This is a genomic window from Pedobacter sp. MC2016-05 (assembly GCF_026239735.1).
Classification (GTDB): Bacteria; Bacteroidota; Bacteroidia; order Sphingobacteriales; family Sphingobacteriaceae; genus Pedobacter.
The window spans coordinates 1-96722 of sequence record NZ_JAPIVT010000021.1; the positions used below are offsets into that span (position 1 = coordinate 1).

Annotated in this window: 93 protein-coding genes, 1 other RNA gene and 1 pseudogene; 34 read left to right on the forward strand and 61 right to left on the reverse strand. The window is 37.2% G+C overall.

Annotated elements, in window-relative coordinates; genetic code table 11:
* A partial coding sequence (locus OQZ33_RS20255; RefSeq protein WP_265801188.1) for a hypothetical protein occupies positions 1 to 550 on the forward strand: 550 nt, incomplete at its 5' end.
* Positions 551 to 596: 46 nt separating this feature from the next.
* Here the strand turns inward: OQZ33_RS20255 and OQZ33_RS20260 are convergent.
* Positions 597 to 2897: an ATP-dependent helicase gene (locus OQZ33_RS20260; protein ID WP_265801315.1), complete on the reverse strand. Its 2301-nt coding sequence runs from the start codon at positions 2895 to 2897 to the stop codon at positions 597 to 599.
* Positions 2898 to 3174: 277 nt separating this feature from the next.
* Here OQZ33_RS20260 and OQZ33_RS20265 point away from each other — a divergent pair, with 277 nt between their 5' ends.
* Positions 3175 to 3498, forward strand: coding sequence for a DUF493 family protein (locus tag OQZ33_RS20265; protein WP_265801189.1), 324 nt, complete (start codon positions 3175 to 3177; stop codon positions 3496 to 3498).
* A gap of 183 nt (positions 3499 to 3681) precedes the next feature.
* Here the strand turns inward: OQZ33_RS20265 and OQZ33_RS20270 are convergent, their stop codons facing one another.
* From OQZ33_RS20270 to OQZ33_RS20280, 3 genes are read right to left on the reverse strand one after another with little or no spacing between them, the layout of a single operon-like run.
* Positions 3682 to 5190 carry a PH domain-containing protein gene (locus OQZ33_RS20270; RefSeq protein ID WP_265801191.1) on the reverse strand — a complete coding sequence of 503 codons (1509 nt, stop codon included), beginning with the start codon at positions 5188 to 5190 and terminating at the stop codon, positions 3682 to 3684.
* Entirely contained in the window at positions 5183 to 5740 is a 558-nt protein-coding gene (locus OQZ33_RS20275) for a PH domain-containing protein (RefSeq protein WP_265801193.1), read from the reverse strand. Before OQZ33_RS20275 ends, OQZ33_RS20270 begins: the two co-directional genes overlap by 8 nt.
* A gap of 55 nt (positions 5741 to 5795) precedes the next feature.
* Entirely contained in the window at positions 5796 to 6770 is a 975-nt protein-coding gene (locus OQZ33_RS20280) for an SGNH/GDSL hydrolase family protein (protein ID WP_265801195.1), read from the reverse strand.
* A gap of 252 nt (positions 6771 to 7022) precedes the next feature.
* Here OQZ33_RS20280 and OQZ33_RS20285 point away from each other — a divergent pair, with 252 nt between their 5' ends.
* Positions 7023 to 8393: a dipeptidase gene (locus OQZ33_RS20285; RefSeq protein ID WP_265801196.1), complete on the forward strand. Its 1371-nt coding sequence runs from the start codon at positions 7023 to 7025 to the stop codon at positions 8391 to 8393.
* 226 nt (positions 8394 to 8619) lie between these two features.
* Here OQZ33_RS20285 and OQZ33_RS20290 read toward each other — a convergent pair whose 3' ends face one another.
* Positions 8620 to 8760, reverse strand: a complete 141-nt coding sequence (locus OQZ33_RS20290) for a hypothetical protein (protein WP_265801198.1) — start codon at positions 8758 to 8760, stop codon at positions 8620 to 8622.
* A gap of 21 nt (positions 8761 to 8781) precedes the next feature.
* Between OQZ33_RS20290 and OQZ33_RS20295 the strand changes: the two genes are divergently transcribed.
* Positions 8782 to 9762 (forward strand): glycoside hydrolase family 43 protein, encoded by a 981-nt coding sequence (locus OQZ33_RS20295; RefSeq protein ID WP_265801199.1) that lies wholly within the window; start codon positions 8782 to 8784, stop codon positions 9760 to 9762.
* A gap of 254 nt (positions 9763 to 10016) precedes the next feature.
* On the opposite strand, the gene OQZ33_RS20300 is transcribed toward OQZ33_RS20295, so the two are convergent.
* Positions 10017 to 11249 (reverse strand): MFS transporter, encoded by a 1233-nt coding sequence (locus tag OQZ33_RS20300; protein ID WP_265801201.1) that lies wholly within the window; start codon positions 11247 to 11249, stop codon positions 10017 to 10019.
* Between the two features lie 148 nt (positions 11250 to 11397).
* Here OQZ33_RS20300 and OQZ33_RS20305 point away from each other — a divergent pair, with 148 nt between their 5' ends.
* Positions 11398 to 12264 carry a glycoside hydrolase family 25 protein gene (locus OQZ33_RS20305; RefSeq protein ID WP_265801202.1) on the forward strand — a complete coding sequence of 289 codons (867 nt, stop codon included), beginning with the start codon at positions 11398 to 11400 and terminating at the stop codon, positions 12262 to 12264.
* Positions 12265 to 12488: 224 nt separating this feature from the next.
* On the opposite strand, the gene OQZ33_RS20310 is transcribed toward OQZ33_RS20305, so the two are convergent.
* Entirely contained in the window at positions 12489 to 13586 is a 1098-nt protein-coding gene (locus tag OQZ33_RS20310; RefSeq protein ID WP_265801204.1) for a mandelate racemase/muconate lactonizing enzyme family protein, read from the reverse strand.
* Positions 13587 to 13693: 107 nt separating this feature from the next.
* Here OQZ33_RS20310 and OQZ33_RS20315 point away from each other — a divergent pair, with 107 nt between their 5' ends.
* Together OQZ33_RS20315 and OQZ33_RS20320 are read left to right on the forward strand one after the other, a co-directional pair.
* Positions 13694 to 15715, forward strand: a complete 2022-nt coding sequence (locus OQZ33_RS20315) for a thioredoxin domain-containing protein (protein WP_265801205.1) — start codon at positions 13694 to 13696, stop codon at positions 15713 to 15715.
* Positions 15716 to 15725: 10 nt separating this feature from the next.
* On the forward strand, positions 15726 to 16232 hold the full coding sequence (locus OQZ33_RS20320; protein ID WP_265801206.1) for an FKBP-type peptidyl-prolyl cis-trans isomerase: 507 nt from the start codon (positions 15726 to 15728) through the stop codon (positions 16230 to 16232).
* A gap of 51 nt (positions 16233 to 16283) precedes the next feature.
* On the opposite strand, the gene OQZ33_RS20325 is transcribed toward OQZ33_RS20320, so the two are convergent.
* From OQZ33_RS20325 to OQZ33_RS20350, 6 genes are all read right to left on the reverse strand, one after another.
* Positions 16284 to 16733 (reverse strand): hypothetical protein, encoded by a 450-nt coding sequence (locus OQZ33_RS20325; protein WP_265801207.1) that lies wholly within the window; start codon positions 16731 to 16733, stop codon positions 16284 to 16286.
* A gap of 63 nt (positions 16734 to 16796) precedes the next feature.
* Complete coding sequence (locus OQZ33_RS20330) at positions 16797 to 18062, reverse strand: hypothetical protein (RefSeq protein ID WP_265801208.1); 1266 nt, start codon at positions 18060 to 18062, stop codon at positions 16797 to 16799.
* Positions 18055 to 18639, reverse strand: a complete 585-nt coding sequence (locus OQZ33_RS20335) for an RNA polymerase sigma factor (RefSeq protein WP_082455101.1) — start codon at positions 18637 to 18639, stop codon at positions 18055 to 18057. Before OQZ33_RS20335 ends, OQZ33_RS20330 begins: the two co-directional genes overlap by 8 nt.
* A gap of 115 nt (positions 18640 to 18754) precedes the next feature.
* Entirely contained in the window at positions 18755 to 19456 is a 702-nt protein-coding gene (locus tag OQZ33_RS20340) for a DUF4397 domain-containing protein (RefSeq protein ID WP_265801210.1), read from the reverse strand.
* Positions 19457 to 19558: 102 nt separating this feature from the next.
* Positions 19559 to 20212, reverse strand: a complete 654-nt coding sequence (locus OQZ33_RS20345; RefSeq protein WP_265801211.1) for a hypothetical protein — start codon at positions 20210 to 20212, stop codon at positions 19559 to 19561.
* An 80-nt stretch (positions 20213 to 20292) separates the two neighbouring features.
* On the reverse strand, positions 20293 to 21915 hold the full coding sequence (locus OQZ33_RS20350) for an ABC-F family ATP-binding cassette domain-containing protein (RefSeq protein ID WP_265801213.1): 1623 nt from the start codon (positions 21913 to 21915) through the stop codon (positions 20293 to 20295).
* Positions 21916 to 22746: 831 nt separating this feature from the next.
* Between OQZ33_RS20350 and OQZ33_RS20355 the strand changes: the two genes are divergently transcribed.
* From OQZ33_RS20355 to OQZ33_RS20365, 3 genes are all read left to right on the forward strand, one after another.
* Positions 22747 to 23286, forward strand: coding sequence for a hypothetical protein (locus tag OQZ33_RS20355; protein WP_265801216.1), 540 nt, complete (start codon positions 22747 to 22749; stop codon positions 23284 to 23286).
* A gap of 139 nt (positions 23287 to 23425) precedes the next feature.
* Positions 23426 to 23998 carry a nitroreductase gene (locus OQZ33_RS20360; protein ID WP_265801218.1) on the forward strand — a complete coding sequence of 191 codons (573 nt, stop codon included), beginning with the start codon at positions 23426 to 23428 and terminating at the stop codon, positions 23996 to 23998.
* An 89-nt stretch (positions 23999 to 24087) separates the two neighbouring features.
* The gene (locus OQZ33_RS20365; protein ID WP_265801219.1) at positions 24088 to 24540 is read left to right on the forward strand and encodes a 3-oxoacyl-ACP synthase; all 453 of its coding nucleotides are present in this window, start codon (positions 24088 to 24090) and stop codon (positions 24538 to 24540) included.
* A 118-nt stretch (positions 24541 to 24658) separates the two neighbouring features.
* Here the strand turns inward: OQZ33_RS20365 and OQZ33_RS20370 are convergent, their stop codons facing one another.
* The 3 genes from OQZ33_RS20370 to OQZ33_RS20380 form a co-directional block, all read right to left on the reverse strand.
* Positions 24659 to 25828, reverse strand: a complete 1170-nt coding sequence (locus OQZ33_RS20370; protein ID WP_265801220.1) for a DUF3298 and DUF4163 domain-containing protein — start codon at positions 25826 to 25828, stop codon at positions 24659 to 24661.
* 67 nt (positions 25829 to 25895) lie between these two features.
* Entirely contained in the window at positions 25896 to 26807 is a 912-nt protein-coding gene (locus OQZ33_RS20375; RefSeq protein WP_265801222.1) for a polysaccharide deacetylase family protein, read from the reverse strand.
* Positions 26808 to 26960: 153 nt separating this feature from the next.
* On the reverse strand, positions 26961 to 27839 hold the full coding sequence (locus OQZ33_RS20380; protein ID WP_265801224.1) for a polysaccharide deacetylase family protein: 879 nt from the start codon (positions 27837 to 27839) through the stop codon (positions 26961 to 26963).
* Positions 27840 to 28014: 175 nt separating this feature from the next.
* On the opposite strand from OQZ33_RS20380, the gene OQZ33_RS20385 reads away from it, so the two are divergent.
* Positions 28015 to 30522, forward strand: coding sequence for a S9 family peptidase (locus tag OQZ33_RS20385; RefSeq protein WP_265801226.1), 2508 nt, complete (start codon positions 28015 to 28017; stop codon positions 30520 to 30522).
* A 108-nt stretch (positions 30523 to 30630) separates the two neighbouring features.
* Here the strand turns inward: OQZ33_RS20385 and OQZ33_RS20390 are convergent, their stop codons facing one another.
* The 3 genes from OQZ33_RS20390 to OQZ33_RS20400 all read right to left on the reverse strand — a co-directional run bounded on the left by OQZ33_RS20390 (position 30631) and on the right by OQZ33_RS20400 (position 32975).
* On the reverse strand, positions 30631 to 31089 hold the full coding sequence (locus OQZ33_RS20390; RefSeq protein ID WP_265801228.1) for a hypothetical protein: 459 nt from the start codon (positions 31087 to 31089) through the stop codon (positions 30631 to 30633).
* Positions 31090 to 31292: 203 nt separating this feature from the next.
* Entirely contained in the window at positions 31293 to 32264 is a 972-nt protein-coding gene (locus OQZ33_RS20395) for a DUF6843 domain-containing protein (protein WP_265801230.1), read from the reverse strand.
* 144 nt (positions 32265 to 32408) lie between these two features.
* On the reverse strand, positions 32409 to 32975 hold the full coding sequence (locus OQZ33_RS20400) for a hypothetical protein (RefSeq protein WP_265801232.1): 567 nt from the start codon (positions 32973 to 32975) through the stop codon (positions 32409 to 32411).
* 159 nt (positions 32976 to 33134) lie between these two features.
* On the opposite strand from OQZ33_RS20400, the gene tnpA reads away from it, so the two are divergent.
* From tnpA to tnpC, 3 genes and pseudogenes are all read left to right on the forward strand, one after another.
* A complete protein-coding gene (gene tnpA, locus OQZ33_RS20405) occupies positions 33135 to 33413 on the forward strand; it encodes an IS66 family insertion sequence element accessory protein TnpA (RefSeq protein ID WP_265801234.1) in 279 nt (92 codons plus the stop codon).
* 11 nt (positions 33414 to 33424) lie between these two features.
* Entirely contained in the window at positions 33425 to 33754 is a 330-nt protein-coding gene (gene tnpB, locus OQZ33_RS24595; protein WP_416338769.1) for an IS66 family insertion sequence element accessory protein TnpB, read from the forward strand.
* A 50-nt stretch (positions 33755 to 33804) separates the two neighbouring features.
* Positions 33805 to 35402 (forward strand): annotated as a pseudogene (tnpC, locus tag OQZ33_RS20410) (IS66 family transposase).
* Between the two features lie 363 nt (positions 35403 to 35765).
* Here the strand turns inward: tnpC and OQZ33_RS20415 are convergent.
* The 6 genes from OQZ33_RS20415 to OQZ33_RS20440 all read right to left on the reverse strand — a co-directional run bounded on the left by OQZ33_RS20415 (position 35766) and on the right by OQZ33_RS20440 (position 40663).
* On the reverse strand, positions 35766 to 36026 hold the full coding sequence (locus OQZ33_RS20415; protein ID WP_265801236.1) for a hypothetical protein: 261 nt from the start codon (positions 36024 to 36026) through the stop codon (positions 35766 to 35768).
* 100 nt (positions 36027 to 36126) lie between these two features.
* On the reverse strand, positions 36127 to 36480 hold the full coding sequence (locus OQZ33_RS20420) for a hypothetical protein (protein WP_265801238.1): 354 nt from the start codon (positions 36478 to 36480) through the stop codon (positions 36127 to 36129).
* A 156-nt stretch (positions 36481 to 36636) separates the two neighbouring features.
* Complete coding sequence (locus tag OQZ33_RS20425) at positions 36637 to 37284, reverse strand: DUF3885 domain-containing protein (RefSeq protein WP_265801240.1); 648 nt, start codon at positions 37282 to 37284, stop codon at positions 36637 to 36639.
* 673 nt (positions 37285 to 37957) lie between these two features.
* The gene (locus OQZ33_RS20430) at positions 37958 to 38671 is read right to left on the reverse strand and encodes a hypothetical protein (RefSeq protein ID WP_265801242.1); all 714 of its coding nucleotides are present in this window, start codon (positions 38669 to 38671) and stop codon (positions 37958 to 37960) included.
* A 222-nt stretch (positions 38672 to 38893) separates the two neighbouring features.
* Positions 38894 to 39598, reverse strand: coding sequence for a hypothetical protein (locus OQZ33_RS20435; RefSeq protein ID WP_265801244.1), 705 nt, complete (start codon positions 39596 to 39598; stop codon positions 38894 to 38896).
* Positions 39599 to 40057: 459 nt separating this feature from the next.
* Entirely contained in the window at positions 40058 to 40663 is a 606-nt protein-coding gene (locus OQZ33_RS20440) for a hypothetical protein (protein ID WP_265801246.1), read from the reverse strand.
* A gap of 441 nt (positions 40664 to 41104) precedes the next feature.
* Here OQZ33_RS20440 and OQZ33_RS20445 point away from each other — a divergent pair, with 441 nt between their 5' ends.
* A complete protein-coding gene (locus OQZ33_RS20445) occupies positions 41105 to 42757 on the forward strand; it encodes a M28 family metallopeptidase (RefSeq protein WP_265801248.1) in 1653 nt (550 codons plus the stop codon).
* Between the two features lie 166 nt (positions 42758 to 42923).
* Here the strand turns inward: OQZ33_RS20445 and OQZ33_RS20450 are convergent, their stop codons facing one another.
* Positions 42924 to 43526, reverse strand: coding sequence for an outer membrane beta-barrel protein (locus OQZ33_RS20450; RefSeq protein ID WP_265801250.1), 603 nt, complete (start codon positions 43524 to 43526; stop codon positions 42924 to 42926).
* Positions 43527 to 44133: 607 nt separating this feature from the next.
* Positions 44134 to 44691 carry an NADPH-dependent FMN reductase gene (locus tag OQZ33_RS20455; protein WP_265801252.1) on the reverse strand — a complete coding sequence of 186 codons (558 nt, stop codon included), beginning with the start codon at positions 44689 to 44691 and terminating at the stop codon, positions 44134 to 44136.
* A 106-nt stretch (positions 44692 to 44797) separates the two neighbouring features.
* Here OQZ33_RS20455 and OQZ33_RS20460 point away from each other — a divergent pair, with 106 nt between their 5' ends.
* Entirely contained in the window at positions 44798 to 46000 is a 1203-nt protein-coding gene (locus OQZ33_RS20460; RefSeq protein WP_265801254.1) for an MFS transporter, read from the forward strand.
* 33 nt (positions 46001 to 46033) lie between these two features.
* On the opposite strand, the gene OQZ33_RS20465 is transcribed toward OQZ33_RS20460, so the two are convergent.
* The 7 genes from OQZ33_RS20465 to pyrE form a co-directional block, all read right to left on the reverse strand.
* Positions 46034 to 46714, reverse strand: a complete 681-nt coding sequence (locus OQZ33_RS20465; RefSeq protein ID WP_265801255.1) for an autotransporter outer membrane beta-barrel domain-containing protein — start codon at positions 46712 to 46714, stop codon at positions 46034 to 46036.
* A 169-nt stretch (positions 46715 to 46883) separates the two neighbouring features.
* The gene (locus tag OQZ33_RS20470) at positions 46884 to 47363 is read right to left on the reverse strand and encodes a DUF6646 family protein (RefSeq protein ID WP_322975106.1); all 480 of its coding nucleotides are present in this window, start codon (positions 47361 to 47363) and stop codon (positions 46884 to 46886) included.
* Between the two features lie 494 nt (positions 47364 to 47857).
* Complete coding sequence (locus tag OQZ33_RS20475; protein WP_265801259.1) at positions 47858 to 48355, reverse strand: hypothetical protein; 498 nt, start codon at positions 48353 to 48355, stop codon at positions 47858 to 47860.
* Positions 48356 to 48365: 10 nt separating this feature from the next.
* On the reverse strand, positions 48366 to 49019 hold the full coding sequence (locus tag OQZ33_RS20480; protein ID WP_265801261.1) for a hypothetical protein: 654 nt from the start codon (positions 49017 to 49019) through the stop codon (positions 48366 to 48368).
* Between the two features lie 377 nt (positions 49020 to 49396).
* On the reverse strand, positions 49397 to 51997 hold the full coding sequence (gene clpB / locus OQZ33_RS20485) for an ATP-dependent chaperone ClpB (RefSeq protein WP_265801262.1): 2601 nt from the start codon (positions 51995 to 51997) through the stop codon (positions 49397 to 49399).
* A 385-nt stretch (positions 51998 to 52382) separates the two neighbouring features.
* Positions 52383 to 52781 (reverse strand): SRPBCC family protein, encoded by a 399-nt coding sequence (locus tag OQZ33_RS20490; RefSeq protein ID WP_265801264.1) that lies wholly within the window; start codon positions 52779 to 52781, stop codon positions 52383 to 52385.
* A gap of 44 nt (positions 52782 to 52825) precedes the next feature.
* Complete coding sequence (gene pyrE, locus OQZ33_RS20495) at positions 52826 to 53485, reverse strand: orotate phosphoribosyltransferase (protein ID WP_265801266.1); 660 nt, start codon at positions 53483 to 53485, stop codon at positions 52826 to 52828.
* On the opposite strand from pyrE, the gene OQZ33_RS20500 reads away from it, so the two are divergent.
* Entirely contained in the window at positions 53484 to 54095 is a 612-nt protein-coding gene (locus OQZ33_RS20500; RefSeq protein WP_056851230.1) for an NUDIX hydrolase, read from the forward strand. The two genes, pyrE and OQZ33_RS20500, sit on opposite strands and share 2 nt — an antisense overlap.
* Before the next feature lie 110 nt (positions 54096 to 54205).
* On the opposite strand, the gene OQZ33_RS20505 is transcribed toward OQZ33_RS20500, so the two are convergent.
* The 5 genes from OQZ33_RS20505 to OQZ33_RS20525 form a co-directional block, all read right to left on the reverse strand.
* Positions 54206 to 54811, reverse strand: coding sequence for a hypothetical protein (locus OQZ33_RS20505; RefSeq protein WP_265801269.1), 606 nt, complete (start codon positions 54809 to 54811; stop codon positions 54206 to 54208).
* Positions 54801 to 55304 (reverse strand): RNA polymerase sigma factor, encoded by a 504-nt coding sequence (locus OQZ33_RS20510; protein ID WP_265801270.1) that lies wholly within the window; start codon positions 55302 to 55304, stop codon positions 54801 to 54803. Before OQZ33_RS20510 ends, OQZ33_RS20505 begins: the two co-directional genes overlap by 11 nt.
* A 171-nt stretch (positions 55305 to 55475) precedes the next feature.
* Positions 55476 to 55937, reverse strand: a complete 462-nt coding sequence (coaD, locus tag OQZ33_RS20515; protein ID WP_056850396.1) for a pantetheine-phosphate adenylyltransferase — start codon at positions 55935 to 55937, stop codon at positions 55476 to 55478.
* 188 nt (positions 55938 to 56125) lie between these two features.
* Complete coding sequence (gene rsmD, locus OQZ33_RS20520; protein ID WP_265801271.1) at positions 56126 to 56662, reverse strand: 16S rRNA (guanine(966)-N(2))-methyltransferase RsmD; 537 nt, start codon at positions 56660 to 56662, stop codon at positions 56126 to 56128.
* Positions 56653 to 57459 carry a DUF3822 family protein gene (locus OQZ33_RS20525; protein WP_265801272.1) on the reverse strand — a complete coding sequence of 269 codons (807 nt, stop codon included), beginning with the start codon at positions 57457 to 57459 and terminating at the stop codon, positions 56653 to 56655. The genes rsmD and OQZ33_RS20525 overlap by 10 nt, the downstream gene beginning before the upstream one ends.
* A 379-nt stretch (positions 57460 to 57838) precedes the next feature.
* Between OQZ33_RS20525 and OQZ33_RS20530 the strand changes: the two genes are divergently transcribed.
* On the forward strand, positions 57839 to 58978 hold the full coding sequence (locus OQZ33_RS20530) for a putative sensor domain DACNV-containing protein (RefSeq protein WP_265801273.1): 1140 nt from the start codon (positions 57839 to 57841) through the stop codon (positions 58976 to 58978).
* Between the two features lie 69 nt (positions 58979 to 59047).
* Here OQZ33_RS20530 and OQZ33_RS20535 read toward each other — a convergent pair whose 3' ends face one another.
* On the reverse strand, positions 59048 to 59245 hold the full coding sequence (locus OQZ33_RS20535) for a hypothetical protein (RefSeq protein ID WP_265801275.1): 198 nt from the start codon (positions 59243 to 59245) through the stop codon (positions 59048 to 59050).
* A 149-nt stretch (positions 59246 to 59394) separates the two neighbouring features.
* Between OQZ33_RS20535 and OQZ33_RS20540 the strand changes: the two genes are divergently transcribed.
* Positions 59395 to 60828 carry an ATP-dependent DNA helicase gene (locus OQZ33_RS20540; RefSeq protein ID WP_265801277.1) on the forward strand — a complete coding sequence of 478 codons (1434 nt, stop codon included), beginning with the start codon at positions 59395 to 59397 and terminating at the stop codon, positions 60826 to 60828.
* Between the two features lie 213 nt (positions 60829 to 61041).
* The gene (locus OQZ33_RS20545) at positions 61042 to 61710 is read left to right on the forward strand and encodes an MCP four helix bundle domain-containing protein (protein ID WP_265801278.1); all 669 of its coding nucleotides are present in this window, start codon (positions 61042 to 61044) and stop codon (positions 61708 to 61710) included.
* A gap of 75 nt (positions 61711 to 61785) precedes the next feature.
* Here the strand turns inward: OQZ33_RS20545 and OQZ33_RS20550 are convergent, their stop codons facing one another.
* Complete coding sequence (locus OQZ33_RS20550; protein ID WP_265801279.1) at positions 61786 to 62631, reverse strand: S1 RNA-binding domain-containing protein; 846 nt, start codon at positions 62629 to 62631, stop codon at positions 61786 to 61788.
* A 389-nt stretch (positions 62632 to 63020) separates the two neighbouring features.
* Between OQZ33_RS20550 and OQZ33_RS20555 the strand changes: the two genes are divergently transcribed.
* The 5 genes from OQZ33_RS20555 (at position 63021) to OQZ33_RS20575 (ending at position 69112) form a co-directional block, all read left to right on the forward strand.
* Entirely contained in the window at positions 63021 to 64757 is a 1737-nt protein-coding gene (locus tag OQZ33_RS20555; protein ID WP_265801280.1) for an ABC transporter ATP-binding protein, read from the forward strand.
* Positions 64702 to 66501 carry an ABC transporter ATP-binding protein gene (locus OQZ33_RS20560; RefSeq protein WP_265801283.1) on the forward strand — a complete coding sequence of 600 codons (1800 nt, stop codon included), beginning with the start codon at positions 64702 to 64704 and terminating at the stop codon, positions 66499 to 66501. Before OQZ33_RS20555 ends, OQZ33_RS20560 begins: the two co-directional genes overlap by 56 nt.
* Before the next feature lie 292 nt (positions 66502 to 66793).
* Positions 66794 to 67681, forward strand: a complete 888-nt coding sequence (locus OQZ33_RS20565) for an SMP-30/gluconolactonase/LRE family protein (RefSeq protein WP_265801284.1) — start codon at positions 66794 to 66796, stop codon at positions 67679 to 67681.
* A 109-nt stretch (positions 67682 to 67790) separates the two neighbouring features.
* On the forward strand, positions 67791 to 68693 hold the full coding sequence (locus OQZ33_RS20570) for a hypothetical protein (RefSeq protein ID WP_265801285.1): 903 nt from the start codon (positions 67791 to 67793) through the stop codon (positions 68691 to 68693).
* Positions 68690 to 69112, forward strand: coding sequence for a luciferase family protein (locus tag OQZ33_RS20575; RefSeq protein ID WP_265801286.1), 423 nt, complete (start codon positions 68690 to 68692; stop codon positions 69110 to 69112). The genes OQZ33_RS20570 and OQZ33_RS20575 overlap by 4 nt, the downstream gene beginning before the upstream one ends.
* Positions 69113 to 69266: 154 nt before the next feature.
* On the opposite strand, the gene OQZ33_RS20580 is transcribed toward OQZ33_RS20575, so the two are convergent.
* Together OQZ33_RS20580 and OQZ33_RS20585 are read right to left on the reverse strand one after the other, a co-directional pair.
* Entirely contained in the window at positions 69267 to 69563 is a 297-nt protein-coding gene (locus tag OQZ33_RS20580; protein WP_265801287.1) for a hypothetical protein, read from the reverse strand.
* A 207-nt stretch (positions 69564 to 69770) separates the two neighbouring features.
* On the reverse strand, positions 69771 to 69980 hold the full coding sequence (locus OQZ33_RS20585; RefSeq protein WP_265801289.1) for a hypothetical protein: 210 nt from the start codon (positions 69978 to 69980) through the stop codon (positions 69771 to 69773).
* 234 nt (positions 69981 to 70214) lie between these two features.
* On the opposite strand from OQZ33_RS20585, the gene ssrA reads away from it, so the two are divergent.
* Positions 70215 to 70581, forward strand: a transfer-messenger RNA (tmRNA) gene (gene ssrA, locus OQZ33_RS20590).
* A gap of 353 nt (positions 70582 to 70934) precedes the next feature.
* Here the strand turns inward: ssrA and OQZ33_RS20595 are convergent.
* On the reverse strand, positions 70935 to 72134 hold the full coding sequence (locus OQZ33_RS20595) for a pyridoxal phosphate-dependent aminotransferase (RefSeq protein WP_265801291.1): 1200 nt from the start codon (positions 72132 to 72134) through the stop codon (positions 70935 to 70937).
* 57 nt (positions 72135 to 72191) lie between these two features.
* Positions 72192 to 72584 (reverse strand): DUF1573 domain-containing protein, encoded by a 393-nt coding sequence (locus tag OQZ33_RS20600; RefSeq protein ID WP_056850381.1) that lies wholly within the window; start codon positions 72582 to 72584, stop codon positions 72192 to 72194.
* Positions 72585 to 72750: 166 nt separating this feature from the next.
* Here OQZ33_RS20600 and OQZ33_RS20605 point away from each other — a divergent pair, with 166 nt between their 5' ends.
* Together OQZ33_RS20605 and OQZ33_RS20610 are read left to right on the forward strand one after the other, a co-directional pair.
* Positions 72751 to 75174 (forward strand): alpha-ketoacid dehydrogenase subunit alpha/beta, encoded by a 2424-nt coding sequence (locus tag OQZ33_RS20605; protein ID WP_265801292.1) that lies wholly within the window; start codon positions 72751 to 72753, stop codon positions 75172 to 75174.
* A 297-nt stretch (positions 75175 to 75471) separates the two neighbouring features.
* On the forward strand, positions 75472 to 77727 hold the full coding sequence (locus tag OQZ33_RS20610; RefSeq protein WP_265801294.1) for a tetratricopeptide repeat protein: 2256 nt from the start codon (positions 75472 to 75474) through the stop codon (positions 77725 to 77727).
* A 58-nt stretch (positions 77728 to 77785) separates the two neighbouring features.
* On the opposite strand, the gene OQZ33_RS24600 is transcribed toward OQZ33_RS20610, so the two are convergent.
* Together OQZ33_RS24600 and OQZ33_RS20615 are read right to left on the reverse strand one after the other, a co-directional pair.
* Positions 77786 to 78016 carry a LytTR family transcriptional regulator DNA-binding domain-containing protein gene (locus tag OQZ33_RS24600; protein WP_416338770.1) on the reverse strand — a complete coding sequence of 77 codons (231 nt, stop codon included), beginning with the start codon at positions 78014 to 78016 and terminating at the stop codon, positions 77786 to 77788.
* 139 nt (positions 78017 to 78155) lie between these two features.
* Complete coding sequence (locus OQZ33_RS20615) at positions 78156 to 78743, reverse strand: hypothetical protein (protein ID WP_265801295.1); 588 nt, start codon at positions 78741 to 78743, stop codon at positions 78156 to 78158.
* A 126-nt stretch (positions 78744 to 78869) separates the two neighbouring features.
* Between OQZ33_RS20615 and OQZ33_RS24605 the strand changes: the two genes are divergently transcribed.
* Positions 78870 to 79103, forward strand: a complete 234-nt coding sequence (locus OQZ33_RS24605) for a sensor histidine kinase (RefSeq protein ID WP_416338771.1) — start codon at positions 78870 to 78872, stop codon at positions 79101 to 79103.
* A 58-nt stretch (positions 79104 to 79161) separates the two neighbouring features.
* Here the strand turns inward: OQZ33_RS24605 and OQZ33_RS20620 are convergent, their stop codons facing one another.
* From OQZ33_RS20620 to OQZ33_RS20665, 10 genes are all read right to left on the reverse strand, one after another.
* Positions 79162 to 79914: a LytR/AlgR family response regulator transcription factor gene (locus tag OQZ33_RS20620; RefSeq protein WP_265801296.1), complete on the reverse strand. Its 753-nt coding sequence runs from the start codon at positions 79912 to 79914 to the stop codon at positions 79162 to 79164.
* 122 nt (positions 79915 to 80036) lie between these two features.
* Entirely contained in the window at positions 80037 to 80648 is a 612-nt protein-coding gene (locus tag OQZ33_RS20625; protein WP_265801297.1) for a DUF1684 domain-containing protein, read from the reverse strand.
* Between the two features lie 146 nt (positions 80649 to 80794).
* The gene (aroC, locus tag OQZ33_RS20630) at positions 80795 to 81892 is read right to left on the reverse strand and encodes a chorismate synthase (protein WP_265801298.1); all 1098 of its coding nucleotides are present in this window, start codon (positions 81890 to 81892) and stop codon (positions 80795 to 80797) included.
* Between the two features lie 115 nt (positions 81893 to 82007).
* Positions 82008 to 83276, reverse strand: coding sequence for a 3-phosphoshikimate 1-carboxyvinyltransferase (gene aroA, locus OQZ33_RS20635; protein WP_265801299.1), 1269 nt, complete (start codon positions 83274 to 83276; stop codon positions 82008 to 82010).
* Between the two features lie 267 nt (positions 83277 to 83543).
* Positions 83544 to 84683, reverse strand: a complete 1140-nt coding sequence (locus tag OQZ33_RS20640; protein ID WP_265801300.1) for a chorismate mutase — start codon at positions 84681 to 84683, stop codon at positions 83544 to 83546.
* A gap of 104 nt (positions 84684 to 84787) precedes the next feature.
* A complete protein-coding gene (locus OQZ33_RS20645; protein ID WP_265801301.1) occupies positions 84788 to 85621 on the reverse strand; it encodes a prephenate dehydratase in 834 nt (277 codons plus the stop codon).
* A gap of 280 nt (positions 85622 to 85901) precedes the next feature.
* Positions 85902 to 86117, reverse strand: a complete 216-nt coding sequence (locus tag OQZ33_RS20650) for a type II toxin-antitoxin system RelE/ParE family toxin (protein ID WP_265801302.1) — start codon at positions 86115 to 86117, stop codon at positions 85902 to 85904.
* Positions 86118 to 86655: 538 nt separating this feature from the next.
* Entirely contained in the window at positions 86656 to 87606 is a 951-nt protein-coding gene (locus tag OQZ33_RS20655; RefSeq protein ID WP_265801303.1) for a sterol desaturase family protein, read from the reverse strand.
* A 1-nt stretch (position 87607) separates the two neighbouring features.
* Positions 87608 to 88666, reverse strand: coding sequence for a 3-dehydroquinate synthase (gene aroB, locus OQZ33_RS20660; RefSeq protein ID WP_265801304.1), 1059 nt, complete (start codon positions 88664 to 88666; stop codon positions 87608 to 87610).
* Positions 88666 to 88872: an RNA-binding S4 domain-containing protein gene (locus tag OQZ33_RS20665; RefSeq protein WP_056850370.1), complete on the reverse strand. Its 207-nt coding sequence runs from the start codon at positions 88870 to 88872 to the stop codon at positions 88666 to 88668. The genes aroB and OQZ33_RS20665 overlap by 1 nt, the downstream gene beginning before the upstream one ends.
* 92 nt (positions 88873 to 88964) lie before the next feature.
* On the opposite strand from OQZ33_RS20665, the gene OQZ33_RS20670 reads away from it, so the two are divergent.
* Positions 88965 to 90152 carry a proline dehydrogenase family protein gene (locus tag OQZ33_RS20670; protein ID WP_265801305.1) on the forward strand — a complete coding sequence of 396 codons (1188 nt, stop codon included), beginning with the start codon at positions 88965 to 88967 and terminating at the stop codon, positions 90150 to 90152.
* Between the two features lie 271 nt (positions 90153 to 90423).
* On the opposite strand, the gene OQZ33_RS20675 is transcribed toward OQZ33_RS20670, so the two are convergent.
* From OQZ33_RS20675 to OQZ33_RS20685, 3 genes are all read right to left on the reverse strand, one after another.
* Complete coding sequence (locus OQZ33_RS20675; RefSeq protein ID WP_265801307.1) at positions 90424 to 90744, reverse strand: DUF962 domain-containing protein; 321 nt, start codon at positions 90742 to 90744, stop codon at positions 90424 to 90426.
* A gap of 7 nt (positions 90745 to 90751) precedes the next feature.
* Positions 90752 to 91387 (reverse strand): HAD family hydrolase, encoded by a 636-nt coding sequence (locus OQZ33_RS20680; protein WP_265801308.1) that lies wholly within the window; start codon positions 91385 to 91387, stop codon positions 90752 to 90754.
* A gap of 81 nt (positions 91388 to 91468) precedes the next feature.
* Entirely contained in the window at positions 91469 to 91651 is a 183-nt protein-coding gene (locus OQZ33_RS20685; RefSeq protein WP_056850367.1) for a hypothetical protein, read from the reverse strand.
* Positions 91652 to 92482: 831 nt separating this feature from the next.
* Here OQZ33_RS20685 and OQZ33_RS20690 point away from each other — a divergent pair.
* The 3 genes from OQZ33_RS20690 to OQZ33_RS20700 all read left to right on the forward strand — a co-directional run bounded on the left by OQZ33_RS20690 (position 92483) and on the right by OQZ33_RS20700 (position 93945).
* The gene (locus OQZ33_RS20690; RefSeq protein WP_265801310.1) at positions 92483 to 92668 is read left to right on the forward strand and encodes a cold-shock protein; all 186 of its coding nucleotides are present in this window, start codon (positions 92483 to 92485) and stop codon (positions 92666 to 92668) included.
* Between the two features lie 3 nt (positions 92669 to 92671).
* Positions 92672 to 92869, forward strand: coding sequence for a cold-shock protein (locus OQZ33_RS20695; protein WP_056850364.1), 198 nt, complete (start codon positions 92672 to 92674; stop codon positions 92867 to 92869).
* Positions 92870 to 93168: 299 nt separating this feature from the next.
* Positions 93169 to 93945 (forward strand): helix-turn-helix domain-containing protein, encoded by a 777-nt coding sequence (locus tag OQZ33_RS20700; protein ID WP_265801311.1) that lies wholly within the window; start codon positions 93169 to 93171, stop codon positions 93943 to 93945.
* 228 nt (positions 93946 to 94173) lie between these two features.
* Here the strand turns inward: OQZ33_RS20700 and OQZ33_RS20705 are convergent, their stop codons facing one another.
* Entirely contained in the window at positions 94174 to 95442 is a 1269-nt protein-coding gene (locus OQZ33_RS20705) for an Hsp70 family protein (protein WP_265801312.1), read from the reverse strand.
* Between the two features lie 318 nt (positions 95443 to 95760).
* On the opposite strand from OQZ33_RS20705, the gene OQZ33_RS20710 reads away from it, so the two are divergent.
* A partial coding sequence (locus OQZ33_RS20710; protein ID WP_265801313.1) for a fatty acid desaturase family protein occupies positions 95761 to 96722 on the forward strand: 962 nt, incomplete at its 3' end.

Genomic DNA, 96722 nt, shown 5'->3' on the forward strand with positions numbered 1-96722 from the left:
AGAAACAGGCGAAACATCTGGTGCAGATGAGCCATATGTATTGATGGGAGTAGTCTCACCATTTTCTGGTGCCGCCTTTAGATCGCAAACCTACAGCAGTGTAGATTCTGATACATCAAGACCTGACTTGATTGAAATTTACAGAGGCAAACCCAATGGTTTGATTCTTGAAATCACGTTAATGGAGAATGATCATGGTGATCCTGAAAAATTTAGAAAGGAAATTCAGGCCGCTATGACAGCAGCACATGGTTTAGGAACTGCCGCTTTGGGACTTATTCCTGTTGTTGGCGGTGCAATTGCAGCGGTGGTTGGCCCCTTGATTCAAAAATTTATTCCCGAGGTGGCCAAAGCGGTAAATAATTTATTTGGTTTTGGCGATGATAAGATTGGAAGCGAAAGGATTGTACTCACCGGTAAAGACCTTATCCTCTTGGCCAGACGAACCAACAATTCAAATTATAAAAATGTAGGTTACAAGTTTTCTACCAATAACCTTCGCGGCCACAATGCAAATTACAAAGTATATTTTGGCATAGTGCCGGCTTAAATGGGTTGTATTGATATTGTGTAAGGCAACTAGGCCTTATACAATATCAATTTTTCACAATCATCAATTTAGCAAATTTCAATAACAACTGCTTGTTGCCTAAACCCTGGAAAAATACCGTCGCTTTTACATCGGGTAAATTTCCTTCCAGACTAATAATCTTTCCAAAGCCAAATTTTTCGTGTTCTACTTCCATGCCACCTTGAAATTCGTGTGGTTGTGAAGGGGCAAAACCAGGGGTTGGAACGTGTGCTTTTGCCAATAGCGAAGTTGTTTTCGGACGAGGCGATGGGGCAGAAGTAGTGCTCGCAGGTTTTGGTTTGCTAAAGAAATCACGAGGTTGAGAAGTCCAGGTTTTGCGTTCATCATCAAAGTTGCCTTCAAAAACGTTGCTTTTAGCAGGTTTCACATCCAACTCTAAAAATCTGGGATTAATTTCGTTGATAAAACGGCTTGGTTCACAGTTAGTTAATGTTCCCCAACGGTAACGAGAAGTAGCGTAAGTTATGGTTAGCTTAATTTCAGCACGTGTAATGGCCACATAAAATAAACGGCGTTCTTCTTCCAAATCGGAACGGGAATTAACCGACATTTGCGATGGAAAAAGGTTCTCCTCTAGGCCGACAATAAATACGTTTTTAAACTCCAAACCTTTGGCAGAGTGAATCGTCATCAACGAAACCGTATCCTTGTTTTTGTCGCCGTCCTTATCATCATTGGTTAAAAGCGCTACATCCTGCATAAAAATATCCAGGCCTTTTTCTTCGATATCTTCACGCTCCGCAAACTCTTTTATACCATTTAATAACTCCTGAATGTTTTCGTATCTTGCTCTACCTTCAACGCTATCATCGGTATAAAGTTCCTTCAATATGCCTGCGTGTTGTGCAATAAACAAAGCTGAATCGTAAGCATCAAGCTTTTTAGCCTCTGCCTGAAAGCTCTGAACCATCATCGAAAAGTCGTTCAGCTGGTTAGCCAATCGACCGTCAACGTATTGATGCGCATTTGAAATTACATCCCACATGGTGATATTATTTTGATCTGCAGCTACGATGATTTTATCGATGGACGTATCTCCAATTCCACGTTTAGGATAATTAATTACCCTTTTAATGGCTTCTTCATCCTTCGGATTAAAAGTTAAACGGAAGTAAGCAATTAAATCCTTAATCTCTTTACGTTGATAAAAAGAAGTACCACCATATATTTTATAAGGAACATTCAGCTTGCGCAAGCCTTCCTCCATTGCTCTGCTTTGTGCATTGGTACGGTACAGAATGGCAAAATCGTGGTATTGATAACCTTTCAAACCGTGTTCCTGAATAATTGATTCAGCTACCAATTTACCCTCTTCATTATCGGTAAAAGCACGGGAAACCTTAATTCTATCGCCCTCTACATTTTCTGAGAAGACGTTTTTTTCCAGCTGATTTTTGTTGTTGGCGATAATGCTACTGGCGGCATCAACAATATTTTGGGTAGAGCGGTAGTTCTGTTCCAGTTTGTAAACCTTTAAATCGGGATAATCGCGTTCGAAGTTTAAGATGTTTTGAATGTTGGCTCCACGAAAGGCGTAGATACTTTGTGCATCATCACCAACCACGCAAATGTTCTGGTAAGCAGCGGCCAGTTTTTTCACAATGGTATATTGCGAAAAATTGGTATCCTGATACTCATCCACCATTAAATACCTGAATTTTTGTTGATATTTATTCAACACCTCAGGGTGTTCTTTTAACAGAATATTGGTTTTAAATAGTAAGTCATCAAAATCCATAGCACCAGCCCTGAAACAGCGTTTTGCATACTGCTCATAGATCTGGCCAATTAAAGGACGCTTATTTTGAATGTCTTCCGCCTGAATCTGATCGTTTGACTGATATTCACCCCAGGAAATAAGATTATTTTTTGCCGAAGAGATACGTCCAAAAACAAAGTTTGCGGCGTATAACTTATCGTCTAACTGCATTTCCTTTAAAATGGCACGGATAACACTCTTACTATCATCGGTATCGTAAATAGTAAAGTTGTTTGGATAACCAATTTTCTCTGCCTCTACCCGTAAAATCTTCGCGAAAACAGAGTGAAAAGTACCCATCCAAATGTTTTTAGCCTCAGCACCAACCACTTTTGAAATACGCTCACGCATATCTTTACTCGCTTTGTTGGTAAAGGTTAAAACCAGAATATTAAAAGGGTCGGTTCCTGTTTGAATGAGGTGTGCAACGCGATAAGTAATTACACGGGTTTTGCCCGAACCAGCACCTGCAACAATCATTACCGGTCCTTTTGTATTCTCTACTGCTGCTCTTTGTTGTGGGTTTAATCCTTCTAAATAGTCCAAATCGGCTCCTGTTTTTTTGAGGTTCAAAAATAACAATTCAAAAGTTTTTTATTGAATTTGTGGAGAAATAGAGGCCCGTTTTTTTTGAAAAGCAAAAGTCGGGTATAATATAAACTTCCCAATGATGATCACTAATCAAATCACGAATAGGAGAACTGCAATCTATGTTTAAGGAAATCTAACTGGCTAAATTAGTTCGTAAATTAGCAATCACTGATTTTTTTCTGCCAAAATTTCACCTTATCCATTTGGGAATAAAATTTGATATGTTTAAGTTATGGAAGAGAAAAAAATAAACAAGGACATAGAATTCACTAATATCCCAGAGGGAAACAGTACAGATATTTACGCTAACTTAAAAGAGAAGCTGGAAAGTGTAGAAAAGTTTCCAGGCATCTACAACTTCAAATTTATCTTGACGGGCGGTGTAGAGAAAATTCAAGATCTTCGTGCTGTTTTGCCAAATGATCAATTTTTAGAACAACCTTCTAAAACAGGCAAATATGTTTCGATAACAGTAAAGAAACAGATGCAAAATGCTGATGAAGTAATTGCGATTTATAAACAGACAGCAAATATTAAAGGTATAATGACGCTATAATTTATCTCGCAGATGTCTAAATAGTTTTGGTAGGAAAATCTGCGAAAATCTGTGTTATCTGCGGGAAAAATTTGCCACCTATTTCAGTATTTTGAATCTTTTTAGGCTTGCAGACTAAAGATGATTTCCGCAAAAAAAGAATGGGGTTAACCTAACTGATCTGTTGCAACAACCTTCAAACCATTACATCCAATTTTCATTACCACTCTCCACCTGGTAAAGCCAATAGTTCACTAGCCTTTTGATCTCGCTGTAATTCCCATATTTGAAATGAATTTGTCCAGCTGCAGTATGTAGGCACAAATGCCCCACATCTACGCTTTTGTGCCATGGATATTGTGAAGCCGTAATTGCCTGGATTTTGTGTGGAACGATTACTTCATTTGAAATATCCCAAATTCCACTTTTCTTGATAATAAACTGCTGATTTACGGAGATCCGGTGCCTTCGGTAACTGATGTAAATCATCAGAATTCCGACAATGAAATAGGCTGCTGCGAAGCCCAGAAAGGGTTTCACTTCTGGAACATTAAAAGCAACAAGCATAAAGATCGTCACTGGTAAGATCAGTTTAAAGAAAATAGGCAAATTCAAAAAGCGCCAATCGGGAACGAAAGTTTTCCCTATAGTTGGAACCTGTCCAAGTATCATCTTCAATAGTTCATCCCTTTCAAAAGTATCACATCCCACAATTTCGAGCGTATTGCCCTGCATTTCTTTACCCTTTTTACTCTCGCCAAAATGCGCCTGTTTTAAACTGATGTTGAGGAGATTAAGTTTCTTTTGAAAGTAATTTTGGCTATGTTTCGTAATCTGAACTTTAGTAGGGTTAATTAAGGTATTTTTTTTCGCAATCAGGCCAGACGATAATAGCAGGGAATTTTTATGCTGACTCACCTCCAGTTGGAAATACCGATAAAAAGTTCTGATAAGGTTGATTGACAATAGCACAATCAAAAAAATAACCACAATTACTGCAACAGAAAATAAGGTGGCCAAACCTAAAACAGTGCTTTGCACAGCTCCTTTATCAAGCCCGAAAATGTCCATAATATGCCGTGCTTCCTGAACGGTATACATAAAGAAGACGAGGATTACAGTTAAACTTTGCCCATAATTGGAGGTTAGCCCAACCTTAAACAGTGTCCAGGTACTTACCCTCAAAAACGGAATCTCATCGATTATTGGTAGCTCATTTGTTAATATATTGGCGTGTTCGGTAGCTTCAGTTTTGCCTTTTAATAAATGCTCCTTTAAATTATAAGCAGAAACTTCGTCAATGGCTTTGATACTTACTTCTTCTCCACTTGCCCCGGCGGTATCTATTTTGAGGCCATAAACGCCAATCATTTTCTGCAAGATATTTTGATTGATATTAACCTGCTGAATCTTGTCTAACTGAACAATTACCTGATCGCGATTTAAAATTCCCTTGTTAACTACGAATTCCTGCTTTTCCTTATCTAGAAAAAAAGTAAAGTTTAGATACCATAAATAAGAAAAGACTACACAAAGCAAAATAATTACACCAACACCAAGAAGTACATATGCGGTGTAGGCTGCACTCATTTTTACAAAGGCATAAATAACCAGGAAAAATGTTGCCTTACCAATTTTAAAAGCAGTATGGGCTGCCATTACGATTATTCCGAAAGCAGACTCTCGTTGGGGTTTACTGAAATCGCTATTCATTAACTTTCAGTTTAGTTTCAATTTCAGGTGTCTCAAGCAACTCGAGTTTATTCAATAGCAAATCTCTTATGCTCTTTGCTTCATCAATTGGTATGCCCGCAATGTGGAGGTGACCTGTTTGGCCGCTTGCAGTAAATATTTGCAGCGAACCCAAATTAAACATTCTTGAAAAAAAACCTTCATTCAGTTCGATATGCTGAATCCTGTCTAGCGGCACAATCGTAGTTGATTCGGCAATGATGCCACTCTTATAAATTACATCCTTGGTTCTGATGGCATATCCACGTTTCTTAAAACTAACATAGAAAAGCAAAACGGTAACAATGGTAACTACTACATAAATGCCAACAATGATTAAGGCATGTGGCTGTATTTTCTCATTAAAAAAAAATAGTAAAACAGCAGTAATGCCAATAACTAGAAAAGTGAGGATTAAATTAATGCAAATGATTTTCCAATAATTGGAGTGGGGTTTTTTCAGAGAAATTTCTTCGTATTTCGGTAACGAATTAATATCAATTGCTTCGTTTGTAAAAGTGTCAGTAGGCATTTTTAAAGATATAAAACTAATTAATCTGTTTTAAGACTAAAGCAGTAATCTTTTGTTACCTCGCTACGATAAACTTTTTTGCGGCATTGTACTGCCCTGAATCGGAAGTGAGTTTGAAAAAATAGATCCCCGGTACAAAAGTAGAGGTATTTATTTCCAGAGTATGCTTACCAGTATTAATATATTCATTCAAAACAGTTTTTACCAACCTGCCCATCATATCATAAACCTGTATGGTAAGTTTATCTGTTTCTGGCAAAACCACATCAAGGTAAGTTTGTGTTCCGGCTGGATTTGGATAGTTTTGTGAAACCACAAACATTAAAAACTTATCAAAAATCGCTTTGTTAATGGCATCGAAAATGACATAGCTGATTAATCTATAACCTCTGGCGTTTGGATGAAAAGCATCCTGATACAAGGTGAAATCTCTCCGCATCGCTGCATTTACATCTGCTAAATATATTTTATATTCAATGGCCAAACGCCTATAAACAACATTTAGAGCCCTGACGTTTACGTTTGCCTGAGCCAGCGGAGCGCTGTTTCTATCGTCTACATTTTGTAGTGTACAAAGAATTGGAACCAGGTTTTGCTTTAAACTGATGCTAATCAAAGAACGCATGTTGGCCTCCGTTTCGGCCACGCTTCCTTTACCGTTAACCATTGCCAACGCATCATTAATGCCCATCGAAATTACAATAAAACCTGTTCGGTCTTTTATCGCATTATCTATTCGTAACAAGCCTTGAAAAGTAGTCTGACCGCCGATACCGTGGTTGGTAATATCAACAACTTTGTTTTGATAGCAATTCAAAAAGTTATTTCTCAGCATAGTTTGAAAACCAGCTCCATTAACCCCTTCAACTGTACTTGCACCAAAAGTTACAATGTTAATACTGTCTCTAGCGTAAAACTGAGCTGCTTCAGGGCAACTTACCCGAGGTGGGCTTGTTGTTTGCGTAAAACCAGAAATGCTGATGGAAAATAGCAATACTAAAAAAGTACTGAACTTTATGCTAATTTTCATTGTGAAGAATCATTTCTTGGCTTTTTGGATAATTTTAAAAGTGCAATTTACGAAAAAATGGTTTAAAAAATATTTCGTAAAGTTGAATTTTATTTAAAAACAACAATTACTTAACAAACTAAGTGTCTTGTCAAATTTAAGTGATATCAACTAATTTCTTCCTCAAAAAACACACCTTCTAAAAGTAAAATACAAACGATAAATCAAGGGCTTTTATGGTAAAATCATATATTTGCTCAAATTCATTTTGTTATGCAAGAGATTAAAAATTACGTAGAAACGCACAAACAACGCTTTTTAGACGAGTTGTTCGAACTATTGCGTTTTCCATCAGTGAGTGCCGACCCAAAAAATAAAGCTGATGTTTTAAAAACAGCTGACTATGTGGCGCAAAAACTAAAAGATGCCGGTGCGGATCACGTTGAAATATGTCCAACCGCTGGTTATCCAATTGTTTACGGTGAGAAAATAATAGACAGTGCTTTACCAACCGTTTTAATTTATGGTCACTACGATGTGCAACCTGCAGATCCCCTGGAATTATGGCATACACCACCATTTGAGCCGACCGTACGCGATGGAAAAATCTACGCCCGTGGTGCCTGTGATGATAAGGGCCAGTTTTACATGCATGTGAAGGCGTTCGAATTGATGATGCAAACCAATACTTTGGCCTGTAACGTTAAGTTTATGATAGAAGGCGAGGAGGAAGTTGGTTCGGCAAATCTTGGTATTTTTGTTAAAGACAATGCAGAACGTTTAAAAGCCGATGTGGTTTTAATTTCTGATACTTCGATGATCAGCATGGAGCATCCTTCAATAGAAACGGGTTTACGTGGTTTAGCATATATGGAAGTGGAAGTTGTTGGTCCGAACCGCGATTTACATTCGGGTGTTTATGGCGGCGCAGTGGCTAACCCGGCTACAATATTGTGCAAAATGATTGCTTCGCTACACGATGAAAATAACCACATTACCATTCCTGCATTTTACGATAAAGTGGTAGAATTGAGTGATGAAGAGAAGAAAGCTTTAAATGCTGCTCCTTATGATGAAACTGAATATAAGGAAGATTTAGCTATTGATGAGGTTTGGGGTGAAAAAGGTTACTCTACTTTAGAGCGTACAGGAACCCGCCCGACTTTGGAGGTTAACGGAATTTGGAGTGGTTATATTGGTGAAGGCGCTAAAACCGTGTTGCCAAGCAAAGCGAATGCGAAAATTTCGATGCGTTTGGTGCCAAATCAAAGTTCTGAGGAAATCTCAGAAATTTTTACCAAACATTTTGAAAGCATTGCCCCTAAAAATGTAAAGGTAAAAGTAACGCCTCATCACGGTGGCGAACCGGTGGTTACCCCAACCGATAGTATTGCCTATCAGGCTGCAGAAAAAGCGATTGAAGATAGTTTCGGTAAAAAAGCCATTCCAACACGTGGAGGAGGAAGCATTCCAATCGTAGCCTTATTCGAAGATGTTTTGGGTATCAAATCTGTCCTTTTTGGCTTTGGATTAGATAGCGATGCCTTGCATTCACCAAACGAGAAATACGACATCTACAATTACTATAAAGGAATTGAAACTTTGCCTTTGTTCCATAAATATTTTGCAGAACTAAGTAAATAAGTCGAATCTCATTTTAAATTATCCCTGTTTGTTTATTCAGACAGGGATTTTTTTTGAAAATGAAAGGCAGATTTTCATTGGTACTGTAGTCCTGCCATTGCTCATAGTCCTTATTTCGCTGCGCTGCATTCCGGGCTATTTAGCGCTGTCAGGTTTATGGTTAACGGTTGTAATTTCACAGCACCATACTGGCAGTTTAAACCCGATCAAAGTGTATGCTCCCGATTTAAGCATCTGCATTTATTTTTTTTTGCATGCTTGCTTGTTGCACAGGTTTCATCGGAGCAGAAACGGGAGCGGGGCTGAAGAAACCGATGGTAACGAGATCTTTGCTTTTCCCAAAATCATATTCAATTTTATAATTCATATTTTTTCATAAATTGTGCACATGAAATACATATTCTCATCTCTTTTACTTTTAGCAGGACTTAGTTCTTTTGCTCAAAGTACTAAAACGATTAAGCAGTCAGGAAATCCCATATTTCAGGGTTGGTATGCAGATCCGGAAGCGGCGATTTTCAATAACAAATATTGGGTTTATCCCACCTACTCTGCAAGGTATAAAGAGCAGGTTTTTCTGGATGCTTTCTCTTCTGATGACTTGGTTACTTGGAAAAAACATCCCCGTGTTTTGGATACTGCTGCGGTGAAGTGGGCAAATAAAGCCATGTGGGCCCCGGCAATTGTTCAAAAAGATAAAAAGTATTACTTGTTCTTCGGAGCAAACGACATTCAAAGCGACAACGAAGTAGGTGGAATTGGAGTTGCCGTTGCTGATAAGCCTGAAGGACCATACAAAGATCATTTAGGAAAGCCTTTGGTTGATAAATTTCATAATGGTGCACAGCCCATTGATCAGTTCGTTTTTAAAGATAAGGATGGTCAGTATTATTTAATTTACGGAGGTTGGAAGCACTGTAACATTGCCAAGCTGAACAAGGATTTTACCGGTTTTGTGCCTTTCGAAGATGGAACTACTTTCAAAGAAATTACGCCGGAAAACTATGTTGAAGGTCCTTACATGTTTATTAAAGATGGGAAATATTACTTTATGTGGAGCGAAGGTGGCTGGACTGGTCCGGATTATTCTGTAGCCTATGCCATTGCAGATTCGCCGTTTGGTCCGTTTAAAAGGGTTGATAAAATTTTAAAGCAAGACCCGGAAGTGGCAAGAGGAGCGGGGCACCACTCTTTATTGATTAACGAGAAAAAAGGTACTTATCACATTGTTTATCACCGCAGGCCATTAAGTGAAACGGATGGTAATCATCGGGTTACCTGCATTGATGAAATGAAATTCGATGCCGATGGGAAGATTCTCCCTGTAAAAATTACAAACGAAGGCGTAAAAGCACAAAAGGTGAAGTAGTTTATACAGATAACAAATGGCGATTTGATAGTCGACCTTTAACAAGGTATTAATTTGTATAAAAAAGTTCAAAGCGGAGCAAATTTAAAATCTGCTTTGAACTTTTTTTAGTTATGGGTTCTGTGTTACAGGTTATAAATTGGAAGTACAAGATGGTAGTGTGGTGCTGTTAAGTTTACTAGCCAATGCCGTTTCAGACAGGAAGATCGTGCTCAACTTGGAACTTGGACCACTGAACTTTCAACCTTGAACTTTCAACCCTCAACTCCCAACTCCAAACTTTCAGTTTTCACCATCCCAAGCCTGTTAAATCCCCATGCGCAGCACAATAACATACAGGCAAGGCCGAACCAAAGCCAATTATAGCCCAGGTTTTTAGCAATGAAAAAACCAGCCAACGGGCCGATTACCTGAGCGCAAGACCAGCTCAAGGTATAACCAGCAGCATATAGACCTCTATTATGCTCGTTACTCCTGCTAATAACGATTGTGTTGATAAAAGGCAGCGAGAACATTTCCCCGCCTGTAAATATTACGATTACCAAAACTGCACCAACCAAATGGAAGCCAATTGGTGCGCTCAACATCAGGTAAGAAAGTGCGAAGAAAATCGCCCCGATGATGATAAAGAACATGGGTGGTCGTTTAGCTTCGATTTTATTGATCATAATCATCTCAAACAAAGCGATTACTGCGCCATTGATTCCTATAATAATCCCGATGGCAAACTCATCAATGTGCCATTGTTCTTTAAAGAAAACAGGAACTACCCTAAACATCAGGAAAGCACAGGTAATAAATATGGTGGTTAATAAGATGAATTTCACATAAAATATATCTTTCCAGGGTTTCATAATTACCATATTCAAAGCATTTTCTTTAGCTTTTTTAATGAATCCTTTTACCTGTGGAAGAAAAGATAAAATGAGCAAACCTACGATGATACTTACGCCACCTTCAACAATAAAAAGTAGTTTATAATTGAATGAGGCAATAATTCCAGCTAGACTGATGCCAACCGACCAGCCAATATTTACTGCCAACCTGTTTAATGAGTAAGACCTTGTGATGGTTCCTGCGGTAGCATAGTGTGCAACCGCCGTAAAATTCGCCGGTCGAAAGGCCTCTGAAAAAAAGCTGATCACCACTGCCAGTATACACAAGCTAGTAAAATGTGTAATGGTGGAAAATAAAATGAATAAAATGCCACCGATAATAGACGAAAGGATTTGCACTGGTCGGAAACCAATCATATCTGTTAATTTTCCGCCCGTTGCCGAACCCAGGATGGAACCCACGCCGAACAACGTGATAATTAGGCCGGCATCCATTTCGGAGCGGTGCAAACTTTGCGTAACATATAAACCCATAAATGGAACGGCCATGCTTCCGCATCTGTTAAACATCATTACAATGCTTAGAAGCCAGGTTTCTCGGCTTAATCCACTGAAAGACGTTTTATAGGTGTTGAGTATGAGCTTGAACATGATTTATCTGGTGCGCAAAAGTAATGAACTTTTTATTTAACTATTGGATTTAATTCCAGTTCGACAAAGTCAACATCCTCTCGAAGTATGCAGCAAAACCTTTTTATTTGTTCTTCATTTTCCTCAACTTAGTACCCTCAAATAAACTATGCCCCCAGAGAAGAGAAAAACCGTTACGAGAAAACCTGTTACCAGAAAACCTGCGGTACGTAAAAAGAAATCTAAGCCTTTTCCTACGCAGTGGAAGGTGGTTATTGCTGGTTTATTGCTGATTCTGTTTTCCCCATTTTATTACGGCTACATTCTGAATGGCTTTGTGGCCACCTGGCGATGGATAAAAGATTGGGGGCAAGACCCCAACTATCGCACTTATGAAAGTTTCAACATTAAAATCCCGAAAAAATATACCATCCATGGAATTGATGTTTCTTATTACCAGGGAAAAATAAACTGGCAAAAAGTGAAAGATATGGAGGATGATGGGGTGAAAGTGAAATTCGCATTTATTAAAGCGACGGAAGGCCTTTTACAAGTTGATCCTTATTTTCAAAGAAATTGGCGTGAAGCCCCGAAAGTGGGGATTATATGTGGTGCTTATCATTTCTTCAGACCAAAGCGAGATGGAAAAACCCAGGCGAAGTTTTTTCTACAGGTGGTGAATATTGAAAAGGGCGATTTGCCGCCAGTGGTCGATATTGAAAGTTTAGACGGTGTTTCTCCAGTTAAAATGAGAGTTGAGCTGGCCGATTTTCTAAACTATGTGGAAGTTAAAACCAAAGTAAGGCCTATTATTTATTCAGGCTTGAAGTTTTATGAGGATTATCTCGAAGAACATTTCGATGAATATCCCTTATGGATTGCGCATTACTATCAACCAAAATTAAGGATGGATAAAAGTCGTTGGAAATTTTGGCAGCATTCTGATAAAGCCAAAATTAATGGCATTGGTCACGTTGTGGATTTTAATGTGTTTAATGGCGATAGTTTGGCGTTAGATAGACTATTAGTTCACTAGTCATTGGATCACTGGTCATTATTTAATCAGGAGTAATGCCTAACCGTTTTCGTGATTGCGAGAAGGCTTTTTTCAGCCGACAAAGCAATCTGTTATTAGGTTCAATTGGTCGTTTATCAATAATGAATTGGTATTGATCATTGATTAATCTTAAAATTCGCTAACGAATAAATTAATTTCTAAAGGCGCAGGTAGGAAAACTAATGAACGAATGGACAGCTGAACTAAATTGTCCAGCTTTCACATTTCTCCAGGAAAAATTCATCAGCTTCTGCGCCTATTCCAACTTCTTCAGGAACATCAAGAAAATAACCATTATAGGTTAAACCCCCAACGCATGGATCGGCTAAATGACCTAACAACGCTGTATCTAAATCAAAAAAGTCGACATTAGGACTGGCCAGTGCAAAATGAAGGTTAGCAGTCAAGGCTATTCTGCTTTCCAGCATACTCCCTATCATACATTTTACCCCAGTTTGCAGCGCTTCTTCGTGAATTTTTTGCGCTTCTAAAATTCCACCTGATTTTGAAAATTTGATATTCAAATAGGTTGTCGATTGGCTGTTGATCAGTTTCCGGGCATCGTGATGGTTGTAGCAACTTTCATCAGCCATTAACTTAATCGGGGAATTGACATTTAACTCCGGCAATTTATCATCGTACCAGGTTCTCATAGGTTGTTCACAAAACTCAATGTTGTATTTCTCCAATGCACCAAGGGCAAATAAAGCATCGTCAAAGCTCCAGCCTTGATTCGCATCCAGACGTAAAGTAATACCGTTGCCAATAGCCTCCCGAATATGTTTTACCCTTTCAATATCATCGCTCACTTTTTTGCCCAGCTTGATTTTAATGATTCCACAACCCTTTTGTACATAGCCTAGCGCTGTGGCTGCCATTCCTTCGGCGGTGTCAATACCAACGGTCATATCTGTTTCGATGGTTCTTCTTTTCCCGCCTAAAAACTGGTAGAGTGGTAAGCCCGCATGTTTTGCTGCAATATCAAATAATGCCATGTCAAAAGCGCTCTTTATGGTATTGTTATGGTCTGCATAACCCAGCAATTCGTTCATCCGCTCAGGAATTTCCAGAGGATCTTTTCCTTTCAATATAGCAGCAAAGTCTTTCGCCATTGCTATACAAGTTTCCTGAGTTTCACCCACAATCATCGGAAACGCCGAGCATTCGCCTATTCCATGAATTCCGGCATCAGTGTAAATTCTGATCAGCACATTTTGTGCAAAATGCATGGTGCCCGTGGCAATTACAAATGGCTCCATCGGGATGCTGAAGCGGTAGATTTCGGTATGGGTGATTTTCATTTTATGATCAAGTAGATTTCCAACTAAAGTATAAAAACAAAAACTAAATCGAAACAGGCTTGTAGATAATTTATAGATTTACATTTTTTAAATTGATCCAAATCGCCATGTCAAATACACATTCTGAGCCCAATAGTTTAATTAATGCATCCTCACCATATCTGTTGCAACATGCTTACAATCCTGTTCATTGGTACGAATGGGGAACAGAGGCATTAGAGAAAGCAAAAGTTGAAAATAAACTCATTCTGGTAAGTATTGGTTATTCTGCCTGCCATTGGTGCCATGTGATGGAGCGGGAGAGTTTTGAAAATCATGAAGTTGCCGAGGTGATGAACCAGCATTTTGTTTGTATCAAAGTCGACCGGGAAGAGCGGCCGGATATTGATCAGATATATATGTATGCCATCCAACTGATGACCGGGAGCGGTGGCTGGCCATTAAACTGTATTTGTTTACCCGATCAACGCCCAATTTACGGGGGGACTTATTTCAGGAAAAATGACTGGATCAATATTCTGGAAAATGTTGCCGCATTGTGGACAAACGAACCTGATAAAGCCATTCAGTATGCTGATAGATTAACATCTGGCATCAAGGATAGCGAAAAAATCATCCCGTCCCCGAAGGAGGAGGAGTATACAGAGGCGCATTTAACGGAAATTATCGAACCCTGGAAAAGGCATTTTGATATCGGTTTCGGAGGATATAATCGTGCTCCTAAGTTTCCGCTTCCCAATAACTGGGCTTTTCTTTTACGCTACGGATTTTTAAAAGACGATGAATCAGTGTTTACGGCCGTTTGCCATACACTAGAAGAGATGAGCCGCGGAGGAATTTATGATCAGACTGGAGGTGGTTTTGCCCGTTATTCCGTTGATGATAAATGGCATGTTCCCCATTTTGAAAAAATGCTTTATGATAATGCCCAGCTGATCAGCTTATATATTGAGGCCTACCAATGCACTAAATTTGATTCATTTAAGCAAACGGCTGTCGAATCAATCGATTGGGTATTTAAAGAAATGACCTCGCCAGATGGTTTGTTTTATTCAGCTTTAGATGCGGATAGTGAAGGTGTTGAGGGGAAATTTTATGTGTGGGATAGACAAGAGTTTGATTCCATATTGGGTGATGACGCAAAGTTGTTGGCAGACTATTACAATGTTACAACAGACGGGAACTGGGAAGAGGAGCAGACCAATATTCTAAGAAAAACAATTGCTGATGATGATCTCATTGAAAAATATGGAATTAATGCTGCAACGCTGTATGATAAAGTTCAATCTGCAAAAGCAAAACTCATCGAAGTAAGAGATAAGCGAATAAGACCTGGTTTAGATGATAAATGCCTTACCGCTTGGAACGGGATGATGATTAAGGCATTAGCAGATGCAGCAACAGTGTTAAACCATGAATTGTACTATTCCAAAGCTGCGGCTGCGGCGAAATTCATTCTGACTAATGTAAAAACCAAAAACGGTGGATTGTACCGGAATTTTAAAAATGGCAAAGCATCCATCACTGGATTTCTGGATGATTATGCATTTTTAATTGAAGCGCTTATTGGTTTATATGAATACGATTTTGAGGAGTATTGGCTGACTGAAGCAAAGGCGCTAGCCGATTATGTGATTACAAACTTCAGTGATCCAGATTCGCCAATGTTTTTTTATACTTCGGCCGAAAGCGAGAGTCTGATTGCCCGGAAACATGAGATTATGGATAATGTGATTCCTGCATCAAATTCTACAATGGCTCAAAATTTAAAAAAACTCGGTTTACTTTTCGATGTAGAAGCATATATTAACCAGGCAGACGAAATGCTGGCCGCAATTTTTCCTAAGATAAAAACCTACGGATCGGCCTATTCCAACTGGGCCATTCAATTGCTCAATGAGATACAGGGAATAAATGAGATTGCTATTGTTGGTTTAGAAACCGATGCTATTAAATTGGAGTTAAGCAATCATTATATTCCAAATAAAATTACATTGGGTGGAACAAAAAGTAACTTGCCGCTGTTAAAAGGTAAGCAAAGCAATGAAACAAAAGTTTATATTTGCCGAAATAAAGTATGCCAGTTACCGGTTAAAACTGTTGAGGAAGCATTAGCGTATTTACATTAAAACAATTTAAATGAATATTTCACCGAACACAGTAGTCGCAGTAACTTACGATTTGCACACTACTAACGAAGAAGGACAACAAGTTTTTGTTGAAAAAGCTGATGAGCAAAATCCTTTAGTATTTTTATATGGCGTTGGCATGATGTTGCCTAAATTTGAAGAACATTTAGCAGGCTTAAAAACTGGCGATGAATATGGCTTCGAATTATCTGCTGCTGATGGTTATGGAGAAATTGATCCAGGTGCTTTTGCAGATTTGCCTAAAACGATGTTTACAGAAGCAGGTGGTGAAGTTCCGGCTGTGGGAGATGTGATTCCTTTACAGGATAACAACGGAAACCAGTTTAGAGCTGGTGTTACTGCCGTTCATGATGAAACTGTTGCAGTTGATTTAAACCACCCAATGGCTGGAAAAAATCTTTTATTTGCAGGAACAATTTTAAACGTTCGCGAAGCAACTCAAGATGAATTAGCACACGGTCATGCGCATGGAGCTGACGGTCATTCTGGTCACTAGTATCAGATGATTTATAAAGAAAAATCCCGATTTATGATCGGGATTTTTTGTTTAAAGCAATTTCGAAGTGGATAAAAGCACTGGTGGATTATCCATCGTATTGGCGTTACTCAATTTTAGCACCCCTTTAACAGTGATGGGTTGATAAGTAAATTTTATAGGTTCGGCCATTTCTACCAAAACCATAATCGGAATTCCATTTTTACCACAATAAAAACATTGGTTGATAGGAAGGGTAGAGAGCATAAACTTAGTTTGCTTCATCCCATCTTTTATCGGAACAATATAGCCTGAAAGCTCAAAAGGCTTATTTTCAAATTTTTTAATCTTCGCATTGTAAACAGCGTATTTCTCTGTCGGTTTAACGGTTTTGAAACTGATGCCTCCAATTACATCCCAGTTTGGAGAATCCATCTGATCGCTTGGGTCATGTTGTGCTTTCGCACTAAAACCAATAAAAAGTAAGAATATAAATCCCAGCTGTTTCAGCTTTGCGCTCATCTTAATCATCTACAAATATAATAAAGATGTATAATGGCAATTGTAACTCGTTTATAACAATCGTTAAAAATCGATTTTCAACCTTAAACCACCGTTTGTAAGGTTAAGGTTGTCATTTGAAAAGGTTTTCATCGGAAGCCTTAAAAATGGTTCGATGGCGAAATCGGTTTTCTTCGAGATTTTTTGTTTGTAACCTAATGAAAAGTTATAAAAGCCAATATACTTATCAGTAACCTGCAACGATTGGGCTTGAGTTTCTGAAACACGTTCGGTAACGATGAGCATTTTCTGTTCTGCAATGCCGGCAGTATTAGCCACGGTAATATTTCTGCCAGTGCTTACCAAATAATTATTGTCTTGTTTGTTGTTTAAAATAGCCAAGGCCGAAACCCCAACACCAGTATAAAACTTCTTGCTAATATTATATTTCAATTCCAGTGGAATATTAATGCCCCTAACACTGGCATTAACGGATTCTAAACTTCTCGAATTGCTTGAATAAGAGTTTATTGGACTCGAATTCGGCACAGAACTCGCTACAGCATCACTTGCGGCTCCAATTTGGGTTGATGGATTGCTGGTTGAACTCAATGATGAATAGGCAATTCCCGAACTTATAGAAAGTTTATCGGCTACGTTATATGAAAGTGAAAAACCGTAATTCATGTTCACTTTGTTATCATTTCCCATTGCAGGTGCCACGTAAATTCCAGGTTCCCATTTAGAATTAATTGGGGCTTTTGTTGTGCCTTTTAACGCACTCACTTTACTATCTTGGGCCAACAAATCCTCAAAAGTTGGCTTTTTGAATGTTTTTTCTTGTTTGTTTTCTCCTTTAATTTCAAATTTTCGGTTGCTGGATGAGCTTAGCGTAATGGAAGATAATGAATTGGCTAGCGTATTGCGAATGCTTTTTATAATAGGAGTGGTATTAGCGGGAACAGCCTCCTCAATTGGATTCACCGTTAATCTGGTTACCTCTATTGCTCTGTTTTGAGTTTGTGTATTATTTGCTAAGGGTGTATTTAAATGGCTTTTAGGCGTAGTATTCGGTTCCTGGGTTTTAGGCACATGATTATCTTCAACTCTTTTCTGCTCAATTTTTTTTGGCTTGATAACCGCTAAATCGCCTTGGTGATTTTGATTATTAAATACCAGGAACGTACCTCCAACAAGCAATAGTAAAGCAGCAGCAACCCACATCGGCCACAAAACGAAACGGCTTCGTTTATCTTTCTTTTCAGAAAAACGCTCCCATGCACCTGGAACGTATTGTTCCTCGTGCTGTTGAAGTTGTTTGGCGATATGATCAATTAATTCTTTATCCATTTTTCTTGTATGATCCAACCATTGTATTTTGATAAAGTGTGCGAAGTTTATTTTTAGATCTCGTGAGATAAACCCGACTGGAACTTTCTGGGATGTTTAGCATTTTCGAAATTTCTTCATGTGCAAAGCCTTCAATCTCATATAGGTTAAAAACCAGCCTTTGTGTATCGGGTAAGTGATTAAGCAAATTTAAAATGTCATTTACATGCAGTTCTGATGCAATAGAAACCTGCGTTACAGGATGTTCGTCTTCACCCAAATCATCAACATAAAATTGCGCCTTTGTACTTCTGATTTTATCTATCGCTGTTCTTGATGCGATTTGTGCAATCCAACCTTTAAAGGAGCGTTGTAATTCTTCAGGATTTTTCGGGGATTTAAAATTAGCAACGTGTTTAAATATTTTAATAAAGCTGTCGTTCACAAGTTCCTCACTGTCCGAAACGTTCTTTGTGTATCTTAAAATAATACCCATTAGGTAGCCATAGAAAGATTTATACATCATTTCTTTACAGCTATTGTCGTTTTTTACGCAGCCTTTTAAAATTTCCTCAAAACTGAGTATCTTTTTTATCACTCCTAGGAAGGACTATTTTTACTTTGATTAGTATGCTTGTTTTTAACTTTTCCGGTTGCAAAATTAACGAAATAACACCATTCCAATTTAGAACGATGTTATTTCATTGGTAGTTTTATTTATTAGTCATTACAGCCAAACCAAATTTAGTACTGTCGGTAGTGCTGCTAAGTCCTTTTGCCCAAATGGTATAAATTTTTCCTTTTTCGATTTTTACAGCTGGTAAGCTTGCTTTAACCGTTGCCGAACCGGCTTCTTTTACCTGGAAGGTGTAGCTATCTGAAGGATTAACGGAACTGAAAGTAGAATATTCTTTAAATGCTTTTGCTGTAAACAATGCAGTAGCATTACCTTCAACTGCTAAATCTAACTTACCAGAACCTGGACTTAAGTTAATAAAGCGCACTTTGGCTTTGTCAGTTTCAGGAGCTTTCAAATCATCTTCAACCAATAAAATTTTGGTCGATTTCAATGTATCGACTACAAAAGCCGAATAGAAAGATCCGCCCTTTAGAGTTGCTGTACCACTTGTCAAATATTTCAATGAGTCTTTCTTCGCTACACCGATAATCCTGGTGCCTGGGTAAGCTGCGTAGTAACCCCGATCATTAGTGTAAGTAAAATTGCCGATTTTAGAGTTGTCTAGAACAAAATCAAGCGATCCGGTGCCTGGCGATGCATGAACATATCCAATACCAGCGGCTTCAATTGGGGTATCATCCCAATCTTTTTTACAGGCAGAAAATATAGTGGTTATAACGAGAAGAGAGAGAGTAATTTTTGTAGTTAAGCTAAAGTTTTTCAAATGAGTTTTCATGTTTTAAATCAATTTCTAAATAAAATTGGTCAATGGCCATTAACACTTTTTATCATAAAACGATTAACGAGATGAAAACGCTACAGCTGTAAGTAGATATTTTTAATCGACGGTAATTTTGCTTTCATAAATAATTTTGCTGGCAACGCGTCTGCCATTTACTATTGCAGGTGAAAATTCAAAATCTTCCTCTCTAAGTCTATTTAGATTTATTGTATCTATTTTTTCGTTGCCCGCCGATACGATTCTAGTTTCGTATTTTATCAACCTGCCATTATCATCCAAATGGAAAATATAAAATAATTCATGTACTCCACGAAAACTTCTAATATTTGAGGGTATCTTAAAAAAATCGAGAAGGTAGTACATAGCATACGTAAAGCCTCCAATTTTAGCTGGATATACTAGCTTATCGCCTGTTTTCAGTGAATCAATTACACAGTTCAGGTTTTTAGTTGATGCATTATATTCTACTTTTTTTGTTGTGTAGTTATAAATTTGTTCAAGGCTATCTTTGCGATCGAAAAACCTCCATCTGCCATAACGCTTGTCAGCTTTATAGATGCCCGATGCGATAACTTTTCTGCCAGATTTTATTTCAGCTTCTCCATTTCTGATGTACTTTTTGGATTTTAGTTCTGTAGCGTGTTCAATCGTTCCCCGAATAATTCTGTAATAAGTTCTTGTAGAATCACTTTTTTGCGCAAAGGTTGCGAGGCTTGAGATTATGATGAGGAGAGTAACGAGCGTTTTCATAGAACTTGATTAGTCTATAAAGAAAAAGCGTTTTGAGTTAATATCAAAACGCTTTTCAAAATATATTTTAGTAGTAACTATTATGCGTACATTTCCTCACGCAGTTTTGCAACATCAGGGCTGTTAATATACTCATCGTAAGTCATCAACTTATCAATAGTACCCTTTGGCGTAATCTCAATAATTCTGTTTGCCACCGTTTCCGTTAACTGGTGATCTCGTGAAGTAAACAGAATGGTTCCTTTAAAATCTTTCATACCATTGTTCAACGCTTCGATTGATTCTAAATCCAAGTGGTTGGTTGGCTCATCGAACATTAAAAGATTGGCCTGTTGCAACATCATTCTAGAGAACATGCAACGCATTTTTTCTCCTCCCGAAAGTACTTTTACGTTTTTCAATACCTCTTCGCCAGAGAATAACATCCGGCCTAAAAAGCTGCGTACAAACTGCTCATCTGCATCAGTTCCAGAGTATTCACGTAACCAATCGACAAGATTTTCATCTTTTCCATCAAAATATTCAGAGTTATCATTCGGGATATCAGCTGTGCTGATGGTAACACCCCATTTAAATTCGCCTTTATCTGCTGGCGTTCTTCCTGTTAAAACATCGTAAAATGCTGCGGTAGCTAAACTGTTTTGCGACAACACGGCGATTTTATCGCCTTTATTTACCATGAAGGTTACTTTATCGAACAATACACCATCATTTCCTGATTTGCCTAAAGCATCAACCTGTAAAATTTGGTCACCCGCTTCACGCCCGGTATTATTAAAAATAATAGCAGGATATTTACGGCTCGACGCCTTAATTTCAGTGATATCGATTTTATCTAAAGCTTTTTTACGTGAGGTAGCCTGCTTCGATTTTGACGCATTGGCACTAAACCTGCGAATAAATTCCTGCAGCTCCTTCACCTTATCCTCCATCTTCTTGTTCTGGTCGCTACGTTGTTTTAACGCCAACTGACTCGATTCGTACCAGAAGGTATAGTTACCAGTATAGATACTCATCTTCGCGAAATCAATATCCACAATATGCGTACAAACGGCATCTAAAAAGTGCCTGTCGTGACTTACCACTAACACAATATTCTGGTAATCTGCCAAGAAATTTTCCAACCAGGCAATCGTTTCGATGTCCAAATCGTTGGTAGGCTCATCGAGTAATAAAATATCTGGGTTACCAAATAATGCCTGAGCTAACAAAACCCGTACTTTTTGGGTATTATCCAGCTCTTTCAGCAATTTATAGTGGTTGTCTTCCGTAATACCAAGGTTGCTCAACATGGTTGCTGCGTTGCTTTCCATGTTCCAACCATCCATTTCAGCAAAGATATTTTCCAACTCTCCGGCACGCTCGCCATCCTTTTCGGTAAAATCTTCTTTCATGTAAATGGCATCTTTTTCTTTCATGATGGCATACAGTTCTTTGTGGCCAATCATCACCGTTTCCAATACCGAAACCTCATCAAATTCGTAGTGATTTTGCTTTAAAACCGCCATTCTTTCGCCTGGAGTAAAGGCAACGCTACCCGAAGTCTGGTTTACTTCACCCGATAAAATTTTCAGGAAAGTAGATTTACCTGCGCCGTTAGCTCCAATTACACCGTAGCAGTTGCCCTGGGTAAACTTTAAGTTAACATCTTCAAATAATGTGCGTTTGCCGTATCGTAATGATAAATTAGAAACTGAAATCATAATAAATAGAAATAAGCCGCAAAGATAGGGTTTATAGTCCGAAGAGAAAAGGCAATAGTGGGGTAGTGTTTGCTTTTATTTGAAAATCAGTGTTCAGTACTTCATTGCAATAGCAGTCCCGCTTTCCCTCCAATCTTTTTGTTTCTGTCGGAAAAATATGTTAAGATTCTACAACAAAAAGTATTTCCGTTCAATCTGGTTTATTAAACAAAGTAATGGGCTTCGAATGGAAAAATGGCCCAAATCCTCAGATTCAATTTTTTACTAATTTGGAAATTAAAAATCATCTTCCCGAACTTTTTTCGACAGTCAGTTAATGATTCAATAAATTAACTATAGTTAAAAGATTTCTCCGCTTCGATAGAAAGGACGATAAGTGCAACTCAAATCGCTAATAAATAACCACCCCCGAACCCCTCCTTGAAAGTAAGGAGGGGAGCTGGAAACTACTCATTTTAACGTTATGGGTATATTGAAGTAGGTGGGTTTACAGTACCAAACCCAAATTTGCGTAAATATATAACCTTACTACTAGCAGTTCCCCTCCTAAGTTAGGAGGGGTTAGGGGTGGTAAATGTGTTCATCTATCTTGCTAAAATGCAAGGGTTCAGAAGGTGGTTTTGTTAAATTGGACTCTACAGGTAGCTTGTTTGAGCGAAGTATTCATCAACCTTCCTCCGCTTATAGGTAAATGATTCAGGGTCATAATCATTTAGTATAATTTACCAATTTGTTTCTTTGAAACCATAAGCGATGATGTTGCATTTTTCTTGTTCATTGCCTTCGGCTTCAGCCGACGGAACTAAAAAAAATACCTAATTTTATGGTGCGATGCAAAATATATTAGCTGTCATAAGCCGTCCTGTTGGGAAAGTAGAAGTTGAGGCGTTGGCCGCCATGGAAATTTTTTCTTCTAAAGATCTAATCGATTTAAGTTTTCATCATCATGAACAAATCTCTTTTAGGGCGGCTTGGATTTTAGAGCGTGTCTACTCCAATCATCAGGAACGCTTTTTGCCCTTCGCATATTATTTTCTCGAAAAACTCCCTTCACAACAAAATTTATCTTCACTTCGGCATTATGTCAAAATTTTGGCTTTTATGACGCATAAGAAAGCCACCACGGAAGTGCAAGAATTAGTAATGAACTATAATACTGATTGCATTGTTGAAGTGGTTTTTGCCTGGCTCATTGACGAAAAGATACCTGTTGCGGTAAAATCGCACTGCTTGAATATTCTGGCCAATTTAATTCCCAAACATCCATGGGTTAGAAACGAATTAATTGAAACAATGGAATTTTTAGTGGATCAGGAGAGTATCGCATTCTTTGCTAAAGTAAAGCAGATCAGGAAACAACTAAAAAAGTAGAAAGTGAAAAGTAGAAAGTTGAGAGTGGAAAGTGAAAAGTGAAATTTTCGAGACAGTGGAAAGTAAAAAGTTTTAGGTTTTAACACATTTGATATATGCTTTAAGCTGTAATCTTTTTGCTTTTAACTATTTTTACCAAATGACCAATTACGAAATTGTATCTCAAATTATAAAAGAACGTCGCAGTATTTTTCCAGCGAGTTATATTAAAAAAGAAATCTCGGTTGAGGTGATCAATCAGATTTTAGAAAGTGCCAATTACGCGCCCACACATAAATTAACCCAACCCTGGCGCTTTACAGTAATTAGAAAAGCAGGTCTAAAAAAATTAGGGGAGGAGCTTGGAAGACTTTATCAGTCGCACGTTTCTCCGCAACAATTTCTTCAAAAAAAATATGATAGTTTTGCCGAAAAAACCGGTCAGGCAGATTGTATCATTGCAATTCAACTGGCAGTAAGCGGTAAAATACCCGAATGGGAAGAGTTAGCTGCGGTTTCTTGCGCTGTTCAAAATATGGCCCTAACTGCCGAAAGTTTAAAAGTTGGTGCTTATTGGAGTTCGCCACCATTAATCGATCATCTAGGAGGATTTTTAAGTTTAGACGAAAATGAAAAATGTATCGGGCTTTTCTATATGGGGTATCATAACGAAAAACCATGGATGCCAAACCGCAGTTCAATGGAAGAAAAAGTAAAGTGGATTGAAGAATAAGTCTGGAGTTATTAGGCGTAAGTCGCAAGTCTCTTTGCTAGTTTCCATCATTTATTTTTCAATATTCATTTAATATTTTTCCCTAAAATATGTCAACATTAAAATCTCAACTTTATCAGTTGTGCTTAACTTTTATTCAAAATAGAATAGAAAATATTGAGTATTCCATGCTGCAAGCCAGGCAGGCATCAAACGACGATACGAAAAGTAGTGCTGGCGATAAATACGAAACTACGCGTGAAATGATGCAGCAGGAAATGGATAGAAACAGCAAATTGCTTTATGAGGCGGGTCAGCAAAAAATCGCTTTACAGCAAATTGAAAATGTTGATACAGCCAAGGAAGTAAAAAATGGTAGTTTGGTTTTAACTTCTGAGGGCAATTTTTACATCGGCATTAGTGCTGGCGAATTAAACCTTGAAAACCAAAAATTTATCGCTGTTTCTCAAGCGGCACCCATCGGAAGAGCGTTTATTGGGCGTAAAGTAGGCGACGAAATCAGCTTTAATGGAAATAAGTACTTGATCAAAGAAATTCTTTAGGTTTTCTTCGGTGGAGATTCTAGAAATTCGTTATTGGTTTGTGGATTTTTAAATCCACAATTCTAGTGTCTGGATTGCAAATCCAGACCAGCGAGCCATCAAAACTTTATCAGCATCATTAACTTATTCCGAGTCTTTTTGCGAAATCAGGTATTAAATAGGTTTTTAACTCGCTAAAAGGAATAAATACAACAATCTGGCCTTGAGCGTAACTGGCAACCTCGTAAGGGTTATACATAAACGCCAGCCCATTTTTATTGAAGTAAAAGTTATTGTTCGGTTTTAAGAAATTATCGAACAAAACCGTACTGATTTGATCTTGAGGCTTAATATTGTATTGCTTGCGAAGGTTTTTTTCCAGCAAATCCTGCAGTGAGTTGGAATCAATCTTAACAATATCACTTAATGCCATCTGTTTTTTATTCACTACATCAAGGCAAAACATCGTGCTGCCGTAGTTACCATGCGCACCGCCTGTGTATGCATCCGTTAAGAAATCGATAACCACAAAACCATTTTGATTATAGGAGATAGATTGCTGACTGTTGCTCGAGTAGTTCATCCATAGCTCATATCCACGATCGGGACCAGATTTTTTTTCCGCTCCAATTTCTTTTTTGTAATCTTCCAGGTAGGTATTTGCAATTTTTTTGAAACCTGTTGCTCTATCAGCAGTTCCTTTGTCGATTCCCGAAATTAGCTTAAGTTGATCATCTAGCCATTTTCCAGCATCATCATTATTAACTGCCTTTAAATATTCGAAGCCGATAGTGGCATGGGGCGACTTGTCATTGCCTGCAAAAGCTTTAACAGAATCGGCATATGATCCGGTTGTAAACCGATAACTTCCCTCTGGGTACTTTTCTGCAAGTAAAACCGGGAAAGTTTTACTTCCGCTACCATCAGACCAAGTGCCTTTGAAGCCATTACCAGTCCATTTTAATCCTAAATGGTTTTGTTTTGCATCTTTATCAAAATAATAATCGTAAAAGCTATTCTCAAAAAGTACTACACTATCTTTACCTATCAGGGTATCGATAGACAGGTTTAACCAAGAGCCCTCGTAAAAATAGTTGCCTTCAATCTCGCCATTTAATCTTTGCAAGTTCATCACAACAGGCTTTCCTTCAATTGTTCCTTCAAGCCTTTTGTAAAAATTTTCTTTAAGTTCAGTTTTTACAGTAGCCTCTTTGCCAGAATCATCAGTAGCAGCTTTATCGTTTTTGGAACTGTTGCAAGCAAATAAGAGCGCAACACTTAGGAGCAACAAAAGGAAATTATTTTTCATCTGTATCAATAAATTTTTTTGAGGGATAAAAAGGTTTTATCTTAATCTACATCAGTTACAGATAGAACTAGCTTTTTGTTTTATTAAAGCTTTTATTAATGCTATAATACAGGTTTTTAGCTGAATATCTCCCTGGATCTATGATGCGGCGGATGGTGTAAAGTGGATAATTCTCATCCCTTGCTGTAGATAAAATAAAAGCCGCTTTAAATCCATGCTCTTTCAGTTTATGCAAATTTGCCGCTTTGAAAACGCCATAAGGATAGGCGAAATATTCGACCTTTTTCCCGATTATCTCCTCAAGTTTTTTTGTCGGTTCGTCTATCTGGGTTTCCCAATCCTCTTCGGTAAACTGTGCAAAGTTTTTATGATCGTAGGTATGACTGGCAATGGTATTTCCCTCGTCAGCCAATTGCTTAATGTTTTCTTTGGTCATATAACTGATGCGGCCTTTTCTTCCGATAGAAACCGTCATGATGAAATAAACCCCTTTAAAACCATATTTTTTAAGGGTAGAATTCCCAACTGTAAACTGATCCATGTCCGTATCATCAAAAGTGATCATGATTGGCTTTTCAGGTAGTTTAGTTCCATAAACCAAATAATTGTAAAGTTGAGCGGGAAGCACTGTGTGGTACCCGCTATCGGCCAGCATTTTGACGTGTTGCTTAAATTTATCAGGAGAAATGATATCATCACCAGCTCGTTTGCTATCGCTGGCTAAAGCATTTCTAATCTGGTGATAACATAATACCGGCACTTCTCTCCGGGCCAGGATTGTTTTCGCATCAGCGGGTTTTACTTCGGCTTTTGTGGTGTCGGGTACAGCTGTAACTGCATTATTTTTTTGTTCAGATTTTTTTTCAGCGCTATTGCTGTTGCACGAAGCTAATGTTAATCCAATCGATGTGATCAGCAGAAGGCGTTGAGCATTTTGTTTGAGATTCGAGATCAATTTTTGATGTATTTTACTGATCAAAGATACTGCGTTTTCAGATAAAATAAATTCTTTTTCAAAGGCATCCTATTCTTTATTACTAATGCCAGATTTTAAACCACGGACCTTTAAATCAAATTCAATTGAACTTCGTTTATAAAACAAAACCCCGACTTTCGACGAGGTTTATGATTATTAAAAACTATTTTTAATGCTGTTGCTTAATGTTTTAGGACTCCAATAGCCGCTTGCAATAATTCTACGGATGGTAAATAATGGATCCTTTTCATCGCGTTTGGTAGATAGTTGATAAGCCATTCTAAAACCACGTTTTTTTAATTCAGGAATTCCTTCGGCATTCCATAATCCAAACGGATAAGCAAACTCCGTCATTTTTTTACCCGTAATTTCTTCTAAACGTTTTGTTGGTTTATCTAACTGCTCCTCCCAATCTTTACCTGCGTATTTTTTAAAGTTTTTATGGTCATAGGTATGAGAACCAATCACGTTTCCTTCATCAGAAAGTTGCTTAATCTGGTCACTGCTCATGTAATCAACAAATTTTCCTTTTTTGCCAATGGAAACAGTCATGATGAAATAGACGGCTTTATAGCCTAGTTTCTTTAAAGTTGGGTTTACGATGGTAAACTGATCTAAATCCGTATCATCAAAAGTTAACATGATAGGCTTGCTCGGTAGGGCTGCACCCGTATTTAGGTAGGCATAAAGCTGATCGGGCAAAATGGTGTGGTAGCCACTATCGGCTAACATTTTCATTTGGTCTTTGAAGTTTTGAATCTCTACGATATAATCTTTACCCACTTTGCCATCAGTTGGTTTCCAGTTTCTTACCTGGTGATAACACAAAATAGGCACTTGTTTCCTGGCTAGAATCGTTTTCGCATCTGCCACTTTTATCTTCGATACATCAGCAGCAGTTTCCGTGTTTTCTACCGATGTGGATGCTTGTGCTGTAGAATCCTTACCATCAACATCGCTGGTTTGAGATTTAGATTGACAGCTTGTAAATAATATTATTCCAGCTGATATAATCGTCAATAATTTGTATTTCATATTTATGTATATGTCTACAAAACTATAAATTCTGCTAAGTTATTATACAGGTAAACAACCGTTGTTGATAAATATTTTCACAATGAGAAAATAAAGCTAGCTAACTGTTTTATTACAATCTGCGGGGATATAATCAGCTTTTATTAAATAATTTAGCGGCTCATAACCCACTTTGATGAACAAACTTTACAAACTCGTTCTTTGTGCGCAGTTTTTATCGCTAGCGGTAACGGCACAAAATAAAACTTTTACTTTAACCGAAAACAATCCAGCTCAACCTAAGGCAAATTATCAACTTGCTTCGCGATTTTCGCCAAATAAGTTGAAGAAAATGGTGTATTCTACCTCAGTAGACCCACATTGGCTAAAATTGAGCAATCGTTTTTGGTACACTTTTGAAAGTCCGAAAGGAAAATTCTGGTATGTAGTGGATCCGGCTGCCAAAAGCAAAAAATTAATGTTTGATAATGCCAAAATTGCTGCAGACATTACGCTAATTGTACGCGATCCCTTTGATGCGGAGCACCTGCCTTTGGAGAATCTAAAATTTGCTGCCGATGAGAAAAGTGTTTCTTTTGAGGTTAAAAGCTCCATCGATGAAGTAAAGCCCGATCGTAAAGATAAAAAAGCGGCCGATTCATTACAGAAGAAAATCTTTTCATTTAAATATGATCTGGCTACGGCTAAACTCACCGAGGTTGCAAACTTCAGCAAACCAAAACCAAAACCAAGTTGGGGAGCTGTTGCGCCAGATTCATCGGCAATTATTTTTTCCCGGAACTACAACCTGTATTGGATGGATAAGGATAATTATAAAAAGGCCGTTAAAAACGAAGAGGATAGTACCATTGTTGAACATCAACTTACAAAAGATGGCGTTAAATTTTATTCTTATGGAAGTGATGGAGATGGTGAAAACAATGTAGAAAACGAAAAAAACAATAAAAAGCGTAGGGGTGCTTATGTACTTTGGTCGCCAAATGCTAAATATTTCATCCTAAATCGTACCGATTCCCGCAAGGTTAAAGATTTGTGGGTAATTAATAGCGTTACACCTGGTCGCCCAACTTTAGAAACTTATAAATACCAAATGCCGGGAGAAGCTGAGGCACCTCAAGACGAGATTTTGTTGTTCGATTTTGCAGCGAAATCCTTTAAGAAATTAAATGTTTCAGCCTTTAAAGATCAAAGTGTTTCCGTTTGGAGCAAACCTTCCCTGGAAAAAGATCGTGATAATGAATTTCGTCCTTCGATCTGGTTAGGTGATGACAGCAGATTTTATTTTTCACGTACCAGCCGCGATTTAAAACGAATTGATATTGGAACAATTGATATCGCCACGAGCAAAGTTAAGCCCTTAATTGATGAGCGATTTAATACTTACATAGAGGTTAATCGCCCTGGTTTAGTAAATAACGGCAAAGAATTAATCCACTGGAGTGAACGCGATGGTTGGGCTCATTTCTACCTTTTCGATGGAAACGGCAAACTGAAAAATCAAATCACCAAAGGTTCATTTCACTGTGAGAGCATTGTGAATATCGATGAAAAAAATCGCATACTTTATTTCACAGCCAATGGGAGAGAGGCTAAAGAGGATCCATATTATTTGCATTTGTACAGCATCAATTTTGATGGCTCCAACCTTAAATTGTTAAATTCCGGCGATTACGATCACGCCATCAGTATGAATGATAATAACACTTTTTTCGTTGATAATTATTCGAGGGTAAACACGGCGCCGAAATCTACTTTAAATGATAAAAACGGTAGAAAGGTAATGGACCTGGAAACTGCTGATTTATCGCTATTAATGGTTGCAGGCTATAAATTTCCTGAACCTTTTACTGTTAAAGCTGATGATGGAATTACCGATCTCTATGGTGTAATGTACAAACCATTTGATTTTGATCCGAATAAGAAATATCCAATTATTGAATATGTTTATCCTGGACCACAAACGGAAGCGGTAAATAAAGCTTTCAGTAAATCAATGGATCGCACTGAACGCCTGGCGCAATTTGGTTATATCGTGATTACAGTTGGTAACCGTGGCGGAAACCCTTCACGCTCGAAATGGTACCACACTTACGGTTACGGAAACCTTCGCGATTATGGTTTGGCAGATAAGAAAACTGCAATTGAACAACTCGCCGCTAAATACAACTATATTGATGATACAAAAGTAGGCATCACCGGTCATTCAGGTGGTGGATTTATGTCTACCGCTGCCATGTTGGTTTATCCTAACTTTTTCAAAGCAGCAGTTTCTAATGCGGGTAACCACGACAATAGTATTTACAACCGTTGGTGGAGTGAAAAGCACCATGGTGTAAAGGAAATTGTATCTCTAAAAGGTGATACTTCATTTAAATATAGCATTGACAAAAACCCTGATCTGGCAAAAAATTTAAAAGGTCATTTATTATTGATGCATGGCGATGTAGATAACAATGTGCATCCGGCAAACTCCATTCGGGTTGCGAATGCCTTAATGAAAGCTGGCAAACGCTTCGATTTTCTGATAATCCCTGGTCAACGCCACGGTTTCGGCGATATGACAGAATATGCCTTCTGGAAATTAGCAGACCATTTTAACAAGTACCTGATTGGCGATTTTTCTGATCCGGCGGAAGTTGATTTGGTAGAGATGGATCGGGATGTGGAGAAAACCGGAAAGTAATTATTAAAATTTTTAATTCAGTATTTAAGAGGGTGTCATATCTTTTTTGACATCCTCTTCCTGTTTTTAAACGAAAAGGTTAATGATGTTCTTTAACCTAATCTTTTCTCAATAGCTCTTTACCTCATTAAAATCCGGTTTGTTTATTTTTCTTCTGAATAGCAGGAATTGCAGGGTGGTAAACAGTAGATAGGCTATCGAGAAGGTTAACAGATTTCTAAATATGGTAACCTCGTCGTGTTCTAAAAGCTTTTCAGGTATCATTACTCCTGCAATAAAAATAACACCGCATACTGGTAATCCTAGAAATGTTAATACCGAGAGGTAAAAATTATTTCTTATTTTATCAATCAAGTTAAGGAAAATCGCTGATGAACAAATCGCCATTGCGATTAGGTATATAAACGAATAGGCTAAGTTTAACAGTATGTCTAAAATCTGTAAAAGCCACATCCAAAAATCTCCGTCCTCATGATTTGTTTCCGATATCACAATTCTAAAGAAGATATATAAAGCTATGCCTGTCAGGATATTAGTTAACCAAAATCTAAATATTACGTTATTCATGTATTGTTGTTAGGAGCGTAATCACACTTTATTGGGAATCAAAAGATGCAACTACAGATAATCTTAAAGAAAAAAGGGTGATAGTTTACAACTTGTTTCGGTAAAATAAATATTCTGTCGGAACCTAGCAAATTACCACTACTGTTTATTAATTACCTTGATGTTCCTATTCTCACATCCGCCTTGCTTTTGGCAAGGTGCTGTTATATGCCGGTTTTCTTTCTACATTCGTTTACTAACGTGTTGGTCAATGAGTCAAATCGTTGTTGAAATTTGAGTTCTTCTCTTTCGTCTCTTACAGTTGTGTCTTTATTAAAAACAGTAAAGTCTGTGAAATGAATTGCTAAAGGAGAATCACTTGATGAAGCTCCATCCGGCATTGCTCTCCCCACACTACCTGAGCCACCTAATAATACTCCTGGTAATTCTGTCGTCTGTTGTTTGTAATCCCAAAGCCGATTTATTTTTTTTCGATTTCCTTTTTTGTCAACGAGGAAATATTCATGATCAATAGTCCCGGCTTCAAACTTCGGTTGAATGATTAATATTCCGTTTTCGGGGATATTTAAAACTCTTCGGTCGTTTTCAAAAGGTGGGTTGATGCCACACATTTCTCCATAAACGACTCTGAATTCTCCTTCAAAGTCATTGGGTATTAGATATGTTTCTTTTTCTGGCTGTGTCAAATATGAACTTACAAAAGAAAATAAATACATACTGATAACTAAAAGAATTGATGTCAGCGGAAATGAAAGCAGGCCAAGTATAACCTTTGAAGCTTTTGGCTTTTGCGTCTGTTTTGGTAAACGCCAACAAAGAAATAGAAGTTGAAAAATTGAACCGCCGATCCATAAATAAAGAATCGGAATGCTAAAAGCACCAATCCAAGGTCCTAAAACTAAAGCTACACAATATGCCCAGCCGATTGAAAGTAGTCCAGCAGTTAAAACGATAAAGAGGAGTCGTAAGAGAAAATGTTTTGTCCGAAACAGATTTACGATTGTGTTGCCAGTTACGCTAAGTCCAACCGCGAGGGGAACAGTCCAGAAAAGAAAAGCGTAAGTGTCACTTTTGCCAAACCAGTCTTGTCGGTATAACACAATTGTCACGGCAACCAAACCAGTCAACATGTTAATTAGCCCGCTAATAATTTTTATGATAATTGGTCTGTCCATAATTGTATTTAGATGGCTTATAACGTTTCGGGGCTTGGTGAAGATTAGGTAAAATTACTTAAAGATTGGAAAGGTTGAAGATGAATTTTTGGCCACTTTTGCCAGACCGCTTCAATTCTTTCGGCCTATATTTTATCGCTGTGATCAGGGTAAAGTCCAATATCTCCAACCGCTCCAGTGTTGTTTGTAATAATAGCTAAAGTCTTTGTAGTCTGGTCTTGTGTCAAGATTTTTAGCTGTCAAGAAATTTAAATAACCATTCTCCTGTTCAAATGTATGAACACTGTTATCTGCTAAATCATAAACAAAATATTTTTCATCATAATTTTCATTTGCGTCTGTCAAACCATACACGAAATCGTTTGTAATTATAAATTTATTAAGAACCAACGCACTTATGCCTGTTCCTTGAATGTATGCTTGAGTTCCGTTGGTTTCCTGTATTTCACGCTGATGTCGAAGTGGAATTCTTGCACTGTCACCTAGTCCATGGTCACCATAATGAGTGAACATAAAAATGAAAAGTGTAATCGAAATAATTAAGCCACTTATAAACCAAAGCTGCATTTTTTTCTTTGAAACTCTATCAAACCAACTATCTGGATTATAATGTCCGATGATTTTAAAAGTTTCAAGTGTTAAGAACGCATATATGCTCCCTAAAATTGAAATTTTTAATAGTTCAAATACAAAGTGAAGTAACACTTCCATAGTCTGTTGTTTGTTGGTTTACGGTTGTCTTGGATTGACGAATAACGTTTCAGGGCTTTGCGAATTTCTAATTCTACTTAATGAAATTATCGTAAGCAGCCTACCAATTACATCTTTTAAATAACTTTCACGATGTTTTTCTTTGCATAAAAGAAATATATGAGAACATCAGAAGAAAAAATGTTAGCAGTTGAGGCTTGGCGCACCAGTGGGCTTAGCCAGAATGAATACTGTAAGACCCTTGGAGTCAAACGTACCACTTTTGCCAACTGGGTATCGCGCAATAGACGAAAAAAAGCTGTTCCCAATTTTGTTAGAGTTACCATCCCTCCAGTTACAATTTCGACAGCTGTAGAGGTTGTTTACCCAAACGGAGTAATTATCAAGGCACCCGGTAATGACCTGAAAATGCTATCGCATTTAATAAAGCTGTACTAGCTATATTTTCATTGAGTTCTTCCCATATTTATCACCTCTATAAGCCCGGCTGTGACATGCGCAAAAGTTTTGACGGCCTCTGCGGGCTGGTTAGTTCCGAGCTGGGCAGCTCCCCTACAAGTGGGGATGTGTTCATTTTTCTTAATAAAAGTGGCACACGCATCAAGCTTCTCCACTGGGAGCATGGAGGGTTTGTACTGTATTATAAAAGACTTGAAAGTGGTACTTTTCGCCGTCCCACCAAAGATGGTAATCTTATATCCTGGAGCGATCTTGTTCTGATGGTTGAAGGTATACACGTGGTGAGGAGTATAACGAAAAAACGGTATTCATTAGTCTAAAAACACACTTTTTACTTGCCCAAGCCATGGCTTTTTTGTATTTTTATGGTATGGAAACGGCACTGGAAAACTTATCAAAGGAAGATCTTTTAAAGATCATTTCCGCCCGTGATCAGATTATTTCCGAGCATAAAAAAGTTATTCAGAATCATGAGAAAGTTATTCAGGACCATGAAAAGATTATGCTCAATAATGAAACTGCCATTCTTGAAAATCACAGTACTATCTCGGCGCTGGGTGAGCAGGTAGACTACCTGAAAGCACAGGTTGCCATGTACAAACGCATGCAGTTCGGACAGAAGCGTGAACGCTTTGAGGGTGATCCAAACCAGGCAATGCTTCCCTTTGAAACTCCTGTTCAGGTGACCCTGTTACAGCAGGAAGAGGTCAAACAAAAGATAGAATATGTGCGCAAACGCCCCAATCACCATGGACGTGCAAAGTTACCATCCCACCTTCCCGTAGAAGAGATTGAGATCCATCCACAGGGTGATCTTACAGAAATGGTGTGTATTGGAAAAGAAATTACCGAGGAACTGGAATGTGAACCGGCACGCTTTTTCATCAAGCGTTATATCCGCTACAAATACGCAGGAAAAAACGGGGATGGGGTAAGTATTGCAGAACTGCCCGAGCGTGTCATAGATAAGGGAATACCGGGAGCAGGTTTGCTGGCCTCCATACTTACCGACAAGTATATCGACCACCTTCCCCTTTACCGGCAGAAGCAGCGCTTCGCCAGGGAGAATATCCAGATCCCTTCTTCCACAATCGAAGGCTGGACAAAACAGGCACTCGAAAAACTTGAACCACTATATGATCAGCTCGTCTTCGACACAAAAACAAAGGGATATCTACAAGTCGATGAAACCCCGATAAGGGTAATGGATAGTGAAAAAAAGGCGCTTGCCATCAAGGTTATTACTGGGTCTACCATTCTCCCTTGGATGGAACCGTATTATTTGATTACAGTCCTACCCGTGGGAGTAGTGCGCCTGTACCAATCCTGGGCAGCTTCAAGGGCTACCTCCAGACTGATGGCTATGCGGTATACCAAAAATATGCACAAAGCAAAGATATCATACACCTGGCCTGCTGGGCCCATGCCCGACGTGAGTTTGAAAAAGCACTTGATAATGATAAACCAAGAGCTGAAAAAGCCTTGTTGATGATCCAGAAGCTTTATGCTGTGGAACGAAAAATCAGAGAACAAGGTTTATCTGCAGATCAGGCAAAAGAACTCCGCCTGGAGAAATCATTACCAATGTTGAATGATATCGGCAAATGGATCTTTGAAGAAATCAAGATAACATTGCCCAAAAGCCAGATTGGAAAGGCAATGGCCTATGCTTATGCAAGATGGGATGCCTTAAGTGCATACCTTTATGATGGCAGCCTTCAAATCGACAATAACCTGGTAGAAAATGCAATAAGACCGGTGAGCCTGGGCAGGAAAAACTATCTCTTTGCAGGAAGCCACCAAGCGGCGCAAAGATCAGCAATGATCTATTCTTTCTTTGCGATCTGCAAAAAACATGAGGTTAATCCCTACAAGTGGCTTAAATACACGCTGGAAAATATTATGTCCATAAACCACAAGAAAATTAAAGACCTGTATCCACAGAACTTTAAAAATATAAATGGTTAATTAGATATGTACTTTATAGGCTGCATACAAATTATCCTATGCTAACGTAATAAATAATTACTAAACTCGCATATCGCTTGTCGCCCAACAATTTGCAAAGCCGCTGCTATAAGCTGGCTTTACCTGTAAAATAATTTTCTAACTTTTTTAAACCCCTACTAGTAATTCCGAAATCTATAATTCCTTTACTTCCTTAGTCAGAGGCTTTTTTGCATTTAAATAATAAAAATCATTGTCAAATGCGATAAAGACATCTACTGAAACCCATAATTTACTTCTGTATTGAATTTTATAAATGTCTTTTTCGACCGACAAACTTTTAATGTTTATGGTCGTTATGAATTCCTCAATTATTTTCTTCTTTTACTCTAAGGTCTGGTTGGATAAAACTTTAACAATCTTGTAATCCTTCGATATCCTCCATAGTCCATAACCGCCAAGAATTAATAGAAATAAGGCTGGAAAAATAACTTGATATGTTTCACTATTTGGTTTTACTGATTGAAAAAATTTATAGAAAAAGAAAAGCCCACCTACTATCATAGAGGAACAAAGAATATAATTCAAAGCATCTTGTATTTTATCAGGCCTTTTTATCTGTTGTTCAAATTCTTGTGTTAACATTTTTGATTGATTGGAGCAATTTAGCATGCTTTAACGGTTCATGGCTTTGAAATGCTGGCGATTTTAGTACTAAACTTCATTAGTTGGACAAAGCTTAGATTTAGCACTTCACTTTCATAGAAGCACGACCCCCCGCTTTTGCGAAACGGCTGTAATTGGCAATGAGTGATTTAGCAAAATCATCGGTTTTATTAATGAGGTCATTCAGTACTTTGTCAATTTTCCTTTTCTCAAATTCTCCATAATCCAAGTACCTGTCAACGATTTTTTTCATTTCATGAATGAAGTGGCGGGCCTTGAAATATAAAGAAATGAATTCTATATAGTCAGCTGGATCGAAATGGGTTTCAATCTCTGTTGTCTTGTAAACCCATTGCTCAAAATCCTCAACTGATAATTTGTTATTGAGGAGTTTAAAAAATTTGATTTGTATGTTTGTCGGAAATTTTTGCACGGCTTACAGCATTACTTATAACGTTTTTGGGCTTGGCGAAGGTGGCGACTTTCACCAAAAATGTTGATGCGGATAACCAAACTTTGATTAACCACAAATGTGTCTGCGGAGCACTGAACCGCCACTTTTGCCAAACCCGTGTTATAGGGCGTTTTTCTAATCGAACTGTTTGTCAATCTGCTTTCTGTCATAGTCAAGTATCCAATTGTTATGCTCCTTATAAATTGGTCTTAATTTTTCTTTCTCTGCCGAAATAATGTCAAGTCCTCTGTCGTCATACATATGAAAGATAAGTTTCTTGTCAATGTTTACAAAGTAAATTTCTTTTCCTGTTAGAAATCCGTTTTGGTCAAGTCGTGGCTGTTTTGGCGGAAAGTCAGCATGTCCAATTGCTGTTAGAATATTCTTATAATCAATTCTGTCAGTGGTTAATTTAATAACTGCAACACTTCTTATGTCAAATTTATCTTCTGGTTCATAAAGTCGAAACTCTCTTGAGTAGCTGATTTCAGTCTTTTGGAGATTCTCAATTTGCTTAAATGTGAAATTTGAAAATCTAATTTTTCTTCGTTTGTATTTGTAGTCCATAAAAACCAAAAACACTTTGTCAGAATTGTTAAAGGCAGTTTGAAAAATTGTCGAAGCTCGTCTTATTACTTCTTGAAAATATTCGTCTGTGTAGGTTTCTCCAACTTGTAAGTCAAAACGAAGTCCGAAGTCCCAACTATAAAACAAAGGTTTTCGTATTCTTAGTCCTTTGAAATTGTCGTTTAAAAATTTTCTATATTCTTGCTTTGTTGTCAAGTTGTTGTCGTCATTTTAAAATGCCCTATAATATCTAAATTTACGCATTTCGCAAAGCCGAATTAAATAACATTCGTAAATTTTTAACAAATTGGTGGTTTTACGAATCTTTTGAATGGATCAGTTCACAAAATATCCGTTCCTTCATGTTTGAAAATCAATTAGAGAATATAATGATATGAGGTTTAATATAAATAAAATCATTGTAGGAGGTTAATTGATTTCTACAATAGGTATAGTAGTTCGAGTCTAAAAAGGGTAGTGCTATGGCCTAAATAACACCTCGTTTGCGACCTTTCTATTTTTTTGTAGCAACAATAATTATCAAAGACGGAAGAGTATAGAAAACATAAGCACCTTCTTTTGTTACCATCAGGCCAAGTGCCTCAAACGTTTCAAACGAACTGTCGCCAAAACTAGTTCTAAGTATGTTTTCTATTAGTATCTCTATTTTTGCGATACATTTTCAAGTTCAGAAGTTATTTTCGTTTGTTCAATCGAATGGTTGAATAAGTCATAAGTATAAAAATATCAATCCCAAAAGATTTTCCTGTAGTCAATTTCTTGGCTGCTCCGATCATTAACAAGCCTAAACCTTTACCCACTTCTAAAACTTGTTCATCCTCAAACCAGCCACCTCTACCCTCATTAAACCTTTATCCAACCTTGTTCTTTAACACAAAAGCCACCATAAAGTAAAGTAATTTAACTTTCCATTTTTGAAATAAAATAAAAAGGCATCATCTCTCTTTTCTCCTAAAGAAAATCTGGCTCTAACCTCGTTCTTATTAGCTAATTTTTCAATTTCCGCATTCGGAAATATTTTTTTGAATCCTTCCAGAGTTGTATTCCTATCTAATGTAATATTCTGACTGATTATTTTAAAAGAATTGTTTTCAGCAGAAGCCCGATCAAATAATACCAGGTGGTTGTTAGTATTATATTCAATTTTTTTCAGGTAGATAGTTGTAATTTCACTGTTGAATCTTTCAAACGTTCCTTTTTCTTTACTTGCAGGGCCATACTTTTTTATCATCCATTCTTTATCCAACCATTCGAAAGGATTTCCACATTCCCAGAGCGTCGTTTTTACCGAATCGTTTCTCGGGTATATGGCGTGAAATTGAGTTTTAGATAATATCACTTTATGTCCGTTTATTAATGCATTTTCAATTTTGATAGACTTTGAAGTGTAAACAGGATTGATATTCGGATCTTTTTTGTCTTCAGTTAGGGTGTCTTCCCGTTTTAGGCTGTCATTTTGTGGATTACGGTTTTTCTGTACTTTAACAATAGCATCTTTTGGTTGTTCTTTTTTATCGCTTCTACAACCCATAATTGTTAGAAACGTTGCAATAATTATGGTTAAGATTATTTTTTTCTCCATTTTGATATTGTTTTAAGATCGGTTCTGTAAAACTACAGCCAAATGTTTATCTTATATTGATAGTGCGCAGCAGGAGATGAACTATGTAGGTTCATTTTGCTTTTCTAACAGGGAAGTTCATTTATGTTTTTTCAACAAAGTGTTTCTGCGGAACACAAAACTTTCAGCTACCACTGAACTATCTGCAGATTACGAAACTCGTGTTATAGGGCATATTTTTTATCATATTCCAATCCAGTTTTCTAATTTTCTTTTAAACTCGTCCACCGCAAGCCAAGTGTTTACTTTTTGTTCATCTCTCTTATCGTATGCTGTCAAATACTGTATATAAATTTGTTCTCCTTTATTAAGGTCGGGAATTTTTGTCACAAATCCATTTTGTTTCATTTCTGTTATTGACTGATAGAAATCTACTTTGTTTTGAAGTCTTGGTGGAAACCAGTCGTCATTTTCGGCTCTTAAATTTAAAACTTCTCCGTCTTCTGTTCCAATATGCAATGTCCATTCATTATTGTCTGCTTGTATCGCGTCCAGGTGTTCTCCCGTCGCTGTGTCGAAGGTTATTTCGTCATTGATTTTGTCAAGCAAACAATAGGTTTCAAGCTTTTCGACAATTGAAGTCGTTTTTTCAATCCTAAAAATCCAGCCGAAACTGTCAGTCAAGCTGTCGCCATTATAAAGCGGGACTTTTATTTTAAATGAAACGATTTCAATTTTGTGTCCGTTTGTTTTAAAAATTTCCGAACTGCCGTTTTCATATTTCTGTGTTTCAATAGCACGGTCTCGTCCTTTACAGATAAATCCGCAACGAATAACTCCCAAAGGGGTCTTAAATTCTCGTTTTATTTCAGTTGTCAACAACAAATTCATCATTGAGCATAACTTTGGTTCCAGCAGTAAAATCTTGATTTCTTTTCCATTTGTCAATTATGCGAAATATGTTGATACCTAATTTCTGTCCGTGTAGTCACAAAATAGTTCCCATTCTTTTGTCGGTGTGAACCATTCCCAAATTCTTGTGAAGTCTGCAACATTATCTCCTTCAATTTCATATAGGTCTTCAATAAATTCGTTCTTGAATTTATTGAGTTCGTCATCCTTTTTTTATCTAAAATATCAATCAAAAGATTTTCTGCTTTGTGTAACTCGTCAAACAATTCAAACAACTCCCATTTTTTCCAATATTCAATTTTGGAAAGTCCGTCAGATTTACGTTTTTGAAATAGTCGTTTGAACATAATGTTGGTTTTTAAGCTTGCAGCTAACGTTTCGGGGCTTGGCGTTCGGGCGGGATTTCGAACCACAGAAGCTGATATTATTACTAATGTTCAATTGAAAAATTGCTGTTGAATTTTGCACTTCTGCCCGCCTGACGCAAAACCCTTGTTAGCTGATGTTTATTTCCTTTTTCGTTAGTTCGTCTAAACTGTCAAATACATATCTTTCATTTGTCCCAATTCCGTATTCACCAAGTTGAAATTTTTTCAAGCCCAAGTCATTTTCAGCGATAAGAATTTCATCTGTTAAAGGGCAGTTTACTTCTCCATTATTTACTTCAATTGCTGAACAAATTAAAAAACTATTTTCAGTTCTAAATTCGATTTCTTGTGGAACAAAATATTTTCCCCAATTCGATTTCGTCCAATAAATTGCGGTATTTGTAATTTGTTGTCCAACAATTTCAGAAGGGTAAACAACAGGTTTCTTATCTTCAACGTTTTCAAAATCAGTGGTTTTCCCAACTAAAATATTCAGTCCATTATAATTTTTACCAAAGAATAAGTTACCTAAACAATATGTCTGTCCAGAAATTTTAATTTCGATTGCATTCAAAAGGCTTTTAACGTATGCGTTTGGCTGTTCATTAAAATCAATGTCATCTTCGTCCAAATAAAAAATAACTCGTTCGATTTTTTGTCCAACTAAAGTCTGGCAAGTCCTAAATAACTTGTCATATTCATTTGTTTCTTCTGTTGTCCAAGGTTCTGTCATAAAATATCAGCTAACATCTATCTTTACGCAATTGCGCAAATCTAAAATATATTCAGTGCATAAAACCTCAAAAAAAACATGGCTTTACGAATATCTTATTAAATAAATCAGCTCATACTAAAATTGGAAAAAATGATAAGAGCGTTCAGATATAATTTAATTCTACTAAAATAGAGAATATTTGCACGATCGCAATAGGGGGAAACCATAAATCGTTTCGCATCTGGAGCCTTAATATTTTACTGTTCTCGCCATCTAGCCCCGATAGTAATGATTAAGTTTTGATTTGTAATTACTTTCCTATCGCCAGCTTATCGATGTTTAAAACTTAAGATGGATAGCGGGAAGCTAAATCAAAAAAATGCTTCTGTTGGTGCGCTCCAGATCCTTAAAACATCGAATCGCTATTTTTTCTTAAATTACCAGCTTAAAATATTTTCAATGAACAAAATCTTATTTTACGGGGTGGCAATTGCCTTGTTTGCTCACTCCTGCAAGCAGGCAAAAGAAAATAGTATTAGCAACGGCCCAGATTCGCTGGCCATCAAAGCCATCAACGATTCGAGCTTAACTCATTATTTATCAGCAATTGCTGCAGACAGCCTGGAAGGGAGAAAACCCTTTACCAGTGGCGAAACTAAGACCATTAATTATTTGAAACTGGAATTTGAAAAATTAGGTTTACAACCCGGCAATGGCGATAGCTTTTTTCAGGAAGTGCCTATGGTGGAGATTAAATCCGTACCTGAAAGTAAGATGGTAATTCAAGGGAAATCAGGGAGTTTAATTCTGGATTATTTAACGGATTTCGTTGCAGGATCACGCCGTGTACAAGATGAAGTGAACATAAAAAATTCGCCTTTGGTTTTTGCTGGTTATGGCATTGTAGCTCCAGAATACGGCTGGGATGATTATAAAAATTTGGATGTGAAAGGTAAAACGGTTGTGGTTATGATCAACGATCCGGGCTTTTCGGATTCGACTTTGTTTAAAGGTAAAAACATGACTTACTACGGTCGCTGGACTTATAAATTCGAGGAAGCCTCGAGGCAGGGTGCTGCGGCAGTTTTAATTATTCATGATACTGAACCTGCAGCTTACCCTTGGACAGTGGTGCGCAGTGGCTGGTCGAAATCGAAACTGAATTTGCAATCGGTAGATAACGGCATGAATAGAACGGTTATTGAGGGTTGGATTTCTTTAGATAAGGCCAAGGCACTTTTCAAAATGGCTGGTCAGAGTGATGCCTTATTTTCGGCTGCCAGGAACAAAAATTTTAAGGCGGTAGATTTAAATGCAACCACTTCCTTAGTCGTAAAGAATACGATCAAAAAGTCGGTTACTTATAACGTTTTGGCAAAAATACCGGGCACTACCCGAAAAAATGAGGCTATTATTTATTCAGCTCACTGGGATCATTTAGGCATTGGTGAGAAGATTCAGGGAGACTCCATTTATAATGGTGCAGTTGATAATGCAACTGGTATAGCGTCATTGTTCGAACTCGCTTCGGCATTTAAGAAGTTGCCAAAAGCACCAAACAGAACTATTTTGTTCATCTCCTACACCGCGGAAGAGCAAGGTTTACTGGGATCAGAATACTATTCCAAACATCCTTCTTTTCCTCTAGATAAAACGGTTGCCAATATCAATATGGATATGATGGGGATTGCTGGCAAAACCAAAGACATTGTGGTTTATGGCTTCGGTCAGTCTGAGTTAGAAGATTACGCCTCTGCTTCAGCTAAAAAGCAGGGTAGGGTTGTGGTTCCAGATCCGGTTCCTTCTTCTGGTTTATACTACCGCTCTGATCATTTTAACTTAGCGAAAGTTGGTGTACCATCGCTATTTACAGGTTCTGGAGTTGATAATATAAAGAATGGCCGGGAGTGGGGTTTAAAACAAGTATCTGATTTTACCAAATTCAGATATCATTCACCGCAAGATAATTTTGATGCAAAAACCTGGGATTTATCAGGAATTGTAGAAGACGTGAGATTGGTTTTTGATATGGGTTACCGTTTAAGTAATGAAGATGTTTATCCGAAGTGGAAAGATGGATCGGAATTTAAAGCGATAAGAGAAAAGAAATAAGAATCAGCAGTTCATTGATTTTTTTTCACCCGTTCCTCTTCCTGAATTTATTTAAGGGTGTTACTCATTTTTTAAAGATTTCTCCACTTCGGTCGAAATGACGAAAGCAAAAAAAAGGCCTCAGAATCTGCGAACCTGAGGCCTTTTTTAAAACAAAACGTTCCGATTAAAAGTGGAACTGAACGCCCAATTTTGGAGCGAAAGTATTTGCTTCTAAACCGAATGAGTTTGAGGAAACTTCACCACCTGTGATCTCATTTTTAACATTTAGGTTATTGTACCCTAAACCGTTAACTGATACTTCGATACCAATTCTTTTGGTAGGGAAAAAAGCAAAACCAGGTGCAATGTTTACACCAATGCTGGTTGTAGAGGCTACTCTAGCACCAGTATCGCCATTGTCGTTCACTATTTTATTGTTTCCAAACGCCATCGGAACTGATAATTGTCCGAAGAATTTAAATTGTTCTGATAAACCAACATAGTAACGGCCAAAAGGTGCTACTACGAATGCCTGGTTTAAGCTATTTTCACTTACTTGTTTGTTGTAATTGTAACCTACGCCGGTACCAATTGCGAAATTATTGTCAACAAAATAACCAACACTTGGTACTACGCTGAAGCTAACATCAGATTTTGCCGCCCCTTCTACTTTTGTAGAATTGAAGCCCACATTACCACCTAAAATTACTTTTCCTTTTTCTGTTTGTGCATTTGCTCCATACACTAAACCTGCAACTGCTACTACTGATAATAATAGTTTTTTCATCTTTTTTTATTATTTTTTTATTTAAAAAAAACAGTCAGTTTTACTTTTTTAATTTCTGACTATATTTGGTTAAAAGTCAATGTCAGTGCCAAAAAATACTGTCAGCGTCACTAAAAAATAAGTTTTTAGCCAATCGCCTAATAGCGAATTAGATATAAAATGGAGGTTATTTCTTTATTATTTTTGTGTGACTAAAACTTAATCGAGTGATTAATTTTTTATAGGTGCCAAATTGACAAATTAGTTTTATTTTCGATTCATGTCAGCTTTTTTCGGAAGCTTTGACATCTTTTAGGAATATCACTGAAAGGAATTTTTCAGTTGTAGTGGAGGATATTAAAGCTGAGCCTTCAATATGATTTAAGATTTGCAGTCGTGCTGCGGGTTCATTTAATGAAACATAAAATCACAACTGTGAGAAGCAATTTCTGTTTACTTACAAAGTGAGAAGGCTGTATCATAATGACCATTTTTCCCAAATGCTGTCCTGTGAAGCCTGTCGAAACACCCGATCTATAATTAACCAGATCTTTCAACAAGCTACGCAACCTCAACGGATAATAATCATCATTTCAAGCGAAGAGCCTGTAATCTTTTGTAGAATCTCTTAAACCTTACAGGCGACAATCAAGTTCTCAATCTTTCTCTTGATCAAACTGATGGTTTTCTCATCTGTTAAATTTCCTTCTTCATCAAATTTATCTTGTGCTTGCGCAATTAAAACTTCCGGCTGCAAAACGGGGTTCATATTCAAAAAAGTAAAAATTGGAAGAAATGCAGTTTGCATTCTAACTGTACCCCACATGCCTTGAGTAGCACCTAGTAGCGCAACGGGTTTGTGCATTAATGGCGCATCTTTTCCTCTACTGGCCCAATCAATTGCATTTTTCAAACCTCCGGGAACAGAATAATTGTACTCTGGGGAGGCAATAATAAAAGCATCTGCCTGAGCCAAAGCTTCTCTAAATTTGACTACGTTTGATGGTCTTTCTGGCATTTCAGGTGTATCGTAATCAGCGTTATAAACCGGAACATCATCATAAGAAACGATTTCAAATTCTGTACCCTCTGGTACTAACGTTCCAGCAAATTTAAGCAACATAGCGTTGTAAGAGCCTTTTCTAAGGCTTCCACAAAGGCCCACAATTTTTCTGTTTTTTTCCATAAGGATTAAACCACATCTCGGTAAAAATGTTTGAGAGTCACGCTGTAGCGCTTAATTAAGTTAGAAATTTTTATCACTACTTTTGACATCGTATTTATTTCCTTTTATGAACGAGCAGAATCCTTCAAAAGCCATTATCGAAAAAACAGTATTCCCGATATTGTTTGCCTTAAGTTTTTCACATTTATTAAATGATACGATTCAATCCCTTATTCCGGCGATTTATCCTATCATTAAAACAAATTACAAACTCAATTTCTCTCAAATTGGCTTAATTACGCTAACCTTCCAGCTGGCCGCCTCTTTATTGCAACCATTTGTAGGGATGTATACTGATAAAAGACCGCAACCATATTCACTAGCGGTCGGCATGGGTTTCACTTTAATCGGCTTAATTACCTTGTCGCAATCCACCCATTTTTACACCATGTTAATTTCGGTGGCGCTAATCGGTGTCGGCTCATCTATATTTCACCCTGAAGCATCCCGAATGGCGCATGCTGCATCTGGAGGGAAAAGAGGCTTGGCACAATCGGTTTTCCAATTGGGTGGAAATGCAGGGAGCTCTTTAGGGCCGCTTTTAGCTGCTTGGATTATTGTACCCTATGGCCAATTTAGTGTGGTTTGGTTTTCTATCATCGCATTATTGGCCATTGTGATTTTGAGTTATGTAGGTAATTGGTACAAAGATTTTGTCCTTTCCAGAAGCAAAAAAGCTGCTGCTGCTACTGTCGCCAATCAATTCTCGAGAACTAAAATTGTTTTTTCGGTAGTTATTCTGTTGTTGCTTATTTTTTCGAAATATTTCTACATGGCCAGTCTAACCAGCTATTTTACTTTTTACCTCATCAATAAATTTGACGTTTCTGTACAAACCTCGCAGATTTACTTATTTGTATTTCTATTTTCGGTAGCTGCGGGAACGTTATTAGGTGGTCCAATTGGCGATAAAATTGGGCGTAAATATGTGATTTGGGCTTCAATTTTAGGCACAGCACCATTTGCATTATTGCTACCTCATGCCAATTTATTTTGGATAGGTATTTTAATCGTTCCTATCGGGATGATTTTGGCTTCGGCCTTTTCTGCCATCCTGGTTTATGCACAAGAATTGATTCCTGGGAAGGTTGGCTTAGTAGCTGGATTGTTTTTCGGTTTTGCTTTTGGAATGGGAGGGATAGGCTCTGCACTTTTAGGTAAACTTGCAGATGCTACCAGTATTGAACATGTTTTTAATATCTGTGCCTTTTTGCCTCTGATAGGATTACTAACCGGATTTTTGCCAAATATTGAAAGCAATAAAAAATAATAAATCCCGCCGTTATCCAGGCGGGATAAATTTCTAAAAATGGAAATTGAAACCTAAATTAGGTAAAAATGTATTTAAGCCAAAAGTGAAACTATTGCTTTTATAAGCGGTTACGTTTTGATTATCATCATCGCCCTTACTGTTTTGTTTGCTGTACGCAAGCAGCGGAAAAGAGAACTCAACTGCCCATTTCTTCGCTGGAAAAAACGCGAAACCAGGGTTAATTGAAGCGTTGTAGGTTGTCGATTTGGATACTACACTTTGATAATCGAAGTTGCCGGTTCCGCTAAGTGATTGGTTAATTTTTCCAAATGCAACATCGAAATTAGCCTGGCCAAAAAATTTGAATTTATCTGTAATATCTAGATAATATCTCACAAACGGGCCGACATTAAATGACTTATTTCGTTGAATTGAAGTAGTTACTATTGGCGTATTGCCGATAGTGAAAAATTGATCTGATACATTTTTTGTTTCATTGTAGCCAATGCCTAAACCAATTGCTAGATTTTTGCTAAAGAAGTGGCCAACCCTTGGCACTACATTGAAAAAAGTAGATTCGCTAGCGCCATAATTTGTCGTATTGGCTGGTTTCAGCTCATTTTTACCATACCCGATTGATCCACCAATCATCGTGTTGCCCTTATCGGTTTGAGCATTCGAAATAAATGCAGCAGTACATAATACTGCTACTAATAATAGTTGTTTTTTCATTCTATGTGTTTATATTTTGGCGCAATTATAACACAAAAAAAAACAAGAACTAGCTTTTTAGGTGGTTTTAGTGAAATGTTTAATTTTGGGGAAATGAAAAAGCATCGGCTCAAATGCCAATGCTTTTAAATGGTTGAATTTTAACTGAAAACTGCGATTTGTTAGGATACTATTTTCCTAAATCGAATGCAACGCCAATGTTAAAAGAGAATTGATTGTTCAATCGCTCATAGCCGATTGCATCATCATTATATTTTGCAATCGGAAATTGCGCTTCTGTAAAAAGCCCGAAGCCTTTATCAAAGAAAACTCTTCCGCCAACATGAGCGCCAAAGTTTTTTAGGCCCAGATTTAATCCAGGGTATAAGTCTACATTAGCGGGCAAGCCAATCACACTTCCTAAATTTGCGTTAAATCTGGCTTTAAGATCAAAACGGTCGCCGAAGCCTGGTTTTTCTATCCCATCAAAAGATTTTACGCCAAGTAAATAGCCGGCCTGTGCGCCGATGGAGAAGCTTTGGCCTAAGCCATAATCAAGCGTAGTCACAATTCCGGTACCCCATTTTTGGAGACTTGCACCAACCTGAAATCTTAAATCGTCTTTGCCTTTGTAGGCATCACTTTGTGCATTTGCCTGTGTGCAAGCAATAAACCAGTAAAAATAAGCAAGTAATAATTCTTTTCATTTTAAACAATTGATTTTATGGGTAATTAATAAATTCTGGTCTTCATTCTCTGCCTGTATTCCAGAAACTAGCTTAGTGCGTCTGTTGGAAAATAATTTATCCCGATAGGAGATAACCGTTTACAAAGAAAAATTTAAATTTAATGCAGCTTTAATAAAGCTGGTATTACAGGATGTAATTGCTATAAGGATATTTAGCAAGCCGATTTGGCGATGGAAATATATAAGAAAAGATTTTTAAGGAAATTATAACGGAATAAATTCTGTCGGCTTATGGTTTAAATGGGTTTTCAGTGTATATTAAATAAAAAAGAGGAATGTATCATATATATTAAATGATAACCCGAACCTATCGTCCGACTTGCTCTAAAGCCTTGTAGCCGTTTTGAAAGGCTCAACGCGACAACGTTCGGGGGATATTGATTTATGATACATCCTATAAACTTCTAAATCTTAAATTATTGGCGATTTAACCGTTCAATTAAATAGTAATTGTCTAATGCATCTTCAGAATCCAGATCGTCACCTTCATTCTGAATAGATTTTACCTTGCCATCACTTTTTGGAGAATTAGTAAAATTGTATTCGAATTTAATGGAACCGATGGATTTTATTTTACCGGTGATTCCGGGCAAGGCAGATAAATAATATTCTACATTTTTATTGCCAATAGATTTTATTTTACCATTAAACTCTGGTATGGCACTGAGGTAATATTCTACTGAAATATTTCCAATGGCTTTAACTTTTCCATTAAATTCAGAAAGTGCACTCAGATAATATTCAATCTGTACATCATCAATGGATTTAATTTTTCCATCAAATTCAGATAGTGCACTACTGTAATAATCTATTTTCCCACGGAATCTTTGTGCATTTGCCTGCATAGTAATGACTAGCAGAATAACTACAACGGAACTTCTTAAGCCCATAACTTGGTTTAGCAAATTTTTCATATGAGTATGTTTAGAAGTGGAAGTTTATGGTAAAAGTGGGTGTGAAGTTATCAAGTGCCAGTCTCAGGTTATTTTTCTTATCAAAATTATATAGTGATTCTTCGGCATAATAATTTTGGTGGAAAAAGCTTAAGATTGGGAATGAAAAATCGAGGCTTGAATCATCAGATAATAGATAGGTGAAGCCAGGAGCTAAGCTAGCGCCCCAACCTTTTGCTCGTGCATCTGTTCGAATCAGATAACCTGCATCATCTACTCGATTGAAAGTGTTAATTTGCAGGAGCAGATTCGCCTGAACGAAAAATTTGAATCGTTCTTTAACCTCTATGTACTTGCGAATGAAAGGCGAGAGCCCGAAACTGAATTCTTTCGGACCATAACGGTCTTCGTAGCGCCCATCTTCTTCATCCCATGTAATGTAACTTTCACCGCGAAGCTTTGAAAGATTTAAAGGAATTTCAAGCCCGATAGCGAGATTATTTGCAATGAAATAGCCGCCCCTCGGCGTTGCCGTAAAGGTGTTAATACTGGCTGTAGCATCGTTTTGTTTCGAGGTTCCGAAGCTCAGGCTTATTCCGGCGAAGCCAGAACCTTTTTCAGTTTGCGCATGGCTACGCCAACTGATGGCGCATAGAAGCACCAAGATGATTAATTTAGGTTTCATTTGTGTTGTGTTTTTGTGTGTAATCAATAATAATCATTATCGATACAAAAAACAATAGCCTAAAATGAACGTATTGCATTGTAAAATCAATTTTACAGCTGCAGGTTTGTTGACGTAATAGGTGTTTAAATGCCAAAATGAACCGGCGTCATCCTCAGCTTGGCTGGGGATCTTAAAAATCAACGTTATCAGCCGGCATCACGATTCTGTTTTCACGTGAAGGACGAAGGGCCTAAAGAAGAAGAAAAATTGAAGACCAGGTATTAACGATAGTCATCCTTCGCTTAACTGCGAACATTAAAATGCATTGTTATGGGCGTAATCAAAAAAAATCCCGCAGAAATTAATCTGCGGGATTTCATTTACCGATATAATATTTAATCTTGTTTCTGGTTCAGGAACACAAAATTGTGATCAAACATATCTAACTTAATTTTACTGTCTTTATCGATCTTACCGGCTAATATTTCCTTCGATAACTCATTCAGGATTCTTTTTTGAATAACTCTTTTCAGTGGTCGGGCACCAAACTGCGGATCGTAACCAAGCTGTGCCAACCAATCAAGTGCTTCCTCACTTGCATCCATTTCAATTCCCATTTCCGCAAGTGTTTGCTGTACATGTTTAAATTGCAAAGCCACAATATCTCTAAGTTCATTGCGATTCAACGGCGTAAACATGATTAATTCATCAATTCTATTTAGAAACTCCGGCCTGATGGTTTGTTTCAATACCTCGAACAATTCGTTTTTAGTTTTTGCAATTACCTCATCCCGGTTTTCATCAGTTAGATTTTTGAAATTATCTTGGATTAAGTGCGCTCCAATATTCGATGTCATGATGATGATTGTATTTTTAAAATTCACCGTTCTGCCTTTATTATCAGTTAAACGGCCATCATCTAATACCTGCAATAAGATGTTAAACACATCCGGATGCGCTTTTTCAATCTCATCAAGCAATACAACCGAATAAGGTTTACGCCGAACAGCTTCGGTTAATTGCCCACCTTCATCGTAGCCTACATATCCTGGAGGCGCACCAATTAAGCGGGAAACAGCGTGGCGCTCCTGGTATTCACTCATGTCGATCCGGGTTAAGGCATTTTCATCGTTAAATAAAAAATCTGCCAAGGCCTTGGCCAACTCTGTTTTACCTACCCCGGTTGTACCCAGGAAAATAAACGAACCAATTGGTTTGCGCTTGTCTTGCAAACCCGCACGCGAGCGGCGAATCGCATCAGAAATGGCTTCTATAGCCTCATCCTGTCCGGCTACCCGCTGGTGCAATTCGTGTTCGAGGTTCAATAATTTCTCCCTTTCGCTAGCAATTAACTTGGTAACCGGAATGCCTGTCCATCTACCTACCACGCCTGCAATATCGTCAGCAGTTACTTCCTCTTTTAGCATCCGGCTATCTGTTTGCTGGTTTTCCAAATCGGCTTTCAGCTTTTCTACCTGATCCTGCGCTTCTTTAATTTTTCCGTAACGGATTTCGGCAACTTTGCCATAGTCTCCGGCACGTTCGGCCTGTTCAGCCTCTAATTTATAATGCTCAATCTGTTCTAACTGATTATTTACCGCATCAACAAGGTCTTTTTCTCCCTGCCATTTTGCTTTCAGTTCATCGCGTTCAGCAGATAAATTGGCAATTTCTTCTGATAGATCTTGAACTTTACGGTCATCTTTTTCGCGTTTGATCGCCTCACGTTCAATTTCAAGTCGCATAATTTCGCGATCCAAAGCATCTACATTTTCTGGAACACTGTCCATTTCCATGCGTAATTTTGAAGCCGCTTCATCCATTAAATCGATGGCTTTATCTGGCAAGAAACGATCAGAAATATAACGCTGGCTCATTTCTACTGCAGCGATAATCGCCTCATCTTTAATCCGCACCTTGTGGTGGGTTTCATAGCGTTCTTTCAAACCACGAAGAATAGAAATTGCATCCTGTGTGTCAGGTTCCTCTACCATCACCTTTTGAAAACGGCGTTCCAAGGCTTTATCTTTTTCTAAATATTTTTGATATTCATCCAAAGTGGTGGCACCAATTGCCCTTAATTCGCCACGAGCTAACGCAGGTTTTAAGATGTTAGCAGCGTCCATAGCACCTTCTCCGCCGCCTGCACCAACGAGGGTGTGAATTTCGTCGATAAATAAAATGATGTCACCATCGCTTTGTGTTACCTCTTTCACTACCGCTTTTAATCGCTCTTCAAATTCACCTTTGTATTTTGCTCCAGCAATTAATGCGCCCATATCAAGGGAATAAACGGTTTTGCTTTTCAAATTTTCAGGCACATCACCTTTTATAATTCTGAAAGCAATTCCTTCGGCGATTGCCGTTTTACCCACACCAGGCTCACCAATTAAAATTGGATTATTCTTTGTTCTTCGAGATAATATTTGAATCACCCGACGGATCTCTTCATCACGGCCAATTACCGGATCGAGCTTTCCGCTTTCGGCATACTCATTTAAATTACGGGCATATTTGCCTAAAGCCTGATAAGTAGCCTCAGCATTTTGGTCAGTTACGCGGTTATCACCACGGAGTTCAGTAATGGCTTTTTTAAGGTCTTTTTCGTTAGCACCTTGCTCTTTTAATAATTTGGATGTACTGTCATTCACTGCCAAAATTCCTAACAGGAGGTGCTCTACCGATACAAATTCATCTTTAAATTCTTTTAAAAATGTTTGTGCCTTTTGCAGAACACTATTTGTATTTGATGACAGATAGACATTGCTTCCGCTAACTTTCGGGAATCTTGCAATCTCTGCATCTAGATTTTGGTTGAGTAAAGTAAGGTTCACGTTTAGTTTCTTCAAAACATAAGAAACCACGTTTTCATCAACAGTAAGCAAACCTTTAAGCAGGTGTGCCGTTTCAATAGCCTGTTGCTGGTTACCTTGGGCTATTTCAGAAGCCTGTTGAATTGCTTCCTGGGCTTTTATTGTAAAGTTGTTGAAGTTCATATAACCGTTTTAATCAAAACAAATGCCACAGCAAATTTGATTTTGCAATCGGAAATTTTGTCTGTCTGATTCAAGTTATAATGACTAATTTACTGATTATAAAACATTTGTGCTGAAATTTTGTCTTGTTAAATAGTTTAAATGATTTGGAAACATAAGTAAGTGGTTCTTGGCAATTGTAGCCCTTCTTTCCATTAAAAGTCCCGATGAAAAATCGGGCGCTTTCCATTTCAATAAGGTTTAGGTGGGCAGAGTACTGCATGTATCAAAGAAACCTAAACGCACAAAAAAGCATCTGCGTTTTTGGTCAACAGATGCTTTTCGCTATGTTTTGGCCTATTAATGTTTTTAGGCTCATTTAATTAGTTTGGCAATTAGCGATATTTTACCCCAAAATTTCTTTTAATTTCTGTGTCTGATGATCGACCAATTTTTGAAGTGGACCAGAAGCCAACATTTTCATCATCATATTCAAATCTGCAGAGATGATGTGTTTTGCAGTGGTAGTGCCATTTCCATTATCGGCAACTGTCCATTTTAATTCCACCTCAAAAGGTGCTTTTTCAGTGGGAATTGCTGTTAATTCCTGGTTTTCAACACGATTAGAAATGGCGATCGCTAATTTTGCCATGTTTTGAATGGTGAAACGAGCTTCGTCTTCTGTAGATTCCCAGTTATAAATATTTTCGGGCATCAATTGTTGATGGTTATTCATGTTTGAGAGAAAAGCATAAACTTCCGCAACGGGCTTACTTACCTCTACAGCGCTTTCAATAATCGTCATTATATATTTTTATAGGTTAATTTTAAATACTGCGAACTCTGGATTTAAGACTCAGGACTGATAACTTGTCCCCACTCTGATGGGTTTAAGCGCCATTTTCCTAATAACTCCATGTCGCTTTTGGCGATGATGCTGTGCTCGGCAGCATAATCAATTAAGGCAGCATAGTTAGATAAAGTTAGGGAACGACATTTAGCGGCAGCAAAATTTTCATCTGCTTTTTCAAATCCGTATGTGAAAATTGCAGCTAAACCAGCAACTGATAAACCTGCGCTTCTCAATGCATCCACGGCTTGTAGACTGCTTTTTCCTGTAGAAATAAGATCTTCAATTACCACTACTCGTTGCCCTTCTACCACTTCACCTTCAATTAAGCTTCCTGTACCGTGTTCTTTTGCTTTAGCTCTAACATAAATAAAAGGTAATCCCAACTCTTGAGCTACTAAAACGCCTTGTGGAATTCCAGCGGTTGCTACTCCAGCAATAACATCTACCGAACCAAATTCTTCTTGGATGGCCTGTGCTAATTTCTGGCGTATGTACGTTCTCACCTGTGGATGAGATAACGTAATTCGGTTATCGCAATAAATTGGCGACTTCCAACCAGATGCCCAGGTAAAAGGATTATTAGGTTGTAATTTAATTGCCTTTATTTGTAATAAAAATTCCGCTACCTTTAGTTCAATATCACTTTTATTATACATGGCCCAAAAATACAGAATTTATATTAACGATAACACCCTCTTTATATCAGATGTTTTACCGGAACAAAAAGAAAAAATTCAACAGCTTGAATTTCAGGATTTTGATTTGCAGACATTTTACAAAAAATTAAAAAATGGGTCTAAAAAAAGCTACATCTTCTTAACCAAAAACCCTCAGGAAACATTCAGGAAGCTTAAAAAGAACTGCGAAATTATAAAAGCTGCCGGCGGGTTGGTAGAAAGCGTTAACGGGAATTATCTCTTTATTTTTAGGAATAAAAAGTGGGATTTGCCAAAAGGAAAGCTGGAGGAGGGTGAAAATATGAAGGAAACAGCGGTAAGGGAAGTGGAGGAGGAATGCGGAATTAAAGTGGCTAAACGAGAAGAAAAGCTTTGTAAAACTTACCATGTTTATCCTTATGGTTCAAAAATGGTGATCAAGAAAACCAACTGGTATCGAATGACTGTAAAAGGCGAGCCAAAGTTGGTTCCTCAAAAGGAAGAGGGGATAGACGAGGCCGTTTGGCTTGATAAAAACCATCTTGGTCCGGTAGTGAAAAATACTTTTCCTTCCATTATGGACGTGTTGAGGGCTGGAGGGATTTTGTAATTAGCGATTAAATCGCTTTGTTATTTATGCGCTTGTTAGAAACGAGCGCAGGCGTAAATTCAGCATAACGATCGGTTAAAGAAAACGACCAATTCTCATTAAACTAATATTTACTCAAAATCCAGCTCATCAACTATAGTTTTAACACGTTTCAAATATCTTCCATAGTAGTACCATGCCCATAATTCAGTAATTACTCCAATAATTACAATGGTTATAAAACAATTTAAAAGTATGTAGGATGGTGAAAGCTTGGCTAGAACTTTGTTTATTGCACCAGTTTTTTCGATAAGTAAATAAACAGATATAAAACCTACCCATATAAAAGCAATAATATATGTCAGTGCTTTGTATAGCTCTATATTCAGTTTCATCTCATAGAAAAACCAAAGAATACTTTTTCTACTATCCATAGTCATATCGCATGAGTTTTTGTAAAATCGGTAAAATTTAAAAAAATAATGAGCCGTGAAACCACACGTTATCGCAAAAAAAGCTAGGAAAATTAATTTCATATGGGGAGAAAAACCGAATAAGTAAGGGAATGCAGCCATTAAAATCAAAGCAACAATCTGGTAAGTAAATTCGTGTTTCATTTTTCTTCTGATGATATCAACAGGAGTTCGGGCTTGTTTTATTTTAAGCATATCCGCTGAGACATTAGGTTCTGATGAGCTTTCAGCATTCCAGTCGTTTTTCAAATCGTCAAAATTCATAGCCATTCTTCTTTATGATGAATTGTAATTTTTCTTTGGTTCTATTGAGCTTTACCCTTGCATTAACTTCTGTTATTCCAAGGTTTTCGGCAATTTCTCTGTGTGATTGGTTTTCAAGGAAAAGAAATATCAAAGCCTTTTCTACAGCATTTAATTCTTGAACTGCCTTATATAAGTAAGCCAGTTTTTCTTCTTTTAATTCACTTTCATTTATATCAACAATGTCGATGTTTTCATCAAGAGGTGTTTTATCTACTTTTCTATTGTCCTTTTTAAAGTAAACCAGAGCAGTGTTTAATGCAACACGATACATCCAAGTGGAAAATTTGCTGTTCCCTTTAAAAGATGGGTAAGCTTTCCACAGCTGCATTACTATTTCTTGAAAAAGATCGCGTTGCAACTCTACATCGTTCATATACATTTTCGAAACTTTATGTATAATCGCTTTATGCTGATTAATCAGGGTCAGAAATGTCGTTTCAGTTTCCTTCATTAATGGCATTCGATATTTACTTAATGACCAGAATTAGTGACGAATTCAAGAAACTTTTCATCACAGGAAAATCCACCAATCGAGTTTTCATTTATATTTATTTACTCCATTGGTAGCGGATTTTCGAAAACGTTACATTTTTTTTATCAGAAAATTGATTTGCCAAAAGGGCTATAAAAAACCTAAAGCCTCTTTGGGTACAAATGGACTTACATCGCCATGATTTCTTAAAATATCGCGGACGATAGTAGAGCTGATGGCTGAGTATTCTGGTTTACTCAAAAGTAGAATGGTTTCTACTTCGGGCATCATGGTTTGATTAATTTGAGCAATCGCTCTTTCGTATTCAAAATCTGAAGCAGAGCGAATACCACGAACCATATAAGTTGCATTTATTTTGCGGCAAAAATCTACAGTTAAACCTTCGTAAGTTTGGATTTCTATGTTTTGATAACCCGCAAAAACTGTTTCTAAAATTTGAAGTCGCTGCTCAGCAGTAAGAAAATTTTGCTTGGAACTATTTAAACCAATGCCGATTACAATCTTATCAAAAAGGGGAGTAGCACGTTGCAAAATGTTAACGTGAGCGATGGTAATGGGGTCAAAAGAACCTGGAAATAGCGCTATCTTCATATTTCAAATATAGATTTTTAAGCCGAAAGGAAAAAGGGTAGAGCACAAACCTTTTCACAATCACGTCATTGCGAGGTACGAAGCAATCTTAATCCGAATATATACATTCCTAAAAAAAAGATTGCTTCGTGCCTCGCAATGAAGACCATTTAAGTAATCAGTTAAAACCTTTGTGCTCTTTGCGAAAATTAACTAAACTCAAAAAAACTGAAAGAAGAATTTCCATATTTTCTGGTTTCGGTGTAACCAGGCTGGCTATTTAGTTTCATATTACTTTGATGTTCCACAACCAAAAGTCCATCAGGCTTAAGTAGCTTTTGCGATGCAACCAACACAGGTATTTGGGGAATGTTCGGCATGTTATACGGTGGGTCAGCAAAGATGATATCGTACGAACCCGTCATTTGATTCAGCAATTTGAAGACATCTCCTTTGCGTACTTCAATTTGATTGAATTCGTACTTTTTTGCAGTAGATTTTACCCAGTTTACGCAACCGTAATCCATGTCGATTGCTAAAATCTTTTCTGCATTGCGGGAAGCAAATTCAAATGTCAGGTTTCCCGTACCACTGAATAAATCCAAAATGGTACAGCTTTCAAAATCAAACTGATTATTTAAAATATTGAAAAGAGCCTCTTTGGCCATATCCGTTGTTGGGCGAACGGGTAGATTTGCAGGAGGCTGCAAACGAATCCCCTTTAGTTTGCCTCCAATTATTCGCATAAATCTAAAGCAAGTAATCCGCTAAAATAGTGTTTAGGCATATCGGCCAACAATTCACTGTTTTGTTTTCCTGCGGGAAGAAAAAAGTAAAGGTTATTAAAATATTTTAGAAGTGTATTGTAATAATCGTCGTCTTCGTTGATGATGCCCTGCAAGTAAACCGGAATAGCGTCCGTTAAACCCAATTGCTCTATAATCAATAATAAAAAGTAATTAAACTCTTCCGGATTCTCCGCTTCGTAGTGACTTTGAAAATTGACCTTCTTGTCTTTTACAAGAAGCACATTGAATGAAGATGCCGTAAAATCAATCAATAAAGCATCAGCTGATAAATGACTAAACAAAGCTAATAAGGGGGAAGACTGAGGATAAAATTTTGTGTTTTCAGGAAGTTTTTTCTCCACTTTTTCATCCAATGAGAAAAGTGTATTGAAGCCTAATTCATTATGGTGTTTGGTGTAAATTTTGCCGTCACCACCTAAAAATTTGGAGTAAACCGATAGATCAGCAGCATCCAACCATTCGTCAGGAATAAAAATGAAATTTGAGGTATGAATAGCAGCCTTTATCGCACCATAGTTTTGAGATAGATAAACATCAGTTTCAAAGGCAGATTTCAAATCTTTTTCCAAATCTTCGCAGCCTTGTTTATCAAAAATAATACTAACCTCATCAGAATCTTTGTTAATCACCGCATAAGAAAAGCTGTCATTCGTTATTTTTAACAATAAATGGCAGTTTACCGAGGCATCAGTTTTAATATTCGGATCGACTAATAAAAGACTGTTTTTACTCATTGAAACAAAAATAGAGTTTTTTAAGGATTAACCGCAAAGCTCGCTAAGTTTTTCGCAAGGGGCGCAAACTTGCTGGGTTTTAGGCGGTCGTTATTTCTAAATTTAATTCGGGATGACATGATGCTTAGTTTTGCCACGAAAACACAGATTTACGCGAAAATTTACTATCTGTTTTCCATTCCGTGACTTCGGTGTTCCTGCGGCAAATACTTTACTCAAAATTTTACCTTATACGCTGCACCCAACTTCGTGTTTCTTGCGGCTTTTGTGGTTAACAAAATCTTTACACTCTTCGCGGTTAAAATCCTCGTAAATCTTTTTACCAAAATCAAACCTTTCGCTTATTTAGAATCTGAAATATTCAACCTAAATTCGGAACATGAGTTACAAGCCTACTTATAAAGCTGCCAATACTGTTTCGGCTAAAATTGAGCAACATTTTGTTAAACTGCATGCAAATGCAGCTGCCCAAGGTGAGCTCGATCTGGCCACCCAGCCAAATCGAAAAATCATCGAGGCATTGATTGATGTCGCTTTTTGGAGTAGCTTAAGAAAAGAAGAAGGACATTCGCCACGTATTTCTATTGCTTTTCTACCCCCATCGCAAACCTCCAAACCTTTAAAATTTGCTAAGCCACTACAACTTAATGCGAATACCATAACTAAGGTTGCGCCTGGTGTAGAACGTTCGGGTATTCACCTTGGTGTGTGGGAGGAGGATGGCGAACTTTATATTTGGGGAACAACTTTAAATATACCTAATTTCTGTTTCGTTGTTGATGTTTCGGAGCCAGGACTCATCGTTATTAAGCACCGCAGAATTTACGGAATAGGCAAGTACACCAACGTTGCCGTATTAAAAGGCGAGCAGATTAGAATTGTAGATGATACATCTTGTTCTAACCGTGATTGCCCACCGATTTTGAAAGCATTATTGGATTTAACCGTATTGGCTAGTTGGAACGATCCGATTAATATTTTGATCCAATTTTCGGTTTCGATGCGGAGCCACGGAAGGGGCGGCGCACTGCTAATTGTACCTAAAAACGATACCAAGTGGCAGGAGTCAATCATTCATCCTATACAATATCTGGTTGAACCACCGTTTTGTGGTCTATCAAATCTGGCTAAACAAGGTGGAAATCAAACGGAAATTTTTTCTCAAGGCGCCTTGCGTCGGGAAGTGGAACATTTAGCTGGATTAACCGCGGTTGATGGTGCTACTATCATTAACGAGGATTTCGATTTGATTGCTTTTGGCGCAAAGATTGGCCGGGCGAAGGGTAAACCCACCGTAGAACAAATTGCTTTTTCGGAACCAATTGTTGGGGGTGAAGATGCAATTTTGTATCCTGGGCAATTGGGAGGAACCAGGCATTTTTCGGTCGCACAGTTTGTTAATGATCAACCGCAGGCGATTGGTTTAGTGGCCTCGCAGGATGGACATTTTACTATTTTTAGCTGGAGTAAGCAGCAGAATATGGTGATGGCACATCGGATTGAAACGTTGTTGTTGTAAGTGAAAAGTCGTCATTGAGAGGTATGAAGCAATCTTAATCCATTTAGTTCAAGCCGGCAATTTTTCTATTTAAGTTAATGTTTTGGCTTTTTCCATTTCGCCGGGACTAACATTAAAAATACCTCTATATTTGCCACCTAAACCGTATTGCAGCGGCATCTTTTTAAATTGCAGCAAATCGTTTACATAGTCATTCTGAGGCACGAAGAATCTGCAAACGATGAAACACCTGCCTGCGGTAGGCAGGGATGCTTCGTGCCTCAGCATGACAGCAGTTTTTAAAAGATACAGCGCCCGCCTGCCGGACGGGCAGGGAAAGACGGACTGCAGCAACTGATTAGCAAAACTATTGCTTTCCAAATTATTAAAACAAACGCTGCTTAAAACAATTTTAAAGTAGAACCATTCAACAATCCATGTACCTCGATAAAAGTGAACTCATTGCCCAAGCTTATGCACACACGCCGACAAAAGAACAGTTGCTTTTTTGCGAGCGGATGTCGAAATTTCTGCAGGAGGACGATGAGTACAGGTGTTTTGTGTTGAAGGGTTATGCCGGAACCGGTAAAACGACCTCCGTGGCCGCGTTGGTAAAAGTATTGGCGAAGTTTAATTTGAGGAGTGAATTATTGGCTCCAACCGGGCGGGCAGCCAAAGTAATGAGCCAGTATTCTTATCGCAAAGCCTTAACCATCCATAAAAGAATTTACAGAAAACGTTCAGCAGCATCACCTGAAATGCAGTTTCAACTGGCGCCAAATCTATCAGAGAATACTCTTTTTATTATCGATGAGGCCTCAATGATCGCTGATGAATTCAATGAAACAGGTTCTTCGATTTTGAGAGATTTACTCGAGTTTGTGTACAATACCAAAAACTGTTTCCTGCTTTTTGTGGGTGATACGGCACAATTGCCCCCTGTTGGAAGTTTGGAAAGTCCTGCTTTAAACGAGCAATATTTGAAAGATAAATTTGCATTGACAGTCACTTCAGTGGAATTGAAGGAAGTGGTTCGACAGGAAAAAAAATCGGGCATTTTAGCCAATGCAACCATGTTGAGGAACCAGATTTCTAAAAATCCTGAAAATCCTTTGCCAAAATTTTTAACGAAGAATTATAAAGATATTTACAACATGGCAGGCGCCCGGTTGGTTGAAGGCTTGGAATATGCTTACCGAAAATTTGGAATGGAAAATACGCTGGTGGTTTGCCGCTCGAATAAATCTGCAAATGTTTACAATCAGCAAATCAGGGCCAGGTTGTTGTATCGCGAAGAGGAATTGACCGGTGGTGACCAGATTATGGTGGTTAGGAACAATTATTTCTGGCTTCCTGAAAACGAGGAGACAGCTTTTATTGCCAACGGCGACATGGCCAAAGTAATTAGAGTAAGGGGAGAAGAAGAGCGTTACGGTTTTCGCTTTGCCGATGCCACGTTAGAATTTATGGATTTCTCTGCTGCTGGGCAAATAAGTTGTAAAGTGATGCTGGATACGTTGAATCTCGAGTCAGCAAATCTACCTTATGAGCAAAATAAAAAACTTTTTGATGGTTTGAATGAAGATTATGAACATATAGCAAATAAAAGGGAGCGGATGCTGGCTATCAAGGCCGATCCGTTTTACAACGCTTTGCAGATTAAGTTTGCCTATGCGGTTACTTGTCATAAAGCTCAGGGTGGCCAATGGGATGCTGTTTTTGCCGACCAGGGCTATTTGACAGAAGAAATGATTGATTTGGATTTCCTGCGCTGGTTGTATACGGCGGTAACCAGGGCCAAAAAGGAGTTATATTTGGTTAATTTTGCGCCACAGCTTTTTGCGAAAACTGCACAGGAAGATTATTTTTAGATGATGATTGCACAGATTTACTTGCCCTAATAAAATATTAACCACGGATGGACAAGATAAACACAGAGAGAATTACCGTTATAGCAGATTAAAATATTAACATAACAGACATTCAAGAACATAGTAGATTAATTGTTCTTATGGTTAGAAATGATATCTTTTGCAGTTATTACGCTTTAATTCTTACCTTGACTCGCTAACCAAATCTATACTATGAAATTCGCATTTAGCCTTAAAAACAAACTGAAGATAGCTTTCTTATTGTTTTGCATTATGTGCTGCACTTTGCTCATTCGGTTTTTGGAAGATAAAAGTGTAGATAAAATTAACGAATCTTTCATCTCAATGTATAACGACAGATTGGTGCCAGCGACCGATTTATACTTTGTTGCGGAAAATCTTTACCATAAAAATACCATTCTCCAGGATGCTTTGGTAAACAATGAAAGTCATTCCTTAAATAACCAGTTACAGATTAAAAAACACAATCAAAAAATCGATTCCGTTATCAATAAATACGAATTAACCTTACTGGTAAAACAAGAAAAAGCTTTTCTTAAAGATTTAAAAATTGCGCTAAATATTCAAGAGCAATTGGAAAGTAAGATGCTTGCGCTTACAGGTAATGAACGAAAACAAATCTACGAGTCAATTGGGAGAAGTGCCACTGCTCAAACGCTAACAAAACTTTCGGCCCTAATTAAAATCCAGTCGAAAGTGGGCGATGAACTGATTAGGGATTCTAAAATCTTTGTTTCAGGAACGAAAATCTATTCAACCTTTCAAGGTATTCTGGCCGTTTTTATCGGAATTATGATTGTGTCGATTATCTCGGCATCAAACATGGTAAAAATCCAGAATGATAAGTTTAATTTGAATTAAACTCTGCCGCAGATTCGCAGATTATCTCAATTGATGAAGAAAAAATATTCTGCAAATCTGTGGCGAAAAGTCTATTTATTCTGCATCATCGTCAGTTAGTAACCGAATCGAATCATCAGAAAGTACAATTAAACGCTCTTTATAAAGTGAACCAATCGTTTTCTTAAAAGCACTTTTGCTGATCTGGAAACAGTGGTAAATTTCTTCGGGAGAACTCTTATCGCCCAGTTCAATGATACCGCCATTTTTCTTTAATTCGGCTAAAATCATTTCTTTCGAATCCAGAATATGACCATATCCGCTCGGTTGTAAAGTCAAATCTATTTTGCCCTCTACACGGATCTTTTTGATCCAGCCTTTACGCTGCTCTCCAACCTGAATATTATCAAAAACTTCATTATGGTACAGTAAGCCAATGTAAGTGTTATTAATAATCGCGTTGAAACCCAAATCTGTTTCTTCAGTAATTAACAAGCTCACTTCATCGCCCTCTTCGAAATCGAAATCTTCCTCCTCAACAAAATCGTATAATTTTGACGAAGCCAAAAGGCGTTCGTTATTTTCATCTAAATATAAATAAACCACATATTTATAGCCTTTTTGCATCGGCCGTTTTTGTTCTTTGGTCGGTACATAAACATCCTTATCAATACCCAAATCGATATAAGTGCCATCTTCTCCATCCGAAACAACTTTTAGAAAAGCAAAATCGCCTACTTCGGCATAAGCTTTCTGGGTAGTTCCTGTAAGGCGACCATCCTTTTGGATATAAACAAAAACGTTTACATTGTCGCCAATTTCCAAGCCTTTTGGTACATATTGGTATGGCAGAATAACCAATTTATCGCCGTCTGTTAGGTTTAAACCAGCCTCTGTTTTGCTTAAAACCCTTAATTCGTTATATTTTCCTATTTCAATCATAATATGGAAACCATTTTCTTCAATGGTTGTGCCGTAAAGGTAGCAATGTTTGCTTGTATTATGTTTTAAAAATTATTTGGAAAGGTGCTGAAGTACTTCATCGGGAATTGCAGCCGGGCTGTTCGCTAAATCTTTTTGTAAAAAGAGTTTTGACCAATTTCTTTCTACAGCGCTATTAAAGTTGTCAACTCTCAAAAAGGATATTGCTGCCATCCCGTTTAGTAACAAAGGATGGAGCAAAGCGATGCCGTTCTGCCTTACAAGATTCCCGCATTTGCGAGAATAAAGGTAGATTGGGTTACCAGGTTAACTTCAATAATTTAAATTAAACATAACATCTATTCAGATAATTGGGTTAAATTTGAATTTTACAAAAGTTCGTATCCAACATGGCAAAACCCAAAGAGGCTAAAAAACCGAGTGTTTTTAGTTTGCTTGCATCATACAAAGGCTTAATTTTTCTGCTGATCTTATTCGCATTGTTAAGTAATGGAATTAATTTATTGCTACCGAAAATTATCGCTCAAGGAATCGATTCTTACACCAACAACACGTTTAATTTAAATTCGATATTACTTCAATTTGCCCTGGCAATTGTGCTGGTTTTTATCTTCACCTACTTGCAAAGTATTGTACAAACGTATGCCTCTGAGAAGGTGGCAAGAGATCTGAGAACTAAACTTTCCGACCAGATTTCGCGTCAGAGTCATGCTTATATTCTTCAGGCAAATCCTTCAAAATTGCTTACAAACCTTACTTCCGATGCCGATTCGATCAAGATGTTTGTTTCTCAGGCCATTGTTTCGCTTGCCTCATCAATATTTTTAATTGTTGGTGCCAGTATTTTACTACTGATGATTAATTGGAAGCTTGCCCTTTGCGTTATTGCGATTGTACCTATTATTGGCGGCGCTTTCTTTTTTGTACTAAAAAAGGTGAGGGTATTGTTTATCAAAAGTCGCGAGGTAATCGATTGGCTAAACAAGGTCATTAGCGAAAGTATTTTAGGCTCGGCGCTTATTCGGGTAATTAATTCGCAGCAACTCGAGTATAATAAATTTCTCGATGCAAATGCAAAAGCCAGAGATTTAGGCTTATCCATTCTTCGTTTATTTGCAGGTTTAATTCCTATTATCGTTTTCGTGGCCAACTTATCTGGCTTGACCATTTTAGTACTGGGTGGGCACTTCGTGATTGCCAATAGCATGAGTTTGGGTGAGTTTGCAGCCTTCAACAGCTATTTAGCGCTCATCATTTTTCCTATTTTGGTAATTGGTTTTATGAGTAATGTAATTGCTCAGGCAACAGCTTCCTATCAACGCATTGAAGGTGTTTTAAATGCGCCAGAAATTAAGCATCCGGGTTTGTTAACAGCACCGATTATCGGTAATGTAGAAGCCAAAAACATTTCGCTAACCATCGGACAAAAACCAATCCTGAAAGCGATTTCATTCAGTGCCAAGGCAGGTTCGAGAACTGCTGTAATAGGGCCGACAGCTGCAGGGAAAACACAATTGCTATACATCTTAACAGGATTAATTACTCCAAACTCTGGGGAAATACTGTTTGATGACAAGGACCTGAATCAATATGATCAGGAGAATTTCCATAAACAGGTTGGTTTTGTCTTTCAGGATAGTATTATGTTTAATATGAGTATTCGCGAAAATATTGCTTTCAGCGATACCGTAACCGATGAATCTTTGGCAAAAGCAATTCAAACTGCCGAACTGAAAGATTTTATAGAAAGTCTTCCAGAGAAGTTGAATACCATCGTTTCCGAGCGGGGCAATAGCCTTTCTGGTGGGCAAAAGCAGCGTATCATGTTAGCTAGGGCATTGGCGGTAAATCCGAAAATTTTATTGCTTGATGATTTTACCGCCAGGGTAGATACCAACACCGAAAAACGGATTTTAGAAAATATCCAACAAAATTATCCCGGTATAACCTTGTTATCCGTTACTCAAAAGATAGCCTCCGTCGAAAATTACGATCAAGTTATTCTGCTAATGCAAGGCGAAATTATCGCGTCAGGAACCCATCAGGAACTGCTAAAAACCAGTCCTGAGTATGTTCAAATTTATAATTCACAACAGAGCACCAGTAATTATGAAATACAATCTTAACCAGCTGCAATCACAGCAGGAAAAGCAATCCACCTATCAGGCGCTTAAAAGATTGCTCCAATTCATTTCTGGCGAGCATAAAAATCTTTGGTTGGCTTTGATTGCCATTTTAGTAAACTCAGGATTGTTACTGCTCGGACCGCTTTTGGTTGGACATACTATCGATGCGTACATCAGGACCAAGCAATTTCATGGTGTGTTGGTTTTTGGTGGAATTTTATTGGTAATGTATCTTATTGCCATGGTTACCGGCTATACGCAGACGAAATTAATGGGTGGAATTGGGCAGAGGATGCTATTTACGCTGCGTAATGCTATTTTTAATAAACTCCAGGAATTACCAGTTTCGTTTTTTAATGAGAACAAGGCTGGCGATTTAATTTCGAGGGTGAACAGCGATACCGACAAGCTTAATCAGTTTTTCTCGCAATCGTTAATGCAGTTTGTAAGCAGCATTATCACCATGATTGGTGCCGGTGTTTTCCTTTTGTCCATTCATTTTGAACTGGGTGCTGCAGCGCTTTCGCCAGCAGTTCTTATCGTTATTTTTACCATGGCTTTGTCTCCATGGGTGAAAAATAAAAATGCTAAAAACTTAAAAAGTGTTGGCGGTTTAAGTGCCGAAATTCAGGAAAGCTTAAACAATTTCAAGGTTATTATTGCTTTTAACCGTCGCGATTATTTTAGAAAACGTTTTGACGAGGCAAATAAAGAGAATTACAAAACAGCTATTGGAGCCGGATTAGCCAATAATATTTTTGTTCCAGTTTATGGCTTACTCTCTAGCTCGGCACAATTAATTGTTTTGCTATTTGGTATTTATCTAATTTCTTTTGGTCATTTTTCCTTGGGTTTACTGGTAAGTTACCTCTCTTACTGCACTAACTTTTATAACCCTTTAAGGCAGTTAGCCGCACTTTGGACTAGTTTCCAGGTAGCAATGGCAAGCTGGGATAGGGTTTCGCAGATCCTGTTTTTACAAACAAATTTAGGTCAGGTTGAAGATTCAAAAGCCACTACATCTGATGCTTTGTTGGAATTTAAGAATGTTCATTTCTCTTACGATGATTCGAAAGAGATTTTGCATAACATCAATTTGAAATTCGAGAAAGGTAAAACTTATGCTTTAATCGGACCCACAGGAGGTGGAAAAACAACTACTGCTTCATTAATTTCACGCTTATACGATGCCACAAAGGGAACAGTGTTACTTAATGGCAAAGATATTCGTTCGTTTACTGCAGAAGAACGTACTAAAAAAATAGGTTTCATATTGCAAGAGCCGTTTTTGTTCACCGGAACCGTGAAAGACAATATCCTTTATGGCAATAGCCAATACCAACAAGTGAGTGATGATGAACTGAAAAAAATTATTCATGATGCAAACCTGGATGCCCTTTTGGCTATTTTTGATGAAGGATTAAATACACCAATTACTTCTGGCGCTGATAGTATTAGTTTAGGACAAAAACAATTAATTGCCTTTATGAGGGCAGTTTTACGCAACCCGGAATTGTTAATTTTAGACGAAGCCACTGCAAATATCGATACTATTACCGAACAACTGCTGGGAAGCATTCTAGCAAAATTATCAAAGGAAACTACGTTGGTAATCATTGCGCACCGCTTAAATACCATCGAAAACGCCGATGAAATTTACTTTGTAAACGAAGGCGAAGTGCAGAAGGCTGGAACCCTTAATGATGCGCTTGATATGTTACTCAAAGGAAAACGAGTAAGTTAACTAGCGTACCGGCTATTGCAACATTAAAGCCTTCCTTGGGCACCTTCTTTGGGCAGGCAGACTCTAGTATGGCAATTTATTTTTCCCTTTTCTGTCATTCTGGATGAAATGAAGAATCTGTAAGCGATGAAACGCAGAATCAATTAAAAGAGGTTCTTCATTTATGTTTTTTGTGACGAATTGGCTAGGGATTCTTTACTGCGCTCAGAATGACAGTGCAAAATAATTACACAACATTTTTACTTGCATCGCAATAGATAAATCCCCACTTTGCCCAACCAAATATCAACCCATGAAAAAATATTTTTCCTTCTCTTATCTCATCTTAGTCACCTCATTTTCATATGCACAATCTCCAAAGCCAATCTTTGTTCAGGATAGTCTAAAACTTATTTCTTCTCAGTTCAAATTTACCGAGGGTGCCTCAGTAGATAAACAAGGAAATGTTTTTTTTACCGATCAGCCTAATGATAAGATATGGAAATATGATACGAATGGAAAACTGAGTTTATTTATGGATAAATCGGGGAGAGCTAACGGCACTTATTTTGATAAAAAAGGAAACCTGATTGTTTGTGCTGATGAAAATAATGAAATCTGGTCTATCGATAAAAACAAAAAAATAACGGTTTTATTTTCCGATTTTGAGGGTAAAAAAGTTAACGGACCGAATGACATTTGGCTGGATAACAAGGGAGGAATTTACTTTACCGATCCCTATTATCAACGCAATTACTGGAAAAGGCAAAAACCAGAACTCGAAAAGCAACGCGTTTATTATCTTCCAAAAGGCAAGAAAATTGCCATCATTGTTGCAGATGATTTACAAAAACCAAATGGAATAGTTGGAACACCCGATGGGAAATTCCTGTACGTTGCTGATATGGCTGCCAATAAAACCTATCGATATAAAATTAATGCTGATGCTTCTTTAAGTAATAGAGAAGTTATCATCAATCAAAATTCTGATGGTATGACGCTAGATAGCAACGGAAATATCTTTGTAACAGGAAAAGGCGTGAATATCTACAAGCCAACTGGCGAACAGATTGGTCATATTGACATCCCCGAAGAATGGTGTGGTAATCTTTGTTTTGGAGGAAAAAACAAAAATATCTTATTCATCACCGCATCAAAATCCCTTTACAAGATAGAGACTACGGTGAAAGGCATTGAGTAAGTGCGCAACTAGTTATTGCTTTTCTTGAATTAGTTGTAATTAATATTTTATTTTCAGTATATTTTGAAAGTTTGAGATATTAATTTATGTTTGTTTAAAGATTAACGCAATGAATCAATCAAATAAAAAGATTTTAGGTTTCGTCATTCCGAACCTAATCATCCTATCTATCATCGGTAATAATAAGATGCTTAACCCATCCAGTGGGGGTGTATTGGTATTTTCCGAATTTATTATTCTACCAATGCTAATGGGAATTATGAGCGCCTGGTTTTGGAAAGACTATAAATTATCTAACAAAACCTTGATATGGAATTCTATTTTAAATGGTTTTATCGCAATATTACTAAGCTATTTTTTTCTTGGAGAAGGTACAATTTGTTTGATAATTGTATCTCCGTTAATATTTGCATTTGTAGTTACCGGAGCATTTATTGGAAAGGTGATGTTTAAAAGACGTGGCCAGAAAATGAACATCAGCTTCGTTTCGCTTCTTTTATTCATTTTTATTGCCGATTCGGTATCCGATCACCATTATGAGAATATGGTTTCAGACGAGATCATCATTAAAGCAACGCCAGATAAAATATGGAAAAATGTTATTGCATTTGAAAAAATTAAGCAGCCAAATCAATATTGGTTATTCAAGCTAGGCATGCCGAGTCCGATGCAAACCACAGTTACCGCAAATAAACTTGGCGCCGGTAGAAAATGTATTTTTAGCAATGGATATACATTCGATGAGAAAATAGTTGCTTTTGAAGTGAATAAAAACCTAACTTTTGATATTGTCAATCAACCTCAAGATCCAGAGATTATGGGGCATATCGATATTGATAAAGGACAATTTATTTTAAAAGACAATGGCGATGGAACCACAACACTTATCGGGAATAGTTGGTATAGACTTCATGTCTTTCCAATATGGTATTATGATATTTGGGCAGAAAGCATTACCAGGAATGTTCATTTAAGAGTTATGGATCATATCAAACTATTGAGCGAGAAATGATATTTCGCTTTGTTGTAAAATATTTAGATTTTTTAAAATCTGTCCCGTTATTCGGTTTGATTTACGATAGTTTAATAAAAATATGGATATGCATTTCAAATCCGCAAATGCTTTCTTGGTTCGACGAAATCGAAGAAGAAGTATTGAATTGGGACGGTACGTCTATCTCTTTACACAAATTCGGCGGTACGCAATTTAACTATCAGCAAAAAGAATTAGGACATTTGCACAGCAATGGTATTCTTGACATACGTTTTAGTGTACAGACAAAAAAGGCACTTATTGCCGATGGAATTGCACGAGAGCATCACATTTTTGCAAAATCGGGTTGGGTAAGTCTTTATATTAAAAACCAAACTGATGTAGAAAATGCGCTTTCGTTGTTAAGTTTAGCCTATAGTAGAAGGCAGAAACTTTAAATCATTTCAAGAAATAAATAATTCTGTTCAGTTTATTCATACCTCAAAATTATTAATCATGTTAGTTAATTTTGTTATTCCTAGAATATAGGGATAGACAACAAAAAAAGCCCTTTCAGGATTGAGGGGCTTTTTTATTTTAAAAAAATCAGCATTAACTAGGCTGTTTAAAATAATCTTCAATTAAATGATGGGTATCCTTTGATAGGGGATGATGAGTATAATTAATTAATTTATGTTGAGATGAATTATACTTCTCAATAAAAGTTGCTTCGGTGTTACTAAATTTCAAATAACCCTGCTCGAAAAATCTTTCCTCTATTTCTGCCGATGAATCCATCGACCGAAACCATAATTTAACCATTGAAAAGGTCAGCTTATCCAGGTATAGCCAGTGATAGACCTGTGCGATATCAGTACCTTCAGGTAGATCAGTACGCTTAACTTCCATGATCAGGGTTTCAGCGTTTTCAAAAAGATATAGTATTTTATAGTTGGACAACATTGTAGGCAAAAGTAATACATCCTTGATTACTTATGGGATGATGTTTTCAACAATTAAACAAACTTATTATATAAATAATGGCTCATCTATGGATTTCGGTGGTGAAAACTAAAATCTTTCATGTGTTAATAATTTTATCTTAATTATAAGGCATTAATAGAATGACTGAATATTGTAAATTCCATCTTCTTTAATTACTTCCAAATATCCATTGGTATATTGAGAAAAATCTACCCCCATAACTGTTTCGTCCAATGCAAAACTTTGTCCGGGATTTAAACCAGAGCCATTATATGTTACTGGCACCTTTGGGTTGATGCTGCCTTCGACAACATCAAATATTTCTGAAAAGCTTACCTTCATAATTATTCTTTTAGTAATTAACCAAAAAAGTGACTGAAGGTTTTGACTGAAATTACTGCTTAGGTTTTATTGAAATAATATTTGATGAATAAATTTAGGAGAAATCTGAGATTAAATATTTTCTTCAGCTATCTTATGTGTCTATTTGGCTTGCTTTTTGTATATTTGCAGTCCTGTTTACAGTTGGTTTGATGTTATGTTAAATAATTGAGAACTATCAACTGAAAACGAACTGGGGCCGTTCTTGGATTTGACAGGGTGGCGAAGGTTATGTTAGCATGCAGTGCGTTGTACGGAGAGCACTTAAAAGAGAACGTTCACATTTTAGTTGGCGAAAATACTTACGCCTTAGCTGCTTAGTTTAGAACTAATTAGCTTTTGTCCCTCTAACTGCTGCATTGTTGGGTTAGAATCTGGGGCATCGAAACAACAAAGCTGGCTTCAAAGAGATGCGATTTGAAGTGAGATAAAGCATCTAAGGATTTAAATAAGGTCGGTTTTCAGCCCGTTTATTTCCCGAAAATCAATTGAAAAATAAGCATGTAGAAGGTATAAGTTATCTCACAACTGGACAAGGGTTCGACTCCCTTCGGCTCCACCGAAAAAAGACTCACATATTAAGTTATGTGGGTCTTTTGTTTTAAAATGCTATTTTTATTTGAATAATTTAGATTATTAGATGCAATTTTAGGCACTAAAAAAGGTACTTAGTCAGTACCTGAAATAAAATTGGTGTTGAGATTTTAAATGCACACGTGACACGCGTGCGCCAGCGAAGGGAATATACTGGCTCCACAACAAAGAGGTTGTATCATAGACGGAAGATGTCATCCTGAGCCTGTCGAAGGACTCGTTAAAATTGGTTTAAATAGCGTTTCGATAAACTCAACGTGACAATATCCAGGGAGAAATTGATTTATGATACAACCCCTTTTTAGTTTAATCTAGCTTCTATTATATTTTCCTTCCTGGATATTGTTGTAACGCAACTTCCAAGCAGTCCATCGCTGTATTTAAATCAGCAATATTTAACACGTAGGCCATGCGAACTTCATTTTTGCCAGAACCGGGTGTAGAGTAAAAGCCAGTAGCTGGTGCCATCATCACGGTTTGGTTCTCATAACTGAAATCTTCCAAAATCCACTGACAAAATTTGTCGGCATCATCAATAGGAAACTTTGCAACCACATAAAATGCACCCCCTGGATTAGGGCAAAAAACACCTTCAATGTTATTTAAACGGTTAACTAAAGTATCTCTACGTAAAGTATATTCAGTATTTACTTTTTCAAAATAACTATCAGGCGTATCAACAGCTGCTGCACCAGCAATCTGTTCAACCATGCCTGGACTTAATCTCGCTTGCGCAAATTTCAATCCCGAAGCAATAACATCTTTGTTTTTAGTAATTAAACAGCCTAACCGAGCACCGCAAGCGCTATAACGTTTAGACACTGTATCCATAATCACCACATTTTCATCTAATCCATCCAGATGCATCGGCGAGATAAATTCCCGGCCATCATAGCAAAATTCGCGGTAAGCTTCATCAGAGAATAGAAACAAATCATATTTTACACACAATGTTTTTAAAGCTTCTAATTCTTCTCTCGAATATAAATATCCTGTTGGATTGTTAGGATTACAAATGATAATCGCCTTAGTCTTCTCTGTGATTAGCTTCTCAAATTCGGCAATTGGGGGCAATGCAAAACCATTTTCGATATATGATAAAATTGGTTTTACAACCACATTACTCATGCAGGCAAAACCATTGTAATTTGCATAAAAGGGTTCAGGAATAATGATTTCATCGCCCTCGTTAACGCAAGTTTGCATGGCTATGGTAATGGCTTCTGAGCCACCAACAGTTACTAGGATATTTTCTGGCGTAATATTGTAGCCTAGCTTATTATAATATTCCGTTAATTTTAAACGATAAGCCAATGTACCTTCTGAGGGGGTATATGCCCAAACATTAAAATCGATGTTTTTTATAGCATTTAGCATTCCTTCAGGCGTTTCGATATCTGGCTGGCCTATATTAAGGTGAAAAACTTTTTTTCCATCCTGTTTTGCTCTATCTGCGAATGGAGTTAATTTTCTAATTGGCGAAGCAGGCATCTGCAGGCCTTTTTGTGAAATTTTTGGCATGATACAAAAATAAAAAAGTCCCGATGAAAATCGGGACTTTTAACTATAATTTAAATATTATTTAGATGTAGCTGCAACAGTTTCACCTTTAATATAAAGCACTTTAATAGGTGTTTTAGCATTTGAAGAAATGGTTACTGCTTTTGAAAACGGTGATGGACCTGCAGCTGCGTTAAAAGTAACTGAGATTACACCTGATTCGCCTTTCTTAATAGGTGTAGTTGTGTATTTTGGAACTGTGCAACCACAGCTTGCTTCTGCTTTTGAAATAATTAACGGCTCTTCACCCACGTTTGTGTATTTGAAATCAAAGGTAACAGGCTTATTTAAAGCGATTTTTCCGAAATCGTGAGTTTCAGATTCAAATTTAAATTCAGCTGGTTTAGCCTGCGCATTTGCCGCGATACCAAAACCTAAAACAAAAGCGAATAATACTAAGATCTTTTTCATGTTATGTTGAAATTATTTTCCAATTTTTATTAAAACAAATTTAATGTTTTCAGTTTAAAACAAAAACTATTCCAATTATATTTTCTCCTCCCATATATAATTTTACAATTCAAGATAAAGGCAAACTTTTAATTTTGTATATATTTGCCGCAACCAATATTTGATTATGATGCAGAATGAAAAATTTATAACCAACTCTATTGACCGTTCCGAATTAACTTTTAACGATTTTAAAAGTATCGTTATTAATGATTATAAAATCGCCTTTGAAAGCAGACAAGCTAGTGTTTTAGGGCGTAGGGAAGTGTTAACAGGGAAGGCTAAATTTGGCATTTTTGGCGATGGTAAAGAAGTACCGCAGGTGGCAATGGCTAAAGCTTTTAAAAACGGCGATTGGCGTTCCGGGTATTACCGCGATCAAACATTTGCATTTGCTACGGGTATATCTACCATCAAGCAATTCTTCGCACAGTTATACGCAAATCCAACCGATGGGGCAGATCCATTTTCTGGCGGAAGACAAATGAATTGTCACTTTGCTACCAAATCTATCAATGAAGATGGAAGCTGGAATGATTTAACTCAAATAAAAAATTGCTCATCTGATATTTCTCCAACTGGGGGTCAAATGGCCCGACTGGTAGGTTTAGCTTATGCGTCTAAACTTTTTAGAAATAACAAGGAGCTTGACTATCTCAAAAATTTCTCTGTAAATGGAAATGAGGTGGCTTTTGGTACAATAGGCAATGCCTCAACATCAGAAGGTGTGTTTTTTGAAGCCATAAATGCTGCAGGAGTATTACAAATTCCAATGGCTATTTCAATTTGGGATGATGCTTATGGCATTTCAGTTCCGGCTAAATACCAAACCACAAAGGAAGATATTTCTGAAGTTTTAAAAGGTTTTCAAAGAGATGCACAACAACCGGGTTACGAAATTTTCAAAGTAAAAGGATGGGATTATCCGGCTTTATGCGAAGTTTACGAGAAGGCTATTGCCGTTTGTAGAGAGGAGCATGTACCTGTTTTAATCCATGTTACCGAGCTTACGCAGCCACAAGGACATTCTACTTCTGGTTCTCATGAACGATACAAATCCAAAGACCGATTGGCTTGGGAAAATGAGCATGACTGCATATTAAAAATGCGTGAATGGATGCTTGATTCTGCTGTGGCATCCGAAGAAGAAATTTTAGAAATAGAAAAAAATGCAAAAATATTTGTTCGCAATGCACAAAAAGAAGCATGGAACGAATTTTTGGATAGTATAAAACCAGAGCAAAAAAAGGTTGTCGATCTTGTAAATAGAATGGTTCAACACCAACCAGAATTGGCAAAAATCGCGGCTCAATTGGCGGCAACGGCAGATGCGCAACGCCGGGAAGTGTTTACTTCTGCCAGGAAGGCTATTCGCTTATCAACAAAATTTCCATCAGCAGAAAGAGATGAACTGCTAAAATGGTATAAGGCGCAAGAGGTGTTGAATCAGGAGAGATACAATTCCAAACTCCATACAGATGGTAAGGAAAGTCCCGACCAAATTGAAGTTATTAATCCAGTTTACGACGATCAGTCTAAAATGGTTGATGGCAGGGAAGTGCTGAATGCTTGTTTCAACGAAAATTTTGCTCGCGACCAGCGATTGGTTGCGTTTGGGGAAGATTTAGGAAACATTGGTGATGTAAATCAAGGTTTTGCCGGCTTACAAGCCAAATATGGTGAATTGAGAATTACCGACACCGGTATTCGCGAAATGACTATCATGGGACAGGGAATAGGTTTGGCCATGAGGGGATTAAAACCTATTGCTGAAATTCAATACCTGGATTATTTAATATTTGCACTGAATGTGTTAAGTGATGATTTAGCATCATTATCTTACCGAACAAAAGGAATTCAAAAAGCACCAGTAATTGTACGTACCCGAGGACATCGTTTAGAAGGGGTTTGGCATTCGGGTTCGCCAATAAGCATGCTTTTAGGTTCTTTAAGAGGAATGCATCTGTGTGTTCCTCGTAACATGACTCAGGCTGCGGGGATGTATAATACGCTTTTCAGGGCTGATGAACCGGCAGTGGTTATCGAGTGCCTTAATGGTTATCGCTTAAAAGAAAACCTGCCCAGCAATGTGGGCGATTTTACCATTCCTCTTGGTATTGCCGAAGTTTTAGAAGAAGGAACAGATATCACCGTAATTTCCTACGGTTCATCCTTAAGACTGGTTCAGGAGGCAGCAGAAGAATTGGCAACGATGGGTATCTCGGTCGAAATCATTGATCCACAAACATTATTGCCTTTTGATAAAACTAACATTTGCGCAAGCTCATTAGCGAAAACAAACAAGTTATTAATTGTAGATGAGGACGTGCCAGGTGGCGCCTCAGCTTATATTTTACAGAAGATATTGGAGGGTCAGAAAGGGTATTTTAGCTTGGATGGCCAACCTAAAACATTGACGGCAAAGGCTCACCGGCCGCCATTTGGGTCAGATGGAGATTATTTTAGTAAACCTTCGGTTGATGATATTATTGAAACCATATACGAGATGATGCATGATGCCAACCCATCAAAATATCCTTCTATCTATTAAGTTTCGTTTAAAAAAATGTAATATCCGCAGATTCGGAAGGCACCTATAGAATATTATTGATAATTCAGTTACGTTTGTAATAAAACAGTTATATTACGAGGTTATAAGTTTATCATCCCTACTATGTTTCCTATTTCCCAACTGCGCATCATTGATGCTATAAATTCTTCCTATACTTATCTTTCTTAAGGTTTCAATATTTTGTGGAAGTTAACAACATATTTCAGCGGGAGGAGATCTTATACGTGTATAGATAGCAAGCTTTTGTTATTTGCGCTGTTTATTATCTGTGCACTCTTGTTTCCGTTATTTTCAATAGGTCAAACTGCAGATCAATACAAACAGCTTGATAGCTTACTGGCTAAAAATCAGAGTTATAATCAGTTCGACAGCACTAAAGTTAAAATACTTACCGAAGTGTATCGGCAATACATGCGCATGAAAGATGTAGATCGCATGGAAGATTATGCCGATCGTACAATACAGCTGGCTCAGCAATTAAAACTTAGAAAGTATGTTGCAGTCACTTTTTATCGAAGAGGTTTGTTTTATCATGGTCGAGCCAATTATGGTAAAGCTGAATCCAATTATCTTTTCGCAATAGCTGAGTATAATCAGCTCAAAACTTTAGATATGATTGCGGGTACCTATTTAAACTTAGGAGCCATGTACGCCGGAATACCAGATTATGCCAAATCACTAGAGGTAAACCAAAAAGCGATAGCCATTTATGAAAAAATGGGGAATGAAACAGACATGGCGAGTTGTTATGCCAACATCGCCAGTATATATCAGAATCTTGGAAAAGCCAGTCAATCACTAATTTATCTTCAAATGGCCCTTAAGGTTTTTATGAAAGATGATGAAAGTTTTAGAGGAGTTTCTGTGGTCTATAATTTAATGGGTTCTGCCTATTTCGATGCTTCAAAGGAGGAATTAAACAAGATGGGCAACTCAGATAAAGAACGTTTGCAAATTGCTCTTTTCAACTTTGAAAAATCTCTGGCCCTCGCCGAGTTATTAAAAGATAATGGATTAATCGCATCAAATAAGTGCAACATCGGGAACGTTTACAATGAAATGGGTGAAAATGATCTGGCCTTAAAATCTTATCAAAAAGCTATTCAAATAAGTCAGCTTGGTGACGATAAGAGTATGTATGCTGAATGTCTTTATGCGCTAGGCAACTTTTACCACAAGCAGAAAGATTTTGATAATGCAATAGTACTCTATTCGAGCAGTTTTGCAATTGCGAAAGAAAATAATTTTTTAGAAACAAAGCAAAACGCGGCTCTAGGGTTAAGCGATGTTTATGAAGTTTCAAATAATTACGATGAATCATTGGCGTTTTACAAAGAATATATTCTCGTACGAGATCAAATTTTTAATAAGGAAAAGGAACGAGAAATTACCCGCAGGCAAATGCAGATCGATTTCGGTTTTAAAGAAAAGGACTATCAGTTTAAACAAAAGATAACCGATATTGAGTTACAAAAACAGGTTTTATTAGCCAGGCAACAACAACAGGAACTATTTTTAAGAAAGCAGCAACTGATTTTGAGTGATAAGGAGAAAACACTACAGCGCTTTACCTTTTTAAAAAAACAAGCTGATCTGGAGATGGATCGGCAATTGCAAAAGAACAAGTTTGAAAGAGCAAAGCTGCAATCAAAGTATGAAACTTCGCTACGCGATAAACAAATAATCAAGCAAGAACAGCAAATCAACTTTGATTGGCGGGTTAAAATATTTCTTACAGTTGCAATTACGCTGGTGCTTCTAACTGCATTTCTTATTTTTTTAAATCAAAGGAAGACCACTCGCCTGAATATCATTATCAATACCCAAAAAAGGCAGTTAGAACAGTTAAATAGAGTAAAAGATCGAATATTCAGTGTGGTGAGTCATGATATGCGAACGCCTATAAATTCACTCATATCATTTATACAACTCCTGGAAGGTGGAAATATAGAACAGGAGAAATTAACGAAATATGCCTCATCTTTAAAAAATAATTTAAGTTATACTTCAACGATGATGGAAAATTTATTGAACTGGGCAGCCAGCCAAATGCAAGGCTTTAATCCACATTTGGAGGTGCTCAAACTTCAAGAGCTAGTGGAAGAAGTGACAAAATCAATGCAAGATCATGCTCAGCAAAAAAATATTTCCATAGCAAATCATATAAACGAACAAGTGAAGTGTAAAGCAGATGCAAATATGCTGGCGCTCGTCATCCGGAACCTTTTAACAAATGCAGTTAAATTTACACCTCAAGGCGGTGAAATTACATTGAGTTCCATATCAAGTGCGAATAATATTGAAATAAAAGTTGCCGATAGTGGTGTTGGACTAAGTTCTGGCCAGATCAATCATTTCAACAAATCAGAATATCTGGTGACTGGTGAAAGTAGTTTGGGCACCAATAATGAGAAGGGGACTGGGCTAGGATTAATGCTCTGCCGAACATTTATAACTTTAATGGAGGGACATATAAGGGTAGAGCCAAATGAGGGTGGAGGAACTACATTTACGATAACCTTACCTAAATAATGGGATTGGTTGTTAGTCAAATCTAAACTCTATCTGGTCAACAGAAAGAATCAGTAACTTATTTAGTAAATCTGGATAGTATTTTTTTATCTATTGAGTTTTCCATCAATTCTTGTCTATTTGCCGAACTAATTGGAACTACGAAATTGAAATCTAAATGAACCTCATGGTTGGTTAATGTGGCAATATGGTTTATATTGATGATATATTGCTTGTGCACACGTGCGAAGATTTCTTTCGGAAGCTGCTTTTCCAGATTTTTTCCTGTCTTCCGCGCTGGGACACCCAATTTTAGAAATCAAATAATTGACTCAGGTATCTTTGCTCATCATTTAATATGAGTGTTTTGTCCATAGTTTCATTATTTAGCGGATTTATGATTTTTATAGCATAAATGGTCTTGGCAATGTCGATTGCTTTTTCAGGACTTAGGCTGGCACCCTTTTCATATAATTGCCTTTCCAGTTTTCAAAATAAAGGGTGGTTACATCATAAAATACAATACTCATCTGATTATTAAGTATCCGTAAGGTATGCTGATAGCTAATTTGCTGTACTAAATCTTTCTGCTTATTATAAAGTTTATCAAGATACCTGTATACGCGATCCTCATCAATTTCAATTCCATGATGTTTTTTGAGATAATCAATAGTGCGTACTTTACTTACCGGAAAGCATAGCCTGGACAAAACAAGTTTCCGAAACAAATCATCTTTAATCTTAAAAAAACCGATCTCATCGAAAAGTTTTCCAAGCAATAGATCGGTTCCAGCAACTGTAACCTGCTGGATATTTGAAATAAACTTATCGAAGGCATCCTGGGTGCCGGAAAGATCAATCTCTGCTTGTCCAAGGTGGCTTTTGATCCAGTGACCGCCTTCTTTAACAAGCATTTCTACTCGCGAAATAGAACTTGAGCTGCCTAAGGTCTTTATCACCTTGTATTTGCCTGAACTCTTATCTATGACCTGAACGCTAATCACTCCACTTTTATTCTTCTTTTGTCGAACAAACATCCACATAAAGATAAGTCAAAAAGCTCTGGGACACCCAAAAACCTAAATAAATCGAGATAACACACTGATAATCAAAACCTATTTTATGTCAAACAAAAAAACGCGGAACACAGGAGTGCGAATAATATTGAAATAAAAGTTGCCGATAGTGGTGTTGGACTAAGTTCTGGCCAGATCAATCATTTCAACAAATCAGAATATCTGGTGACTGGTGAAAGTAGTTTGGGCACCAATAATGAGAAGGGGACTGGGCTAGGATTAATGCTCTGCCGAACATTTATAACTTTAATGGAGGGACATATAAGGGTAGAGCCAAATGAGGGTGGAGGAACTACATTTACGATAACCTTACCTAAATAATGGGATTGGTTGTTAGTCAAATCTAAACTCTATCTGGTCAACAGAAAGAATCAGTAACTTATTTAGTAAATCTGGATAGTATTTTTTTATCTATTGAGTTTTCCATCAATTCTTGTCTATTTGCCGAACTAATTGGAACTACGAAATTGAAATCTAAATGAACCTCATGGTTGGTTAATGTGGCAATATGGTTTATATTGATGATATATTGCTTGTGCACACGTGCGAAGATTTCTTTCGGAAGCTGCTTTTCCAGATTTTTTAGGCTAACTAAGATAATGTGTTTATCGCTGCTGGTAAACAGTTTGGAAAAGTCTCCCATACTTTCGATATAGATTACATCATCATATTTTAGCTTGCTTATGCCTTTGGTTTCCTTAAAATAGAAAAAATCTTTTTGATCATTTTTAGATTGGCTATGATCGGTTCCATCATTAATGAATTGTTTTTTTAACTCGAGATATTCAATTGCTTTGTTGGTAGCCTTTAAAACTCTTTCGAATGTGGCTGGTTTCACTACAAAATCAATCGCATCTAAATCGTAGCTCTCTACCGCATATTGACTATGCGAGGTAATGAAAATAAATAAGGGCTTTTGTTTAATAATCTTTAACAGGGAAGTTCCAGATAGCTCAGGCATGTCAATGTCGGAGAACACAATCTCGATATCAGTATTGGATAATATGCTAGCTGCTTCAATAGCGTTTGTACAAACCTTTACAATTTCTAATGATGGAATTTTTTTGAGGTGCATTTCGAGAGCATCTCGCTCAATTTCATTATCGTCAACGATAATACATTTATACAACATTGTTGGATTTATTAAATTTATAATAATACAGGCTTAACACCGTATTGTTTTAAATATACTTCAAAATAATGTCGATTGATATAAAATTTTTTTAATAGCGCTATTCGTTATTATTACTGTTCTTATTTCTTATGTTTTTTTTCTCCTGTAAATTTTTTTTCTCCTGCTTTTATGGCTAATTCCAGGTTGTTCTCTTCTGGAGGGACCGGGCAGCGATAACCATCGCTATAAGCACAATAAGGATTGTACGCTTTGTTAAAGTCCACTTCTATTTTGTTATTATTAATTTCTTTGGAGCTCAGGTCGATATATCGGCCGCCGCCGTAAGATTCTACATTATTCGTTTCGTCAGTAAAGGGCAGAAAAAGTAAATCTTTATAAGCTGGGTTACTGGACAAATCAATGCTTTTGTATAAAATCATCGTTATGGCTTTATCATTTAAATTGAAATTAATCTTTGCATAGCGATAAAATTCCTTGCTCGTTCCATCGTAGGTAGGCATTTTGAAAACCTTCTCATTTTTTAGCATCTCCACATCGGCTGAAATTTTATAATTGCTGTCTGCATCATAAAAGTGAAGATTTTGCAAATCGTGCTCTTTCAAAGGAGAATTGGATTCTTTTATAAAAGCTTGTTTATATTTTTCGCGGTGTGTCCTAATTTGCTCGGAATAGGATTGAGCGAAAGAGTTTAAACCAAAGAAAAGAAATAGGATAGGGAGGAGTTTTATCATGATCTATCGTTAATATATGTTGTCAGCCTGAACTTGTCGAAGACTTTTTAAGTGCTTTCGGGTTGAGTGTTAAGAAAGGAAGAAATCCTGGAATCAAGTTTATTATCCAAAGATTTCTCCACTGCGGTCGAAATGACGGCTTAAATCTAGATCACACTAACTTTATTTCTCAAAAACTGGTCTGCCAATACTAATGCTGCCATGGCTTCAACAATTACAACCGCTCTTGGTACCACACACGGATCGTGGCGGCCTTTCCCTCTAATTTCGGAAGCCTCACCGGCTGCATTTATCGTTTGCTGATTGTGCATAATGGTAGCAACAGGTTTGAAAGCCACTTTGAAAGTAATATCCATTCCATTGGAAATACCTCCCAGAATGCCACCAGCGAAATTTGTAGTCGTTTTAAATATTTTTGAATCAGCAGTTTTTGCTTGAGGAATATCGTTGTGTTGAGAGCCTCTTAATTCACTTCCGGCGAAGCCAGATCCGTATTCAAATCCATGTACGGCATTGATGCTTAACATCGCTTTACCTAAATCGGCATGCAGTTTGTCAAAAACAGGTTCACCTAAACCAGCCGGACAGCCTTTAATCAGGCAGCCAATTTTACCGCCAACGGTGTCACCATCTTTTCTAACGGAGTCGATAAATTCAATCATTTCATGAGCCGTAGCCGGATCTGCACAACGAACAATGTTTTCTTCCCGAATCTTAAGCAAAGCTGGTAAATCGTTGCTTTCTAAATTTGGAGCCTCGATGGTTCCAACTGAAGTTACATGGGCGAAAATTTCGATCCCTTGTTGCTTTAAAAACAATTTGGCAATTGCACCTGCGGCAACTCGGGCAGCAGTTTCACGGGCCGATGAACGTCCTCCTCCTCGATAGTCGCGGATCCCATATTTTGCATCATACACATAATCTGCATGGCTAGGGCGATAGACATCAACATTATGGCCATAATCTTTCGACCGTTGATCTTCATTTGGAATTAACAAAGCAATCGGCGTTCCTGTGCTTTTCCCTTCGAAAATACCAGATAGAATTTGAACAGTATCACTTTCTTTCCTTTGTGTAGTAATTTTAGATTGACCTGGCCTGCGTTTATCCAGTTCGGTTTGGATAAAATCCATGTCGATATCCAATTGCGCCGGACAGCCATCAATAATTACCCCAATAGCTACGCCATGAGATTCGCCAAAGGTGGTGATGCGAAATAGTTGTCCGAATGAGTTGCCTGCCATATTATTTTAGATGTTAGATTTGGGATATTAGATTTGAGATTTCCCCTCAAAGTATATCTAAATTTGATTGATTTCTTTTATTGTTATTTGAGTCTCACATCTAGTGTCTCAATTCTCATTTCTCTTTCACGTCGAATCCAGCTTTTTTCAAATCCTCCCAAAAATAAGGATAAGATTTTTCTACAACTTGCATTTCTTCAATTTCTACTTCATCAATTAATAATGCAAGAGGTGCAAAAGCCATCGCCATTCTATGGTCTTCATAAGTTGCAATGGTAATCTTATTAGAAAAATGAAGTTCGTCGGTATTAAGTGTGTAAACCAGGTTGTTTTCAGTGAGCGTAACGCCGATTTTAGCAAGCTCATTTTGTAATGCCGCAATGCGATCAGTTTCCTTAATCTTTAAGGTTTCCAAACCTGTAAACGACATATTCTTGCCTAAGGCTGCTGCGATGACAATAATGGTTTGCGCTAAATCAGGGCAGGTTTTTAAATCTAGAACCTGCGTTGTTTCCAACAATAAGCCTAAGTTGCTGATGGAAATCCCCTTTTCAGTTTTATTGGTAGCAATCCCGAAAATCTTCATTATTTTCTGGATTTGACTATCGCCCTGTAAACTTTTTTCTTTTAGGGCAGGCAAATCGATTTTAGCTTCATCAGCTAAAGCCGCAATGCTATACCAATAAGAGGCTGCACTCCAATCTGGTTCAACAACCAATGTTCCTGGTTTAAACAACTGTGGTTTTATCGTAATAGAATTGCCATTCCATGAGTGTTCAATACCAACTTCGGCCAGCATATCCAAGGTCATATCTACATACGGCTTTGAAGTAAGTTCACCTTCTATTTCCAAAGTTAAACCCTGAGGCAGAATAGGGGCAATCATCAATAAAGCCGAAATATATTGACTACTGATATCACCTTTAATTTTTACCTCTGCTGTCTTTTGATGCAATGGACCAACGATGTTTAATGGCGGAAAGCCGTCGTTTTCTGCGTAAGAAATATCCGCACCCAATGTTTTCAAAGCTTCTGCTAAGATTCCAATTGGGCGTTGTTTCATACGCTCGGTTCCGGTTAATAAAAAGTTTCCATTCTTGGCAGAAAGATAAGCCGAAAGAAAACGCATCGCTGTTCCCGCAGGACCAACATCTACTGTTTTAGATTCCTGGATTTCTACATCTAACTCTTCTTCAAGATTATTAAGGATACCATTAAGTGTTACTGTATCGGCTGCATTTGATAAGTTTTCTACCTTAACCAATTTTTTGCTTAAAGCGCTTATAATCAAGGCTCTGTTACATTCGCTTTTCGAGCCTGTTAACTGGATTTCCGTATTAATATTCTTGGTTCCCTTAAAAGAAACTAAGGCATTTTTAGACATTTTATTCTGGTTTTATTCTCGATGCGTTATTTTTTTTCGCTTGTCATGTTGAGCTTGTCGAAACGATGTTAAAAGTTCTTCGACAAGCTCAAAATGACAATGTATAAAATACAACATCATTATATTTTGTAATCCTAATTACGAGGATAAGTAAATTCTAATGTTTTGAACATTAAGATTGCTTCGTGCCTCGCAATGATGTGTTGTGGAGAAATTAACGATTAAGTATTTAGTTTTAACTTTGCCTTAAACTATAAACCCTCTACCTTATTTCGAAACCTCAGTATGTTGCTCAGCAGCGATTCCTTTTGCAGCTTTGCCAGCATTCATGATTTCAGTTTGTTTACGGATTGACTCACCGTGCATCAATTCCAGGAATTTCTCTGTAAAGTTTAAATCTAATTTCAAAGCCTTTGCAAAAGCATGACCTTTTTTGATGATGGCATCCCAACGGTTAACCTGTAAGATAGTTACTTGATTATCGCGTTTGTATTCACCAATTTTCTCTACAATAGCCATCCTTTCAGCTAGTTTTTGCAATAATAGATCATCAATTTTGTCAATGTTTTTACGCAGATCGGCAAGTTTATCAGCAAAAGCTTCATTCGGTGCCTCTGGCTCACGAACAGTTAAACGATCTACCAATTCAGCAAGTGCTGCTGGCGTAACTTGTTGTTTAGCATCTGTCCAGGCTACTGATGGATCAACATGCGACTCAATCATCAAGCCTTGCATATCCAAATCTAATGCTTTTTGTGAGATGTATGGGATTAATTCACGGTTCCCGCAAATGTGACTTGGATCATTGATGATTGGCAAATCCGGGCATAAAGTTTTTAATTGAATAGCCAATTCCCACATTGGTTCGTTACGGAAAGAGCTTTTTTCGAATGAAGAGAAACCACGGTGGATTGCTCCAATTTTGGTAATGCCAGCTCCGTTAATTCGCTCAATAGCACCAATCCATAGTTGTAAATCAGGGTTCACCGGGTTTTTAATTAAAACCGGAACATCGTGACCTTTCAAAGCATCAGCAATTTCCTGAACCGTGAAAGGGTTTACTGTAGAACGTGCTCCAATCCAAAGAATATCAACACCAGCTGCTAAAGCTTCTTCAACGTGTTTTGCATTGGCAACTTCAACAGCGGTTGGTAAACCAGTTTCGGCTTTAGCACGTTTCAACCACTCTAAACCAATGCTTCCAATGCCTTCAAATTCTCCCGGGCGTGTACGTGGTTTCCAGATACCAGCTCTTAAAACGGATACTTTACCTGTTGCAGCCAACAAGTGTGCTGTAGTGAGTAATTGTTCTTCAGTTTCTGCACTGCATGGTCCCGAGATGATTAATGGTTCGTTGTTAACGTTTAACCAGGTGTTTAATGGTTGGATGTTTAAATTAAGTTTCATGATTTATGGGTTGTTTTTTAGTCCGGATTCTGAAGTCCGAAAATATATTTTGATAGTTTTTTAATTTTTTAATCGTAATTCGTAGGTCTAAAATTGTTACTCTTCTACACTTTGTCGTTCTTTTGATATTCGCCCAATATGTTAAAGTTTGAAGTATATTTAAGCACTTTTCGGACCGCTTTGTCGTATTTTTCAGTGCTGGGCCATTCTAAATCAACGTAAAAATAGTATTCGTTTCTTTTCCCTAACACCGGCATAGATTGTATTTTTGTTAAGCTTACCTCTTGTTCTGCAAATATGTTTAATACTGTTGCCAATGAGCCTGCCTTGTGACCTACCTGAAAGCAGATAGATGCCTTGTTTATTTTTTTACCCTCATCGGTTTTGTCTTTTTTAAGGATAAGAAAACGGGTATAGTTTTTTTTATTTGATTCAACCCTTCTTTCTAGAATATTAAGGCCATATAACTCTGCTGCTAAACTATTTGCAATAGCCATTGTATCTGTTAATTTTTCCTCCTGGATACGTTTTGCGCAAGCTGCTGTGTCATTACTTTCAACGATTTTAATATGTGGGTAATCGTAAAAAAAATCGATGCATTGGCGGATGGCGATAGGATGTGAGGTGACGATTTTGATATCTTCGAATTTTACGCCAGGCAAGGCCATTAAATGTAATTGGATAGGCAAATAAATCTCCCCAACTACCGAGAAGCCATAATCTCTGATTAAAGTGTAGTTTGGTAAAAGACTTCCAGCAATTGAGTTTTCGATAGCCATCACTACGAAGTCGGCATCATTTTTCTCTAACTTATCGCAGGTTTCTTTAAAGGAATTACATTCTACCGTTTCAATGTTTTTACCAAAGAACTTGTAGGCTGCTTCTTCATGAAAAGATGCTTTAATACCTTGAATTGCTACTCGTTTTGTCTTTTCCATTTTTGCGTAAAACAAAAAAGTCCCGGCTGTTTGCCGGGACTTTTTTATACATTTTAATATTGTTATCTATCATTTTGCATATTAGCCCCGGCTCTTACTAAAATAGTAAAAGTAACCAAAGTAATATGTGTTGAATAATTTCATTTTCGTTTTTGAATGAGCCAAATGTAATAACAAAATTTAATTTGTCAATAGGAAAGTTAAAATATTTTCAATAAAATTTAATTTTTTCTGATTTAGACCGTTTTGGAGATGAGTATGAAAGATAGATTTAAAGTCTTTACAGGCTGTCGATTATTTTCTGAATATCTTTCTTTGAAACTGTTACTTCTTCAGATTTATTATAAATGTAAACCATTGTGATGTCATCTTCAGTGTGAAGATAGGTAATGAATCTGTAACCTCCACTCTTGCCTTTCACAGCGAGTCTTATTCTAAAAACTCCATTACCTAGATCGCTGCCGGTGGTTGGCTTATATTTCAGTCGCGATCCCATTTCACTTAAATCATTTACTAACGATTGATGTTTCTTTTTTAATTTTTTTGATGAAAATAGGAGAAGAACTTATTTTGATTCCCGTTGTCATATATCACTTAAAGATAAAGGGGCAATTTTTCCATTTTTAATACCTTTAGCTCTGTCATTATGAGGGTTAATTTATTTCATAAAATCAATATGAATGATATTAGGAACGGTCGTCATTGCTGCCTGCGGCAGGCAGGCGAGGCACGAAGCAATCTCCTTTAATAAAATAATATAACAAATGAGATTGTGCCAAAGGCATTCCTCTGGAGCTTCTCTCGATAAAGAATCAGGATCGCAAAGACGGAAATTATTACGTTAATGTTAGGCACGAAGAATCTGCAACTATGAAACAATCTACCTGCAATAAGCACATATTCTTCGTGCTAAGAATGACATAAGTTTTTTAACAATTGAACAGCAGCACTCAATAAGCCAAAAGTACCGAGCCATTCATTTCCAAAATCTCCTCAAACAAAAAACGATCTGTTAGATACAGACCGTTCGAATATTATTCTGTTGAACTTAGCGCTCGCTGTTTTTCATTAAAACCTTTAACATTATTGGTTGCTAATGCTTCGGCTTCGCGTAATTCTTGCTGCATAATTTTCGCAATCTTGGTGCTTCCATCGTGGCTCCAACCCGGAGGATTAAAAATATATTTTACCTTATCCATGAAAGTAGGAGCCTTTTTAACATCAGCAGAAAGGGCAATAAACTCGTGGAAAATAATATTAACGGGGCCAGTATCTTTTGGCTGAGTTGTTAAGCCATATTTGATTTTATCTTCAGGCAGTTCGGCTTGGAAAGTGCCAAACATTCTATCCCAAAGGATTAAAACCATTCCCATGTTTTTATCCAGGTAGCGCACATTACTGGCATGATGAACTCGGTGATGTGATGGCGTTACAAAAATATATTCGTACCATTTGGGAAAATTAATTTTATACTGAGTATGAACCAGGTTTCCGTAAATCTGCGTTACCAGATAAGCGAAAAGGATATCCATTGCTGTAAACCCCATAAAAGCTAGGGGCAAATAAAAGAGTACCCTATAAAGCGGCTCAAAAACCGTAGACCTGAAACCTGTAGTTAAATTAAAATGCTCTGACGAATGGTGCGTAACATGCATTGCCCAAAAGAAGCGAACATAATGGCCAACTGTATGCAGAAACCAATAAAGAAAATCCTGTGCCAAAACAAGGACTAACCAATAGATCCAAATATTAGAGATTTCAAAAAGACGGAACTGATAACAATATTCCAGAAGGAAAAATGTTGCAGTTTTCATTCCAAGGTTAATCACCACGGCAACAATCATCAGATAAATATTTGTCCAGGTATCACGTTTGGTGTATAGCTTTTTATCGTGTGCATAGCTGAAATACATCTCCACCAGGGTGAGTACAATCACAAAGCCAAACAAACCTCCAACCGATACGTCGCTTCCGGTAAACTTCATTTTATAAACTATTATAGTACGCTAAACTGCTTAAAATATCGGTTGTACTTACACGGCAGTTGAACGTGCATTTGCCTGTTGTTTCTAAAAGGGAGAACAGAATATTTCCATTCTCGTTTTTTTTGTCGCTTTTCATTAACTCTAAAAGTGTTTCGAAACTTTCATTTTCAATCTCATATTTAGGATATAACGATAAAATATAATCGCTGATATCTTTCAATTCTTCCTTTGCTAGCCCGCTGTTTTTAACAGATAAAGCTGCCTCACAAACGAAACCAATAGCAATTGCTTCCCCATGAGTTAAGGGATTTTCGTCATTAGCGAGTGAATAACTTTCTACGGCATGCCCAATAGTATGGCCGAAATTCAGGATCTTCCGCAGATTTTTTTCGTGTGGATCAATCGTTACTACTTCGTTTTTAATTTCAACTGACCGATAAATATCTCCGGCAGATGGTGTTAAATAATCAGTAGTTTTTAACTTCTCGTAATAGGCTTTGTCGTAGATTAAACCGTGTTTTATCATTTCGGCAAAGCCTGATAGCAATTCGCGTTTGTGCAGGGTTTTTAAAAATTCAGTTTCGATAAAAACCATTTGAGGTAGGGTGAAGGTACCTACCATGTTTTTTACATTATCGATGTCAATGCCGGTTTTACCACCAACAGAGGCGTCAACCTGAGAAAGTAGAGTAGTAGGAACATTGATAAAATCAATGCCGCGTTTGTAGGTTGAGGCAATAAAACCACCCATATCCGTAATTACGCCACCCCCTAAATTTATCATCAAACTTTTACGGTCGGCTTCAAAATCCAAAAGGGTTTTCCAGATCCCAATACAGAAGTCGATGTTTTTGTTTTCTTCTCCTGCAGAAGTTTCAATCAAGTCGAACTCCGCGAAATCATCCATCATCGATTGAAAAACGGGCAAGCAAATTTCGCTGGTATGTTCATCAGCAAGAATAAAAACCTTGCTGTATTTATTGCTTTCAAGAAGATTTTTTAAGGCATCTAAATTACTTTCGAAGTAAAGCGAATGGCCGGCGCTAGTTAAAGTTTCCATTATATTACCTCGATTTTATCTTGTTCAAAAGAGATGATATCGCCAACCCTTACTTTGTATCGCTTGCGGAATTCTACTTCGCCGTTGCATTTTACCAGACCATCCATCACAGCCGCCTGAGCGTCGCCACCAGTGCCAACCAATCCGGTCGCCTTTAACAATTGGATAAGTGGAATAAATTCGCCTTCTAATTTAAATTGTATCATTTTGCTGCAAAAATACGATTATTTAGAGGTTTTACGTTCGTAGAATGGATGCTTTTTATAATTTTGCATCTATCTGACTTATTATATAACAAATGATTGAATCATCACCCAATAAACAACCTAATTTCGACAATACAGAAGTAGCCTTTCGTCAAAAAAGCAATGCTGAACTAAAAAAAGCATTTTGGTTGTTTAAAATGATTGGGAGCAACTTTCTAACGAAAGTTGGCCCGCCGATCACTAATTTCTTTCTTAATATAGGTTTACCTATTCAAGGAGCCATTAAAGCCACTATTTTTCAACAGTTCTGTGGAGGAGAAACCATTGCCGAATGCGATAAAGCTATTGAACAACTGGCGAAAGGTGGTGTTGGAACGATCTTGGATTATTCGGTTGAAGGTGAGGAAGAAGAGGTGGTTTTTGATGAAACATGCCAGGAAATTATTCGTACTATTTTGCGTGCTAATGGCGATAAAAATATCCCGATAACAGTTTTCAAAATTACAGGAATTGGTCGCTTTGCATTGTTAGAGAAATTAGATGCGAAACAGGCTTTAACTGCAGATGAAAATGCAGAGTTTGAAAAGGTGAAATTACGTTGTGAAATGATTTGTCGCACCGCTTTTGATAGAGGCGTACCAGTAATGATTGATGCAGAGGAAACCTGGATTCAAAATACGATTGATGAATTAGCGCTGGATATGATGCGTAAATTTAATAAGGAACGCATAATTGTTTACAATACTTACCAGATGTATCGCCATGATAAGCTAGCCGATATGAAGGCAGATCACTTAATTGCTAAAGCTGCTGGCTTCATTTTGGGGGTAAAAATGGTTCGTGGTGCCTACATGGAAAAAGAACGGAAACGTGCTGCAGAGATGGGTTATCCTTCTCCAATTCAGCCAGATAAAGCTTCTTCAGATAGAGATTACAATGAATCTTTACGTTATTGTATAGATCATATTGAGGAAATTGCCATCGTTTGCGGAACGCATAATGAGGATAGCAGTCGATTGTTAACATATCTTTTAGATGAGAAGAAGATAGCGCATAATCATCACCATGTTTATTTTGCGCAGCTTTTAGGGATGAGTGATAACTTGAGCTTTAATCTTGCCGATGCCAACTATAATGTAGCAAAATATGTCCCTTACGGACCGATAAAAGCGGTAATGCCCTATCTATTTAGAAGAGCGCAGGAAAATACTTCTGTTGCCGGACAAACGGGTAGGGAATTAGGCTTAATTGAAAGGGAATTGAAAAGAAGAAAGCTTTAATTGTTTCTCAAGGATGCTGTTGATGATTTGGAAATGAGCGTTCAGTATTTTTTCGGATAATTCAGTCCCGCTTTTTGCTTCAATCTTTTTGTCATTTTCAGCCTAAGCTTGTCGAAGATGTGCACCAAAAAGTATTTACGCTGCAATCGGGTTTAAAGAACTTAAGTTGGTTGGATAATCCGCAATTATTCATTTTTGCGTGTGTTCTGTGTTTCCGTGGCAACCTTTTGCTATGGATAAGATCCTAGATGAAATGGAGAAGAGGACTCTACTATTTCTTCGCCACAAATTCCTGTTTTCCTGTTAGAAAATCATAAAAAAGAATAAAATCGCTGGCTAAACTATAACCTGGATATTGAAATGTAGCAGGTTTGTTTTTCTCGAAAAAGAAATGCCCCACCCAGGCAAAGCCATAACCCAAAACCGGCATTGCTAAGAAGAAACGCCAATCGTGGAATAAAAAGCCTGTAAAAAACGCCAACACCACTAGGCAAGTTCCAATAAAATGAAGTATTCTGGATGTTGTGTTGCTATGTTCACTTAAATAGTAAGGATAAAATTCTTTAAGTGATTTGAATTTCTGTTCTATCATTGTTCAACTACAAAATGCCATTTTTCCTCAAGAAATTATCAAGTTGAGCAGGTTTTTCGGTCATCAACAGGGTGTTTAATCCCACCTTTTTCGCACCTTCAATATGTTGAGGACTGTCGTCGATAAATAAAGTCTCGGCTGGATCCAAATTATTTTCTTTCAAAACCTGTTCGAAAATATTTGTATTTGGCTTACGCAATTTCATGTGTTGAGAAAAGTAAGCTCTCTCAAAATAGTCATCGTAATTATTTAGTTCAAAAGTAGTTTTTAAGTAATTGATGATCCAATCGTAATGAATTTCATTGTTATTACTCAACAAAAATGTACGGTATTTCTTCTTTACCTCTAATAATAAAGCATGGTTCTCCTGAATTGTTCCGACTAATAAACTATTCCAGGCTTCATCAATTTGTGCATCCGTTAGGTCTGGTTTATTTGCAGCATTTCTGATACCAGCTCTAAACTCGGCTGGTGAAATTGCGCCTGTTTCAAAATCATCAAACAATTGATTATGTGCTTTATGCGCAAAGAAATTTTCTATATCAGTTATGCCAAGCTTTTGAAACGAAGCTTGAGCGATTTTAAAATCAATATCGAAAATTACGTTTCCGTAATCAAAAATGATGTTTTTAATGTGTTGCATGAGTAGTTAAACTTTTTGCAAATATCTCCAAATATTTAATAATGTAGGCAGAAAACTGAAAAACACTGTTTGCAGTCGCAATTATTTAATTACCAGAATCGTTCCATCATCTTTGATTTTATAATAGTATTGTTTCTCTTTTTTTCGATCAAGTATCTCAATTTGTTCAACTTCACCTTTTTTTCCAGTATCATCTTTGATCAGATCTCCTTCTTTAACATCATCAAGCACTTTCGATGACGTTTTTTTATTTACATTTTTCATGATAGGAATATTTTTTTGTTATATAATATTAAACATTTCTTAACGATTATAAGTTTTTTTAGATGCCAAAGCTTTGCTCGCTTTAAGTAATCAACTTTTAATCATTTAAAATCGAATATTTGAAATTGCATGTCTACTACATCGCATTCATTAATTCTAATTTAATAGCTTTACACAAACGCTCAACTAAATAAACCATGAACGGTGTAATTACAGCTTACAATAAGCAGAGAGGTTTTGGCTTAATCTCCCAAGAATTAGTAATACCAAGTATATATTTTGATATCTTATTGCAAAGCAAAAGGACTATATATTGGTAGCGCGGTAGAATGCGATCTTGCTATAACGAAGAAAGGAACAGTTGCCAAAAACATTATGGGCGTCTCCAAAAAGGTTGGAGTATAAACGACTTATGGACATTACCTAGAACATCGCTAAACTCTTTCTTTAATTAGCAATTGTGTAAAAACCAAAACTATAGGTTGTATTTTACATAAATCATTTCAATGTCATGGAAAATGTTGTAGCTTACATAGATGGACGACAAATTGAACTTTATCTTAGGCCTTGTATTTATTTTGAGTGGAATTTCTGTGTTTTGGGTAATTTTTGCAAGTAAGAAAATATAGCTAAACCAGCCATAGATATCGCACATTTAAAAAATTGCAATCATTGTAAGTCTTCATGATTTTGGTGTTATCCACTAAACTCTGGTTTAGCAGGTTCCTTTGCAATTTCCTTTCCAAGCTATTAAGTTTTTCAAACTTTATTTATTTTGATTTGTTTATAATCTAAATTTGATTTGTTTATAATCTAAAACGTTCAAAATAAATGCAAGGCACAGTTAAATTTTACAATGAATCAAAGGGTTTTGGTTTCATTAAAGCTGAAAACGGAGAAGAAATCTTCGTTCACATTACGGGATTGGTTGATAAAATCAATCAAGATGACGAGGTAGAGTTCGAGGTCACTCAAGGAAAAAAAGGATTAAATGCTGTAAACGTTAAATTGGTTTAAGTGATGCGGTTAGGAACAGTAAAATTTTATGATGATGAAAAGGGATTCGGCTTAATAACGCCTTCAAACGGTGGGAAAGATTTGGTTGTTTCCGCTCAAGGATTGGTAGATAAAATTAAAACAAAAAATATTGTGGTCTTTGATTTGAATTTTTCTAATAGCAACGTGGAGGTGATTAAAGTTTCAGTATTAAAATCTTAAGTCATCATCTATTAATAATATTTAAAAAGCGAACTAATACTAGTTTGCTTTTTTTTTGAGTAAAATTCGGCGTCCGGATGCATTGATATGCTATATAGCTTGCGTTTAAAATGAAAGACCATTTGATAAAAAGGCAGCGCTAACTCTTATATGGATTGCGGTTCAAAAGATATCTTCTGAAAATTTAATACACTGCAAAGACGCTAAAATTATAAAAACTTAATATATTGTACCTAATATCTAAATCACTGTCTCATATACAATGCGAACGAAATCCTTTAAAAAAGCTTAATACCTCTATGATACAGCTGGAGGTTATCACCGGACATTACAAAAGTGAAATGGCGTTGCCAGCCAATTTCCCAATGAGAATATTGGTTGTAAAAGAGGCTCGCGGATGTTTGCGCATGAATTCTGGAGATTACGATTTGTTAAATGGAAGAATATTTTTTATCCCTGAGGAAGGTTTAGTTCGGTTGGATGGAGAAGTAATAACAGCCTATTGGTTAACTTTTAGTAGTGTTTTGTATGCAGAATTCCTCCTTCAACACCTCGATCCGTTGGCAAAAAATCTTTTTCTTAAACTCTCATACCAGGATTTAGATGAGAACGGGTCGAAAAAGACTTTTAGTTTGCTCAAACAACTTCAAAAAGAGATTGATGCGCAAAAAGATGCTGCATACCTGTCACAATATTTGTCGTTATTTTTAGGTTACACCGCAAATTTAGATGGCTATCTGGCTGCACTCAGCCTAGATGAACTTCAACAAGTTTTACGCTTTAGGGCAATTTTAGAACAATTTTATAAGCAAGAACGTTCTATTAAATTTTACGCCGAAGGTATGGGGATAAGTCCAAGGAAATTAAACTTGTTTTTGGACCATGTTTTAGGCAAAAGTCTATCGGCACTGATTAAGGATAGAATAATGAGAGAGGCAGAAGAACTTCTGTTACATTCTGATTATTCGGTAGATGAAATTGCAGCTATTCTGGGTTTTGAAAGAACTTCTAACTTTACAACAAACTTTAGAAGATACAAGGGTATTTCGGTAAATCAATTTACGCTTCAGGAATAAAAAATTAATGCTGCTTTTAAGAAATAGATCTGATTAGATTTAATTTCTTGCAAGAAACAGATTTTATTACCTCACCACATATCTTGCCTCGGCGCCATACGCGTAAAGTAGTCTGGCTGTTTCTATTCAGCCGCATTAATTTAAAGCTAAATTAAAAATTCTATTTTAAAAACAAGAAATTTTAATCCAAATTAAATGTCAATAACGAGCTAAAGGTAAGGGTTTATGCTAATCTTCAAAGAGATATCCACTATAAGCTAATCCCTTCGCCACACTTTTAAAGTTATCTCCAGAATTTAGCGGAATATGGGGGAATTTGGTTCTAAATAAATTCTGTATCGCAGAAACCATCGATGTTCCTCCAGTTAAAAATAAACAATCGATCTCATTGGCGTTTATTTTATAAGTCTCCATAAATTGATTGAGGTAAACTTCTATCTTATTTACATCCTTTTCGATAATGTCATTGTATTGATTTAATGAAATATTCTCATCAATTTCAATATCCATGTTAGAATACTTAAAGTCGGAAGCAGGAAGGTCAGACAACTCTATTTTTGTTTTTTCTATCGATCTAAATAAGGAGTAGCCGAGGTTATTTTCTATCAGTGTAATTAAATTTTTAAACTTCGGATCATTTCCTGAATAATAATAATACTCCTCAATCTCTTTTTGAATCTTTAAACCATTAAAGAAATTCATTTTATCCCAAGTACAAATGTTAGCAAATAGCGATTTAGGAACATTTAATATTTTGCCTGGTGTAGCTTGATAGGTAGTATTTTTTCCAAAGTATGGTGTTCCTCTATCCCACATAAATGCAGAGTCCAAACTATCGCCACCAATGTAAATGCCTCCCGAAGCTATCATATCATTCTTCCTGTCTTTGCTGCCAACTTTTTGCGGATCTAGAATTAAATAGGTGAAATCTGTTGTTCCTCCCCCTAAGTCGGCTACCAACACCCGTTCTTTGTTAGTAATCGTTTTTTCATAGGCAAACGCGGCGCCGATCGGTTCAAATTGGAAACGGACATCTGTAAAGCCCGCATTTTCTGCGGCTTTCTTTAATCGGCTCTGCGCCAGACTATCTTTTTGGGTGTTATCATCATCAAAAAACACCGGACGTCCGATTACTGCCTTTTTGCATTCCCCACTAATAATTTTATCAGCTTTTGCCTTTAGATCTTGCAAAATCAACGTTACCAAATCGGCTGCGGTGTATCTTTTGTTATGGATCCTGGTTTCGGTAAAGGTTGTTCTTGATAGAATTTGCTTAATAGATTTGATAAATCTGCCTTTCATTCCATCATTCAAATAGGCTTCAATTGCCTTTTCGCCAACAATATGACTTTCGCCATTTACAAAGCTTTTCGCTTCTGTAAAATAAATTAAAGAGGGTATGGAGATGGTTTCCACAATCACTTTTTTTTCTTCATCATATATAGATAGCGCCGAATTGGTTGTCCCAAAGTCGATACCGTACAGAAACTTACTCATGGTTAACGAATTTTTGTATGTGTTTAAGAAATCCTTATTTTAAGCAGGATCTATATTCAGCTATGCTGAAATGATATGATAAAACTGATTAAACAAAAGCTAAAAACTACTTTTTCGTAATAATTTAAGGCGCAAATGTTGCAAAAAATTGCTTGATAAATAACAATATTGAAATTTATTTTAAAGCGATAAAATAAGCGCCTGAAAACCAAAGTATATCATATTACGTTCATATCTTTACACGTCATCCAATTGTGGATGTCATCTTGATGAACTCGGAGTATCGCCCCTGTACAGCGGGTAGGTAAAACCAGAAAAATGAAAATCATCACCAAATTTCCTTCAGCAGGTTGTAACAGTTTTTATGCAGAAGTTAGGCAAAGGGTAAATCAAGGTTTTATAAATCGCGGTTTAACGATTAATGCTAATGGATTTATGTGGCTGAAAACAATTATATTTCTAAGCATTTTCTGCATCCTGTATTTTACCATTTTATTTTCGGATGTAAAGTTTATTTATTTAACGCTGCTCACTTTGAGCCTGGGCGTTACCTGTGCATTTATAGGTTTTAATGTTTGCCATGATGCCATTCATGGTTCATTTTCTGCAAATAAAAAGGTAAATAAAGCGTTAGGGATGATCTTCCACTTGCTTGGCGCCAGTCCGTATGTTTGGAATATTACACACAATGTGGTTCACCATACTTACACTAATATTCCTGGTCATGATGAAGATATTGAGATTGCGCCAGGACTAATTCGAATTTGTAAGGAAGATGAACTAAAGCCGCATCAACGCTTTCAACAGTGGTACGCTTTTCCATTATACGGCTTGGCCTCGATCTCGTGGGCATTGCGAAAAGATTATAAAAAATTCTTTCAGAAGCGGGTTGGTGCGAGGGAAAATGTTCATCCGAAAATCGAATATTTTAATCTGTTTTTTTATAAGTTTCTATATTATTTTTTATTTATTGCAGTTCCAATTCTGGTGATGGATGCTGCCTGGTGGCAGGTGTTAATTGGTTTTGTGGTCTTGCATATTGCGCAAGGGGTAACCATGGGGCTGGTTTTTCAATTGGCACACGTAGTTGAGGGAACCGCCTTTCCAGTTCCTGATGCCGTTGGTAATATGGAAGAAGTTTGGGCTGAACATCAAATGCATACCACAGCAAATTTCGCTACAAATAGTCCCGCTGCTGCCTTTTTTCTTGGCGGATTAAACAGGCAAATTGAACATCACCTCTTTCCGAAAATATGCCATGTTCATTATGGCTGGATATC

What these genes read in the sequence shown, in the direction of transcription:
- OQZ33_RS20280 (WP_265801195.1), bottom strand. Translation starts at nt 6,770, where the DNA reads ATGAAAATTAGCATAAAGTTCAGTACTTTTTTAGTATTGCTATTTTCC.
- OQZ33_RS20315 (WP_265801205.1), top strand. Translation starts at nt 13,694, where the DNA reads ATGTCAAATACACATTCTGAGCCCAATAGTTTAATTAATGCATCCTCA.
- OQZ33_RS20690 (WP_265801310.1), top strand. Translation starts at nt 92,483, where the DNA reads ATGCAAGGCACAGTTAAATTTTACAATGAATCAAAGGGTTTTGGTTTC.
- OQZ33_RS20535 (WP_265801275.1), bottom strand. Translation starts at nt 59,245, where the DNA reads ATGCTGAGGCACGAAGCATCCCTGCCTACCGCAGGCAGGTGTTTCATC.
- OQZ33_RS20340 (WP_265801210.1), bottom strand. Translation starts at nt 19,456, where the DNA reads ATGAAAACTCATTTGAAAAACTTTAGCTTAACTACAAAAATTACTCTC.
- OQZ33_RS20620 (WP_265801296.1), bottom strand. Translation starts at nt 79,914, where the DNA reads ATGTTGTATAAATGTATTATCGTTGACGATAATGAAATTGAGCGAGAT.
- OQZ33_RS20480 (WP_265801261.1), bottom strand. Translation starts at nt 49,019, where the DNA reads ATGAAACCTAAATTAATCATCTTGGTGCTTCTATGCGCCATCAGTTGG.
- OQZ33_RS20640 (WP_265801300.1), bottom strand. Translation starts at nt 84,683, where the DNA reads ATGAAACTTAATTTAAACATCCAACCATTAAACACCTGGTTAAACGTT.
- OQZ33_RS20385 (WP_265801226.1), top strand. Translation starts at nt 28,015, where the DNA reads ATGAACAAACTTTACAAACTCGTTCTTTGTGCGCAGTTTTTATCGCTA.
- OQZ33_RS20625 (WP_265801297.1), bottom strand. Translation starts at nt 80,648, where the DNA reads ATGATAAAACTCCTCCCTATCCTATTTCTTTTCTTTGGTTTAAACTCT.
- OQZ33_RS20400 (WP_265801232.1), bottom strand. Translation starts at nt 32,975, where the DNA reads ATGGAAGTGTTACTTCACTTTGTATTTGAACTATTAAAAATTTCAATT.
- OQZ33_RS20680 (WP_265801308.1), bottom strand. Translation starts at nt 91,387, where the DNA reads ATGCAACACATTAAAAACATCATTTTTGATTACGGAAACGTAATTTTC.
- OQZ33_RS20585 (WP_265801289.1), bottom strand. Translation starts at nt 69,980, where the DNA reads ATGAAGGTAAGCTTTTCAGAAATATTTGATGTTGTCGAAGGCAGCATC.
- OQZ33_RS20615 (WP_265801295.1), bottom strand. Translation starts at nt 78,743, where the DNA reads ATGTTTGTTCGACAAAAGAAGAATAAAAGTGGAGTGATTAGCGTTCAG.
- OQZ33_RS20605 (WP_265801292.1), top strand. Translation starts at nt 72,751, where the DNA reads ATGATGCAGAATGAAAAATTTATAACCAACTCTATTGACCGTTCCGAA.
- OQZ33_RS20525 (WP_265801272.1), bottom strand. Translation starts at nt 57,459, where the DNA reads ATGAGTAAAAACAGTCTTTTATTAGTCGATCCGAATATTAAAACTGAT.
- OQZ33_RS20285 (WP_265801196.1), top strand. Translation starts at nt 7,023, where the DNA reads ATGCAAGAGATTAAAAATTACGTAGAAACGCACAAACAACGCTTTTTA.
- OQZ33_RS20330 (WP_265801208.1), bottom strand. Translation starts at nt 18,062, where the DNA reads ATGGATAAAGAATTAATTGATCATATCGCCAAACAACTTCAACAGCAC.
- OQZ33_RS20650 (WP_265801302.1), bottom strand. Translation starts at nt 86,117, where the DNA reads ATGGGATCGCGACTGAAATATAAGCCAACCACCGGCAGCGATCTAGGT.
- OQZ33_RS20705 (WP_265801312.1), bottom strand. Translation starts at nt 95,442, where the DNA reads ATGAGTAAGTTTCTGTACGGTATCGACTTTGGGACAACCAATTCGGCG.
- OQZ33_RS20475 (WP_265801259.1), bottom strand. Translation starts at nt 48,355, where the DNA reads ATGAAAAATTTGCTAAACCAAGTTATGGGCTTAAGAAGTTCCGTTGTA.
- OQZ33_RS20545 (WP_265801278.1), top strand. Translation starts at nt 61,042, where the DNA reads ATGAAATTCGCATTTAGCCTTAAAAACAAACTGAAGATAGCTTTCTTA.
- OQZ33_RS20505 (WP_265801269.1), bottom strand. Translation starts at nt 54,811, where the DNA reads ATGAATTTTGACGATTTGAAAAACGACTGGAATGCTGAAAGCTCATCA.
- OQZ33_RS20465 (WP_265801255.1), bottom strand. Translation starts at nt 46,714, where the DNA reads ATGAAAAAACAACTATTATTAGTAGCAGTATTATGTACTGCTGCATTT.
- coaD (WP_056850396.1), bottom strand. Translation starts at nt 55,937, where the DNA reads ATGAAGATAGCGCTATTTCCAGGTTCTTTTGACCCCATTACCATCGCT.
- OQZ33_RS20670 (WP_265801305.1), top strand. Translation starts at nt 88,965, where the DNA reads ATGATTGAATCATCACCCAATAAACAACCTAATTTCGACAATACAGAA.
- OQZ33_RS20270 (WP_265801191.1), bottom strand. Translation starts at nt 5,190, where the DNA reads ATGAATAGCGATTTCAGTAAACCCCAACGAGAGTCTGCTTTCGGAATA.
- clpB (WP_265801262.1), bottom strand. Translation starts at nt 51,997, where the DNA reads ATGAACTTCAACAACTTTACAATAAAAGCCCAGGAAGCAATTCAACAG.
- OQZ33_RS20365 (WP_265801219.1), top strand. Translation starts at nt 24,088, where the DNA reads ATGTCAACATTAAAATCTCAACTTTATCAGTTGTGCTTAACTTTTATT.
- OQZ33_RS20290 (WP_265801198.1), bottom strand. Translation starts at nt 8,760, where the DNA reads ATGAATTATAAAATTGAATATGATTTTGGGAAAAGCAAAGATCTCGTT.
- OQZ33_RS20700 (WP_265801311.1), top strand. Translation starts at nt 93,169, where the DNA reads ATGATACAGCTGGAGGTTATCACCGGACATTACAAAAGTGAAATGGCG.
- OQZ33_RS20595 (WP_265801291.1), bottom strand. Translation starts at nt 72,134, where the DNA reads ATGCCAAAAATTTCACAAAAAGGCCTGCAGATGCCTGCTTCGCCAATT.
- OQZ33_RS20600 (WP_056850381.1), bottom strand. Translation starts at nt 72,584, where the DNA reads ATGAAAAAGATCTTAGTATTATTCGCTTTTGTTTTAGGTTTTGGTATC.
- OQZ33_RS20695 (WP_056850364.1), top strand. Translation starts at nt 92,672, where the DNA reads ATGCGGTTAGGAACAGTAAAATTTTATGATGATGAAAAGGGATTCGGC.
- OQZ33_RS20445 (WP_265801248.1), top strand. Translation starts at nt 41,105, where the DNA reads ATGAACAAAATCTTATTTTACGGGGTGGCAATTGCCTTGTTTGCTCAC.
- OQZ33_RS20275 (WP_265801193.1), bottom strand. Translation starts at nt 5,740, where the DNA reads ATGCCTACTGACACTTTTACAAACGAAGCAATTGATATTAATTCGTTA.
- OQZ33_RS20350 (WP_265801213.1), bottom strand. Translation starts at nt 21,915, where the DNA reads ATGATTTCAGTTTCTAATTTATCATTACGATACGGCAAACGCACATTA.
- OQZ33_RS20490 (WP_265801264.1), bottom strand. Translation starts at nt 52,781, where the DNA reads ATGACGATTATTGAAAGCGCTGTAGAGGTAAGTAAGCCCGTTGCGGAA.
- OQZ33_RS20345 (WP_265801211.1), bottom strand. Translation starts at nt 20,212, where the DNA reads ATGAAAACGCTCGTTACTCTCCTCATCATAATCTCAAGCCTCGCAACC.
- OQZ33_RS20645 (WP_265801301.1), bottom strand. Translation starts at nt 85,621, where the DNA reads ATGGAAAAGACAAAACGAGTAGCAATTCAAGGTATTAAAGCATCTTTT.
- OQZ33_RS20510 (WP_265801270.1), bottom strand. Translation starts at nt 55,304, where the DNA reads ATGAAGGAAACTGAAACGACATTTCTGACCCTGATTAATCAGCATAAA.
- OQZ33_RS20360 (WP_265801218.1), top strand. Translation starts at nt 23,426, where the DNA reads ATGACCAATTACGAAATTGTATCTCAAATTATAAAAGAACGTCGCAGT.
- aroA (WP_265801299.1), bottom strand. Translation starts at nt 83,276, where the DNA reads ATGTCTAAAAATGCCTTAGTTTCTTTTAAGGGAACCAAGAATATTAAT.
- OQZ33_RS20450 (WP_265801250.1), bottom strand. Translation starts at nt 43,526, where the DNA reads ATGAAAAAACTATTATTATCAGTAGTAGCAGTTGCAGGTTTAGTGTAT.
- rsmD (WP_265801271.1), bottom strand. Translation starts at nt 56,662, where the DNA reads ATGCGAATAATTGGAGGCAAACTAAAGGGGATTCGTTTGCAGCCTCCT.
- OQZ33_RS20370 (WP_265801220.1), bottom strand. Translation starts at nt 25,828, where the DNA reads ATGAAAAATAATTTCCTTTTGTTGCTCCTAAGTGTTGCGCTCTTATTT.
- OQZ33_RS20665 (WP_056850370.1), bottom strand. Translation starts at nt 88,872, where the DNA reads ATGATACAATTTAAATTAGAAGGCGAATTTATTCCACTTATCCAATTG.
- OQZ33_RS20675 (WP_265801307.1), bottom strand. Translation starts at nt 90,744, where the DNA reads ATGATAGAACAGAAATTCAAATCACTTAAAGAATTTTATCCTTACTAT.
- OQZ33_RS20555 (WP_265801280.1), top strand. Translation starts at nt 63,021, where the DNA reads ATGGCAAAACCCAAAGAGGCTAAAAAACCGAGTGTTTTTAGTTTGCTT.
- OQZ33_RS20325 (WP_265801207.1), bottom strand. Translation starts at nt 16,733, where the DNA reads ATGAGCGCAAAGCTGAAACAGCTGGGATTTATATTCTTACTTTTTATT.
- OQZ33_RS20310 (WP_265801204.1), bottom strand. Translation starts at nt 13,586, where the DNA reads ATGAAAATCACCCATACCGAAATCTACCGCTTCAGCATCCCGATGGAG.
- OQZ33_RS20460 (WP_265801254.1), top strand. Translation starts at nt 44,798, where the DNA reads ATGAACGAGCAGAATCCTTCAAAAGCCATTATCGAAAAAACAGTATTC.
- OQZ33_RS20455 (WP_265801252.1), bottom strand. Translation starts at nt 44,691, where the DNA reads ATGGAAAAAAACAGAAAAATTGTGGGCCTTTGTGGAAGCCTTAGAAAA.
- OQZ33_RS20430 (WP_265801242.1), bottom strand. Translation starts at nt 38,671, where the DNA reads ATGGAGAAAAAAATAATCTTAACCATAATTATTGCAACGTTTCTAACA.
- OQZ33_RS20300 (WP_265801201.1), bottom strand. Translation starts at nt 11,249, where the DNA reads ATGTTCAAGCTCATACTCAACACCTATAAAACGTCTTTCAGTGGATTA.
- OQZ33_RS20395 (WP_265801230.1), bottom strand. Translation starts at nt 32,264, where the DNA reads ATGGACAGACCAATTATCATAAAAATTATTAGCGGGCTAATTAACATG.
- OQZ33_RS20265 (WP_265801189.1), top strand. Translation starts at nt 3,175, where the DNA reads ATGGAAGAGAAAAAAATAAACAAGGACATAGAATTCACTAATATCCCA.
- OQZ33_RS20550 (WP_265801279.1), bottom strand. Translation starts at nt 62,631, where the DNA reads ATGATTGAAATAGGAAAATATAACGAATTAAGGGTTTTAAGCAAAACA.
- OQZ33_RS20580 (WP_265801287.1), bottom strand. Translation starts at nt 69,563, where the DNA reads ATGGAAGTTAAGCGTACTGATCTACCTGAAGGTACTGATATCGCACAG.
- OQZ33_RS20655 (WP_265801303.1), bottom strand. Translation starts at nt 87,606, where the DNA reads ATGAAGTTTACCGGAAGCGACGTATCGGTTGGAGGTTTGTTTGGCTTT.
- pyrE (WP_265801266.1), bottom strand. Translation starts at nt 53,485, where the DNA reads ATGTATAATAAAAGTGATATTGAACTAAAGGTAGCGGAATTTTTATTA.
- OQZ33_RS20440 (WP_265801246.1), bottom strand. Translation starts at nt 40,663, where the DNA reads ATGACAGAACCTTGGACAACAGAAGAAACAAATGAATATGACAAGTTA.
- OQZ33_RS20390 (WP_265801228.1), bottom strand. Translation starts at nt 31,089, where the DNA reads ATGAATAACGTAATATTTAGATTTTGGTTAACTAATATCCTGACAGGC.
- aroB (WP_265801304.1), bottom strand. Translation starts at nt 88,666, where the DNA reads ATGGAAACTTTAACTAGCGCCGGCCATTCGCTTTACTTCGAAAGTAAT.
- OQZ33_RS20560 (WP_265801283.1), top strand. Translation starts at nt 64,702, where the DNA reads ATGTTCAAATTTATAATTCACAACAGAGCACCAGTAATTATGAAATAC.
- OQZ33_RS20685 (WP_056850367.1), bottom strand. Translation starts at nt 91,651, where the DNA reads ATGAAAAATGTAAATAAAAAAACGTCATCGAAAGTGCTTGATGATGTT.
- OQZ33_RS20540 (WP_265801277.1), top strand. Translation starts at nt 59,395, where the DNA reads ATGTACCTCGATAAAAGTGAACTCATTGCCCAAGCTTATGCACACACG.
- OQZ33_RS20500 (WP_056851230.1), top strand. Translation starts at nt 53,484, where the DNA reads ATGGCCCAAAAATACAGAATTTATATTAACGATAACACCCTCTTTATA.
- OQZ33_RS20565 (WP_265801284.1), top strand. Translation starts at nt 66,794, where the DNA reads ATGAAAAAATATTTTTCCTTCTCTTATCTCATCTTAGTCACCTCATTT.
- OQZ33_RS20415 (WP_265801236.1), bottom strand. Translation starts at nt 36,026, where the DNA reads ATGTTAACACAAGAATTTGAACAACAGATAAAAAGGCCTGATAAAATA.
- OQZ33_RS20295 (WP_265801199.1), top strand. Translation starts at nt 8,782, where the DNA reads ATGAAATACATATTCTCATCTCTTTTACTTTTAGCAGGACTTAGTTCT.
- OQZ33_RS20305 (WP_265801202.1), top strand. Translation starts at nt 11,398, where the DNA reads ATGCCCCCAGAGAAGAGAAAAACCGTTACGAGAAAACCTGTTACCAGA.
- OQZ33_RS20380 (WP_265801224.1), bottom strand. Translation starts at nt 27,839, where the DNA reads ATGAAATACAAATTATTGACGATTATATCAGCTGGAATAATATTATTT.
- OQZ33_RS20355 (WP_265801216.1), top strand. Translation starts at nt 22,747, where the DNA reads ATGCAAAATATATTAGCTGTCATAAGCCGTCCTGTTGGGAAAGTAGAA.
- OQZ33_RS20570 (WP_265801285.1), top strand. Translation starts at nt 67,791, where the DNA reads ATGAATCAATCAAATAAAAAGATTTTAGGTTTCGTCATTCCGAACCTA.
- OQZ33_RS20575 (WP_265801286.1), top strand. Translation starts at nt 68,690, where the DNA reads ATGATATTTCGCTTTGTTGTAAAATATTTAGATTTTTTAAAATCTGTC.
- OQZ33_RS20530 (WP_265801273.1), top strand. Translation starts at nt 57,839, where the DNA reads ATGAGTTACAAGCCTACTTATAAAGCTGCCAATACTGTTTCGGCTAAA.
- aroC (WP_265801298.1), bottom strand. Translation starts at nt 81,892, where the DNA reads ATGGCAGGCAACTCATTCGGACAACTATTTCGCATCACCACCTTTGGC.
- OQZ33_RS20320 (WP_265801206.1), top strand. Translation starts at nt 15,726, where the DNA reads ATGAATATTTCACCGAACACAGTAGTCGCAGTAACTTACGATTTGCAC.
- tnpA (WP_265801234.1), top strand. Translation starts at nt 33,135, where the DNA reads ATGAGAACATCAGAAGAAAAAATGTTAGCAGTTGAGGCTTGGCGCACC.